This window comes from Phaeobacter sp. JH20_26, from assembly GCF_048056275.1.
Taxonomy (GTDB): Bacteria; Pseudomonadota; Alphaproteobacteria; order Rhodobacterales; family Rhodobacteraceae; genus Phaeobacter; species Phaeobacter bryozoorum.
In genome coordinates this window covers 57,672-152,872 of sequence record NZ_JAYMWL010000005.1, presented here as the reverse complement: position 1 = coordinate 152,872, position 95,201 = coordinate 57,672, and the positions used below count along the sequence as shown (strand labels likewise).

Below are 95,201 nucleotides of genomic sequence, written 5' to 3'. Positions count from 1 at the left end.
CCTGCCAGACGTATGACTGCGCGCTTACCACAGCCGACATGCAGGTACTGGTCAACTATTCGTTCATCCTGGCCTTCATCCTGCTTCCTACCGAACTGTTTATCAAACCATGGGCGCGCTCGATGCAGATAACCGACGAGTTGCGCTCGATGGCAGTCAGGGGTGTTCCGGAAGCGGCGTTTGCACTTGCGGAACTTTATTCGGCTCGCGGCGCGAGCAGTCAGGCGCAAATTTGGCTGACCAGGGCTTCTGATCTTGGTCATCGCACTGCAATCAAACAACTCAAGAGGCAAAAATGATGAAAATTCATTCGGCACTATCTGCCGCTATCATCGCATTGACCCAGCCCGCCCTCGCTGGTGGTGTTCCTGTCATCGATGCCACCCAAATTGCCAATGCCAAGCAACAGTTTGCCCAAGAAATCGCTCAGATGGCAAAGGAGCTGGAAGAAGCTAAACGGCTTTACGATGCAGTCAACGGCATCACTGACATGGCTGACATAGCCAGCGCCCTTAATGATCCAAAGGTGCGCGAGCTTCTGGGGCCAGAAGCGTTGGAGATCGCCAGCCTACTTGACGTGGAAGCTGATAGTCTGGGTGACCTTTCCGGCAAGGCTAACCAGTATCTGGATCACACCCGCGTCAATCAGGCCGACATCTCAGCCGAAGATTTCTACCGTCAAGAACTGGACCGTATCGGCGCACAATCAGCCCGGGACGCGGCAATCGGAGACCGCATTGTTCAGTCCGCCGATGATCGCCTTGCGGGACTGGAAAGGCTGCGGCAGGCAATTGGCGTGGCCGCCACACAGAAGGAAATCGACGCCCTGTCTGCCCGCCTGCAAGTCGAAACAGCGATGCTGCAAAACGACACTAACCGCATTCAGGGGCTGACTATGCTGCAGTCGGCGCAAGCGCGGGTGGAAGATCAAAGGCAAACGGAAACCCTCCTCACGAACAGCCAGCAGAATATCGCAGTGGCAAAAGAACACTTCGGTGATTGAGCATGAACAGACTGATCACGGCCGTATGTCTCGTTGTCCTTACAGGATGCAATGAAGAAGAAAGCAAGACGGTTGAACACTTCATCGGTGCCCCTGCGGAACGAGCTGAAACGCTGGCAAAATGCGAAACCTTGGACGCCGCCGCCGCGGACGCGGACTGCGCCAACGCCCAAACCGCGGAAAATCTCGCTGAGAGCAATACGAACCTCGATGCCGCGCAAAAGTATTTCGGAGATTGAGCATGTGGGAGAACCTGTACAGCGATTTCATTGACGCCGTGTCCAGCACTGCAAACACCATTGCGGGCTCCATGTCAGCGGAGCTGACCGCGCCACTTACTGCTGCAATGACGCTCTATATCATCCTCTACGGCATCGCGATCATGAAGGGGGCTATTCAAGAACCCGTCCTGGACTTTGCCATTCGGGGCATCAAGCTGGCCATCATTTGGAGCCTGGTTTCGTCAGCAGGGGACTACACGGCGTGGGTTGGTAACGTCATCAACAAGGACATGCCCAACTTCGTCGATGCTCTTGCAGGGGGATCCGGCACCGGTAAATTGCCCTCGGACCCAGTTTTCTCGAAGTCGGTTTCCGTGGCGGAGCGTGTCTACCAGCATCACGTATCACAAGGACTCGCAGGCAAAATCGTCGGGCCAATATACTATGCGATTGTCATGCTCCTGGGGGGCGTTGTCCTGTCAGGCGTAGCGCTCGTTTTTTCCCTATGGGCCACACTTGGCCTGACGATCATGGCCGCGATTGGCCCCTTATTTATTTGCTTCGCTTTGTTCGAAACGACGCGCGGCTGGTTCATGTCCTGGCTGGGTCAGATCCTGAACTTCGCCACCTTCAAGCTGCTGATCTATGTTCTTTCGCTCACCATCATCCTGATGCTGGAAAGAGCGTTGATCCAAACTGACCTGCTACCGGCGACCATGGGCATGTTCTATTTCGCGGGCGTTACAGTCACAGGCATCATTTTCTTTTTCCTCCTTCCATCCATTGCCGCATCCCTGTCCTCAGGGGCACAGGCGTCCACCGGAATGCTGCAAAGGGCAGCGGAAAGATATCTTGGCCGTCACCTGGGGGGAGGTGATGGCGGCAACAACCACACAGGGAGCGCAAGCAAGCGATGAGCGAAGAAGACAAACCCAAACTGACACTGGCATACATGCGTCGGCCGGAAATCAGAGAGAAAGTTCAGGCAATTTTGGAGCAGTGCCGCCGAGACAGCCAGACGCCCGAGGGCCAGGCCAGGATCAAAGAGCTTCTACGAAGCTATGGGATAGACGTCGAAGGGGGTGACAATCATGATCCTAGCGAAATGCAAGTCAGGACGGAACCGCTCTCAAATAAGGAGACTGAAGCAAACATGTCGCCACAGCGGAAACGCATGTTTCCTCCGGGTTTCGAAAAGCGAGTTGAAAAATAGAGAGCATACGTCTTGATCCTGACAATCCGTGCTGATCTCTGGTGATCAGCACGGCGCCTATGCGTGACGACACCTCTTAACATAAATGGTCCGCCCCGAAGGAATTGCTTGAAAGCATTGCGTCGCCTGCTCTGGACCGGTCATTCATGCAGAGTACGCCGGATGCCCGGATCGTGTCCAAAGCGCCGAATGCTGTGCCTGGCACTAGGGGCAACACAGCGCAGTTAGTGACCTTTGCAAAGTCTCGGGGGCTGGCAGTCGGGCGGCGATCCAATGCTGCATGAGCGATGGCAGGAACAGACCTTTGCCGCGAGTGCAGCCGCCAACCATCATCGAATGGAAGGGGGCGGACAAACCCGCCTTTTGTCCGTGTGGCCAGTGCTCATGCAGACAACCGTTGCGCTGGCAGCGTGGCGTTTGCAGCGCATTTTCTCAAAGCAAACGCTCACACGTTGCTTAGATTTTCAGCTGATGGGTGTCCGGATCACAGACAAGTAGGGCCGGGTTTTCAGGAAGGCGTTCGGAGCTGAGCGACCCGAACTGAGTTTCTGATGATCAGGCTTGATCAGACTTTTTAAGTTGTAAGAAGCTCATCGCCGCAAGAAATGCAAAGAAGGCGGGATCCGACCAGCCAAAGCCGGTAAAGACACCAATCATGGCGGCATATAGCGTTACGATAAACCCAAGCGCATTGGTTGCCATCAGCCCGGTCAGGAGCCTCCGGATGGTTGTCCCATCGGTCACATCCCGAAGCAGGAACCCGAGAATGGCAATCCCTCCAAGGAAAATGCTGTTGTGCTGGGACAGGAACCAAGCATAGCGGTCATTCAGCTCCACGCCGTAGTTTGGCCACAGAAAGCCGGGCAGGAAAAACAGTGCAAAGGCGAAGAACGCGTAGATTATGCTGTGAAGGGTTAGGAAAGTTCGGTTGCTCATCAGAAAGCTCATTTGCATTGTTTCAGACCGTTTCTCCCAAGGGGGCATGGGTGATCGCACTGAGGTCTTCCATGATATCAAACACATGATCTGACGCTACAGTAACACCGATGGCTTCCAACCGCTGCACGTGCATCGCTTTGTAGGTTTCCAGCGCCGCGAGATCCCGGAACAGGTAGGTTGAACCGAAATCACCGGTGCTTTCATCCAAGGTCCAGATCTTCCAGATCACGCCGGTTTCCTGTGCAATGCTTTCGGCCAACCGATTGGTATCTTGAAAAAATTCTTCGTTCATTGGTCCGTCATAGGTCATATGCAGGTCCCAGATTTTCATCGTACTCATTGGTTCTATCCTTTCGACGTGCCTCGCCTTGACGAGGTGTGTGGCAGAGCGTGCCGTTTCCATTGCCAAGTAGGGTAGTTCGAAATAATTGTTAGATGAACAGGATCTTTTAGATCGCAGTGTTAGGATTATCGAACGGTGAAGCGGAATGAGTTGAACGATGTGTCGATATTCGTGGCGGTGGCCCACGAAAACGGTTTTCGCGCAGCTGCCGACAAGCTGAAACTGGGAGCGGGATCAGTTAGCGAAGCGGTGCAACGGTTCGAAGACCGCCTCGGCGTGCGCCTGATCGAACGCTCGACCCGGACCATAGCCTTGACCCAAGCAGGGGAGCTGCTTTATCGCCGCAGTCTGCCCGCGATTAACGACCTGGAAACCGCGCTGAAGGATGTGCATGATCTAAACGAAGATATTTCGGGCACGCTTCGGCTGACTGCACCGACTGCTACGGGTCAATTGTTTCTGGATGCTCTGATCACAGGTTTTGCCAAAGAGCATCCGGCGATGACGATTGAACTCATCTATGACGAAACCAAGGTCGACCTCGTGACCAGCGGGGTTGATGCTGCGATACGTGCCGAGACCCTACTTGATCCTGACACACATGCCATCGCAATTGGCCCCACACAGGAGATGATGATCGTCGCATCCCCCGACTATCTAGCGAAAGGTCCGCACCTTAAGGAACCGGCAGATGTGGCGGCACATGGAGGGGTGTGTTTTGCCTTTACTGGTGCCAACAATCTGGCCCCCTGGGTGTTTACAGGCGCAGACGGTCCCTATTCGGTGATGCCGCGCCCCAAGCTCGTTACCAACGACGTGACCTCCATCCTTGAAGGCGCAAAGGCGGGACTTGGGCTGGCCTATATCTTTGCAAGCTCTGCCGAATGCTCGCTGGAAGACGGCAGCTTGGTTCAGGTTCTGGAAGGCCGGGCCGCTACGTTGCCAAGATTTTCGCTTAACTACCTATCGAAGCGCAACATGCCATCCCGCGTCCGGGCATTCGTTGATTTTGCGAAACGGCACAAATTATAAAACGCGATGCCGCGCATTGTTGGTGCTCGTCCGTCGAACCTGGCCTTTTGAGCTGACCCGTAGGCCGTTAAGGTGCTAGACTTGTACAGCCGCAGCATCAAAGCCTTTCCGCAGTGAAGGATCAACGTCGACCTGCGGCAATGCGGCAGCAGAGTTGAAGCGAACCCGCACCAGATCCAACCGGCCTGATGACGCCAGTCAGCCCAATTCGGACATTCGCACGAGGCCTGCGACGCCCTCGCTGCAGACGCGAAGGATCCGGCCAGACTTCCCGAGAGCGGACCTTCAGGCTAGCTCAGCTGGCCAGGACGATGCTGCACCCCGCTCGAAGGTTAGAGATGCGCAGAGAGCGTGCTTTGCAAAGTCAAGGCTGCCGAACCCCACCTATGACTTGAGCGGCCGATTGATGACCTCCGCAGAGTCGACTCTCGCCGCAACGCAGCTTCACCAGGCCAGCCATTCGACGCTCCTGCAACGAGAGATACCCAAAACACGATTTAAGGCGCGCCGACCTCAATCGTTTGGCCAAAAATTTTACTAGGTGTGGTCAGGCTGGTTTCTGTAGTGATATGCATGATGTTGAGTTGGTTTTTCGAAAGTACGGAAATGGACCCGGTTACAAAAGCTCTAGTAAAAGAATTTAGCGAAAACAATAACTTCGATGATCTTCCCGATAGCAAACAGTTCGAGCATTTCTGTGCGTACAGCGTGTTTGCGACGAGATTTCCTGAACAAATCGAAACCGATGATATGGTTGCTGGCGACGGAGGCGATCTTAACATTGATGCATTTGCAGTCAAAGTTAACGGTCGACTTGTCGAGGATGCAGACGTAGTTGACGATATTTTAGCGGTGAGCGGTAGCATTGATGTCGAATTCCTCATCGTACAAGCAAAAACTTCAAGCAGTTTCGACGGCGCAGAAATTATGGCCCTAGGGGACAACATGTTGCACCAAGTTTTTGCTGAATCACAGAGTGTCACCGTAAACGATGACGTAAAGCGCTTCATTGAAATCAAAGATAGAATTTACGCCAATGCGGCAAAACTAAAAGAAAACCCAACACTTCGGCTGTTTTATATTTGCACAGGGAACTGGAAGGGTGATGGTTACATCAAGGGCATAATTGATCGAAAAAGGGAAGAATTGGCCGACACAAACCAGTTTTCCAATGTAACCTTTGATCCTTTGGGTGCTCGTGAATTGCAAAGGCTCTTCCGGCAGACAAAGACCAGCGTATCGAAAACCATCAAGATCGATAATCTGGTGACTCTTCCTGCAATTGATGGTGTACAAGCCTCCTACCTTGGCATTCTGCCCGCCTCAGAATATATGAAGCTTCTTGTTGATGATGATGGCGATTTGATGCGATCAGTTTTTGTTGATAATGTGAGGGATTTTCAAGGCGACAATCCTGTAAACACTGACATCGCCAATACGATCAAAGAAGGCGCTCTGGATCAATTTGTCATCAGAAATAACGGAATAACAATCGTTGCAAAGGGCCTAAGACCAACCGCTAGAGAGTATAAGTTAGACGATTATCAAATAGTAAATGGCTGCCAAACAAGTCACGTTCTTTACGATAACAGGGGCGCGATAACTGACGATCTGCATGTCCCAATAAAATTGATTCACACGGAAGACGATGACGTTGCTCAAGCGATCATTAAATCCACTAACAAACAAACTCAGGTGGATGATAGTGACCTTCTAGCATATACGCCATTTCAGCATGGGCTCGAGGATTTTTTCACCTCTCAGGAGGGAGATCTTAAGCTATTTTATGAACGACGCGGAAAGCAGTACGCTAGGACGGAGGGTATCGAGAAGGGGCGAATAGTTACCAAAAGTGCGCAGCTCAAGACCTATTCATCCATGTTTTGTGATTTGCCTAACCAAGCAGGGAGATACCAGGGTACACTCTTGAAAACGGTTGCGTCTCGGGTTTTCAAAGACGAGCACAGTCCTGAGCCATATTATTTGGCTGCCCTTGCCGGATATCGTTTTGAAATTGCTATAAGGCGATTGCCTGTGGAGGAGCGCGTTGTTCGCGCTTTTAAGTTTTATCTACTGACTGCATTTCGTTACCGGTACGAAACTTCAATATTTCCAGGGGCAGGCAACAAGAAAGTCGCTGCTTACTGTAAGTCACTTTTGCTCCATCTGGTTGACGGAGAGAAAGCCAAAGCAGCTTTCGATGAGTGCGTCTCTATATTAAAGGAGGCGCTTTCAAATCTCGACTTGGGGCTCGAGAGAGACAACGCTAAATCGGCCCCTCTAGTTGCAGAGGTGAAGCGGTTATCAGAGGAGCGTAAATGAAAATCCCGCTTTTAGCCGCCCACCAGCTTCCAAGCCAGTCTTTATCTCCCATTGAGAACCTGTTTTTCTGCTGATTGCCGGGATTTGGCGGCTCGCAATAGCAGCTTTAATACTCCTGCTCAGTTAATCGTCTTGCTCAGGCTGTATCGAAGGGCTGCTTTGTGTGTGTCGGGGAGTGAAATTTGCGCCAGCAGCGAATGTACACTTCCCGCCCAGCGTGCTGGCGGCCTCATCCGACTTAGGTGCAGAACGAATGTCTCGAAAGGGCTGGCTGATGTCATCTGGCAGCGATGACGAGGTGCGGCATCCCCGCAACCCGGTGCCGCGGGCGCCGCAAGGCCGCTACGAGCCCGTTGTGACCGATGCTGCGACCTCTACGAATGTCCGTTTTCATATTGAGGAATGTTGTTTCGGTCTCGGTGCAAGCGGCTTGCCAGAACCGCCACCACAAGGGTCAGGGCGCAGCAGAACGCAAATGTTCCGGCCATGGCAAGGGCCGTCTGTTGGCCACCTTCAACGGTACCGATGTCGGTCCGCACAAAGGACCAGAAGATGGCACTGACAGCACCCGCGCCCAGGGCGAAACCAAAGTTGCGGCTCAGGCTGAGGACACCCGAGGTGACGCCCCGGTTCTGCTCCGAAGCCCGTTCCATCACCGACGTATTCAGTGCGGCCAGGAAAACCTGGTAGCCTGGAGCAAGCAGCATGAAGGCGAGGATGAATCCGCCAAGCCCGAATACGTAGGGGAGGCCAGCCATCATTGCCGTTGCTACGACCATCGCCGACGCGCCGACAAGCACCGCGCGACCTGCTCCGATCCGTTCTGTCAGTCGCCCGGCCGGAATGCCGCTGAGCGCCGATGAGATCGGGCCCACTGACATGGTCAGACCCATCTGGGCCGTCGTCAGCCCTAGCCCTCCGGTCAGGAAGAACGGTCCCACCACCAGTATACCCATCATGACGAGGGAGACGATGCCACTCATGGCGAGGCTGACCTGCAAGTGCCCCGAGCGCAGAAGATCGAGCGGGATGATTGGAGAGGTGGTCCGCTTCTCGATCAGGAGAAAAGCGACGATAGCGCCACACGCAATAGCTGCCAGCAGTACGGTGGCGCCATCAAGGCCATTGGCCATATGAGATACTAGAAAGGTCACGGCCATAAGGAAAAGGACAAGGGCGCCTGCACCGGGCAAGTCGATGCCTTGGCGCCGGGTCTCAGGTTTCTGGCTCTGAATAAAGAGCAGGCAGAGGGCCAGCGCGGCCAAGGCCAACGGTATCTGCATCAGGTAAACGGCGCGCCAGCCGAATGCGGCTACGATAGCCCCACCGACTGCGGGGCCTGCGGCGGTACCGATGGCAGACATCGTTCCTATCGCTCCCATCCATCTTCCGATCTGCCCCGGTGGCACAAGATCGCGGACCATTGCCAAGGGCATAGCCATCATTCCGGCAGCGCCTGTGCCCTGAATGAAGCGGCCGACTATCAGCATGGGCAATGTTGGGGCTTCAAAGGCAAGGAATGCGCCTAGGATGTAGAGGCACAGGCTGCAGAAAAGCACGGTGCGCTTGCCGAAGAGATCGCCTGCCCGTCCCACCGGGATGATGAGCGCGGTGGTTGCCAGGATGTAGACCGATACCACCAGTGTCGGGCTAAGGTCCTGACCTTGAAAATATTCCGACAGTTCCGGCAGTGTCACGGCAACCATGCTCGTGCCGAGCGATGCCACAACAATTGAAAGACCTGGACCAGACAGGACCACCAACGGATTGTTTTTATTACCGGAAATGGAAACTTCATTCATCCGAGCAACTCCATTGAAAAAGCGGAGCAGGCACTCTACAACTTGAAGTCAAGTTTAAGTCAATAGGTGTCTGAATGGAAAGACTTCTGGACATTGCCGAGGTGTCGGATCGGTCCGGCGTCAGTGCGTCCGGCCTGCGGTACTACGAAAAAAAGAAGCTGATCGGGGCTGTAGCCCGCAACGGGCTACGGCGCCAATACGAGCCGGCAGTTCTAGAGGAACTGGCGCTGATCTGTCTCGCCAAGTCAGCAGGGTTCACACTTGACGAGATAGGGTCGGTATTGGGCCGACCCGGGACACGAGTGATTCCGCGCAACGCGCTGGTCGACAAAGCAGGCGATCTAGAAGAGCAGGCCGAGCGATTGGTCAATCTCGCCAACATGCTGCGTCATGTCGCGAACTGTCCCGTCGTAGACCATTTTGAGTGTTCCCGTTTCCGAAAGCTGTTGAAGGTCTCTACCCGAGTTGCGAATGCCTGACGAACAGCTGTTGCAAAGCGGCCATTGGAGCGCGGGCAGCGAAAGCTCACTTTGTCCCGCCCCCTTCCATTCGATGATGGTTGGCGGCTGCACTCGCGGCGAAGGTCAGCTTTTCCTCGTGCGGCTGCGGCATTGATCGCTCGTCATGGCACCAGATCCGCCGACTTTGCAAAGGTCGCTATCTGCGCATCTCTAACCTTCGAGCGGGGTGCAGCATCGTCCTGGCCAGCTGAGCTAGCCTGAAGGTCCGCTCTCGGGAAGTCTGGCGGGATCCTTCGCGTCTGCAGCGAGGGCGTCGCAGGCCTCGTGCGAATGTCCGAATTGGGCTGCCAGCCGTCATCCCGTGGCCCGTGCGAGAGGCTGCCAGGCCAAGATCTGCGTGCCGCGCCGCCGCAAGCCGACTCTGATCCCACTTTACTTGATGCTGTACTTCGCGCGAACGTCCGGGTTCCGAGAAGTGGCCAATATTCCAACCAGGGTGGGAGTAAATTGATCGCGAGCGATGCGGCGTTGGCAATTGTGAAATTGTGTACTCACTATACAATTTTGCGAGCAAAATTGTCGGCCCTCAGCAGTCAGGTGATGCGGTCAAGAAGATGCACATCAATGTGGCGATGCTTCCTCAATATCCTCACCAGCCTTTGCCCGACAACAATCCCTAGTGGGCCGGCGAGTGTCATCGTCAGGTAAACTGAACGAGCAGCATCCCATGTTGCTTGGTTAGAGCTCGCAACTGTCGCTACCGCACCAATAAAGAAAAAGATTCCGCCAATTATCCCCGCCTGCCTTGCGAACAAAAAAATCGCCCGATCGCTGGCATCAAGCTCTCTTGGTTTCTTAGTTTGACCATGGTCCGCCATGTTCTGATTCCTTAGACTGGTAGCGTGTCGAAGTACTTTTTTGCCAATTCAGAAGGAGCTTCACCTGATTGCGCAGTTTGCTGTGCCACAAAGTCGATAACTTTGCACAAGCTCTCAACAGGAAGATCGGCTTGCCGCGCCTCGTTCTCCATGAGTACAGCTCGCCAAGCGCTCTGCTCCAAGTCTGGATCCTCGCCTTTTTGAGCTTGCCCCCTACCTATGAGCAGCCATTCTAAGTTCACTCCGAAGGCTTCACAGATTTTGACCGCAGCCAAGGCCGGCAGCTCTCGTTTTTCTTGCTCGTAATACTTGTAGGTTCGATCAGAGACGTCGATGACAGCTGCCATAACTGGCTGCGTAAGGTCGTTGTCCTTGCGGAGTTTCCTAAGCCGCAAACCGATCCCTGATAAGTCAGTTGACAATGGTGCACCTTTGGTTACTTGTGGTGCACATTGGTGCACTATGGCTTGGTTTGCTCCATTCTGTGCACTTTGTAGGACGAGGCAGAAAAACACAATAGGAAGGCGAACTGTGACCAAAGCACTCGAAACACCCAAGGAGCTCGCTGAACGTGTTGGGCTTCCAGTTAGGAGCATCCGTTATTTAATCCGTGAAGACATGTTGGACCACATCTTTACGGCGCCTGGAAAACGAAACCCCAAAATTCCGCATGGCGCGTGGGAGAAGTACCTCTCTCAGTTCACCGTCAAGGCACGTTCTGACGCGCACGATGAGCGTAAAGGAGCGAAGAATGCCAACAACTAATCTCAACATAAGCGTGATCGAAAAACGCATGATGAATCCATCAGAGGCGGCACACTATTGTGGTTTGGCGATAAAGCACTTCAAAGTCTTGTGCCCTGTCCAACCGGTGGCGCTACAGCCTTCAAGCCTCCGCTACGACAAATCAGACTTGGATAAGTGGTTAGATGACCTGAAGTCCGGCTCTGCCTCGATTTTGCAAAGTCAGATAGTTGAAAGGCTTTAATGACTCACGTTCGCGTTAAGGGCTTCAAGATATTTCGAGATCGGCATGGCAAAATGCGCTGCTATCACCGGACAACCAATATCAAAATAAACTTAGAAAAAGCCCCCCTTGGTTCCGCTGACTTCCTGGCTGAATGCGCAAAAATATCAGCCGCGTCTGAGGCTTTGAAGCAGAGAATGCCGAAGCCGGGAACGCTTGGTGGATTGATTTCTACATACTTCGAAGAGGAACATTTCTTGGAAAGATCGAAGGCGACAAAGCGTGAATACCGCATGTGTGCCAGAATTTTGCATCCGATACGAGACACGCCCGTTTCAACTATCGACACACCCCTGCTTGCTGCCATTCATGACAAGCTAGCAAAAAAATATAGCTGGGATAAGGCCAACCGAGTGCGCAATTTTCTTATTCAAGTGTTCAAATTTTGCATCCCAAAAGGGCTAATTTCCAAGAACTTCGCAGAAGGTGTAATCAAAAAACCGCGCCCGAAAGACACGCCCGAGGCGTATAGAACTTGGACATTTGAAGAGATTCAGGCGGTTCTAGAGGCTGCTTCTCCGCAGCTGCGAGCCGCGCTTGCTACGATTTTTTGTACGGGCCAAGATCCTACTGACGCGTTGGAGTTCCGGAAAGACCAAGTGGATCAGGGGGTGATCTGGAAGGGTCGGAACAAAACAAGTGTTGGAGCGGCTATACCGATCAGCAGTGTGCTTGCGGCCGAATTGTCGAAAGCTCCAGCGCACGAAGCAGAAACGATCCTTGCCAGCTCCAAAGGCACTCCTTGGACCTACGATGGCTTCGCAAGTGCGTGGCAGCGACTTCGTAGGAAGCTTGAGAAGGCCGGAAAGATTGCCAGAGGCCTTACCCCTAAAGGACTTCGCCATACGATGGCGACTTGGCTTAGAGAGGCGGGGCAGGACGAACGTGAAATCTCCGATCTACTGGCTCAGGATTCGAAAGTAATGGGCCTGCATTACTCCAAGAACGCAGCACTTGCTCGCAAGAACCGCAAAACTATGCTGGTTTGGGAAGACGAGTATGAGCGACGTGCTCAGCAAGCAAAAAGTGTCAAACCCGCAAAATAGACCGTCAAACCCTGACAAAGAGGACAAGCCACATGCTTAAAAAGCGCTTAATTTTCAAATATTTAAATGGTGCCCGGGGGCGGAATCGAACCACCGACACGAGGATTTTCAATCCACTGCTCTACCCCTGAGCTACCCGGGCACGGGAAGGCTTATCGCCTTGGGTGTGGGCCTTCTATGACGTGGGCGTGACCGTGTCCAGAGGCTTTTTCAAAGAAAATCGCTAATGTTTGGTTTCTCGGTGTTTTTCGACTTCTTCCAAAGCGTTTTCAATATCTTCCGGGTCCGCGCTGGGGGTCGCATAGGCGCCGTTGAACCACTTCGCAAGGTCAATATCCGCGCAGCGGCGTGAACAGAAGGGGCGATAATCGCTGGAGGTTTCTCCGTCACAGATCGGGCAGCTCATGCAAGCACCTCCGCCAGCGGAATACGGCCTCGCTTACGTTGCAGTTCAAAGTGGCCAAGCGTGGTCCAGCCAACCAGAACGGTGTCTTCGCTGTCATTGCGAAAACTGGCCCGCAACGCGGTTTCAAAAGCGCGACGATCTTTCTTGGGCATAGGAGCCGGATCAATAACGATCTGCCCGCCGAGACCGCGCAACCGCAGCGCCCGGGCCAGGGATTTTGCGCAGGCCATATTGGCTTTCACGCCAGCTGCAAGCGATGTGTCGCTGCCAGTGTTTACGTCGACAGCGATTAGCGCGCGGGTCTGTTCGATAAAAAGAAAGGCACCCCCGCTGAGAGGTTCGCGAATGCCCTGAACCGTTTCCAGTGCATCCAATACGCCAAGACGTTCAAATCCACCGGGATCGCGCTCGATATCTGCCGGATCGGTCCAGTCACGCCATGCAAGAAGATGCGGGGTGTCCCCCTCCGCCAATACTTCTGGTCCGCTACCGGAATCCTCCATGACCTGGGAGGCCAGCGCCACCATGGCGAGGACATCTTCTTCAATCTCCTCCCCGTCAGCGCCATGACAGGCGGAACGCAGGATCAGGCCATAGCCGTGATCCCCCATTGCATCGTGGGCGATTTCCAAAAGGCGGTCCCGCTCATCCTCGTCGCGGATCGAGCGGGAAATATTAAGGCCAGGAGCCTCAGGCGTGACGATCGCGTAGCGGCTCTTGAACAGGAGCTTTTGGGAGACTGGCAAGGCCTTGCCAGCTTCGGCGTATCCTGTCAGCTGCACCAGCAACTCCTGACCGGGCGCCAACCCCTTGACCTGACGCAAAAAAGCAGGCCCGTCCGGTGTGGTCAGGAACATTCCGCCCTGCCCCTTGACGGGGCGATCTGCTCGGGCCCGGTAAATCGTGCCCGGTGTCGGTGCGTCGCTGTCAATCAGCAGATCCTCAAGCTGGCCATCCACCATGAGCGCCGCGGCCTCGCGACCATCGATATGGTCGAGCACAATTGTCCGTCCCTTCATGCTGCTGTCTCCTTACTCTGTGTCCAGCCTGCGCCGCGCAACAGGGCGGCGGTTTCGGCCAATGGCAGACCGACGATTCCAGTGAAGGATCCGTTGATCCAAGGGATCAACGCTCCTGCTGGGCCTTGAATTGCATAGGCGCCCGCCTTGCCCTCCCAATCACCGGTCGCAAGATAGGCATTCAGATCCTCATCCGAGAGGCGTTTCATCTTCACGGCACTGACAACATCACGCGCCCAAATGCGATCGCCGCGGCGCACCGCAACCGAGGTAATCACCTGATGACGGCGTCCAGAAAGCGCCAGAAGAAATTCCGCAGCTTCCCCGGTGTCGGACGGTTTTCCCATGATCCTGCGCCCCAACGCTACTGTGGTGTCCGCACAGAGAACCACATCCTCTGGATTGGCAACGATCGCCTCGGCTTTCTGCCGGGCAATACGCGCGCAATAAAGACGCGGCAATTCTCCCTTCTTGGGAGTCTCGTCAATATCGGGTGGGCAGACCGCATCCGGGGTGATTCCCAGCTGAGCCAGCAGTTCCAATCGACGCGGGCTGCCTGATCCCAGAATGAATGCCATGTCCGGACCTCTTGTTCGTGTTTGTCACCCGCGGGCGAAAGCCGCCAGGCATTTCAGACTTGTCTTACTGGCTCTGCCGGACCGGGGAAAGCCCAACCCAGCACGCTGCGAGCTGCACCCAAAACAAAAGCCCGGCTCGAAGGCCGGGCTTTGTTCATATGAGGGATCGCCACGCTTACTTGAAGCGGTAGTTGATCCGTCCCTTGGTCAGGTCGTATGGGGTCATTTCAACCTGTACCTTGTCGCCAGCCAGAACACGGATGCGGTTCTTGCGCATCTTGCCTGCCGTATGTGCGATGATCTCATGGCCGTTTTCCAGCTCGACCCGAAACGTCGCATTGGGCAGGAGTTCCTTCACGACACCGGGAAATTCGAGCGTATCTTCCTTGGCCATGTTATCTCCATAATTGCGGTATCCCGCGAGTCTGCGGGACGTGCGCTTAAATGAGCGCTTTTTCCCAGATTTTCAAGGGCGCAATCACCGCAGCTGACATATTGTGACCGATTTCTCAGGTTCTGCCCTTTCGTCCCAATGCGTGCGGTTGCGTACAACGCCATTGCGGCGCACATGGGCAATCGCCTCAAGATCAATGTCGGCATAGGTCCAGCCCGGCTTGTTCAATATCCCCTCGGCCAAGACACCAGTCGCGGGGAAGCCGGTATCAGGCGGTCCAAATATGCCACCCGTTCCGGTATTCTGATCCACGGCCTCTGACCATTCCGCAGGGCCTACGATAGACGACATCACCGAGACGCACTGATTTTCGAGCGCGCGGGCCATGGCGCCGATGCGGACCCGCCAATAGCCCGCCAGTGCCTCCGTGCAGGACGGCACCAACAATAGATCCACATCTGCAAGCGCCCGTCCCAAAAGCGGAAATTCACTATCGTAGCAGATGAGGATGCCGATCTTGCCCAGTTCGGTGTCAAACACTTTGAGTGGGCCGCCACCGACCACCTCCCATGGATCACGCTCAAACATGGTCATGATCTGCTTGTCTTGAACGCCCTTCCTGCCGTTCGGGGCATATAGGGTCGCACGATTAACCGGACGATCCCGGCCATCAAATACGGGCGCCGATGCCCCAAGAATATGCACTCCGAATTGCGCGGCGAGACGCAGGTGCAAGGCATCGACTTCAGGCATCCGGCTGGAAACCGCATGTAGGGATTGTTCCAGATTTCCGGCAACCTCGGCACCATCGAGCGTGGACAGCTCCATCGCGCCATATTCGGGAAACACCAGCAGCTCTGCTCCCTGTTCAGCCGCTTCTTCTACCCAATGGGTGATTTTGGCATCATATTCGGACCAGTCATCAAACCAATCGAGCCGATAGGCAGCAGTGGCGATTTTCATAAGATTTTCCTGTCGTTTGACGTCGAACGGCTGAGAAGAGCTGAGCTGCACGAGACCGCTCAGGTCAAGCTGCGTGACCAGAATTGAAGCGGTTTTCGGGTTTCCTCCACATCTCCCACGTCACGCCACGAAAAACGAGCCACCACACCCGGCATGGGGGAGTATCCCCGTTTGTGCCAGAAACTGTGTAGATCATTGTACACCTCGGGCCTAGCGGGATGGTCGCCCGGACGTTGAACGCTGCAAAACGCGGATACGCAAAAGCCGAGATTTCGGGCATGGGCCTCCCGCATATCAAAGAAACTGTGCCCAAGCCCGCGCCCGCGATACTGTGGCAACAGCACGGATTCGGCGCAGTAGAAAACATCCGTCAGCGCCAAGCCGGTTCCGTCGAACGCAGCGGCAAAATCCTCGGCGTGATCCGCGAGAGGTGCGCCGGTCGAAGCACCAACAAGCGCCTCGCCATCCCATGCCCCAATTGCGATAGACCGGTCGCTGTCCAGATAACTTTGCAGATAACTGCGTTCGTAGGCCAAATCGCCATCATAGAGATAAGGCCAATCGCGAAAGACAGCTATGCGAAGGCGGGCGATGTCATCAATCGCTTCAGCCAAGGCCGCGCCACGCAAAACCTCCAATTGCAGGTCCATCAGCCAGAGACCTGCGCCGTCCAATCCGCCAGGTTGTAATATGTCGTCACGCGGATGATCTTGCCGTCCTTCAGATCGAAGAACGACCCGGCGGGAAGGCGGTAGCTTTGCCGATGCGCTTCGGGCAGACCTGCATCGGTTTCGAGGTAGACGCCGTTCACGATGTATTCGGCAGCCGCCCGGGTACCGTCTTCATTATCGAAAATCACCATATCAGTGAGGTTTTCGTCGTAGCAGCGGCTCATATGGGCGCAAAACTCGGCAAACAACGCCTTACCGGTGCGGATTTTGCCTTCGTTCACGTGGTGGGCCACGTCATCGGAAAGACACGACAGCATGGCTTCGGTATCTTTGGCGTTGAATGCTTCAAAATATCGGGTGACGGTACGGTTCATTTTGTCTCCAACGGGTTGCCCCAGCGCTCGGTCAGGCGCTGGATGATCTGGGATCGGGTTTGCCTGTAGCTGTCTAGCTTGGCATCCCGGGTTTCCCCCAGTCCAGTTGGGTCCATAATTGGCCAATATTCGACATCGAGGTGAAAAAACCGGGTGAGTTCCAGGGCCCGTCTCTGGCTGGCAGGCGACAAAGCCACGACCAGATCAAAAGACGACAGGTCGTCGCCCCATTGCTCCATTTCGTCAAACGACCGCGAGCGATGACGCGACAATTCAACGCCGATCTCCTGGCAGACCGCGATGCAGAAACCGTCGATTTCCATATCATTCTTGACACCGACCGACTGCACATAGGTGCCAGAGCCATAAAATTGCTTCATGATCCCCTCGGCCATAGGGGAACGGACCGCGTTGTGGTCACAGCAGAACAAAATCGACTGTGGCAACTCGCTCACGCTTCAGCCCCCAAAATGCAGAACGCAAATCAGCGTGAAGAGGCGGCGCGCCGTATCCGTATCAATCTCGGCCTTCCCTTCCAGACGTTCCTGAAGAACGCGGCTGCCTTCGTTATGGATACCTCGGCGGGCCATGTCGATCGTCTCGATCTGACTGGGCGGCAGGGTCTTAACAGCTGTGAAATAGCTCTCGCAGATCTGATAGTAATCTTTGACGACCTGACGGAACGGCGACAGTGACAGATGGAATTCCGCCGCTTTCTCCCCGGCTTCGGACGCCACATCAAACACCAACCGCTTATCCCGGATCGCAAGACCTAGATGATAGGGACCTTCTGGCACCTCGCGCTCGCCGCGCGCTGGTAGGGCAAAGCTGTTGTCCTCGATCAGGTCGAAAATGGCGACCCGGCGCTCCTGCTCAATCTCGGGCGTCGGCGGCGGCAAGTTACTGTCATCAAGGTCAATTTGGCTGATGCGGCTCATGGGTCAGATCTCTGTGCGCGGGTCATACAGATAACTGACTAGCCGATGGCCGCTGCAACGGCAATCCGCGGGGCACGATGTGCCGCAAGGATGTGTCTCTTGGGACAGTCTCGCATCTGAAGGCCGCCCCGCAATTCGTCACGGCCTGCTCCGTTGCATTACCGATTCAACCGATCCAGCCGGGCGCGGATAGACAGACCATGGGCCTGCAGGCTTTCGCTTTTCGCAAGTGTCTCGGCCGCAGGTCCGATAGCCCGCAGCGCCTCAGGCGTGATCTCACTCAGCGTCGTGCGCTTCAGGAAATCCATGACTGACAGGCCAGATGAGAACCGTGCAGATCGCGCCGTTGGCAACACGTGGTTCGGTCCGCCGATATAATCACCGATGGCTTCGGGCGTATATTGGCCAAGGAAGATCGCCCCGGCATGAATGGTCTTTTCGCTGAGCGCGCGCGGATCAGCAACACAGAGTTCAAGATGCTCGGGCGCGATGCGGTTCGAAAGCCGCGCTGCCTCTGCAAGATCCGGCACGGTAATCACGGCACCATAGTCGCGCCAGCTGGGGCCAGCGATGGCGGCACGCTCCAACGTCTTCAATCGTTGCTCGACCGCTTCCGCCACGGCCCGCCCAAATCCTTCGTCATCGGTGATCAGGATCGACTGCGCACTTTCGTCATGCTCAGCCTGACTCAGCAGATCCAGCGCGATCCAGTCTGGGTCGTTGTCCTTGTCCGCAATCACCAGGATCTCGGACGGCCCTGCAATCATGTCGATGCCTACCTTCCCGAAAACACGCCGTTTTGCCGCAGCAACAAATGCGTTTCCGGGGCCGGTGATTTTGTCGACAGGTGCGATGCTCTCGGTTCCATAAGCAAGCGCCGCAATCGCCTGCGCACCACCGATACGGTAGATTTCATCGACGCCCGCCAACCGCGCCGCCAGCAGAACCAACGGGTTGATCTGCCCATCCGGCGTCGGAACCACAACCGCGAGCCGTTCAACACCGGCAACCTTCGCCGGAACCGCATTCATCAGCACAGAGGACGGATAACTCGCCAGCCCCCCCGGCACATAAAGACCTGCGGCCGATACCGCCGACCAGCGCCACCCCAATGACGCGCCAGTATCATCCTGCCACGCATCATCCGCAGGCATCTGCCGTGCGTGATAGGCGCGAATTCGATCAACCGCCAGCTCAAGCGCTGCACGTTCCTCGCCAGAGACCGCCTGCACAGCCGCGTCAATTTCGGCGTCAGAGATTCGCAGCTGATCGGCTGTCAGCTGCAACCGGTCGAATTTTGCGGTCAGCTCAATCAGCGCGGCATCGCCACGGGCGCGGACATCTGCGATAATATCGGCAACCACAGCATCCACATCGGGACTGTCTTCACGTTTCGCGCCCAGAAGCGCGGTAAAGGCCTTTTCGAAATCAGCGTCGGACGCGTTTAGAAAAACGGGCATCATGGCTCTCCTTTGCGCCTGCAATATAGCCCCCAGCCCTCAGTCTCAAGATGATTGCTCGCGTTGATGTCAGCGCAGCACCCGCCGCGCCAGTTGCGATATCATGTCCGGCGGCAGAGTATCATCCAGCGGACATAGCATCAGCACATCATGTCGGGGCTCACTTCCCAACATCACCGAACGGGGGCGAAGACCGAATGGGCGAAAACCGGCCTGCTGATAGAGCCTTTGCGCTTTCTTGTTTTCCTGATCCACGCAAAGCTCGACCTGGGTCAATCCAATCTCGCGCGCGTGACCCAGAACTTGCGTCAATAGGGCTCGGGCCATCCCCTGACCTTGATAGGCACGTGAGATATAGAAAGGCCCCAGATCGGCGGTATGGGAAATGCGTGACAATCCCCCCTGCCGTAGCACGGCAAAACCCACCAACCGTTCCTCGGCAAACGCGCCCCAATAGGCGCCGCTCTCGAAGCCGCTGATCAGAGCCGCATCCGGAATGCTGTCGGCTTCTTCCACGGTCATCAGAAATGACGCAGGAAACTCTCTCAGCCCCTCGCGCCACAGGGCACGAAGATCCGCAAGATCAGCCTTGACCAGTCGGCGCAACATCATGTCTCGTGCTGCGGTGCCCGACCCGATGGTGCCTGATAGGGACGCGTCACATCGCGCAAGGTCACCTCGATCGCCTCGACAGCCAGACGGATGGCCCCATCACCGGCAAGCGTCAGGACAATATGCCCGTCACCGTCGGTACCAGGCTCAAAACTCAGCGATAGGAGAGACAGGATAAGATCGCGCTCTTTGCGATCCACCCCTTGCGACGCCACAGACAGCACCTGATCGACCACCAGTACACTCTGCACCCGTTCATAAGGGCGCCCGCGCCTTTCAGCGGCGTCCTTGTCCTCCCAGCGGAACCGGTTCAGCAGCAGGGCAAAACGCCGTTCGGTCGGGCGCCAGCTGATTTCCGTCACCGGAAACACCGCATCCTGTGCGAGCGAGGCGATGACCTGCAGATCGTCGGGACCCAGGGCACCAAGATTCAGCGGCGCTTCGCGCCCATCGTCGAAACTGGCATCTGACATCACTGCTCCTGGATCCGTTCGATCTTGGCACCGACCGACGACAACTTCCGCACCACATGCTCGTAGCCGCGGTCCAGATGATAGACCCGACTAACCTTGGTTTCACCCTCTGCCGCGAGGCCGGCAAGGATCAAGGAAACCGAGGCACGCAGATCGGTGGCCATCACCGGCGCGCCTTTCAGTTTTTCGACGCCGGTCACGGTAGCATGGCCACCATGCACGTCGATCTTCGCGCCCATGCGCATCAGCTCAGGCGCATGCATAAACCGGTTCTCAAAGATCTTCTCTTCCAGAACGCTGGTTCCCTCGGCCGTACACATCAGGGCCATCATCTGCGCCTGAAGATCGGTCGGAAAACCGGGGAACGGTTCGGTCACGACATCCACGGCCTGAACGCGGTTACTGCCGCGGCGCACGGTCAGGCTGTTCTCATTCTCGGTGATCTCGACGCCGACGGCCTCCAACTTATCACAGAACGCCTCGATCAAGGACCGTTTTCCGCCGAGCAGCTCAACCTCACCACCGCAGATCGCTGGCGCCAGCATATAGGTGCCCAGCTCAATCCGGTCGGTAACAACCGGATGGGTGGCGCCGTGCAGACGATCCACGCCCTGAATTGTGATCGTCGAGGTGCCTTCACCTTCGATCTGAGCACCCATCTTGCGCAAGCACTGCGCCAGGTCGACGATTTCAGGCTCCCGCGCCGCGTTGTTGATCACGGTGGTGCCTTTGGCCAAAGTCGCGGCCATCAGGGCATTTTCGGTCGCGCCGACTGAAACCAAGGGGAAATCGATAGTGCCACCTTTCAAGCCGCCCATCGGCGCCTTGGCATGGACGTAACCGTCTTTCAGTTCCAGCTCTGCCCCTAGCGCTTCCAGCGCTTTCAGGTGCAGATCTACCGGACGCGCCCCAATGGCACAGCCACCAGGCAGCGAGACAACCGCATGACCATCGCGTGCCAACATTGGCCCCAGAACCAGAATCGACGCCCGCATTTTACGCACGATATCGTAGTCTGCGGTATGATTGTTGATGTCATGGCTGGACATCGCCAGCACTTGGCCATCCTGCAGCGTCGACACCTCGGCTCCCAGCGACTGCAACAAAGTCGTCATGGTGCGAATATCCGAAAGCCGCGGCGCATTTGTCAGCGTCAGCGGCTCCTCGCTCAGCATGGTTGCCGGCATCAGCGTGAGACAGGCGTTTTTTGCACCCGCGATGGGAATCTGCCCCTTGAGCGGGCCATTCCCAGTCACCAAAATCGAATCCATCTGCCCTTACTCCTTGGAACTGCCTGTTGAGAGGTCGTCGGCCCTGCGTTCGATACTGTCGTCTTTCACCGCACGCGCCTTGGCCTGAGCCTTCCGACGGCCCATATTCGCCTTCAATGCGGCCTTCAACCGATCTTCGCGTGTGGGCGCTGACCCGCCGCTTTTTACTGTTTTCTTCTCTGCCATAGATCTTCTGTACCGGAGTGTGAAAAAACCGTCCAGAATGCTCTTGCACCCCACTTCGTTTATGCCTAAAAGCCCCCTCACCGGCGCTGCTGTAGCTCAGAGGTAGAGCACTCCCTTGGTAAGGGAGAGGTCGAGAGTTCAATTCTCTCCAGCAGCACCAGTTTCCAGAACATCGCAAGATTATATGCTTAACAGCATATCTGAAGCCGCCATTCTCGGCCGCTACCCCCTCCGTATGCAGGGATCTTTCTCGATTGCAGAGCTTCTCCCACAGATTGTCCGCCGATAGCCCACCGGTCGAGCACAACGTCCCTCGAGACCGAATCGATCCTGAGCATTCGAACTCCGATTCGTTGCCATTGCAGCAACAACGCCGACAGCTGCTTGAGACTGTCAGCGGTTAACCGCCGTTGAATCAAATTGTCTACAGATTGCGATGCGCGAATCACTCTGGTTAAGGCTGATTTTAATTTTCAGCCGTCATTCTCATTGCCAAGGACCGCAATCCCGCGAGCTAAGCGGGGCGCGGCACCGCAGCAGCACCCGGAACAGGAGGGTTGAATGACAAATCAAGTGCAACACGACCGCCCGCCGACCAGGACAAGGCCGGGCATCGTGCCGGCTGGTGCCAAGCGGTATGGGGTCGATCCAGTCTGTTTGGACCAAAGTGAAAAATGCGGGTCAAGGCTACGGTTTTTCAACCGACAGCTCGCAGGGCAGATCATACAGGCAAGCGTCCAACTTTCCCGGGTCCTCCCCACATTCAGCGCGTGCAGAGACAGCGTGTTTTCGTTGAAGCGCAGCTTGAGCGATCTATCGCATCTAGCCGAGCCGACGTTGGCGCTCTGCCTCAGGCCGCGCTGGAAACGACGATGGTGCCGCGCCGCGACTCCAAACTCATAAAAAAATCAAGTGGCCGCCAAAATCGATACTGCCTGAAATCCGCTTATCCATTGGAAGGTTCCCGCCAAAACCGGTGGGCCCACTTTGAGTACGACACCGTATCTGGTGTATCCGCTTTGCTTCAGTCGTGAGGCGCTGCGGAACGGGACCAACGAAATGGACGCGTCATCGTTTTGCACCCCTGCTGGGAACGCCAGTTCTCGGGCCACCACACGACACCAATAACTGCCGACAGGGCAATACCGAACCCGGCCGCCTGGAACGCATCGACATGCAGTCGGTGCGCCGGGTGAGCTGTCCCAAAACCAGCGTGCTGATCTCCCTGTCAGCCGCGATAGCACGAGGCTGCCCTCGACAAGGAACACGTCATGTCGACGATCTGGAACTCTATTATTCGAAAAACTGCAGTGGCTGCCGCTGCACTGACCATGATGAGCGTTTCTGCCGGAATGCTCCCGGCGCAAAGCATCAACAACAATATCAAGAGTCAGCTGGACGAATTCGTCAAACGTGGCACCGAGGTGAGATTCGAAGGGTATCTTACCGGCTACAGCTATTGGGATAACACTCCCCCCGGCAGTGCCGCCATTGCGCGCCCGGTCCTGCGGCGCCAGGCCGGCGGAACCGGCACTTATAATGACCCAATTACCATCGCGGTGGGACATGCCATTCGGCGCGGGCGCCAGACGTTGGACTTCCCGGCAGGCACACGGTTTTACATCGAGCGCCTGCGCAAATACGCAATCGTAGAAGATGTATGTGGCGACGGGCACCAGCCACAAAATGGTCCCTGCCATACCGGCAAGAATGGCCGCCCCTGGCTCGACATTTACATCGGGGGCAAGCGAAACTCTGTCCGCGACACCGAACGCTGCATGAACCGATTGACGGGGATGCAGCCCATCCGCCTCAACCCACGGCGCGGCTATCCGGTTGCACAGGGCGAAATCTCGGCCAGCGGCTGTCAGGTCTTCGGCCCGGTGAGTTAACTTGGTCGCGATCCAATTCGCTAACCCTAGCGGGCGCGGCGCTTCAGATGCGCAAGCGCCTGCAGGACGATCCCATTGGTGTTAAGGTCAGCATGGTTTGCCATTTGCCCATAGCCGTCAAGGAACAGGCCACTGCTCATGCCAAAACCATCAATTCGGGCGCGGCTCTGTGCGGTTTCCAGCATCTTCAGGCTGAACGCGCATGGCCGCACCGCATACCACAGATAAGCCGCTTTGGTTGAAAAGATCCCGTAGGGGCTGGTCGCCACAGGCTCAAAGAGCACATCGCGCCCCTTTCGATAACTGACATTCCATCGCGTTTCATGGCCAAGATCGAACCCCTGATAGACAAACCAGGGCGCTGTATCGATTGGGGTCTCTGATGGCGCCAGCAATTGCCCGGTCTGATCATAGTGATGCTTCATCGCCCCAAGGAAGATATCGGTGAGGACCGCGCATTCCGCCGAGGGTCCCAACTCGACATATTCCAGCAGCAGCGGTTCGGTGGGCAGAATACCAATCTGATCCACCGTATAGAGTAGACTGACCGTTCTGTCGGCGACGGTATCCCCGACGAAGGCCTCCCGATAAGGAGATCGCGTATCAGGCTGACCCAGCAACGGCAGAATACGCGTCTGATAGTGGGCGCAGTGCGACAGATACGACGACTGGATGCGTGTCTTCAGAATATTCTTCAGCACACCACCCTGCATAAGGCCCGCAATTTCCCATTTCTTCATTAGCTGAGACGACGCCTCCGCAAGCGCCGCATGTTTCGCGGCCCGGGTCACGGCACTGCTCAGGCGTGCAAAATCACAGGCATCAAAGCCGCGGCGTTCGATAGACGCATCCCGCACATTGATCAGCGTGGGCGGATAGGCCATGTCCCCGTCAGTAATCACCGGCAGGGACGCCATGATCTTCTTGATGCGGCGATAGATCTTGTCAGCGGGCGCCAGATCCAGATCAATTGCGGCGAGCAGCCCCAGTATCAGGCTGCCGACATCCCACATCGTGATTTCATAGTTGTTGAAAGACTTACCGTTAATCTGCTTCCTGACGGTCAGCGCCAACCCGGTGGCGCTCATCTCTGCCTGTTCCAGATAGCTGTAGGCCAGTTGGGCGTCGGCCATCATGGCCTCATCAAACACAGGCGACTCCGGCGCCAAATCAGTACTGCGCAGTGCCTCTCGCGCCTCCAGCAGCAACTCATGCGCCGGGTCAACAATTCCTGTAGGATAATTAAGGCAGATCCCATTCGCGGCCGGAATCTTGGCGGCGAGCTTGCCAACAGCGTCAACCTCATGAACGAAGACAGCATCCGGATGCCGCACGTCTCCCCGCTGCGGCGCAACCTCATCGGCAAGGAAGAGCGGGCCTTCCACCGGTTCGCCGTCAGGCCCCAGGCCCGGCGCTCCCAGACGGCGCTGCTCCCCGTCACGGGTCTCCAACAACAAAGCGCCATCCGCGCGACGCTCCCCGCCGCGCACCAGAGTCACACAGTCAACGCCGAGACGTGCCCGCGCCTGGCCCAGTAACGCGTCATAGCCTTCCCCACTCTCAGGGAACTCGGGCAGAATGACATAGTGCCGGGAGTGGTTTGGCAGGAAAGCACAACACCGTTTGTAGAGTTCTCGCGGCAGGACCGACAGAAGATACCCTGAAAGGCGCGCGCGATTGACACTCGCGGCGATACGTTGACCGACCTCATAAGCGCGTGCCGGATCAATCGGCAGTTCCGCCACATCAATGGCCAGCACCGTCCCGTCCCCCAATTGGGAGAAAAGCCCGGATGTCATCTTCTGCTGGGCTGATCTCAGATCAAGACGCGCCTTAAGCGGTAACATCAGAACTGCGGCCGGCCCAAGCAGCGCCTCGCGTTCGGCATCAGCAACCGCATCGTATATCACGGTCGTGCACCCTCCGGTCCGCAAGCCATCCTGCCTCAGGTCGCCCTCCACGCCATTTGTGGACACGGTCGAAAAATGCGCAGGCTGGGCCGCCGCCGCCATCGACCCCGGCAAAAGCCGATCAATCTGTGATCGCAGGCTCCAGAGTGCTCGTGCCTTGAAATATCCCGTCTTCTGCATGAGATCGCGCGTGGCAGGGACAATCTCGACGAATGTCCGGTTTTTGGATGCCGTGTCACTCAGCATCGACAAGACCGGATGAACGGCATCCGGGCTGTGTCTGGCGAAGTCATCGAACTCAACTTCAACCGCCAAAGCAACGCCTTGCGACAGGAACGCAAAGATCAGCGAGCCAAGTGCGTTCTCAGGCAGGGATGGATGCACACCTGTCAGCAGTATGGAAAACGCGCGAATTCCCTCTGCGTGATCTGTCTGCGCTTCAGCCGGCCATGCTGCACCTATCAGGCCACCTGAGGCCAACCCCAGAAACTCACGACGTTTCCACCGCATTACCCTGTCCAACTTTCTGGTTTCGGCGCTGTTTACCATAACTTGAACGAGCCGCGATGCCCATCTTGAATTATCGTTAGGACTTTGTTAAAAACTTAATTAGCGGACGCGGAATCGAAATGGTTCGCGCGAAAGCACGACTGGCGAAAATCGCCTGCCCCCCAAACGAGTAAATGAAAAAGTAACACGTTATTTGAACGGGTTGGCAAGTGATGTACACGACGACTGATAATCGGCCGACGCCAGGGCCAAAGAAAAGTAGAGCAAAGGCTCCTGCTGCTTCAACGCGTCGTCACAAAACATTTCCGACTGAGATTCTGCCGGCCGAGATGGCTCTCTCGACCGACGCCGAGAAGCAGATCTTCAAAGCTGGCAACGCAACCCGGCCGTTTCTGGCGGTCCTGTTGTTTGTGATTGCGCTCGCCCTGGCGGCGGCGATGATCATTGCCGTGACACAGAATGTGATCACCGAGTTCAAATTGGCGCGACCATTGTTTCAGAACAGCGCGCCTGCGGATAACATCAGCCAAGATTGGCGCCGTTTCCTGCCGCAGAGTGACAATCTGGAAGGCGATGGGGGCAATGATCAGCTCGACCGCGATTACGCCAGCGCGGATATTGCGGGCGGCAGTTCCTGCGAAACCCAAACAGGCACGCCCCGCAGTGCGAGCAATAACCCCTCGAAAGTATACGCTTTTGTAACGGCGGACCTCGAAGACGTTTCCAACTCCGTTCAACGGACCTGCAACACGATCAATGTGTTTGTCCCCGAATGGCTGATCATCAGCGACAAAGGTGTCGACTGGTTGCAGTCCGGCAATCAGGATTTTAGTACGCCCTATGTCGTGCGGACCAACCCTTTTGGCGATAGTCCAATCCAGCCGCTGATCCATGTGCAGGCCAGCGCGCTCAGCAGCGAGGCGTCTGGTCACTGGTCTAATACCGCAGCGCTTGCGGCGCGGCAGGGATGGTCCGGTCTGTGTTTTGATATGCGCCGGCTTGAGGTGCAAAACCTGCAAAAGGCTCTAATCCATCTCGATGGTGTGAAAGGGGACTTCGCGGCAGCAAACTTGGAAACCTGTGCAGTTATCGCGCCAGACCAGATCGAAACCCTTGGCTATGGCAGCGCATTGCCCGAGCGGGTGATCCTGCCCGCCATTCAGAACAGCTACCGTCTCGGGATCTACGAAGAATCGCCAGCTCCGCTTGATTGGTTCCAGTCCGTTCTCGAACGTGCGCGCACCACTATCCCTCAGGATAAACTGGTGATTGGTCTCGCGGCTGGTGGTGTGCACTGGACCACTGGCACGAGTGCACCGGAGTTTATCAGTTATGCAGATGCAATGTCCCAGGCCGACCAATATGGCGCCTTCGCGGGCTATGCACCCGAAAAAGGTCACGGGCTGATCTCCTATATGGACGCTGGTGGCGAGCGAAACATGATCTGGTATCTGGATGCCGTAAGCCACTACAGCCAGTTGCTGAGTGTCGCAGAAGCTGGCATCGACGGTGTTGCGATCTGGGGGCTGGGGCAAGAGGATCCCTCCATTTGGCCTCTGCTCGCCCAGGAAGATATCCTGTCGGACGAAGCCTTTGCCACATTGCGTGATATCGATCTGAACAGCTTTGTCTCGTATCGTGGCACCGGCCCATTTCTGCGGTTCAGCGAAACCGAAGTCGTCGGCCGTCGCCACGTGACCCGCGATTCCGAAACGCTCATGGTCACCGATGCGATCACCGATCCGCTGCCCTTGCCGGTCATCGCTGACCGCTACGGGGTCTTGCCAGACAAATCCATTCTCCTGACCTTTGATGACGGGCCGTCGCAGGACCACACGCAGGAGATCCTCGATATCCTGAATGCCGCCAACGTCCCTGCGACGTTCTTCATGGTCGGCAATCAGATGTTTGAGCAAAAGAACGTCGTCAACGCACTCGCCGAAGCCGAATTCGACTTCGGGCTGCACACCTTCTCTCACCCGCAGCTCAATCGCGCCTCCCCTGCGCGGGTGCAGGTTGAACTGGCTTTGCAGTCAAGGATCTTTTCCTGGCTGACCGGCCGCACACCAGTTGTTTTCCGCGCGCCCTATATGCGTGGTCCCGGACCGCTGGAGGGCGATCTGGCGAGGCGGCTGAAGACCATTATCGATCAACGTTATCACCTCCTGGGTGCCGATATCGTGCCACCGGATTGGCGCAGCCTGAGCCCGAAGCAACTGGTAGACTACACTCTGGGAGCCTTGGACGGCAGCGGTCAGGTGCTGCTCATGCACGATGGCGGAGGTCCGCGCAGCAGTACCATCAGCGCCCTACGCCTGTTGCTGCCCGAGCTGAAAGCGCGCGGCTATCAGTTTCTGACGCTAGAACAGGCAATGGCCGGGTTTGGAAGCCCCTACGAGACGCGGCAGGTCGCCAGCCTTGAACCCTTCGAAGCGCTGGCCTTTACAGGTGTGGGCAACAGCGCCACGTGGGTGGCATTTGTGGTTCCATTTGCAGTGCTTCTCGGGGTCATCCGCGCTCTTGTCCTGTTCATAATGGCGATCCGGTCCCGCCGTGCGGACCGCATGGATCTACGCCACCGGACAGGTGATTTTTCCGCCCCGGTGACGGTGGTGATCCCAGCCTATAACGAAGAGAATAGCATCCTGAAGACGATCTACAGCGTGCTGGAGTCAGACTACCCCAACCTATCAGTGCTGGTGGTGGATGACGGGTCGACGGACTCCACCTATGAGCTGGTGACAAAGACTTACAAAGGCAACCCGAAGGTACAGATCCTGCGTCAGCCCAATGGCGGCAAGTGGAAAGCATCCAATCTCGCCTTCTCGCATGTCACCACCGACTTTGTCGTTGCGATTGATGCCGATACCATCGTCGCGCCGGATGCTATCCGCCGTCTGATGCAGCCCTTGCGCAACCCCAACGTTGGTGCAGTGGCTGGCAAAATCATGGTCGGCAACTCTAACAACCTTCTGACAAAGCTGGAAAAGCTTGAGTATACGGTCGCCCAGAACATCGACCGCCGCGCCTATGAAACGATCAATGCGATCATGGTTGTACCCGGTGCATTTGGCGCCTGGCGAACCGACGCTGTGCGCAAATGTGGCTACTACAGCAGCCAGACGCTGGCAGAAGACACCGATCTGACCATCTCACTCCTCGAAAAGGGGTATGAGGTCCGTGCCGCGGAGCGTGCATATGCCTACACCGAGGCGCCCGCATCCGTCGGAACGCTGATGAAACAGCGGATGCGCTGGTCGATCGGGATCCTGCAATCCGCATGGAAACATCGCGGCACCATCCGTCAGGGCCATGCTGTCGGCTTGGTCGGGCTTACGGATCTGGTTGTCTTCGGAGTGATCATGCCGCTTCTTGGCCCGATCATCGACCTGTTGCTGGTGCTCATGTTGGTGCGGTTCGTGTCCAGCTTTGACGGCACCACCTTTGACGCCTTCACCGTTCGTGATTATGCCGTGCTCGCCATTTTCCTTGCGCTACCGCTGCTGGAAATGATCATGGCTGATTATGCCGTACGGTCCGAGCCATCGACCCCGCGTGCCATGGTGCTGCTGTTGTTGTTGAACCGCTTCATTTATCGCCAATTGCTGATCATCAATGTCTATCGCTCGCTGTGGCGGATCCTGACAGGGCGGTTGACGGGGTGGCACAAACTACGTCGATTTGGATCCGTTCAGGCGCCGGTCCGGCCAACAGTTGCAGCCCGGGCGCATCTCAGCTGACCTGCGGACCGCATGACAACCGGCCTGCGGAATCGGGCAAATCGCGGCCTACCCCTCTCACGGGTTCGAGGAACCAGATTGATCTGTCACCAGCCTGGACTGGTCTGGCATGAAATAAGCCCTGCCCAAGAGAGAACCTTGGGCAGGGCTTTGTAGTATTACACGCAGAGTTGCTCAGTTGCCGTCAGACGTGCTTTCACCCGAGAGCGCATTGGGATCGAACGCGCCACCGAAGGCGGAGTTTCCGCCGCTTGCCGGTGCCGAGCTTTCGTCTTCGCCTTCAGGGGCAGCGCTGTCTCCGCCACCCAAAGCATTGGGGTCAAATACCCCGCCAAACCCAGAGCTATTACCACCGCTGCCAGATGGCTCAGATGTTGCGCCTCCAGCATCAGAGCTCCCGTTTTCGGCTTCTTCAGCTGCTCGGCGAGCAGCGTCTTCGGCACGGCGCTGACGCAATTCCTGAATACGCAGCTCGGTTTCCAGACGTTTCTGCTCCTTCACTTCGGCGATACATTGAGCTGGGCTGTAAACAGTCGCCGTGCCGACAATCACAATGGTGAAGCAGGCAACCCCAACCAGCCCAAGAGCCGCCCAGTTCGAACTGAGGAACCCCGGCAGCCGAAGTCGGCCACTTTCCAGCTCTTCCACTGTCGCGTCCTTGCGGGCCGCCGCGACCAACTCACGCCGACGGATTGTTGCCTCGTTGAACAGCGCCGCAAAAACCGTCAGCACAACGATGATAAATGCCAGAGCAGAGATCGCCGGAGTGATACCGTAGCGCACCTTTTGCGCCAGTTCGATTGTCAGGGTCGGATATTCGCCGAAGGTGAAAGTAGTGGTGTTGTAGTTCTCAAAACTAGCAAGGAAGGCAAGAACCGCCGCCGACGCAATTGCCGGTTTCATGAATGGCAACAGAACCTTGCGGAACGCCTGCGCATGGGTCGCCCCCAGATCAAGCGCCGCCTCAGTCAGCGCGATGTCGTAACGCTGCAGACGCGCCACCAGCACCAGCATACAATAGCTGGCGATGAAGGTGGATTGGCCGATGATGGTCAAGAACAGCCCATTGGACAGGAAACTATCCGCCCCCAGACCAACCATACGGTTGATACGATCCCAGAACACCAGAGTCGAAATACCGATCACCACGCCCGGTATCAGGATCGGTGCGATGATGACGGTGTAATAGGTCGCCCGGAGCTTCGGCCAGATCTGCGTTAGCATCAAAGCGCCCGCCAGACCCATTGCCACCGACAGCACCACCGTGCCCGCGCCCACCAGAATAGAATTCCAGATGCCATTCAGAATGCGCTCGTCCTGGAACAGGGCAGAGAACCATTCGAATGTCAGGCACTCCCATGGCGTGGCTTGCGGAAAGCCCGGCGAGTTGAAGGCGGTGACCGACATGATCACCAGCGGCCCCAGAAGATAGGCGAAGAATATCGCCAGATAGAACCAGACGCTCAGGCGCAGAAAGGAGAAATTCTTCATTTGCCGATATCTCCCATATTCACCTTGAACAGGCGCATGACGGCCAGGACCAACAGGATACAGGTCACAAGCAGTACCACCGCATAGGCAGCACCCTGCGGCCAGTCGGAGTTGTCATTGAACTGCTGGTAGATCAACTGCGTGAACCACAAGGACGAGGGGCCGCCCAGGATCTGCGGCGCCGCCAGAGCGCCCGCCGAGAGCATGAACACCATGGTGCACCCCGAGCTGATACCTGGTTTGGCATAGGGGATTACAACACGTTGGTGGATCTTGGCCCAGCTGGCCCCCATGTCTCGAGCGGCCTCGATCTGGTTGCGATCCAGGCTTTCGATCACGTTATAGATCGGAAAGATCATCAACAGGATGTAGGCATAGCCAAGCCCTGCATAGAGCGCGATATCATTGCGAATGAAATCAAACGGCGTATCGAAAACCCCCATCCCGACGAGGGCCGTGTTCAGAACACCGCTTTCCCCGAAAATGATGCGCAGGGCAAAGGCCCGCAGGATTTCATTGATCCAATAGGGGATGATCAGCATCAGGGCAAAAATACGGATGTGATTGCCCTTGGTCTGCGCGAGATAATAGGCGATCGGATAGCAAAGGATCAGGTTGAACACCGTGACACAGACCGCAGCGACGAGCGTGCGGAAGAATACCCGCAGATCAACTGCATTGTAGTCTTGGCTACCGCCCTCGGGGCCAAAGACCAGATATTTGTAGTTCTCCAGCGTATAGACGTCCTTGGGCCCGCCGATCTCTGGTGGAGGCAGGTTCGGTCGGAATGAAAAGTCGAGCATCGACAGCTGCGGCAGAATGATGAGGCCGATAGTCCAAAACAGGACGAGACCAAGCATCAACGAACCCAGTCCGTAGCCGTTGCGATTAAAGAATTCCCTTAGGAATCTTGGCATGATCTGGCCCTCCTTATTCTGCGGCCAGCTCACCCGCGGGCACGACGACGGCATTCTTCGTCTCGTATTCCAGGGTGATGTTTTGACCTGTGTGATCGTCGAACGACTGACCAAGGTTCGGGATGGAAACCTTCAGCTCCTTACCGCCGTCTCCCTCCATGAAGATGTTGAAGGCATTGCCTTCAAATTCCTCGTGGTTGACCTTGGCGGTCACAAAATGATCACCGGTGGCCCCTTGCGGCGCCAAGGCAAAAGCTTCGGGGCGAATAAACATCATCGCATCATCGCCCTCTTTCATCTTCCCCTGATTGGCAGAAGATATCCGCGCGACAAGATTACCGGACCGGTTCGTCGCTATGAGCGCTTCATTCCCCATTACCCGCTTCACCTTGCCGCGGAACACGTTGTTCTCCCCGACAAAGGATGCGGCAAAGGCCGTTGCAGGATCGTTATAGACCGCCTTGCCGTTGCCGATCTGGTCGATCACGCCGGCGCGCATGACGGCGATATTGTCGGACATGGTCAGCGCCTCGCCCTGATCGTGGGTGATATAGATAAACGTAATGCCGACCCGCTGCTGAATTTCGCGCAGTTCGGTCCGCATGTGCTGACGCAGCTTGAGATCAAGTGCCGACAGCGGTTCATCCAGCAGGAGCACATCCGGCTCAGCGCAGAGCGCGCGCGCGATGGCAACCCGCTGACGCTGACCGCCAGACAGTTCCGACGGCAGTTTGTCCCCCTGCCCCGGCAGTGCAATCATGTCCAGAAGCTCATCCGCGCGCTTGCGCCGATCCTTTGCCGACGCGCCGTTGATCTCCATGGAGAAGGTGATGTTTTCCCAAACCTTCATCAGCGGGAACAGCGCAAGGTTCTGAAAGATCAGCGCGGTCGGGCGCTTGTTCGGGCCAATCCCGCGCATGTTGTTGCCGCCAATCAAGACGTTCCCTTCGCTTGGCTCCAGGAAACCGGAAACCGCGCGCAAGATTGTCGTCTTGCCACAGCCAGACGGGCCCAGGAACGAAAAGAAATCGCCTCCGTTGATTTTGACATTTGCGTCGCGCACGGCGACGAAATCTCCAAAGCGGATCCAGAGGTTTTCAAGATCTACGCCTACCCCAGCACTCATGTGGCCTCTCCCTCGGTGCAACCGTTCGTTCGGAGGCGAACCCCCGGCCGATGCAGATAGCATCCGGTTGATAATATGTTGAATTTACGCCCTCAGGCGTGTGGCTGGCCCCCGCCGAAACGGGAGCCAGATGTACTTGCCCGATCAGGTGATCAGGCGCTCTTGAACTTGTTGACGAATTCGGTCCGTACGTCTGCGTACCAGGGGGCTTCAGCCGGCCATGGGTTGAGATTGGCCAGGCTGTTGCCGGGATAGGCTTCGGCAAAGTTCTTCTTATAGACATCGCCGGAGTAATCATCCGCTTTCAGCACGGGCGAGTTGTACCCATGGCTGTCGATTGCCTTGCCCGCAGGTTCCTGCTGGTAAGCATAGTCGATAAAGGCATAGACCTGCTCTTCGTTCTGGGCCCCGACTGGCATCGACATGCCGTCAACCCAGGCCATCGCCCCCTCGACCGGTGCCTGATAATGAACAGGCTCACCTGCGGATTTCAGAGCAAGCGGCGGTCCATCCCAGGTCTGCCCGACAACGACACCTTCGTTCAGCAGGCCGTTTTTCTGGGTATCCGCATCGTTCCAGATCAGCTTGATCCGGTTTTTGCGCGCCACACACCAGTCGGTGACCTGCCCCCAGACCTTGCGCATGGTGTCTTCATCTTCATATGCCGCCCAGATCGAGCCAGGTTCCATTTCGCCGGCGGCCTCCATGTAGAGCCCCGCACCCAGCATCATGGAATGGGCACGGCCCATGGTCTTGCCTGCGTTCTCTTCACTCCAGACATCGCCGTATGACGGCGCATCGCCGGATGGCAGCCACTTGTCAGTCCGGTAGGCAATTCCCTCAGTGCCCCAGATATGCGGCAGCCAATGGGCGCCATTGTCGCCAAAGTTCCAGGCATCTGTACCAATCTTCGCCATCGCCGGGTTCACCGCGTCAACATTTACCTTATTGAGATCAAACGGCTTCAGCAGCTCCAGTGGCCCCCATTGCAAGGAGCGGTTGTTGGTTGGCGAAACGATGTCGAAGCCTTGCCCCTTCGTGGCTTTCATCTTGTTGATGATTTCTTCGTTCGACCCGATACCTGTGTAGTTCACCTTGATCCCGGTCTTACCCTCGAAACCGGCGATGAACTCAGGTGGCAGATAGTCGGACCACATCAGAATATTGATCTCGCCGGAGGAGGCCAGTGCGCTCTTGGAATAGAGCGGCGCTGCCAGGGCTGCCGCACCAGCGCTCTTCAGAATCGAGCGGCGGGTTACATTGGACTTTGCAGTCATATTCTTTTTCTCCCTATGGATCTGTTGGTCTTTTGTTTTTCTTTTTTGGTAGTGGAACTCTGCGAAACACACTCCGATTGCTACAGTGACAGATTCAGAATTCGATAAGGCCAGAAGAGGCCCTACAGGCGTATTTATGGTGCCAGTTTCAGTTCCGTCCCTAGACATTCGGAACGAAACTTATGCGCGTTTGTCAGCGAAGACGCCGACTCCCACATGGTTCCACCGCAGTCAGTCTGCGCCTTTGGCGCCTCTCACGTCAACGATGCAACACTGTGGAAGTGTTCACAAAATCGCCGAAACCCTCAAACTGCCGTGCCGATGAGCGCGACCCCCGCCGCCATGAGCACGGCCGCCCCAAGACGCCGTTTCCAGTTGCCCTCTTTCAGGATAAGAAACCCGATCAGCGCGGCAAAGATAACCGACGTTTCCCGCAGGGCAGATACAGCCCCCAGCGGCGCAAAGTTCTTGGCAAAGAGAACCAGCCCGTAGGCGCACATAGATACCAGACCGCCGGCGATCCCCAAAGCCCAGACCCCGACAGGCACATCGGGCAGTGTTGCACGTTTCCGCAGAAGAACAAACGCCGCGACAAAGACATGGAGAAACGCGCCCCAAGCCCAGTAGCTGACCGTGTTGCCAGACAGACGCACGCCAATGCCGTCAACCAGCGAATATAGTGAGATGAAAAAACCGGTGCCCAGCGCGTACCACAAAGCGCTCTGCCCGACCCCTGATCGCAGCGCCTTCCAACTGCTGAGCTGAATCCCCCCAGCAATGAGCGCGATTCCCACCCAGGCCTGCACCGGCAGGATTTCCCCGACAAAGATCATCGCCCAGAGCGAAACCAACGCTGGGACAATGCCACGTGCAATTGGATAGACGACGCTCAGGTCGCCGTGATGATACGCGCGACCGAGCATGTAGAAATACCCAAAATGCACCACCGTCGACACGCCGATGTAGGGCAGGCTTGCCACATCCGGCAAAGGTAGCGTGGCCACCATGACCGCCCCGGGGATGACGTGCCCCAAAGCCACCAAACCCAGCGTCGTGGTCCTGTCGATCGCCGTCTTTACAATGGCATTCCAGATCGCGTGCAGCAACGCGGCCGACAGAATGATGGCAATCACAAATGGCGTCATATCAGGCTTTCACAGCTAGCGGGGCTCCAGAACACACATCAGTCCATTTCGTCCGCAGGCATATCCTGGATCAAACGGGTCTCCAGCAGCTGCCCGTTGCGGTATAGGATCGGATAGGCGATGGCGGCGATATGGCTGTTGAATTCCCGCAGCGCGCGCAATGTCTCGAGATGGATATCCGAGCTCTCGAAACTTTCCGCAGCGCCGCGCTGCAATCGGCGCAGATGGCGCTTACGGCTGTCACGTTCCATCCGCTTGACCTCGGTTTTCTCAAGGCTCAGCAAGCGTGCGCTTTCCAGATCGTCCGAGATCAGCACATTCGATGCAAGCTGCATATTGGCGACGATCACCTCGTGCATACGGGTGATTTCTGCCCAGCCTTCTTTTGAGAACCGCACCCCCTTCTTGTGCATGGACGCAGCTAGGACGGCGAGCCGTTCATCCACCACGTCGCCGGCCGTCTCTAGCCGGATGGCATATTCAACCAGATCTCGGGCAACCTTGGCATTTTCTTTGCCGAACCCTTCGCTTGGCATGCCAGCCACGTAGCTTCGGATACCCGACAGGCAGCTGTTCACTTCCCGATCCAGAGCCTGCACCGCCTTGATCTGGGCACGGTCGCCGTGCTGATAAAGATCGGGAATTGGTCGGAACATCGCACCGACCAGATCCGACATCCGCAGCAGTTCGCGTTTCAGGCTGCTGATCGCCTGATTGGGTTGCCGGTAATCATCTGTGTTCAATACGCTCACCGGCAGCCCGTGCGTATTGCCCTGCAGAGGGGTCGGGTTTGGTATCAGGCTGGTCATGACACCATGCAGCATTCCGCAGAACGGCAGCGCCAGGATCAACAGCGATGTGTTGAACAGAAGATGCGCATAGACCAGCATCTGGCCGCCCTCAGGTGCGCCCAGAACACCCGCCCGCAAAGCGATATTGGCGCCAAAGACGCAGATCACTGCCCAGGTTCCACGCAGTCCCAAATTCGCAAGCGGCACACGCCGCCCTGGCGCAGGCATCCCTCGGCTCAGCCAGACCGGAATGAAGGCCGAGCCGAAATTGGCCCCCAGGACCAGGGACAACCCGGCCGCGAAAGGGATCGCATCGATCTGAACGAGGGTGACGCACATGAGGATGGCCGCCACCGAAGAGTGCATGACAAACGCCAGCGCAGCGCCCACGAGAAACGCCGTGATGTAATCCCGGGCGAGATATTCCGCGATTGCCGGTAGGAACGCGCTCTCCCGGATGGGGTCCATAGCCTCGCGCAGGAACCGCAGCGAAATCAGAATAAAGGCGATCCCCATCAGAATGCGTCCCATTTGCCGGGCCTTCTTCGCCTCGACCTTGACGAAAAGATAGCCACCGACAGCCAGCAGCACGGGCACCAGCCAGTCGAGCTGGAACGACAAGAGCTGAATGATAAGCGCCGATCCAAGGTCGCCACCCAAAACAATCGCCAGACCAGAGGCAAAGGACAGCAAACCGCTTGCCGCAAATCCCGAGGTCAGCAGGGCAACCGCGGCAGAGCTTTGCAGAACGATGGCCATGCCAATCCCCACGAAGCTGGCCTGCACAAGGCTGCGCTGCCCGGTCAATAGCCGCTGGAACGTCGCGCCGTAGCTGCGTTCAATACCGGTCCGCACCATCCGTACCGCAAACAGCAGCAACATGACGGCACCGGCAAGGCTGGTCAGAAAGCTCAATATGGCCATAGAGTTATGTCTTGTCCTTTTGTTGGGCAGCGTCGTGACGTTACCGCTCTTTTCTTGGCGCGATGGGAAACCCCAGCTGCGCAGCCCTCCCGGCGATTCCGCCAATCAGGTTATCCCTTCCTGATCTTGCTCTCGCCCCCTTCTGTTTCCGGGCTGTTCGAACCAGGCGCCAGTTCAAGGTCAATCTCCCAGAGTTCCAATGCACGGCGGTATTTGCGGGCAGGCATGATATCGGTCAACAACAGATCCAGCAGTTCCGGTTGCGGACCGCGATGCGGCGCAGTGCCTTCGAATTTCGGGTGCGCGACCACCAGCATGGTCCATTCGGCAACCTGCGCCACCACCGCTGCCAGCTGTGCTTCTGTCGCACTTTGGTAAAGCGCGCCGTGTTTGGCAGAAAACGCATCTGCCGACAACACCGCCACATCCAGCGCGAACTCCTGGACCTGCTGTTCAGCGACATGTCCAAATGTACCGCGTTCGTTGCTCTGTATTTCGCCGCCGAGGAAATGCACCCTGTTGCCGTTATGATTGGCCAGCGTCTGCGCCACACCAATGGAATTCGTGACCACCGTCAGACCGGCGCGGCTACGCAGCGCCTTGGCGACAAAAGCGGTGGTGGAGCCGACATCGAGAAAAACCGCCATCCCGTCGGTAACGTGGTCCAGTGCCTTGGCAGCGATTCTTTGCTTTTCCGCCGTATATTTCGAGATCCGTCGGAAGAAACTATCCGCCGCATCTGGTCCCGCTAGGTAGGCGCCTCCGTGCACTCGCTGCACTAGTCCCTGTTTCGCGAGCGCCTTGATGGTCCGACGCACGGTTTCCTCCGACACCTTCAGAACCTTGGCCAGCTCGCCGCTGCGTGCCGATCCGCCCAGACGGCGCAAGGCCTCCAGCAGCTCCAATTCGCGGTGCGAGATTTTCTGGTCTTCGGGCAATAGGCAGCCTTGGTAAGGAGTGAGATTTCGCTGGAGAGTGAACCACAGGGATGCCGAAAAAATCAAACATAAAAACACAAAATTCCACACAAACGGTCAAATTCAACAATGTGATGGCAGGGAAACCCTTTGCCATACTCGTGATTTCAGGCTTATCTGGCCGCAATTGCGGCAAGGAAATTCCACATGAGCCAAGCGTCAGACCAGCGCAGGAATGTCCTGTTTATCCTGATCGATCAGATGCGGGCGGATTGCCTGTTTGGAGCCCTGGCCGAGCACGTAGCGCTGCCAAACCTGCGCGCCTTGATGGCGGATGCCGTTACCTTCCAGAGGAACTATACGGTCGTGAATCCCTGCGGACCGTCGCGGGCCTCGATCCTGACTGGCCAGTATGCGATGAACCACCGATCCGTTCGCAACGGGACACCGCTCCGGCATGACACACCAAACCTCGCGTCTGAGATGCGCAAGGCGGGTTATCTGCCGATGCTGTTTGGCTATACCGACACCTCGCATGACCCGCGCATCTACCACCCCGGCGACCCGGCGATGCAGACCTACGAATACCCGATGGCCGGTTTCCACGAGATGCTGGAAATGCGGATGGAGATGTCGCATCCATGGCGCGCGCATCTGCTGCACAAGGGCTATACCTTCGATCGCTACTGGGACATCTACAAACCGGTATCGCCAACCGGGGGCGCTCCTAGACTGAACGACCCCGCTGTGTACCGGGCCGAGGATAGCGATACCGCCTTTCTCACCGATCGGTTTCTGGCGACAATGCCTGGCTACCGCGATCAGAGCTGGTTCGCACATCTCACCTATATCCGCCCGCATCCGCCGCTGGTCGCGCCTGCGCCTTACAACCGGATGTACGATCCCGCCAGCCTGCCGCTGCCGCAGCGCCTCGCCACTGTAGAGGACGAACGCGCGGTCCATCCGTTTTTCGACCCGACCACCCGCGCTGCGTCTCCCGCCTCCTTTGTCGAGGGTTTTCCGGATCTGGACCCCAGCGACCCGGTAATCCAGACGCTGCGGGCGATCTACCTAGGCCTCGCCAGCGAGGTCGACGCTCATATTGGCCGGGTCATGCAATATCTGCAGGACAGCGACCAATTGGAGAATACACTTGTCGTGCTCAGCGCCGATCATGGGGAAATGCTGGGTGACCGGCACAGCTGGGGCAAATTCTCTGTCTATGATGCCGCCTATCATACCCCATTGATCATTCGCCAACCGGGCAACGCCATACGCGCCGGAGCGGTCGTGCAAGACATCACGGAGTCGATCGACCTGGCCCCGACTATTCTCGACTGGGTCGGTCAGGCGGTCCCCAACTCAATGGATGGGCGGTCTTTGCTCCCACTGGTTTCCGGGGAAACACCAGACGACTGGCGCAGCTACAGCTATTCGGAACTGGACTTTGGCGAGCCAGAACGCCCCAGTATCTGGCAACACCATCTGGGAACCGATGCCAGCAATTCCTGCCTCGCTATTCTACGGGACGCGCGGTTTACATTGGTTGAATTTGCAGCTGACCTGCCGCCACTGCTGTTTGACCACACCGCCGAGGGCGAAAGGGTCAATGTCGCGGAACACCCCGAACACCAGGGCGATCTGGCCCGTCTCACCCGCCAAATGCTGCGGCACCGGATGCGCAACATGGACCACACCCTGTCTCTCGACACCATTACGCCGCATGGGCCGCGCAGGCAGGCCCGCCACAGGCCAACGAATACTCCCGGTGTCCAGCATGGCTGACCTGCGAAGCACCTTCGGCGATCTGTTTGCCGCCGCCATCGCCCGAGCCGACCCTGCAATGGCCTTGGCGGAAAGCTTGCGACAGCATCCCCCACCCCTGCCGCGCCCCGGCGGACGCCTGATCCTAATCGCACTGGGGAAGGCCGCCGTTCCCATGATGCGACAGGCCATGCGGATGCTCCCGCCATCCGACAGGGCGGTCGCCGTCACCAACCCGGAAAACCTTGCCGAGATCCCCGGAGCCAGTGTCCTGGCCGGTGACCATCCGGTGCCCAATGACATGAGCCTCGCGGCTGGCGCCGTCCTGCGTCAGGCCGTCGGCGACCTGACTGCCAATGACAGTGTGGTGGCGCTGATTTCCGGTGGTGGTTCTGCCCTCGCCGTGGCGCCGGCTGCAGGGCTTACACTTGCCCATAAAACCGCAGTCACCGATTACCTTTTGGGAGCCGGACTGGACATCATGCAGATGAATCTGATCCGCCAGCAACTCTCTGAGCTGAAGGGAGGTGGCCTCCTGCGCTCCGCCTACCCCGCACCGGTCTGCAGCTATATTCTGTCGGATGTGATCGGTGATGATCTGCGCGCGATAGCCTCAGGTCCGACGGTGGCACCGCTGGGATCGCGCACCATGGCGCGCGACTGTCTTGTAGCGCATGACCTTTGGGCCTCGCTTCCGGGCGCTGTTCAGACCCATTTGTCAGCACAGGATGACCCTGCACAAACCCTCTTTGATAAAGGGTCCGTCACTGCATATCTGATCGGGTCTAACCGTCACAGCCTGATCGCCATGAAGGAACTGGCCGCACGCAAGGGCTGGTCTGCCGATATCGTTGATGATGCCCTGACCGGAGATGTGGAGGCCGCCGCGGCACGGATTATCTCCGCAGCCCAGGCACGGGTTTCAAACCACCCGGTCGCGCTGATCTTCGGCGGGGAAACAACGGTAAACCTGACCGGAACAGGCCGCGGTGGACGCAATCAGGAACTGGCGCTCCATGTGGCGCGCTTAGGCCGCCAAACGCTGAGCGGAAGCTGGGCTTTCCTGTCAGCGGGCACCGATGGGCGGGACGGTCCGACGGATGCGGCAGGAGGCATTGTCGATGGGGGCACGTGGCAGCGCATTCTGGACAAGGGGGGCGACCCGATGGCCTTGCTCAGGAACAACGACAGCAACCGGGCGCTCAGATTTGCGGATGATCTGTTTGTAACCGGCGGAACCGGCACCAATGTGGCGGATATTCAGATCATGCTTTTGCCCGCCCGTTAGGGACACCTGTTGCGGCTACTCTTCCAGCTGGTGCAGTTCGTTCAGCAGATCCAGAAGCGCCTCGTAACGCTCATTCCCCATCTGCGCGCGGGTCCGTTCGATCACGGCGAGACTGGCCTGCAAGTTGTCGTCAATCACCTGTTCGCCCGCTTCGGTAATACTGACAATCTGGCGGCGGCGATCCATCTGATCCTTTGCCCGTTGGATCAGCCCCTTATCCTCCAGCTTCTGCAGGATGCGGGTCAAGCTGGGAAGCAGCAGGCACGCGCGCTCGGAAATTTGCGTCGGATCAATGTCACCTGTTTCCTGAACGACCCGCAACACGCGCCATTGCTGTTCGGTCAGCCCCGCGTCGCTCAGCAACGCGCGAATAGGGCCCATCACGCGCTCACGCGCGCGCAGCAGGGCAATGGGCAAGGATCGGTCTGTGCTTGGTAACTGCTTGGTCATGCCAGATTATCGCTGTCTAGGGGCGCAAAGGCAAATCCTCAGTACCCGGAGTGACTAGCACTTACGCTGCTGGGCAATCTAAATCGACCGGGTCTATACCTGTATTGGCGGAATGACGCTGAGCGGATCTCTGACATCGGATACGATCGAGCATGTGGACAGGTATTAATGCACATGTTAATTATATGCTCATCTAAGGTAGCCGGATGCCAAGCCCAAGGACGACACGATGAACTGGAATGATTTTTCTCACTGGGGCCGCAAGGTTGCGGACTGGGCACAGGACTATCACCTGACCGTCGGCGACCGCCCGGTGCGAGCGCAGACGGCTCCCGGCGAGGTGCTGAGCGCCCTGCCCCAAACCCCGCCCGAGGATGGCGAGGGGATGGAGGTGATCTTCCGCGATTTCGAAGACATCGTGATGCCCGGCATCACTCATTGGCAGCACCCGCGCTTCTTTGCCTATTTCACCTCCAACGCCGCCGCGCCCTCGGTGCTGGCGGAGTTCCTCGCCTCCGCCATCGCTCCGCAATGCATGCTGTGGCAGACCTCGCCGGCGGCAACTGAGATGGAAACGCGGATGATGGACTGGCTGCGCCAGGCGCTGGACCTGCCGGACCAGTTCCAGGGCGTCATTCAGGACTCGGCCTCCTCCGCCACCCTCGCCGCCGTGCTGACCATGCGGGAAAAGGCGCTGAAATGGCAGGGCAACCAGCAGGGCCTGTTCGCCCAAAAGCCACTCCGGATTTACTGTTCATCTGAAGTCCACACCTCCATCGACCGCGCCATCTGGGTCGCGGGCATCGGCCAGCAGAACCTGATCCGCATCCCCATCAAGGGCGACTGGCGCGGGATGGACCCGGACGCGCTGGAGGCGGCGATCCAATCCGACCTCGCCGCGGGTCACCAGCCAGCGGGCGTCATTCTCTGCGTGGGCGGCACCGGCGTTGGCGCCACCGATCCGGTGGATCAGGTGCTGAACGTCGCCGAAAAATACGGCCTCTACACCCATGTGGACGCCGCGTGGGCCGGCTCCGCCATGATCTGCCCGGAATACCGCCACTACTGGCCCGGCGTCGAACGCGCCGACAGCATCGTCTTCAACCCGCACAAATGGCTGGGCGTGCAGTTCGACTGCTCCGCCCATTTTGTGAGGAACCCGGACGATCTGGTGCAAACCCTCGCCATCAGCCCGGAATACCTCAAGACCCACGGCCATGACGGCATCATCAACTATTCCGAATGGTCGGTGCCGCTGGGCCGCCGGTTCCGGGCCCTGAAAATCTGGTTCCTGATCCGCACCTACGGGCTGGAGGGTCTGCGCCAGCGCCTGCGCAACCACATCATTTGGTCCAACCAGCTGCACGATAAGCTCAAGTTAGAGCCTGATTTCGAGATTGTGACACCACCAATGTGGTCGCTTTGGTCGTTCCGCTATGCCCCGCAGGGCCCTAACGATCTGGATGAACTCAATCTACAACTGGTGAACGCGATCAATGACGATGGCCGTATCTATCTGACCCAGACCCGCGTCGACGGTACGCTGGTTATCCGGTTCCAGGCCGGCCAGTTTGAGACAACCGAAGCTGATGTTATGCTCGCCCATGAGGTTATCACCAAGATTGCGCGCGCCCTGAAAGCCCGGTGACCAGAACAAACCCGCGCCACCCGACCCAAACAGGAGATTTGCCAATGCCCGCCACCAAAAACACCTTCAAACAGGCTCTATCGCGGGGCGATCGCCAGATTGGGTGCTGGATGAGCTTTGGTGAGGGTGCCGTAGCCGAAGTAATGGGAACCTGTGGCTTCGATTGGCTGGTGATCGACGGTGAACATGCGCCAAACGACATCCGGTCCATTCGTGATCAGCTGATGGCTCTGGCTGCCTCCAAGAGTCATCCCGTCGTGCGCGTTCCGGCTGGAGAGACATGGATTATCAAACAGGTTCTAGACGCCGGTGCGCAAACGGTCCTGATACCTATCGTCGAAACTGCCGAACAGGCCAGAGAGCTGGTCCGAGCCTGCCACTATCCGCCCACCGGCACCCGTGGCGTGGGCGCAACTGCGGCGCGGGCGTCGATGTTCGGCTCTGTCAGCGACTATACTCGAACCGCCGATCAGGAAATCTGCCTCCTGTTGCAGGTCGAAAACCGTAAAGGCATCGAAAATCTCGACGACATTCTGGAGGTCGAAGGTGTCGACGGGATTTTCATAGGACCTGCCGACCTGTCCACTGACATGGGACATCAGGGCAACTCCGCCCACCCGGAGGTCAGAGCAGTGATCGCCGATGCCATGACCCGGATCAAGGCTGCCGGAAGGGCGCCTGGCATTCTGGGCACTGCCCCCGAGGCGACACAGGCCTATCTGGATATGGGCGCGCAGTTCCTTGCAGTTGGGATTGACGTGATGGTCTTGGCCAATAACGCCCGCGCCCTCGCCACTGAATGGTCTGCGAAATAGACGCCGAAGGCCACGTTCACAAAATGAGACCAAAAAATACGTATTTCCGCGCAATTGACCGGTTTGACACCCCGCCGCTAGCCTGCCACCACAGGAGCGAGACCGCGCCAAACATCTTGGCGCGCCACGAGGGAGCTACAGGATGAAACGCACATTTGCTGCGGGGATGGTCTCCGCACTGACGCTGACCTCTGCGCTGGCCACCGCCGCCTTTGCAGATATCAAAATCGCCCATGTCTACGGCAAGACTGGCCCGTTCGAGGCCTATGCCAAACAATCCCATGACGGGCTGATGCTGGGTCTGGAATATGCCACCGGCGGCACTATGGAAATCAACGGCGAAAAGATCGTCGTGATCGAAAAGGACACCCAGCTCAAGCCTGAGAATGGCAAGGCACTTCTGGAAGAAGCCTACGGCGACGACGAGGTGGATTTGGCCATCGGGCCGGTCAGCTCCGGCGTTGCGCTGGCGATGCTGCCGGTTGCCGAAGAATACGAAAAACTGCTGATCGTGGAGCCGGCGGTTGCCGATTCCATCACGGGCGCGAATTGGAACCGTTACATTTTCCGCACCTCGCGCAATTCCTCGCAGGATGCGGTGGCCAGCGCCATCGCCCTAGCCGGTGAAAATGTGCATATCGCGACGCTGGCACAGGACTATGCCTTTGGCCGCGACGGCATCGCAGCCTTCCGCGAAGCCCTGGCCGCTCAGGGCCACCAAATTGTCCATGAGGAATTCGCCCCAACCGACACCACCGACTTTACCGCTGCGGGCGAGCGCATTTTCAACGCGATGAAAGATCTCGAGGGCGAGAAGAAGCTTTTCATCATCTGGGCCGGTGGTGGCAATCCATGGGCCAAGATCAACGCAATGGATCCCGGTCGCTTCGGGATCGAATTTGCCGGCGTTGGAAACATCCTCGCCGCCCTGAAAGGGTTCAAGGATTTCGCAGGTATGGAAGGTGGCACGTATTACTACTACGAACTGCCTGACAATCCGGTGAACGACTGGCTGGTGAAGACCCATTTTGAACGGTTCGACAGCCCGCCCGATTTCTTCACCGCGGGCGGAATGGCCGCTGGCATCGCCGCCGTGGAAGCGATCAAGAAGGCCGGATCCACCGACACCGAGGCGTTGATTGCGGCGATGGAAGGCATGGAATGGCAAACCCCGAAGGGCACCATGAAATTCCGGGCCGAGGATCATCAGGCGCTGCAATCCATGTATCACTTCAAACTGCGTGTCGACGACGATGTCGAATGGGCGATCCCGGAACTGGTTCGCGAGCTGAGCATCGACGATCTGCCGATTCCGATCCGCAACTGATCACACAACGCGACCGGGTCCGGGGCGACCGCCACCGGGCCCGGCACGTCGCATAGGATTTCGCGGCCCGCCGCGATCACCCGGCCACTCCCCCGTTTCAGATGGATGCACCCATGCCCGCCCCTCTACTGTCCACCAGCGATCTCACCGTACGCTTTGGCGGGCATGTGGCCGTCGATGCTGTGACTTGTAACTTTCATCCGGGCGAACTCACGGCCATTGTCGGCCCCAATGGCGCCGGGAAGACCACTTATTTCAACCTGATTTCAGGACAGATTCCCGCCAGCGCCGGTCGCGTCACGCTGATGGGGCGGGATATCAGCACGCAGTCCGTATCAGCCCGCACCAAAGCAGGCATCGGTCGCGCATTCCAGATGACCAATCTGTTTCCCGACCTTACTGTGCTGGAAAACGTCCGGCTGGTGGTGCAGGCCAAGGCTGCGCGCGGCTTCAATCTTTGGTCGATGGTCACAGGCCACACCGATCTGATTGATCAGGCCGAAAGCATTCTCGCCCAGGTCCGCCTGCTGGACGAGCGTCAGCAGATGGTTTCGGAGCTGTCCCATGGCAATCAGCGCAAGCTGGAAGTCGCTCTGCTGATCGCGCTCGATCCTCTTGTCTATATGTTTGACGAGCCGACAGCCGGGATGAGCGTGGACGAAGCGCCGGTCGTGCTGGATCTCATCGCGGATCTGAAAAGCCAGACCGACCGCACCATCTTGTTGGTCGAGCATAAGATGGATGTGATCCGAACCCTGGCCGACCGCATTATCGTTCTGCACAATGGCGCGCTGGCTGCCGATGGCCTTCCGACGGAGGTGATGGCCTCCGACGTGGTGCAGGAGGCCTATATGGGCCGTGGGCTGGAGGGGATCCTTGATCATGTCTGACCTCGACCGGACCGCCCCCCCTCCTCTTCTGCGGATTGAGGAGATCCATACCAAGATCGCCCAGTACCATATTCTTCAGGGGGTCGACCTCGATGTTCCGCGCGGCGGTGTCACCATGCTGCTGGGGCGCAACGGTGTCGGCAAAACAACGACCCTACGCAGCATTATCGGCCATTGGCGAACCCATTGTGGCCGCATCCTGTTCGATGGAGTCGACATCACCCAGACGCCCACCGCCAGCATTGCCCGCGCGGGCATCGGCTTCGTCCCCGAGGATATGGGGATCTTTGCCGATCTGACTGTTGAAGAAAACATGGTCCTCGCCGCGGTTTCCGGCCCGATTGATACGGCGCGGCTCGACTGGATCTTTCAGGCCTTTCCGCCGCTGAAGACCTTTTGGAAATCCGAAGCCGGAAATCTCTCCGGCGGGCAAAAACAGATGCTGTCAATTGCCCGCGCCATGATCGAAGAACGCAAGCTATACCTGATCGACGAACCGACAAAAGGCCTGGCCCCGGCGATCATCTCCACCATGGCACGCGCGATCAAGGACCTGAAATATCAGGGTGCATCGATCCTGATGGTCGAACAGAATTTTGCAGTCGCCAAGGCGCTTGGCGACACCGCCAGCGTTATGGACGACGGCCGTGTCATCTGGTCAGGCGCAATGGCTGAATTGGCAGGCGACACCGCTTTGCAGGAGCGGCTGATGGGCCTCAGCATGGAGGCGCATTGAACATGCCCGATGTTCAAGACAGACCCCGCCATTGCCTTATCCGGCAGGAGATCAACAGATGACCGCTGCCCCCGAACACGCGCCAACGATGGCTCAATCGTCGCTCCGCGACCGACTGGCCCCCTACGCACCGCTGCTGCTGGTTCCACTGTTGGCTATCGCCGGTTTTATCGCCGTGCAGAACCCTGCAAGCTGGATGACCCTGACGGTTTCCGGGCTGGCCATGGGAATGATGATCTTCCTCATGGCCTCCGGGCTGACGCTTGTTTTCGGGCTGATGGATGTCATCAACTTCGGCCATGGCGCCTTCGTTTCTGTTGGAGCCTTCATCGGAATTTCGGTTTTGCTGACACTGGGCCAGCTGACCAATGCGCCGTCGCTGGCATTGAACCTGCTGGCCATTCTCGCCGCCGTTCTTGCCGCAATGGCGGCGACCGCCCTCATGGGCTGGGCATTCGAACGGGTGATCGTCAAACCCGTCTATGGCAATCATCTGAGCCAGATCCTGGTCACCATGGGTGGCCTGATCATTGCCGAACAGCTGATCATCGTCCTTTGGGGGCCGGAAGAAATCTACTTCACACGTCCCGAGGCGCTGAAGGGGGCGCTGACCCTCGGCGACGCCGCTATCGAGAAGTACCGTCTTGTTACCGTCGCCGTCGGCCTTGCGGTCTTTGCTGCCATGCGCTTCGTGCTGCGCCGGACCAAGATCGGGTTGATCGTGCGCGCAGGCGTACAGAATGGCGAGATGGTCGCCGCGCTCGGATATCGCCTGCGCCTCGTCTTCGTCGGCGTGTTCATCGCAGGTTCAGCCCTTGCGGGCCTGGGAGGTGTGATGTGGGGCCTCTATCAGGAAGTTATCACCGCCCATATGGGCAATCAGGCGATGATCCTGATCTTCATTGTGGTGATCATCGGCGGTCTCGGATCGGTTGAAGGCTGCTTCATCGGTGCGCTGCTGGTCGGGCTGTTGCAGAACTATGTCGCCTTCGTAGAGCCGAAACTGGCCCTTGTTTCCAATATCGCCCTGATGGTCGCAATCCTGATGTGGCGCCCGATGGGCATGATCCCGGTGGTAAAGGCAAAATGATGCACATCCTTCTGTCTGGCGACCTGCCCCGCTCTCGCATTCTGGCCCTTTTGCTGGCTGTCATTCTGATTTGTCTTGCCTTCGCACCCTTCCTTTTTCCGGGCGTGCGGACAGTGGATACGGCTGCACGCATCTGCATATTCGTGGTGCTGGTGGCGAGCTATGATCTGCTGCTGGGCTACGGCGGCATCGTCAGCTTTGCCCACACGATGTTCTTTGGCATGGGCGCCTATGGTGTGGCACTGGCCTCCACCCACATGGGGCGCGGATTCGATGCGCTTCTGGTCGGCTCTCTCACTGGAGCTGGTCTCGCCGCTGGGCTGGCGCTGTTGATTGGACTGTTTTCATTGCGGGTGCGGGCCATCTTTTTTGCGATGATCACGCTTGCGGTTGCCTCCGCCGTTGCCGTCCTTGTCAGCCAGCTCTCTGGTCTGACCGGTGGCGAAGACGGTCTGACGTTCAAGACCCCGCGCGAGTTGGGACCTGCGTTCAAATTTGGTACGGAGCTGTTTGGCGGTGAACTGTTCGGCGTCAAACTCAACGGACGACTGCTCACCTACTACCTGATTTTCGCAGGCAGCGCGCTGCTGTTTCTCGCCCTGCTGCGCGTCGTGAATTCGCCGTTCGGTCGCGTTTTGCAGGCCGTCCGCGAGAATGATTTCCGGGCGGAGGCGATCGGCTACCGCGTTGTTTACTACCGCGTTACGGCCACCTGTCTCTCGGCGGCGATTGCCGCGCTGTCCGGCTCTCTCTATGCGATCTGGCTACGTTACGTGGGACCAGACACCACCCTGTCGATGACCATCATGATTGATATCCTGCTGATGGTCGTCATCGGTGGTATGGGAACGATCTACGGTGCGGTGGTTGGTGCGACCGTTTTTGTACTTGCGCAGAATTACCTGCAAAACCTGATGGGCGTGCTTTCCGGCATGACCGAGGGGTTGCCGTTGCTGCCCGAACTCCTGAGCCCGGACAGGTGGCTATTGTGGCTGGGTGTCCTTTTCATTCTTAGCGTCTACTTCTTTCCTAGCGGCGTGGTTGGCCGCCTGCGCGGGCAACGCTAGCGCCGAGACCGGCAGGCGGCAGGGCTAGCGCAGAATTTGATCTTCAGGCCAGCTCAGCTCTGTCTCGATCTGGATCACTTCACGCGCGCCCTGAGCGATCTCCATGTCCCAGGCCAATATCCCGCGCTGTTTCTCGACGTTTTCTTCCGTCGGCGCAGGGCGCGCAGACCAGCGTATCTTAAGGTCGTCCTGCTGGGAGTATGGAACACGGTCAAGAACCCGCAAAGGCCAGGGCTGGTCAGTCAGGTTCTCGATCTCGATCTCAACCCGGCTAAACTGTTCCGCATTGCGCGAAATCAGCCCCTGTTCACCTTCGCTCTGATCCAGAACATCGCGGCGCAGGGTTAGCCCCTTGATCGGCCCAAACCCGATGTCTGCCTCTGCCCCAGGTGCCAGGCCCGGAAAATCTGCAACGGCGACCAGCTTCCCGTCCACGAAATGCGCAGCCTCCGTTGCAGGCAGCAACTGCTCGCCAAATTCGTTTGCGAAACGCACCACGCGATAAGCGACCTCATTGCGCAGTGGCACCGCCTGTGCTCTCAACTCGGCGCTTGCGGTGACACTGTCCATTTCTAGCCGCAACGCATCCACACCCGAGGCAATGGAGACCGGCTCACCAAACCCATAGACAGCCGCAACGCCGCCCGTGTCGACGCTCCATTGCGGAAGTAGCTCATCAACCAACACAGCCGCTTCGATTATCGGTTCGTTGGCAAGCTGCAATTCCATATCAGATGACAGCCGCTGCTTAGGCGTTGGGACAGGCATCGGTTTCTCGATCCGACGCAGCTGTGGGAACAGGCGCGATGGCGCTGATTGCCCCAGCGGTTCCGCCGTCGACAGCGTCAGCGCAATATCCTGCCAGCTCTCGCCCGTATCCTGCGCCAGGATCACGCTGCGCGCCAGAGTCAGCTCCGCCACATCACCTGTCGCAAGATGCAGCTCATAATGGGGAGACCACCCTATATGTCCCGCTCCAGCTGTCAGATAGGTGAGTGTAACCTCGGCACCCCCAGCCTCCGCAACGTCGACTTCCACCTCAATGAAGAGCCGGTCCTCATCCTCCAGCGCGATGGCGGCGAGTGCTGCGTGGGCCTCCTTCAATTCGTCCTGGAGTGCTGTCAGAGCTTGTTCCTTGGCGCGGGCCTCGGCCTCTGCATCAATAATCTCACGATGGCTTGCAGTAGCCCGGTTTGAGATCATCACCGCGATATCCGCCAGCGCTGAGGCATCCGCCCCCGCCAGACCATCATTACCGCCAAGTTGTTCAAGGAATTGGATTGAGCTCTGCGCGGCTCGGGCCATGGCTCGGGCACGTTCCGCTTCATCCGTCACGGCTGCGATCTGTTCTTCGATCTGACGGATACGTGTCTCAGCAGCGTCAATCTCAGGTGTCGCCACGTCCTGAGGGGGCACGGACTCCTCTCGCATTAGGGTGCTGATACGGCGCCCGCCCGCGATCTGCACCTGCAGGCTGGCGGTCTGCGCACTTTGTGGCACGTTTTGCAGGATCAGCTGGTGCCGCCCGACAGGCAGGTCCACCGCCGCAGTGCGGGTGATTTGGGCAAGCCCCGGATAAAGCGTTACCGCGGAAACCTGGCTAGAAACAGGGAACACATCCGCAACTGCGGATGTGGCAATGCTGATTGTGCCGGTGGTAGCCGCAAGAACGGCAAAAACTGAATGAACAGGTCGCATGATATCTCTCGATTGATCAAATCGCGGACAAGCGGCCCGCCTGTGATCAAATCTACGTATCGTTGCGAGATGTTACCAGCCGTTGCATCCCATCATGACGCAAACTGCCAGTGCTTGCTCAGGCTTGGCTTATGTTGTCCGGCAATGGAGCCCCAAATCGCGCCTCCAGCTCTTTCCCAGGAAACCCAAGAAACCGGCAGGTACAGATTTCGACGTGGCTATGCGCATCGCGAAGACGGGTCCGCCCGTCACTGCGCTCCAGATAAAATCCCTTGCTGCGCAGAGCCCGGATCAGATCCAGCCAGTTCTTTGCTGTGCGAAAGCTCTCGCTCAAAACCATCCGCAGCTGCGCCGCCATTTCGGCATCTAGGCGCGAACCGTTGCGTGCTGTGGCCCAAGCCGTTTCCCCCGAGCTGATTACAGTCTCATGTGTCTGCGCCTGCGTCGGCGTTTTTCCCATCATGGTCTTACCCCCAAGTTACCTTCATCCAACTCCCATCAGACTAGTGGGATAAAGGCTGGCAAGAACAGTTGTACAAACGGTAAAGGGGCCGTCTCTTTCGAGACAGCCCCCTCTCTGAATGGATAGGTTTTTAACCTTTTTTTAGAACTTCACGCCCCAGAAGCTCTGCGATCTGGACAGCGTTCAGGGCAGCGCCCTTGCGCAGGTTGTCGCTGACGCACCACAGGTTGATGCCGTTATCAATGGTCGAGTCCTGGCGGATCCGGCTGATAAAGGTTGCGAAGTCGCCGACGCATTCGACCGGCGTCACATAGCCGCCGTCTTCGCGCTTATCGATCACCATAATGCCCGGCGCTTCGCGCAGAATATCGCGGGCTTCATCTTCGTCCAGGAAGTCTTCGAACTCGATGTTGATGGATTCGGAGTGGCCGACAAAGACCGGCACGCGGACGCATGTCGCCGTGACCTTGATCGACGGATCGACGATCTTCTTGGTCTCCGCAACCATCTTCCACTCTTCCTTGGTGGAACCATCATCAAGAAAGACGTCGATGTGCGGGATCACGTTGAACGCGATCTGCTTGGTATAGACAGAGGGCGGAACATCCTGTGTCGGATTGTAGACTGCTTTGGTCTGATCCCACAGCTCATCAATCGCTTCCTTGCCGGAGCCGGAAACCGACTGATAGGTGGAGACCACAACGCGCTTGATCTTGGCGCGATCATGCAGCGGCTTCAGCGCGACAACCATCTGTGCGGTCGAGCAGTTGGGGTTCGCGATTATGTTCTTTTTGGCATAGCCATGCACCGCCTGCGGGTTCACCTCAGGAACAATCAGCGGCACATCGTGATCATAACGATAAAGCGACGAGTTATCGATAACCACGCAACCGGCGCCAGCGGCCTTTGGCGCGTATTTCTTGGTCGCGTCGGACCCGATGGCAAACAGCGCCATATCCCAGCCGCTGAAATCAAAGGTGTCGAGATCTTGGGTCTTCAGTGTTTTGTCGCCGAATGTGACTTCGGTGCCGAGGGATTTGCGGCTCGCCAGAACTGCAATCTCATCCACAGGAAACTGGCGTTCAGCCAGAATGTTCAGCATTTCACGGCCCACGTTGCCCGTGGCGCCCGCGATAACGACGCGATAACCCATTTTGTGTCTCCAATTGTGTCCGGCCTCGTGACCGGCTGCGGTGTCTTATCGGGAAAGCCCGCGCGAGGAAAGGCTAGATCAATCCAAGCTGTCTGGGCTGAGCAGATATATTGCGCATCCGGCCAGCAAAAAGGCGAGCAGGAAACCGAAAATAGCCAAATAGGGCAAGGAAAGGTCCGCACCGGACGTTTCCGCATGCAGGCGCCCACTGGCAAACTGCATGATTCCCACCCCGCCGATGCCAAAGAAGTTGAGCATGGTCACACCGCGACCCACCAGATGCGGCGGCACAAAGGCACGCCCCTGCGCCAGGATCACCGGAAACGCAGCGCCAAAGAAGCCAACGGCCGCCATCAGCGCCACCACTAGCGGCACGGGACCATCCACCCACAGCATCAAGGCCCCCAGCGCGACACAGGCAAGCAGATTGCCGCCAAGCACGACCCCCTTGCGGGTTCCCAGCAGCCGGTCCATCGGACCATAGGCAAAGGTGCCAAGGATCATCGCGACCCCCATCACCAGGCTGGCCAACCCGACCGCCTCCCGCCCCAGTCCAAAAACATCGCTCAGATAGGGTCCGATCCACAGCCCCCGCAAGGCCGCAGAGGGGGCGTAGGCCACGAACATCATGATGAATATCGGCCAGAGGACCGGCAGGCGCAGAATATCGAGAACAGACCCTTTGGCCCCCTCGCCCGCCTCGACCCGCGCCGGATCCTTTACCGTCAGCGCGATGCCCAGTGCGACTGCGGTAGAGATCCCTGCAAGCCCGAACAGCGTGCCCCGCCATCCCAAGACCTCAACCGCCAGCGCCGTTGGATAGGACGCGACCAGATTGCCCAGCGAGCCCACCCCGAGCATCACGGCCGCCAGTGTCGCAAAACGGCGTGGCGGATATTCGCGTGCGAATATGTAATAGGACGCCATGAGCACGGGAGAACAGCCGATCCCGATCAGGACCATCGCAAGGCTGATATGTGAGGGCTGAGCCGCCAGCGCAAAGACCAGCGTTCCGCCGCCACCGCCAAGCAGCAGCAGTGCCGCAGCGGTCCGGCTTGGTCCGACACGATCCAGCGCCCAGCCGACCGGCAGTTGCATCGCCGCAAAGGTCAGGAACCAGAGCCCTGAGGCAAAGGCGAGATCCTCGGGCGTGGCTCCCAGATCGTTTTGCAAGGCGGAGCTGAGCACCGCCAGGAATGCGCGAAAAAACTGACTGAGCACATAGCCCAGACATAATATGACCAGCCCGGCCTGCATGTTGCCCCCCCCCGGAATGAGATGTCTGCCCCGGCAAGCAGCCAAGACCAGCAATCGTAATCCGTCCACAGTGGCGATTTCGCACCAATTCACAAGAGTGCGAAACCACTTAGCCGTGATTGGTCGTGTGCTGCTGTCGCGCTAGGCTATGGTGTCAACAGGATGAACGGATCGCAGATGACACAGGATGGTTTCTACCAAAGCCTAGCGCCCAGCCGCGACTTTGCCGGTCTGACCCGTTCTGGTGCCTTTACGCCGCTGCCGAGGGACTGGATGGTCGGCTGCTGCGATATCGTCAATTCCACCGATCTGATCGCGACCGGGCGCTACAAGACGGTAAACACCATCGGCGCCTCGGCGATTGCCGCGATGATCAACGCCCTAGGAGGCACGCCGTTTCCCTATGTCTTTGGCGGTGACGGCGCCTCCTTTGCAGTGGCCCCTGAACACGCCGATATCGCGCGCGACACGCTGGCGCGGCTGCGCAGCTGGACCAGCGCGGAATTCGACATCGAGCTGCGCGCCGCATTGCTGCCGGTGTCCTGGATCAGAGCCGAAGGCCTGGATGTCGCCGTTGCCCGCTATGCCGTCTCAGACGCGGCCGACTACGCAATGTTTGCCGGTGGTGGCCTCAACTGGGCGGAACGGCAGATGAAGCTGGGAGGTTTCGAAGTGCCCCCCGCACCGCTGCCCGATCCGCCGGATCTGACAGGCCTGTCCTGCCGCTGGAATACGATACCGGCTCGCAACGGGATGATCCTCTCGGTCGTGGTACAGCCCCATAGTCGGGCCTCAGCCAGGGATTTTGCCAAAATCGCCAGCGATGTTCTCGCAGTTGCAGACAAGTTGCAGCGCCATGGTCATCCGGTGCCGGAGGGCGGGCCAAGCTTCAGCTTCCCCCCGCCGGGTCTGACGCTGGAGGCAAAGATGTCACGCGGGAAAACCGCGTTGATTTTGCGAAAGCTGCAGTTGTTTGTTCAGACTGTCTTTGCGGCCTATGCGCTCACCCGCAAGCGTCCGATTGGTGGCTTTGATGCCCAGCATTACCGCAGAATGCTCGTCGCCAACGCGGATTTTCGAAAATTCGACGATGGCCTGAAACTGACACTCGACTGTCCGGCAGAGGTGCGCGACGAGATCACACATATCCTGGAGAAAGCCGCGGCCGCAGGGCAGGTGCGCTATGGCCTTCACGAACAGGACGAAGCGCTGGTAACCTGCATCGTACCGTCGGCGATGCGCGACAATCACGTCCATTTCATCGACGGGGCAGCGGGCGGCTATACGCAGGCAGCGCTGAGAATGGCCGCCGCTTCAAATCCGGCGGCGGCCTGAGGTCTGATCGGGACCGTTTTGCGTTGGCGAGATGCCCCCGATCAGACCGGCTGGAACTTGCCGCTGCGCGGCTCATAACACTCCAGACCACCCTCGCCGATATCGGTCCAAAGGCCATGCAGGCTCAATGTTCCATCCCGCACGGCGCTATCAATGAAGGGGAAGGTCATCAGGTTTTCGAGCGATGCAACCACCGCCTGCCGTTCAAACTGACGCGCCTGCGCGTCGGTATCCTCGATATCTTCGACCAGCGGAAACTTCGGCTTCAGGATATCCATCCAACGCCCGACAAAGCTCTCCTTGGCATCCAGCGCTGGTGCATGGCCTTTGCACATGTCGATACATCCCTGCACACCACCGCATTGTGAATGCCCCAACACAATCAGATGTGCCACCTTCAGAACGGTAACAGCGTATTCAACGGTCGCGCTGGTGCCATGGTGATCGCCGTCAGGCTGATAGGGCGGCACCAAATTCGCAATATTACGGTGAATGAAGAACTCGCCCTGATCGGCACCGAAAATCGAGGTGACATGAACCCGACTGTCGCAGCAGGAAATAACCATCGCGCGCGGGCGCTGCCCTTCGCTGGCGAGCCGCCGGTACCAGCCTTGATTTTCGCTATAGGTCGTGGCTTTCCACCCATGATAGCGCGTCACCAGATAGCTCGGCAGGGGTTTGGCAAATTGCATGTGTCGTTCCTCGATTGACCTCTGGCAGGTCTGTTACCAAGGATTGTTAGCAAATTCGAGAGATTTGGTCATCCGGCTGGAAACCTTTTGACAACTTCTAAGGCGCAAGTTTGGCCCGTGCCGTGGGGGCATGAATAAATTGGGGTTTAATGTGGTGGCTCAAATACTCACTGTAGTACACAAAGAAAATGTGCGCCTAGACTCCGACAAACTGTCGGATCTCTATACGCAACTCGGCGAAGCCGGGGCCGAAGATGTGGTGTGTCGCGCGATCGAGGAACTCGCCGTGCGGCTGTCTCATTGCGAACGTCTCTGGCGCCAGAACGATTTGCCAAACCTACGCAAAAGTGCGCGTTCCCTGATCGCTATCGCCGATCAGATTGGCATGACAGCAATGGCACGGGTTGCCCGTGACGTGACCGGCGCGATCGACATAAACGATTTTGCAGCAGTTTCGGCGACCCTGTTCCGGCTGATGCGGATCGGCGAGCGATCCCTGACCGCTGTATGGGAGCAACAGGACCTTTCGGTCTGACAAGTGATCCTGGGGGGACACTTGCTCGGATATATCTGACAGCGGATCTGCCGCCGATGGAGCCGGTCTCCAACTGTCAGACCAAGGCTTGATGCCAACCAAATGGCAATTTCGTAGCGACTCAGGTTATGCGTCCGGGCTCTTAGCGGGGCCCTTATTGGCGTTGCGCCTGCGGCCGTGGCGGATGCAACCTGTTGAAACCACATGTTGACCGACAATCAGCAGGGCTTGCAGACGGCGCTGTGACAGATACTCTGACGATGAAATCGCCCCCCGGTCCCGGAGTATCCTGTCATGCCCTCTGCCAAGCCATCCGCCATCAGCCGCCTTGCGCGTCCGGCCTTCGCCGACCCGGCGACGGCCAGCCTCGATCTGCATGTGCTGGATCAGGACAAGTGCGAAGACTGGCTTGCCAATGCGCCGAGCGAGACCAGTAACTGGGCCCGCACCAATGGGTTTCGCGGCGCCATCGGGCAGGTGCTCGTCATTCCGGATCGCGACGGTGCGCCCAGACAGGTGTTGGTGGGATACGGCACCGCCAAGGACCGCGCGAGGGGCAGGTTCATTCTGGCCGGCGCCCTCTCTGCGCTGCCCGGAGCAACCTATCGCCTGGTCGAAGGGATCGCCGAGGAGGATCGCCCGGCTGAGTGCCTAGGTTGGCTGCTCGCCCAATATAGGTTTGATCGGTATAAATCCGGGCGCGTCTCCGAAACCCATCTGATCGCACCCGAGGGAGTCGATACAGCCCGGATCGAGGCCTGCGCGGCCGGGGAATATCTGACTCGCGACTTGATCAATACGCCCGCCTCTGACATGGGGCCGCCGGATTTGCAGGAGGCAACACAGGCGCTGGCGGATCGATATGGCGCCGCCCTAGACGTTGTCGCCGATGAAGATCTTCTGACGCAGAACTTTCCCATGATCCACACCGTTGGCCGCGCTTCGGATCGTCGTCCCCGCCTGCTGGATATGCGCTGGGGCAATACTGGCCCGAAGCTCACCCTTGTAGGCAAGGGCGTCTGTTTTGACACCGGCGGCCTCAATCTCAAACCCGGCAGCAGCATGGCCCTGATGAAAAAGGATATGGGAGGTGCCGCCAATGTCCTGGGGCTCGCAGAGATGATCATGGCGCTGCAATTGTCTTTGCAGCTCCGCGTCCTGATCCCAGCGGTTGAGAACAGCGTTTCGGCGAATGCCTTTCGCCCCGGTGATGTACTCACCGCGCGCAACGGTCTGACGGTCGAAATCAACAACACCGATGCCGAAGGTCGGCTGGTCCTGGCCGATGCCCTGTCCTACGCGGCGGAAGACGCCCCGGATCTGCTAATCTCCATGGCCACGCTGACGGGCGCGGCGCGTGTGGCGGTCGGTCCGGATCTGGCGCCGTTTTACACCGATAGCGATAGCGATGCCGATGCGCTCAGCGCGGCCGCCGCTGCCTCAGCCGATCCGGTCTGGAGGATGCCTTTTCACGCGCCCTATGAGACCATGATTGAACCGCTGATCGCTGATCTGGACAACGCGCCAAGCGGCGGCTTTGCCGGATCAATCACCGCGGCTCTGTTCCTGCGCCGCTTTGCCGGCGGCAGCCGGTATATCCATTTCGACATCTATGGCTGGACGCCGACCGCCGCCCCGGGCCGGCCAAAGGGCGGCGCATTGCAGGGCGCTCGGGCCCTGCTCGATGCGTTGCCAACCATGCTGAACCTCTGAGGCACCGGATGACCGATCCCCGCCGCACCCCGGCCAATGACCGCGTGATCGCTGCACATCTGGCGCAGCACTCGCCCGACCGCACGGCAGTGACAGGACAACCCGCCTGTATTCGTTTGCCCGTGGTAAACCTGTTACGGCGCCCGGACGGGCCGCGCGACCGTCAACTGTTGCTTGGCGCCGAGATCACGATCTACGAAGAGCGCGATGGATGGGCGTTCGTGCAGGCTATGGCTGATGGCTATGTCGGATATGTTCCGGCCACAGCCCTCGCAACCGATGCCGCCCCCGCAACCCATCGGGTCTGCACACCGGCAACACATGCCTATAGCGCCGCAGATATGAAATCCGCCGACCTCTGCAGTCTCAGCCACGGCAGCAGGGTGAGCGTCCTAGCTTTCACAGATCGATTTGCGGAAACCAATCTGGGGTTCATCCCCGCGTCTCATCTGCGGCCGGTTTCAGTGCCCGAAACCGATCCGGTCGCGGTTGCACAGCTCTTTCTCGGCACGCCTTATCTATGGGGCGGAAACAGCCGCTGGGGGATCGACTGCTCGGGTCTGGTCCAGGCGGCGATGCTGGCCTGCGGGGTCACCTGCCCCGGTGACAGCGACCAGCAGGAAAATGAAATGGGCCAGGACATATCGCTCGGCAACACAGCGGTTCCCAGTGATCTCAGACGCGGCGATCTCCTGTTCTGGAAGGGCCATGTCGCCCTGATGCAGGACCACGAAACCATGATCCATGCAAACGCCCATCATATGGCGGTTGCACTGGAGCCGGTGGCGGATGCGGTGGAGCGGATCATGGTGCAGGGCGATGGACCGATCACTCGTCACCGGCGCCCAGACCTCTGAAGCCGCTTCTTCGCGGCCCGGATCATCAGGCAGCGCCGCAATCGGCGGTCAGGTCACGGATCGGATGAGCTTGCGTTCGAGCACACGCAGCACGGATTTGAGATCATGGCCGCGCTTCAGAATCTGCCCATCCATACCGACAACCGCATATTGCCCCTGCCTATTACGCAGCTTGGGACGTTTCTCGATACGATAAAGAGGGTGCTCAGCGGTGCGCCGGAACACCGAGAAAACGGCCAGATCCCGAAGGGTCGAAATGCCGTAGTCCCGCCATTCCCCGGCTGCAACCATACGGCCATACAACGACAGGATCACCGAGAGTTCGGTCCGGTGAAAGGCAACCTGCTGCGGGCCGGAAAACGATGAGAAGGGCTGCACTTGGTCAAAGCTCATAATGACAGCGTTGCGCCAAACAGACAGCAAATCAAGCATTATTGCCACCTTGCGGCGCAGCTGGCGTCCTCAGGAAGGCGAAAGCTCGGGCAGAACAGAGCGTGTGTCCAGACCGATGGTCTGCTCAAAAGCCGCACGTCCAGGGGCGGTCAGCAGCAGCCCCCGTTTGACCGGCTGACGCTTGACCCAGCCCGAAGTCAGCGCGTGAGACAACAGCTGACGCCCCAATTCGCCCGAGATATGCAGGCGCCGCTCCGTCCAGTCCATGCAGGGCTTCGCAAAGGCTTGCCGTGAAGGCCGTGTCGGCAAGGTCACTCCCAGCCGGTCCCATTCTGCTGCCGGAATCACTTCGAACCCGCCGTTGCGCTCAACCAGAATTCCAAGATCGAGAAACCGCCGGGTCATCGCCACCGCCAATGGACCGGCAAAGTGGTCGTAGCAACTGCGCAATGGTGCCAGGACACCCGCCTTTCGCTGCTGCGCACGATGCAGATGATCCGACGGCGCAATCGCAGCCAGTTGCTCAAGGGTCTGTGCCACCTCGGCGCTGGCCAACCTGTGAAAAACGCAGCGCCCTCGCTTTTCAGCAACGACCAGGCCTGCGGATTGCAGCAGCTGCAAATGCGCTGTTGCTGTCGGCGCGGTGACACCTGCCGCCGCCGCCAGCTCCTTATTGGTGTAGGACCGACCGTCCAGCAGCTCGCATAACATACGGGTGCGGCTGGCATCGGAAAGCGCCTGGCCCAGAATATCAAATCGAGGAGTGCTCATGGTCAGACGATAACCCGCCGCCCGCGATTGCGACTAGTACAAACGCTTCGACCATCGCCGAAGGGTTCTAGCCAGCCTGTCTGTCCCATCATTAACCGGGATCTAACCTCAACCGCATAGTTTTTTTGCATCGCGCCTGATCAGGATCTGGAGCCAAGAGACCATGCAGCATGACCCCAAACAACGACGCCATCGACCTGACCGGGTTCAGACCCGAGCCGACGAGCACTGGCGTGGTCTGGGGGGCCTCTGCCTTCTCATGGGCAGCGCGTTGCTGATCGCCTCACTTCTGCTGCTGGCCGGCAAGGTCGATGCCGATCCTCAACCGACCAACAAACACGTTGCCCAACGTATCGCTCTGATGGGTGGCCAAAAAACGGCCGTTCAGGATCTTGCAGCGATGACCCGCGACTACATCGCATTCGATCGCGGTGCCGCGCGCGCGGCCCGACGCGCTCTGATCCGGTCGACGCGCCGCATCCCGCGCGAATTCCGCCAGGATGTCACCGATCTGTCATCCCATGCACGCGGCGGTATCTGGGCAAACTGGGCTGATTTCAAACGCCATGCGGAGTCTGCCGAACGCGCGGCACGCGCACTGAATACCCGCTCGGCGGCCGGGTTGAAACGCAGCCTGCCGCGCCTGCTATCCGCCTGTCACAACTGCCACCAAATCTACCGTGAGACACCGCGCGAACTCACCACTCACTGAGCTGCCCTAGCCGGTTCGACCCGATGGCCGATCAGCCAGCACTGTTGCCTGCCGTACCAGCGACCCCGTAGCGGGCAAGAAACGTCTTGATCGCGGCCTCAACCACACGCTCACGCTCGTCATCGTCGATATCGGCGTCGATGTTGAAAAGCAGCCTAAGGAACATATCCGCGCGACACAGTTCCGCAAACTGATCAGCCGCCAGATCCAGATCCTCGATCCGCAACTCGCCCCGTGCGGTCGCTTCTGCCAGATACTCGCGCAGCTGCGCCCGGATGGTTGCCGGTCCGCTTTCGTAGAAGCGGCGTCCCAGATCCGGAAACCTGTCCGCCTCGGCAACGCAGATGCGAAACATCTTAACGCCAAACTCCGAGAGGATCACCGACAGAACGTGGTGCCCCGCCTCACGCAGCGCGGTCTGAGGGTCACAGCAACCCGCGCCAATGCTGACCGCTGTGTCAGCCTGACGCGCGCAACCGTGCCGGGCAACTTCCATGAACAACAGCCGCTTGTCCGGAAAGTAGCTATAGAGCGTTGCCTTCGAGACCCCGGCTTGTCGGGCAATATCATCCACGCTGGCGCCCTCAAACCCATGGGCCATAAACACATCCCGCGCACCGAGGAGCACCTGATCATATTTGCGACCCTTGCGGGGAATAGCGGTTGGCTGGTTCATCAATACTCTCGGTCAGGGGGCGACACAGTGATCGGATATCGCGGGTTGCAGGCCCAATCTAGGCATTCTGCGGCAAGGTCAAGCGTGACCTCACAAACGGTTGCGGCGTCGTGATAGTCTATGAGCCAGAGCCCTGCGCGGCGAACAAAAAAACGCTTGCGCCGACGATCTGTCCAACTCATGACATCAGCTTAACGTGTTTGTCGGCATAGGCAAACGCGCGGATGGAAACACACCGGAACCGCTTATGGCGGCGGCTCTGCGGTTGCGCCATGGGGGCCAACGGATAGGTGCCAGCGCGTCAGCGATGCCCGGCCCAACGGGAAGAGGACCTCACCCGAGATCCGATGACGGGCGGGAGCCCCGCGCGGGGTGAGAAACGCTCTTCCCGAGTTGGTCAAATTAGGTTACCAATTCCCACGATGCTCGACATATTTCTGAGAACACTCCCGTTTTTTGCGATCATCGGTCTTGGATATTGGGCCGGTCGCAGCCGCTTTTTCTCGGAAGAGGCCACCGCCAGCCTCACAAAGTTCGTCTTCTATTTCCCACTTTCGGCAATGATCTTCCGATTTGCCGCCAATCTGTCTTTTTCGGAGATCTTCGATCCCCGGCTGGTGCTCGGGTATCTGTTGGGCACATCGGTAGTTTATGGGGTCACCACGCTGGTGGCTGCGCTGCGTCGCCTCGACATGCAAACCGCCGCAGTAGAGGCGCAATGCGCGGCCATCGGCAACGTTGGATTTCTCGGCCTGCCAATGATGATCATCTTGTTCGGCCCGGCCTCGGTAGGGCCGATGATGCTGGTTCTCAGCGTCGATCTGGTGGTGTTTTCCTCTCTGATCGTCGTCCTGATCAACCTGGGGCGCGGCAGCGGCCTTAGCGGCGCCACGCTGGGGCTGGTTGGTCGTGGGTTGCTGCGAAACCCGATGATCCTGTCGATCTGCGCGGGTCTGATCTGGTCGGCGCTCGCGCTGCCGATACCGACCCCTGCGAATGCGTTTCTTGCCTTGCTGGGCGATGCCGCAACGCCCGGCGCGCTCTTTGCGATCGGCGCGTCTCTGGCCTCGAAATCTGCCGAACGGGTGCAGATTGCCAGCTGGCTCAGCTTCGCCAAGCTGGTATTGCACCCGGCCGCAGTGGCGCTCTGCGTGCTGGTGCTGGTGCCTGTGGATCCCTATGCCGCCGGTGTCGCCATCGCCGCCGCAGCGCTGCCGGTGGCCGGAAACGTCTACATGCTGGCGCAACACTATGGGGTCGCCCCGCACCGTGCCTCAGCCGCCATCCTGCTGTCGACGACACTCTCGATCCTGACACTGCCCTTGGTGATCGCCGGGGTCTCGGTATTGACGCAGCCCTGAGCCGATCCGGCCACTGACCGGGCGATATTGGCATCAATCGCGGCCATCGGCGTCCGCAGTCTTCAGGTTTTTGCAATGATATGTCGCAAAAACAGGGACCACAGACGCGCAGTCACTGGACCCTATGGCTGACCACAGGTAGCGATAGAGCAACATAGAACAAAGGAGTCGCCCCATGGAAACCGTCTCGGAAAATGCCGCCTTCGGAGGCGTGCAAGGCGTCTATCGCCATGCCAGCAGCAGCACCAATTGCGACATGACCTTTGGGCTGTTCCTGCCGGAGGAAGTCGCCGATGGGCCGGTTCCGTTGCTGTGGTATCTGTCCGGGCTGACCTGCACCCACGAAAACGCCATGACCAAGGCAGGCGCGCAGGCCTGGTGCGCGGAACAGGGGATCGCCATCGTGTTTCCGGACACCTCCCCGCGCGGCGACGGGGTTGCGGATGACGAAGCCTATGACCTGGGACAGGGGGCTGGTTTCTACGTGAACGCCACCCAGGATCCCTGGGCGCCGCATTTCCGGATGTGGGATTACGTCACCGAGGAGCTGCCTGCCCTGCTGGCTGAGCAGTTTGCACTGGATATGGATCGCCAGTCGATCACCGGCCACTCCATGGGCGGACATGGCGCGCTGACGATGGCGATGAACCTGCCGGGCCGGTTCCGGTCGGTGTCGGCCTTCGCGCCGATCTGCAACCCCTCGGCCAGTGACTGGGGCCGCAAGCAGCTGACGGCCTATCTGGGCACTGACGAAGCCGCATGGGCGCGCCACGACGCCACCCTGATGATGCAGGAGAGCGGCTTTGACGGGCCAATCCTGATCGACACCGGCACATCCGATCAATTCCTCGACCTGTTGAAACCGGAGGCTCTGGCCGAGGCTGCGGCGGCCCGCCGCCAGCAGGCCGTCCTGCGGATGCAGCCGGGATATGACCACAGCTATTTCTTCGTCTCTACCTTCATGGAGGACCATGTGTCCTTCCATGCCGAAGCGCTCTACCGGGGCTGATACATGGCAGATTTCAACTACGACCTCATCATTATCGGATCCGGCCCCTCCGGGCGCACCGCAGCGATTCAGGCAGGCAAACTGCACCGCCGCGTATTGGTCATCGACCGCAAGGATCGTCTGGGCGGTGTCTCGGTTCATACCGGCACTGTCCCGTCCAAAACCCTGCGAGAGACCGTGCTGAACCTCTCTGGCTGGCGCGAGCGCAGTTTCTATGGCCGCGCCTATCGGGTGAAGGATCAGATCCAGGCCGAGGATCTCAAGGCCCGCCTGCACATGACCCTCGACCATGAGGTCGACGTGCTGGAACATCAGTTCAACCGAAACCACGTCGAGGTCCTGGCCGGTCTTGCGCGTTTTGTCGGCCCGAACGAGGTCGAAGTCGCTACCGAGGCAGGCGATACCACCCGTGTCACCGGCGAGAAATTCCTGATTGCCACCGGCACGCGCACCTATCGCCCGGAGTATGTGCCATTCAACGGCAAAACCGTCGTCGACGGCGATGAGTTCCTCGAAATGGAGGAAATCCCGCGTTCGCTGGTCGTGGTCGGAGCCGGGGTGATCGGCGTCGAATATGCCACCATGTTCTCTGCCCTTGATGTCCGTGTGACCCTGATCGAGCCGCGCGACACCTTCCTCGACTTCATCGACAGCACATTGATTCAGGATTTCACTCACCAGATCCGCGAGAACGGCGTCGATTTGCGTCTCGGCTCTGCCATCACCAAGATCGAGGACGAAGGCAGCCATATCGAGGTGAGCCTGGAGAACGGACGTCATGTACGCGGCGACATGCTGCTGTTCGCCGCTGGTCGCATGGGCAATACCGAGGCGCTGAACCTTGAGGCTGTTGGTCTGGAAACGGATCACCGCGGCCGTCTCAGTGTTGATCGCAAATCCTATCAGACCGCTGTGCCGCATATCTATGCCACCGGCGATGTGATCGGCCACCCCTCCCTGGCGTCGACCTCATTGCAGCAGGGGCGGGTTGCAGCCTGTCACGCGCTGGAAACACCGACCCTGCCCGAAAGCCCATGGTTCCCCTATGGCATCTATTCGGTGCCTGAGATGTCAACCTGCGGCATGTCGGAGGAAGAACTCCAGGAACGTGGCATCCACTACGAAATCGGCATCGCGCGCTTCCGCGAAACCTCTCGCGGTCATATCATGGGGCTGGAACACGGCATGCTGAAGATGCTGTTCTCTCTCAAGACGCGCCGAGTGCTCGGTGTTCAGATTGTCGGCGAAGGCGCAACCGAACTGATCCATATCGCCCAGGCGGTGCTCAACCTCAAAGGCACGGTGGATTACTTCGTCCAGAACACCTTCAACTATCCGACCCTGGCCGAGGCCTATAAGATTGCCGGCCTTGACGCGTTCAACCGGATGCCGATCCCGGAGGAGTTCAAGGTGAAGAAGACCGGCCCCGAGACCTCCAAGACCGCCGCCAAGGCGAAACCGGCCGCCAAGGTAAAACCCACCAAGGCCGCTGAGTGATGGCGCTCTATATCGACGCCGATGCCTGCCCCGTCAAAGCCGAGGCAGAGCGCGTGGCAACCCGCCACAAGGTCACGATGTATGTTGTCTCAAACGGTGGGCTGCGCCCCTCGCAGAACCCGCTGGTAGAGACCGTGATCGTATCTGAAGGCGCCGATGTAGCCGACATGTGGATCGCCGAGCGTTGCGGAAACGGCGATGTCGTGGTCACCGGAGATATTCCGCTGGCCGCAAAATGTATCGAGGCCGGCGCCCGGGTGTTGCGGCACAATGGGGACCGCTTCACAGAGGCCAATATCGGCCAACAACTGGCGATGCGCGATCTGATGGCAGATCTGCGCGCCGCCAATCCGCTTGGTGCCGGGGGCAGCGGCAAAGGCTTTACCAAAGCCGACCGATCCCGCTTTCTCGACGCGCTCGAGCGTGAGATCCGCGCCGCCAGCGCCACCTGAACCGGTCCGGTCGCCCCCTGCTCTTGCCCTTTGCCCATCGTTGCGTCACTGATTGCACCAATCACCGAGGCGGAGAGCAGATGTGACGCAGCAACAGGCAGGCCTCCCCATTCTTGGCGTCCTTGCGGCAGTCGGGGCCGCCATCTGTTTCTCCATCATCGACGTCATCTTCAAATTCCTGTCCGGCGATTACCCGCTATATCAGGTGGTGATGTTCCGCTCCGTCGTGGCCATGTTCGTCTTGCTGGCGCTGATCATCCCTCTGGAAGGCGGCTATGGCATTCTGCGCACGCGGCAACCCCGTCTGCATCTGCTGCGCAGCCTCGCGGTGCTATTTGCCAATCTCTGTTTCTTTACCGGTCTCGCGATCATGCCCATCGCCGAAGCGGTGGCGATTGCCTTTGCCACGCCGCTGGTTGTCACCAGCCTGTCAGTCCTGTTTCTGAAAGAGCGGGTTGGCCCTTGGCGCTGGATGGCGGTTGCCATCGGTTTTGTCGGTATTCTGATGATCATGCGCCCGGGTCCCGGCACCTTTCAGCCTGCTGCAATCCTGCCGTTTCTCGGTGCCTGCGGCTATGCCACGCTGCATGTCCTGACCCGCCGGGCTGGCGGTTCGGACAAGGCGGCGACACTGTCCTTCTACCCGACGCTTGGGTTTCTGCTGGTCAGCTCCCTTGTCGGGCTGCTAGCCGGTGACGGGCGCTTCGCCACCTCCGACAGCGCTGGTCTGCAGTTCATCCTGCGCGCCTGGATCTGGCCTGCCTCTCAGGATTGGCTCCTGTTTCTGACCGTGGGGCTAGCCGGCTCCGTCGGCGGTTATCTGGTCAGCCAGGCCTATCGCCAGTGCGAGGCTGGTCTGATTGCTCCGTTTGAATATATCGCCATGCCGATGGCCGTGGTTTGGGGCGTATTGGTCTTTGACGAATGGCCAGACGGCCCGGTCTGGATCGGATCGACCTTGATCATTGGCGCCGGGCTTGTTTCAGTCTGGCGCGAAACCCGCCGCAGTCGCCCAGCCCCTCGCCCACGACCGCGTTCGACCGGATAGGAGAGCCTGAAGATGACCATCCAAGCCGTCGTTTTTGACATCGGCCGCGTGCTGATCGAATGGGAGCCTGAACGCTTCTACGATGCCAAGATCGGCAAGGAGCGACGCGAAGCGCTGTTTCGCGAGGTCGACCTGCATGAAATGAACCTGGGCATAGACCGGGGCGACGATTTCAAGGGCGCCGTCTATGCGCTGGCCGATCAGCATCCCGAATGGGCCGAGGAGATTCGCCATTGGCACGACAGCTGGCTCCAGATGGCCAGCCCTGCGATTCCTCACTCCGTTCGCCTGATGCGCGCTCTGCGCCGACGCGCTGTGCCGGTCTTTGCGCTCACGAATTTTGGGATTGGCACCTTTGAACTGGCCAGAACCACTTACCCGTTCTTCGACGAGTTCGACAAAGCATTTGTCTCCGGCCATCTACGCACGATCAAACCTGAGGCAGAGATCTACGCCCAGCTTGAACAGGATACCGGCGTACCGTCTGAGCGTCTCCTGTTCACCGACGACCGCCCCGAAAACATCGAGGCTGCCGCCGAACGCGGCTGGCAGACGCATCTCTTTACCCATCCCCAGACCTGGGCTGATCGCCTGGTGACAGAGGGACTGCTGTCGCCGGAGGAGGCCCAATGAGCGCGATCCTGCAAATCCCATTCGACCAGGGCGAAGCCAATCTGGACTGGCGATCGTTCTGTGATGCCCTCGCCGCAGGACACCGGCTGCCAAAGGCTGAGGTCACCGATAGTTTCCTCTACCGGGGCAAGGACACGCTGCTGAACCGCGCTGCGTGGATTGATGGGCTTGGTCTTGCGGTGAAAAGCGCGACGATCTTTCCCGGCAACCCGGATCGCGGCCAGCCGATGGTCAATGGTGCGGTGTGCCTCTACGACGATCAACACGGGATGCTGGAGGCGCTGATCGACTTCCATCTGGTGACCAAATGGAAAACGGCTGGTGACAGCCTGCTGGGGGCGCTCCGCTTGGCCAATCCAGACAGCCGGGAGATCCTGATTGTTGGGGCCGGCACCGTCGGGGCCTCGCTGATAGAGGCCTTTGGCACCGCCTACCCCAAAGCTCAGATCCGCATCTGGAATCGTACGCTGGCAAAGGCAGAGGCGCTGGCACACCGCTACCCCCATACGAAAACAGCACCCGATCTGGAAACTGCTGTGCGGGCGGCGGATATCATCGTGACCTGCACCATGTCGTCGACGCCTATCATCCATGGGGACTGGTTGCACCCCGGCCAGCATCTCAATCTGATCGGCGCCTACCGCCCAGATATGCGCGAGGCGGATGATACCGCTCTGCAACGCGCCGAGATCTATTGTGACAGCTTTGACACCACCATCGATCACATTGGGGAGTTCAAGATTCCGCTGGCCGACGGCGTGATCCGCCGCAACGAAATCCTGGCGGACTTCTACGATCTGGAGCGCTTTCCCGAATTCGACCCTACCAAGATCACCCTGTTCAAAAACGGGGGCGGCGCACATATGGATCTGATCACCAGCCGCCACATTCTGGACCGCTGGCGAGGAGGGAGCTAACCCCCGGTGCAGCCCTCAGGCAGCGGCCATCCGGGCCCGAGGGTGTTCGCGAATGGGCAGGTGCACAATGGCGCTGAACGCGCCGATCCCGACACCGATCCACCAGACCAGCGTATAATCTCCGTAGATGTCATACATCCGCCCCCCCAGCCACACGCCCAGAAAACTACCCAGTTGGTGACTGAAGAACACGATCCCATAAAGCGTGCCCATGTAACGCAGCCCGTAGAGATGCGCGACAAGACCGGAGGTCAGCGGCACCGTCGCAAGCCACAGCGACCCCATCACGATGGAAAAAATGATGACCGAAACCGGCGTGATCGGCACCAGGATAAAGGCCGCCGCCGCAATCGTGCGGCCGGTATAGATCGCCGCCAGCAGGTATTTCTTGGAATACCGGTTGCCAAGCCAACCGGCGAGCAGGGTTCCCCCGACATTGGCCGCGCCGATCAGCGATATCGCAACCGCCCCCAATGTCGAGGTTGAGGTGATCCCCATCGAATAAAGTGCACCTCCCGGCAGGATCGGGCCGCACATCTCTGTCACAAACGCAGGGAAATGCGCCGTGACAAAGGCCAGCTGATAGCCGCAGCTGAAAAAGCCGAGGAAAATCAGCGTATAGGACGGATCCTTGAACGCCTTTACCAGGATTGCCCCCATGCTCTCTTCCAGCTCCGCCTTGGAGGCCGCTTCCGGTGCGCGCATCAGGGGCAGGGTCGCGATCAGCGCCAGAACAACGCCCGCAAACACCAGAAAAACGCTCTGCCAGCTCAAAAACGTCAGCATCCATTCGGCAGTCGGCGCGCCGAAAATCTGCCCGGCAGAGCCAGCGGCAGTGACAATTGCGAGAGACATTGACCGGTTCTCATCCGAACTGGCCCGGCCAACCACGGCCAGCACGACACCAAACCCGGTTCCGGCTATGCCGAAACCCACCAGCCATTCATAAGCCTGCATCTCAAACGGCGTGGTTGCGAAGGCGCTGAGCACCAGACCGGCTGCATAGATCAGCGCGCCGATGATGATCGCCTTGCGGTCGCCGATCTTCTCTGCGATGGCGCCGAAAATCGGCTGCCCGATGCCCCAGGCCAGATTCTGGATGGCAATCGCCAGCGAAAATTCGGACCGCAACCAGCCGAATTCCTCGGCAATCGGGATCTGAAAGACGCCAAAAGACGCACGCACCGCAAAGCTTGCCATAATAATGATGCAGCCGACAATCAGGACGGGGGTAAACAGCGGTGCGGGGCGGGTCATGATCACTCTCCTTGCCGGAGGGGCTCCGGTCAGGCGACGGTACGGAAAAAACAGGGTCGGTCAAATCAGGATTTTTGCGCCTATAGGCAAGAATATTTGATGTATTACAGCCTGCCCTTTTCCACAGAGACTTCGCGACCGCCCGCATCTGTCCTTGCAGCTGCAAAACCGCGATAGGCTGAGATATCTTTCCATCCGAAGGCCCTCAGGCTATCCCTTCCGACATGACCCATCTGACCGCGCTTTATCAGCAGAAAATCGACGCAGGCATGTTGAAGCCCGACCCTGCGCAGGAGGCCGTGCTTCCCCATTTCGACCGCATCGCCGCGGGCCTGAAAGCCCCGCCGGTGAAACGCGGCCTCTTTCGCAAGGCCAGCTATCAGGCGGTGAAGGGCCTTTATCTCTGGGGTGGGGTTGGACGGGGCAAGTCGATGCTCATGGATCTGTTTGTCGACAGCCTTGATGACGTTCCATCGCGGCGCGTACACTTTCACGCCTTCATGCAGGAAATCCACGGCAAAATGCACGAAGCGCGCCAGCAGGGGGTCGAAGACGCGCTGGCACCCGTTGCGGCAGAGGTGGCGGAGTCGGTCCGGCTGCTGGCCTTCGACGAGATGCAGATCAGCGATATCACCGATGCAATGATTGTCGGCCGCCTGTTCGAGGCGCTGTTCGCCGCTGGTGTAACGGTGATCACAACGTCAAACAGGGTGCCGGATGATCTCTATAAGAACGGGTTGAACCGGCAGCTGTTCCTGCCCTTCATCGACCTGATCAAGCAGCAGATGCAGGTCCATGAAATGGTCAGCCCGGTCGATTATCGTCAGGATCGTCTGACTGGGGCACAGGTCTATTTCTCGCCAGTAAATGCCGAGGCAAACGCCAAGATTCGCGAAATCTGGGAGGATCTCTCCGGCGGCCCGGCCCTTCCCCTGACGCTGGAGGTCAAGGGGCGAGACGTAACGCTGCCTGCCTTCCGCAACGGTGTCGCTCGGGCCGGATTTTATGATCTCTGCGGCAAAATGCTGGGTCCCGGCGACTACCTGGCCATCGCCGAGGTAGTCAAGGTTCTGGTGCTTGAGGATATTCCCCGTCTCAGCCGCAACAACTTCAATGAAGCCAAGCGTTTTGTGACACTGATTGATGCGCTTTACGAGGCAGGGGTGCGCCTCATCTGCTCAGCCGCTGCGGAGCCGGAAATGCTCTATGTCGAGGGGGAAGGCACATTTGAATTCGAGCGCACAGCCTCCCGGCTGCGTGAGATGCAGGACCGGGACTGGGGACGCGAGGGCTGAGAGCAACAAGGGGGCGCTGCCCCCTCGAAAGCACGGCTTTCTCACCCCCGGAGTATTTTTGGAAAGATGACGGGCAGCACTGGCACCGATCACCGGCGCCGTCAGTCGTCAGTCGTCAGCCGTTTTCGCGCAGAATGTGACCGGCCAGATAGAGCGAGCCGCAGATCAGCACTCGTGCCTGCGGGTCCTTGGCGACAATCGCCTGCAGCGCTGCCATAGTGCTGTCTGCCGTGCCGGCCTCGATACCCACGGATTTGGCCGCGGCCTCGGTTTCTTCGGCGCTCAGCGTGTTCACCTCATCGGGGATCGAAATCGCGGTGAGACTCGCCACATGCGCTGCCAGTGGTGCCATGTAGCCGCGCACGTCCTTGGTGTTCAGCATACCGCAGATCAGATGCGTGGGGCGCTCCGGCAGCTTGGCCAGCACATCCGCAAGCGCCACGCCCGCCGCGGCGTTATGACCGCCGTCCAGCCACAGCTCCGCCTCCGGCGCGGCCTCAACCAGCGGGCCGGTCTTCAGTTTCTGCATCCGCGCGGGCCATTCGGCGTGCAGCATCGCCGCTTCGCAGGCCGCCTCATCGGCGCCCAGATGGCGCAGCGCCGCCAGCGCCGCACCGGCGTTCTGGATCTGATGCGCGCCCAGCAGAACCGGCAGCGGCAAATCCAAGAGGCCGGTTTCGTCCTGAAACACCAGCCGCCCGCGCTCTTCCCAGACATGCCAGTGCTGGCCATAGGCGATCAGCGGCGCGCCAAGACGGGCGGCGGTGGCCTCGATCACCTCCATCGCCTCGTCAGGCTGCGGGCCAACCACAACCGGCACGCCGCGCTTGATGATGCCCGCCTTTTCGCCCGCGATCTTCGCCAGCGTGTTGCCCAGGAACTGTTCATGGTCGATCGAAACCGGGGTGATCACGCTGAGCGCCGGGGTGATCACATTGGTCGCATCCAGACGCCCGCCAAGACCCACTTCCAGCAGCGTGTAGTCGGCAGGCCTGCGGGAAAAGGCGAGAATCCCCGCCACCGTTGTTATCTCGAAATAGGTAATGTTCTCGCCGCCGTTCCTGGCGTAGCACTCATCCAGGACCTCGGTCAGATGCGCCTCGGAGATCAGCTCTCCGGCCAGCCGGATCCGCTCATGAAAGCGCGCCAGATGCGGCGAGGTATAGGCATGAACACTCTTTCCCATCCCCTCCAGCCCGGCCCGGATCATCGCCTGGGTCGAGCCCTTGCCATTGGTGCCGGCCAGATGGATCACCGGCGGCAGCTTGTCCTGCGGATTGTCCAGCGCTTCCAGCAGCCGCCAGACCCGGTCCAGCGTCAGGTCGATGATCTTGGGGTGCAGCGCCATCATGCGGGCAAGGATCGCGTCGGAGGTCTGGGTCATTCTACAGCTCACTGGCGTTGGTACAGGCGGTAAGATATGCAAACGGCCCACCCGAAGAACGAGCGGGCCGCAACATCAGAGATTATCAGGATCAGCCGCCTGAGGCCGGTGCATCTGCGGCACCCTTGGTGTCGTTCCCGGCCTGCTCGCTGGCATCCGGGGCGGGCAGGTCGCCGACAATCTGCGGCGGCAGGCCCAGCAGCATGCGGGTGATGGTGATCAGCTCGTCACGCATCTCTGTGCGCGGTGTCACGCGATCCAACATGCCGTGATCCAGCAGGTATTCGGCGCGCTGGAACCCCTCAGGCAGTTTTTCGCGAATGGTCTGTTCGATCACACGGGGTCCGGCAAAACAGATCAATGCGTTGGGCTCCGAGATATGCACATCCCCAAGCATCGCATAAGAGGCGGTCACACCACCGGTGGTCGGATGGGTCAGCACCACAATATAGGGCAGACCTGCTTCTTTCAGCATCTGCACAGCAACCGTGGTCCGGGGCATCTGCATCAGCGACAGGATGCCCTCCTGCATACGCGCGCCACCAGCGGCGGAAAACAGCACCAGAGGTCGCTTCAGTTTCACGGCCTCTTCGGCAGCGGCAATGATCGCGTTGCCAACATACATGCCCATGGATCCCGCCATAAAGGAGAAGTCCTGCGCAGCGGCTACGATCGGGGTCCGACCAATTTCACCGGCGGCCACCAGCATCGCCTCTTTCTCGGAGGTCGTCTTCTGCGCTGCTTTCATCCGGTCGGGATAACGTTTCTGATCACGGAACTTGAGCGGGTCGGCCAGAGGTTCAGGCACTTTGACTTCGGTGAAGACACCGCCATCAAACAGCGCCAGAAACCGGTCGCGTGGCGTGATGTGCATGTGGTGTCCGCAATTGTTGCAGACATTCAGATTGTCGCTCAGCTCGCGGTGAAACAGCATGGTGCCGCATTCGTCGCATTTGCGCCAGAGGTTCTCGGGAACTTCGCGGCGCGAGAAGATCGAATTGATCCGCGGCCGGACGTAGTTGGTGATCCAGTTCATAAGCCATGCCTTTGTAGGGGCGGTTTGGACCTTCAAATAAGGCCCCGCGCGTCTAAATGCAATCAGCGCCGGATGGCAAGCCGCGCAACCAACCAGCAGAAGCCCACAACCGCGAGATCCAGCCAGAGCATTTGCCGCATGACAACGGGATCCGACAGCTCAAACGGGACCAGATATAGCGCCAATCCCGACAGGCTGGTGGGCGATCCGAACAAGAGGATAGCAATGATATTATTGGCAAAATGTACTGCGATTGCGGGGCCCAGCGTGCCCGCCCGGGCGGTCAGATCCGCCATCAGCAGTCCAAACGCCCCCGCCCAGAGCGCAATGAAGGGCGCATTCACCCCGGCATCGGCCGGCACATAGTGACCAGCAGCAAAGAGGATCGACGGCACCAGAAGCCAGACCAGCGGATGAGAAAACCGCGCCGCAAGCGCCTGCTGGAGATACCCCCGGAACAGGATTTCCTCGGCGCTGACCTGCACGAATATCGCCATCAGCGCGAATGGTAGCAACAGCAGCCATTGCGCTGGTGGCAGGTTCGGCACCAGATCCGTCATCACACCGCCGTCCAGCCCGCCCGGCAGGACCAACCACAGAACGGCAAGCCCCATCATCAGGACCATCAGTCGAACGCCGGTCCGGCAGAACTGTCGCAAGGTCTGCGGTATCGGGCCGATCAGGCTGGTCAGGCCGCGTCGGTGCAACAGGCGCAGCACGCAGGCAACAGCCACGGTCACGGATAAGAAGCTGCCCAGCAGCACCAGCATGGCCACGGGCGAGCCCCCGGTCGGCAAATCACTCACCCAATCACCCGGCGCGACAGCAATCAGCAGCTGGACAGCGACATTGGTCATCGCGTAGCTGAGTACTGCCACGAGCAGCATACCAAGCAGCAGCCGCCAGATCTGCGGGCTGCGCCGGGCCGGATCGACCAGTTGCGCATGGGCAGCATAGGCCGCCATTGTGGGATCAATGGGCATTGCCGCTATGCTCCTCCGCAAGTGTACTGGTCGCAGCCACCGCCGGTGCTTGGCTGCCTGCAACATTCTGATCCGCCGCGCGGACAACACCCGCAACCTGCACCAGATGCCGTGAGACCGTTTCGAGCAGCTGCACGGCCACGCCCGCATCCGCCTCGATCACGGCACGGTACTCTTCGGCGCCAATCCTGAGAAAACGGCAATCTTCCACCGCAATCAGGTCCAATTGCCGTGTGTCGCGCAGGATAACAGCCAGATCACCGATCAACCGCCCCGGCTCAACCCGGGAAATCGGCGTGGTCTCCGGCGTTCGATCGGGCCAGTACAGTTCCGCTGTACCGGTCAGGCAGAGAAACACCGCATCGCCGCTCTCTCCAAATCGGAACACGTAATCGCCCTTGGCCACATCATGCCAGCGCGCCGAGAAGGCCAACAGACGCTGGTTCCGCGCATCCAGTTTCGAGAACAGATCTGTGCTTTGAATAAGCTCCAGCCGTTTGCCAAGGTCGTTTCGCGCAGCATTCTCCATCGGGTCGGTCAATCCGCCTTCCACCCCGTCGATGCGCCCGTTCTGAATTTTCACAAAAATATCATAGCGTTCGGGGTGATTGAATTGATCTTCCAGAAACAGCATCGTGGTATTTGGCATCAGCTCAGCAAGGCGCTCGCGTGATTTCAGCCGACTGGCGCTGTCATGACTCGCCAGCGCGCGATCAAGGATCAGGACATCAGGCCGTTTGATCGCTGCACGGGTAAAGGCCGCGCGCTCCTGAAACACCGGCTCCAGCGCCGCGCCGCCCAGACCTGCCGGCAGATCATAGAGAATAAGCGCCAGCCGCTTGCGCAGACCGTGTTCCTCCAGCACGTCGGCGACCAGATCCTCAACCTGTTTCGCCTTTGCTCCCGCGCCCAGCGACAGCCGCCCGTATAGAAGATTCTCCAACACGGTGAGACGCGGAAGATAGGCGTCGGGCGAGATCGAAATAAAGAGATCGCCCAATTGCGCCTGCAGGGTCTGCGCCATATCACGCCGCATCGTCAGGATCTGCTGCTTGAAGCGTTCCGGGAACGCGGTGCCGATCTGCTCTTCGGAAATCAGAAACGGAACCGATGCAAGCAGACCCCGCTCATCCTCCCGCAATCCCAGCACACCCAGAGTCTTCTGCCGGTCGGCAACCTCAGCGATACGTTGATAGAGCGCCTCGTCCAGCCCCAGCCGCTTGAACAGCGGATGGTCGGTATCAGCCAGACCAAAGGTCTGCCGCAGTGTTTCCATAACCCCGAGGCCAAAAGCGATCACATCCTGCTGCAAGCCATTGTCACGCAGCGCACTGATAATCGGCCCATCTTCGGCAATCAACTCTTCCGGGGCGATGGCGCGCGTGGGCGCGGCAAACAGGATATTGCCGCCCAGCGGCACCGCCGGGTTGAAACTGTCCGGGTCGAAACGGTGCACGACGTCAGACAGCCCGGCACGCTCCAGCCGTTCAGCAACCAGAGCTCGCAGCCCGATGATCTGCTGGACCAGCCCTAGATGCGGTCCGATCTGAAAACGCGTGTGCAGGGTGCGTCGAAACAGCTGCTCATCAATGCCCATCGCCTCAACCAGCTGGAACCACCAATCGCGCAGCTCGCTTTCCGATCCGAGCCCGGCCAGCGCCGGATTGATCCAATCTGCCGTCAGCGGGTCGGGGCTGTTACCCGCACGGCAGGCTTCGGTCAGCGCCCGGTTTTTGCCCCGCGCCTCGGTGTGGGCTGGCATGTGAGGTTGATCACGCAGCGGCATCAGCACATTGTCCCCGAGCGATCCGTCAAATAGGTAGGGCCGCGAATAGGCATAGCCGACGCGCGTCGCGATCACGCCTTGGTGCAGCTGATCCAGCCGATGGCCTGCAATGGTCACCGTACCTCGAAACGGCATCACCTCACGCGTCAGCAATGCGGCAAAAGCTGCGCGTTCGGCCTCGCTGCCGCTCTGGATCGCGACACGTCCCCCGGCGGGAATGGTCAGCGACAGATCTTCAAGCACCATATTGCCATCGGCGTCCTTCACCGAAACATTGCGCAGCTCAATCTCCCCGCGCAGATGGGGAATATCGGCGGGCACACCGTCGATCAGCGTCTCCGGGATCATCCCCTTGGGCGAGAAACGATCGGTCATGATCGACCAGCGCAGGCTCATGTCCTGCACCTGATTATAATAGGTCAGCAACTCCCGCCACGGCGCGGAAAGGTCCTTGTAAGCTGCCAGCGCCGCCACCAGAGCGCCCACTGTGATATCGCCGCGGATCGCCAGCACCCCTCCGGCGGAATAGAACACAAAAGGCGTCAGATGGCCGATCATGTTGTTGAGGAACTTCATGAAGTATTTCTTGCTGTAGATGCGTCGCCGAATATCGAACAGTCGCCCCAAACGCGTCGAAATCTGCGCCAGCCGGTAGCGTCGTCCGCCATTGATCCGCAGATCGCTGATCCCGGCCGCCGTTTCACCGATCTCGGCCGAGAAAGCCCGCACCTCCTGGATACGATCCTTGTTCAGCAGGTTGATCTGCCGTTGCAGCATCGGGATGAGCCAGGCCTGTAGCGGGATCAATGCGATGGACGCGAGACCGAACCACAGACTCTGCATGAACAGGAACACGACGATCGTCAGCATCTGCCCGGCCTGAAACACCGGCTGGGCGACGGCATCCCCCATCAGCCCGCCCATCGGCTCCGACTCCGAGGTGATCATCGACACAAGTTCACCTTGGCTCGTGGTGCGGAAATAGGGCGTGGGAAAGCGCATCATCCGGTTGATCAGCGTATAGCGCAGACGTCGCAGCAGTCGCTCCGCCACAACCCCCTTCATGGTATTGAGACGCATCTTCAGCAGCCCGCTGATCAGAACCGCAGCAAGGAACCCAAAACAGAGCAGCAGCAGGTAATCGACCTGGCCAATCTCCTGGCCCAGTACCTCAACCTGATCCATCGGTGCCCCGATGGCGTCATTGATGATCCGCTTGGGCAGTTCCAACGCAGCGTAGAGAAAGGGGAATGTGACCATGGTCAGCGCCAACAGACCTATCTGCTGGCGCCGTGAATAGGTCCAGATGAATGAAAACAGGGTGGATTGCATCCCCTGCTCCTCTTACGTGTCGGAAGGTGTCAGCGCGAAATCGCCTGCTGGCTCTGCAGCGGTCAGACCCTAATCACTGCCCCCTGACATTACAAGGCAACACCCGGCCGACTTTTGCGTGGGCTGCTTGCGACAGAGGCGCCCCCGGACTATTCCGGAATCGAGCAAGACAACGACAGGCAGAGACCACCGTGACCATCATAAGCGACGGAAAAATAGTATCTATTTCTGATGGAACGCAGTCAGAGGCACAAACGGAAAACGGGTATCGGTCCGCTCAACACCGGCTATCCGGTTGTTGCTTTTCTACCGCGATTGCACAGTGGCTTTGCGATGGCGCACGCACGACGTTGCAGGTGACCGGCTGCCACCGACTGTATCGGCGTGCTCTGACCCTGCTTGCCGCCGCCGCTCTGGCCGCCTGCACCGCCGATTCAGGCCTCTCGCTGGTGGGGGCCAAGACTGAGCCGCAGCCCGGGGATATCACCCGGATGAGCTTTGCCAGTGACACCATTCATCTGGTGCCACCAGCCGGCTTCTGCATCGATCCCCGCATGACGGGCCATCGCGCCGAAGGTGGGTTTGCCATCGTCGTTCCCTGTTCCAGTCTGCGTCCAGGCCCCGCCAGTCGCAACCGCGCCTTGATCACCGTCGCTGTCGGACCCGCTGGCCCAGCGGATGCGGCATTGACCAGCGCTGATCTGTTAAAGACAGCACCCGGCGCCCGGCTGGTCGCTGAGCGCAACGACATGATGCTGCCGCTGGTCAAGCTGAACATGCCGGACCACCGCGCTCGTGGCGCCAGCCCCGTGCACTGGCGCGGCGCCTTCGTGCTGAACGACCAACTGGTGGCCGTTGCGCTCTACGCGCCCAGCGGCAGCCGCAACCTTGGTCGACGCGGCGCACAATTGCTGAACGAACTGACCGCAAAAACGCTCGAAGCATCGGTGACTGCCGATCTTGATCCCGCTACCGATGGTATCACCCGGTGATATCCACGCCAGAACGGCGGGCGCGATGACACGGCGACGCGAGCTGCCAAGCACCAACCATCCAAACGGATTTCCGCTTCCGAGTTTGTCAGCGGTCACCGCTTTGGCTAGGGTCGAAGAAAACAATGAAACGCTGCTGCTTTGCCGCATCGCCGAAAAGCATGACTCGCAGGACAGGATATTGAGCCAATGGGCAGGACAATAGAAAAACTGCTGTTCGCGCGCGTTCTCAGGCGTTGGCGTCGGCTGGCACAGCAGGCGTCGAAAATGCCCCTCAGCCGTCTGAGGGAACAACGCAATCGCGCCCGAACCCTGCGCCTGCATCTGGACCGGCTCATTCACATCGCCGAAGGTCGGCTGGCGCTGCCGCAGGTGGGCTCGAACGCTTTTCCCCGCCCTCACGGCACCGACTGGGGCTGGCGGCCCGAACTGTGGCGTGGCCCGCTGCCGGTTCCCGGTGCCTCGGCCGTCGCCAGCAAAACACGGCTCGGCGGAGAGGTGGAGCTGTTTCACGACTGCACCGTTTCCGAACTCACCCTGCGCCAGCTGCGCAACAACCGCGAGGAAGACCTCGCCCCTTATGGTGTGCGTCTGGATGTGTTCGGGTTTGACGGCTCGTTCCTGTCACTGGTCATCGAGTTGCCGCAGGACGTCACCGCAGGGCTGAACCGTGACCATCTGCTGCGGGTGGACTGCACGCTTGAGACGGAAAAACCGATCGAGATCTTTGCCCGGCTCAATATCAAACACGGCCCGAATACTGAACAGATGGTGCGGGAACTGCCGATGGGCGACAAGCGCACCCATGTGGAATACGACCTAGCCTATGCTGAGTTGAACGAAAAACGGGTCGAGCGGCTTTGGCTGGAGCTGATCTTTGAAGCCCCGGAAATGAACCAGGTGACCCTGCGCGATGTCACTCTGTCACGTAGTCGCCGCGCCAGCCTGTAACCCACATTCGAAAGGCCGGACATGAGCCAACTGACATTGACCAAAATTCGTTTTCGCGAGGGGCTCTGGGAAGGCCGGATCACGGGGTCCGGTCACAGCGCCTCCGCCCCGCTGATTGAGGTCCGGCACCTGGATCGCCCGGTTCGCGATGTTGCCCTGACCGAAAGCGACACCGCAGGCGAATGGTCGCTGACAATCCCGATCCCAACCGAAGCGATCGCCGACGGGGTGCAGAGTTTTGTGATCTACGACCTCAAGAGCGATGTCAAACTCGGCGATTTCACCCTGATCTGCGGTGAACTCACGGGCGATGACCTGCGAGTCGAGGTCGAGCTTTTGCGCGCCGAACTTGACATGCTGAAACGCGCCTTTCGCCGCCACTGCGTCGAAAGGCAATAACCGCGTCACGCCGGGCTGGGCTAACTTATCGTCTCTAACACGAGCCCCGTTGCCTGCAGCCAACAGCGCGACTGCTTTAATACGCGTCTCAGCTGCGCGACGTCGTCAGCGCCAGGAACACGTCTTCCAGATCCGCCTCCTCGGTCTTCACATCACGGATGGAGATCCCTGCGGCGCGTACCGCTGAGAGCACCTCCTCGGCGCTGGTTGCGTTGCCATGATAGCGCAGGATCACTGCCCCATCGCCGCGCAACTCCGATGTGATCCCCTTACCGGCTGGCAGTTTCGTCACCGCCGCCGCAGGATGCACCACCATCGCCTTGGCGTCCAGACGCCCCAGCAGATTGGCGGTGGTGTCGCGGGCAACCAGCTCGCCCTGGTTGATGATTGCGATCTCATCACACATTTCCTCGGCCTCTTCGAGGTAATGGGTCGTCAGGATGATTGTCATGCCCTGCGCGTTCAGCTTGCGGATGTTCTCCCACAGCATCTGGCGCAATTCGATATCCACACCTGCTGTCGGCTCATCCAGCACCAGAATATTCGGATGATGCACCAGCGCCTTGCCCAGCAACAGCCGCCGCTGCATTCCACCGGACAGAGTTCGCGCATAGGCATGTGCCTTGTCCTCAAGCCCGACCATACGCAGGATCTCATCGCTGCGCCGCTCGGATTTTGGCACACCATACAGCCCGGCCTGCACTTCCAAGGCGCCACGTGGACTGAAAAACGGATCAAGATTCAGCTCCTGCGGCATCACCCCGATAGCCGCCCGGGACTGACGCGGATTTTCATCCTGGTCAAAGCCCCAGATCGTGACCTTGCCTGCGGTTTTCAGAACCAACCCGGCCAGGATGTTGATCATCGTGGATTTGCCGGCACCGTTGGGACCAAGAAGACCAAACACAGAGCCACGCGGAATGCTCAGATCCACACCTTTCAGCGCGGCTTTCGCGGGTTGCCCCCTGCGGCCCTTGTAGGTTTTTTGCAAACCTTCAATACGGATTGCGTCCTCTGTCATCGCGGCTCTTGCCCCCGGTTTTCCCTTGGCTCATAAAAGCCCCTAAACGATAACCAAGAGGACCGCCAGAGATGACCATCGAAGCGCCGGAAACCAAGATCGTGGACAGCTACCGCGTCGCCTGCGACGGCAGCGAAGGTGCGCTGGGACATCCGCGGGTCTACCTGCAAATCCCCGAAGCCGAAGGCTTTGTCGAATGCCCCTATTGCGACTGCAAGTTTGTCCATAAGGATGCAGCACAGAACCAGGCGTAACCGCCTGAAAAAAATCACAAGATTGGAAACGCCGCCGGAACGGGCGGCGTTTTGCGTTTATGCCAACACCTGCGCCAGCTCGTGAAAAGTGCGACGAGGTTGAGGCGAATTTTAGTGATCAAGACGGCGTCGATCCGGTCGCGGTAGCGGATTCTTTACGATGATGATGCACAGGATAGAAGGTATATCTGCTGCTACCGGAGACTGTGATGTTCAGCGTCGTTCAATGCATTACGCAAGAACACAGCCTCGGCCTTGTGACCGTGGCTGCGCTTGTCTGCGTCATCGGTTCCTGTCTTTCCGTCCTGATGACACAGCGGCTCGGTCAGACCGTCGGTAATCGCAAAATCGTCCAGCTGGTGCTGACCAGCCTGATCAGCGGCGGCACCGTCTGGACCACCCATTTCATCGCCATGCTTGCTTTTGATCCCGGATATGTCCACGGATATGATCCGCTGATCACGGCACTGTCCCTGGGTGCAGCCGTTGTCGGTATGCTGATGTCAAACGGTGTCTACGCCATTGCACATTCGACCAATCACCGCGTTGCGGCCAGCGGCGCGATGTTTGGCCTCAGCGTCTCGACCATGCATTATCTCGGGATGAGCGGCTATCTACTGCCAGGAGAGATCGTCTGGCAGACCACACCGCTCATATCCTCCATTCTGCTGGGCACGGTGTTCGGAATGGCGACCTATCAGTATCTCACCCGGTTCAACACCGGACGGCATTGGCTTGTTGCCGTCGCCCTGATGACGCTGACGATCTGTACGATGCACTTCACCGGCATGTCGGCCATCACCGTACAGCTCAGCCCACTGTATTCCGTCCCGCCCGAGGTGATCTCGGATGCGACACTTGGCCTGTTTGTTCTGGGTACGATGACGATCATCCTGGTGATCGGCTTTGCGGCGCTCAGCATCGAAACAAACGTCGAAAGCGAGGCCCGCGACCAGCTGCAGCACGCCGCCCTGCACGATCCCCTGACCGGACTGCCCAACCGGATGTCCCTGACGCGCAAGATGGCCAGTCTGACCGACTTGCTGGCGCGCGACGAGACCGAACGCGTTGCCGTGCTGACCCTTGATCTCAATCTGTTTAAGGAAATCAACGATCTTTATGGTCACGCAGCCGGGGATGCTGTTCTGATGACCGTGGCCGACCGGCTGAATAGCGTTCTGGAGAAAGATGAATATATCGCGCGCGTCGGCGGCGACGAATTTGTCGCTCTAAAGCAAGGGTTTCGCAGGGTCGATCAGGCCATGGCCTTTGCTGAGCGGCTGCACGCCTTGACCATCGAGCCGGTGGATTTTGACAACACATCGGCGATCGTCGGTGTCGCCATCGGTGTTGCCACCAGCCTGGAAGACGGCCGCGACCTGCGCGATCTGCTGCACAAGTCGGATGTGGCCATGTATCGTGCCAAATCGGACGCAGACCGGCACATATGCCTGTTCAATGCGCAGATGGAAAAACACAACCGCGACCGTCTGGAACTGGTCAACGATCTGCGGCAGGCCTGCATCGCGGGCAATCAGTTCGAACTGGCCTATCAGCTGCAGAACGATCTGCGCTCTCTCGCTCCCATCGGGTTCGAGGTTCTCCTGCGCTGGAACCACCCGGAAAAAGGCCGCATTCCCCCCGACACCTTCATTCCCATCGCCGAGGAAACCGGGTTGATCCGCGAAATCGGCCTTTGGGTTCTGCGCACGGCCTGCCGAGAGGCAAGTGGTTGGCCCGAGCAATTCAACATCGCGGTCAACGTGGCGCCACAGCAGCTGATGCAGCCCTCTTTCGTCGAACATGTCTCCGACATCCTGCTGGAAACCGGCCTTGCTGCTGAACGTCTGGAACTGGAAATCACCGAGGCCAGCATTATCGACGATCAGGTCCATACCCTGAAGGTCATGCAACAGCTGAAAAACATGGGCCTGCGGATCGCCATGGATGATTTTGGCACCGGCTACTCGTCGCTCGCGATGCTGCAAACCTTCCCCTTTGACAAGATCAAGATCGACCGCAGCTTCGTACAGGACGTCCACAAAAACGATCAACGGGCGGCAATTGTCCGATCCACCCTGCTCCTGGGCGCTGCGCTCAATATCCCGGTCCTGGCCGAGGGTGTCGAGGTAGAGGATGAATTGCAGTTCCTGCGCACCGAGAAATGCGCCTCCGTACAGGGGTTTTACTTTGGCCGACCAATGGCACGGGACGAAATGCGCCTGATCGTCGAGGCGAACAAACAGGCAAAAACAGCCTGACGCCAGCCGACATCACAAAGGCCGAGAATGGGCAATTGCTCTCCCTCCGCTGATCACCGATAACGGGGGCCAACGCGCAACACCCGGAGCATCGGCCATGACCACCGCATCTTTTGGCAAGGGCTGCCATCTGCACCTGATCGACGGATCGGCATTCATTTTCCGCGCATACCACGCGCTGCCGCCCCTCACCCGCAAGTCCGACGGCCTGCCAATCGGGGCGGTTGCCGGTTTCTGCAACATGCTTCAGCGCTATGTTGAGGGCAATGGTGGTCCCGATGCACCAACCCATGTTGCGGTGATCTTTGACAAGGGGTCGCATACCTTCCGCAACGATCTCTATGATCAATACAAAGCCAACCGCGAGGCCATGCCCGAGGATCTGCGGCCGCAGATTCCATTGACCCGCACCGCGACCGAAGCCTTCAACATCGCCTGCAAGGAACAGGAGGGGTTCGAGGCCGATGACATCATCGCCACCCTCGCCTGCCAGGCCCGCGACGCAGGTGGCCGCGTGACCATCATTTCCTCCGACAAGGATCTGATGCAGCTCGTCGGTGGCGGTGTTGAAATGCTGGATGCCATGAAAAACAGGCGGATCGACAGCGATGGCGTTGTCGAGAAATTCGGGGTTGGCCCGGACCGTGTAGTGGACGTGCAGGCGCTGGCGGGCGACTCGGTCGACAATGTGCCCGGCGCACCCGGGATCGGGATCAAGACCGCCGCACTGCTGATCAACGAATACGGCTCCCTGGAAGAGCTGCTGGATCGCGCCGAAGAGATCAAACAACCCAAGCGCCGACAGACCCTGATCGAAAATCGCGAGCAGATCGAACTGTCCAAAAGACTGGTTCAGCTGGACAGCAACATGACGCTGGATTTCACTCTGGATGACCTAGAGGTTCGCGATCCGGACGCCGATCACCTGCTGGCCTTCCTCGCCGAAATGGAATTCCGCACCCTGTCCAAACGCATCGCGGACCAGCTTGGTAAGGAACCACCCACAATCACGGACGCCCCGGCCAAAGATACCGCGGCAACGGACGCTCCGACCGTAACCGACCTGCCGTTTGACAGCGCGTCATATGAATGCGTCCGCGATGCCGAGGCGTTAAAGAAGTGGATTGCCCGGATCCGCGAACGCGGCTGGGTCGCTGTTGATACGGAAACCACCGGCTTTGATGAAATGGTGGTGGATCTGGTCGGCATTTCACTCTGCGTGGAGCCGGGGACCGCCTGCTATATCCCGCTCACCCATAAATCCGGCAATAGCGACGATCTGTTTGGCTCGGACGAGCTGGCGGAGGGGCAGATGCCTTTGCAGGAGGCGCTCGATCTGCTGAAACCGGTGCTTGAGGACGACAGCATCCTCAAGATCGGCCAGAACATGAAATATGACGCCAAGATCTTTGCCCGCCGTGGCATTGATGTGGCGCCGATCGACGATACAATGCTGATGTCTTATGCCATGCACGCAGGTCAGCACGGGCACGGTATGGACACGCTGTCAGAGCGTTACCTGAACCACACTCCGATCCCGATCAAACCGCTGCTGGGCAGTGGAAAATCCGCGATCACCTTCGACCGTGTGCCCATTGGCGATGCGGTCGCCTATGCCGCGGAAGACGCCGATATCACCCTGCGCCTCTGGCAGCTGTTCAAACCGCAATTGCACCGGTCAGCGGTCACCACGGTCTATGAAACGCTGGAACGCCCGCTGGTGCCGGTGCTCGCCCGGATGGAGCGCGAAGGCATCAAGGTCGATCGTGATACGCTGTCCCGCATGTCGAACGCCTTTGCGCAGAAAATGGCCGGGCTGGAGGCGGAAATTCACCAGTTGGCAGGCCAGGAATTCAACGTCGGATCCCCCAAGCAGCTGGGGGAAATCCTGTTTGACAAACTCGGTCTGGAAGGCGGCAAAAAGGGCAAGACCGGCGCCTATGCCACCGGTGCCGATATCCTGGAGGATCTCGCGACGGAACACGCCCTGCCTGGTCTGGTGCTGGATTGGCGCCAGCTGAGCAAGCTCAAATCGACCTATACCGACGCGCTTCAGGATCACATAAATGCGGAAACCGGGCGCGTGCACACCTCCTATGTGCAGACCGGTGCCAACACTGGCCGCCTCGCCTCAACCGATCCCAACCTCCAGAATATCCCGGTCCGGTCCGAGGAAGGGCGCCGCATCCGCGAAGCCTTCGTGCCCGAGGATGGCAATGTCCTGCTGTCGCTTGACTACAGCCAGATCGAATTGCGCATCCTGGCCCATGTCGCCGGGATCGATACGCTGAAGCAGGCCTTTGCAGAAGGTCAGGACATCCATGCGCTCACCGCGTCCGAGATGTTCAACGTGCCGCTGGATGAAATGACCCCCGAAATCCGCCGTCAGGCCAAAGCTATCAACTTTGGCGTGATTTACGGGATCTCCGGCTTTGGTCTGGCCCGCAATCTGCGCATCCCGCGCGCCGAGGCGCAGGGCTTCATTGATCGCTATTTCGAGCGGTTCCCCGGCATTCGCCGCTACATGGATGACACCGTCGCCTTTGCCAAGGAACACGGCCATGTCCAGACCCTGTTCGGGCGCAAGATCCATACTCCGGAAATCTCCGCCAAGGGACCACGTGCAGGTTTTGCCAAACGCGCAGCGATCAATGCACCGATACAGGGCACGGCTGCGGATGTGATCCGCCGCGCCATGATCCGTATGCCCGCCGCAATCGCCCATCTGCCCGCGCGGATGCTGCTACAGGTGCATGACGAATTGCTGTTCGAAGTGCCCGAGGCCGCTGTAGACGACACCATCGAAACCGCGCGCAGGGTGATGGAAACCGCCGCAGATCCGGCCGTGCATCTCGACGTGAAGCTGGTAGTGGACGCAGGCAAAGGGCGGAACTGGGCCGAAGCTCACTAGCTTTGGCCGAGGCTTGATGCCAAAGATCCTGGCCGCTTTCAAAACCTGACCGAAGCGGATCGGATCGGACGCCCGCCTCGCATTTCAGCGGCACGCCATGCCTTAGGCATGGCGCCCGGCCCAACGGGAAGAATAGCATCCATGATGCTGTGATGACGGGCGGGGGCGCTTGCTCGGTCAGGACATCGCCGGAGGGGCTTCGCTCAGCGATCCTGCCGGGGAGAGGAAACCGTACCCTTGCTGGCTTCCTGCGGCGGCTTCACCATCCATGCCACCATGCGGCGCACGGCGGGTGCAACAACCAGCACCACGCCAAAGGCCACCGGCCAGCCAAAACTCCAGGCAGCCATCCACAGTCCCGGCGCTTCGGAACTCAGGCCCACCGCCTTCAGCGTGGCCACCCCGGTGACGATACAGGACATGATACCCGACAGGATCAGACCAAATAGGATGGGGGCAAAACGCGCAGGCAGCATGGAGGTCTCCAGATCACGACTTACTGCCTTATGCCCCGCGCTCAGTCACATTTCAATTCACGAATATGTATTTCTGTCCCGCTGGACGTTTGGCCGCAGAGGCCGCAGCCCTCCCTCCACACCTGCCAAGCCTCAGGGTCCGCCAGCCCCCCCCTCACGGGTTCGGCCCGCTCTCACCCCATCCAGGCCAGACTGTCCTCTGTCCGCTTGGTACTGGGGGTGTATTCCGCGCTGACCCAACCACCATAGCCGCTCTCGTCGATGGCCGCGAACAGCTGCTCGAAATCGACCGGCCCGGTTCCCGGTTCGCAACGCCCCGGCGCCGCACCGATCTGTACATGGACAGCCCGGTTACCAAAGGCTTCCCAGACCTTCACCGCATCGCCGTGGATCAACTGCGCATGGTAGGCGTCGTATTGCAGTCCCACGTTCTTGCGATCCACCGCCTCCAGCACCTCTACGGCGAGATTGTAGTCATCCAGAAAATACCCCGGCTGATCACCGCTGTTCAGCGGCTCGATGGTGAACTGCTGGCCCGGCGCATAGTCGGCCGCCCATTGCAGATTGCGGATCAGCGTTTCCTTGGCGACATCCCCTTTTGCGTAGCCGGCCATGATGTGGATCATTCCGGGCCGCAACACCTCCGCATAGCGCAGCACCCGCCGAATATCGCGCTGAAAGCGATCCGACCCCATCGGCAGCGCGGCATAGCCCGGCATCCCGCCGGTATAATTTGGCGGCGGCGCATTGATCAGCAGCAGTTCCAGACCATTGGCCAGCAGGGCGCGCTGGGTTTCCTTCGCAGCCAGCTCATAGGGAAACAGGATTTCCACCGCCTCAAATCCGGCCCGCGCCGCCGCCGGAAAACGATCCAGATAGGGCAATTCGGCAAACAGCAATGAAATATTGGCCGCAAACTTCGGCATCGAAAACCTCCTTTGGAGCCACCCCCGATTGGCGGCCAAACAGACATGCTCCGGGCAAAAGTCACCAAAGGCTCGTCCCGGCCCCCGCCGGTTGCGCCATTGATCGACCCGTTTTTGCACGCCCCCAATCTGCCCCATATCTCCGCCGATTTTGAGCGGGTTTTCACAAGAATTTTCGGTAATTTAACAATATACTCAAGCGGGTCAGCGACTTCCTGCCGCTGCCCTTTGCCACCGGCAAACCCCTGCCGACGAGCGCCGGGTCGGATGCGGCGTGGTCAGCCCTCCGGCAAATCAGCCGACGGGATCATCCCAAAAAACTCGCCGCCCGACCACAGCCCGAACCAGCCGTCCCGGTGGCATCCCAGCTCGACCAGCCGATAAAAGCTCTTGCGATCAATCAAGGCCTCCAGCCCGGCACGCACCATCACATAGGGCGAGGGCTCGCCGGTTGCATCGTCTCTTACCACACGAATCTTATGCGCAGGCCCGGCTTCGACCCTGTCGCCGACATGTGTCTCGAACCGCAGAATCTGCGCGGCGCCGTCGCCCTCGACCTCGAAATCCACCGCAACGAAAGGCGCATCCTCGACCGTGATGCCCACTTTCTCGACCGGGGTCACCAGAAAGTATTTGCCGTCTTCCAACTTCAGAATGGAGGAAAACAGCTTCACCAGTTCAAACCGGCCAATCGGCGTGCCAAGGTAGAACCAGGTGCCATCACGGGCGATCCGCATGTCCAGATCGCCGCAAAACGGCGGATTCCACAGATGTACCGGCGGCAACCCGCCTTTGCTCGCCGTCTTGGCAGCGGCCGCCAGCCCCTCGGCACTGGGCGGTTCTGATCCTGTTTCAGGGGATTTGCTGCCGGAAGTCACGGGATTTTGTCCGCTCATTGCTTTTGCCATTTTCTCTCAACGCGATACAGTAACACTATATATTCGCCGTGAAGGGAAAGTCATGTCCGAACCCGACGATCTGCTGGCCGAGATTGAAGCGCTTGAAGACAAGCTGACACAGGCCAGATCCTCTATCACCCGGCGCTTTATCGGTCAGGAAAGAGTGGTTGATCTCACTCTGAGCACGCTGCTGTGCGGTGGTCATGGGCTGTTAGTCGGGCTGCCCGGGCTGGGCAAGACCCGGCTGGTCGAAACCCTGTCCACCGTTATGGGGCTGGCCGGCAACCGGGTACAGTTCACCCCGGACCTGATGCCTGCCGATATCCTGGGCTCCGAGGTCCTGGACACCGCCAGCGACGGCAGCCGCGCCTTTCGCTTTGTGCCGGGGCCGGTGTTCTGCCAGCTGCTGATGGCCGATGAGATCAACCGCGCCAGCCCACGAACACAATCGGCACTGCTGCAGGCGATGCAGGAGCGTATGGTGACCGTGGCGGGCGCCGACCGACCGCTGGGGATGCCCTTCCACGTGCTGGCCACCCAGAACCCCATCGAACAGGAGGGCACCTATCCGCTGCCCGAAGCCCAGCTGGACCGTTTCCTGTTCCAGATTGATGTCCCCTATCCGACGCGGCAGACCGAACGCGATATCCTGCTGGCCACAACCGGGGTTGAGGAAGGCAGCGCCTATCAGGTCTTCACCGCCGATGAACTTATGGCCGCGCAGACCCTGCTGCGCCGGATGCCCGTCGGTGACGGCGTGGTCGAACTGATTCTCGATCTCGTGCGCGCCTTCCGCCCGGATGATCCGGCGGCCTCCGAACAGGTGCAGCAAACCGTTGCCTGGGGGCCCGGACCACGGGCCGCTCAGGCGCTGATGCTGGCGGTGCGCGCCCGCGCCCTGCTTGAGGGGCGCCTCGCTCCCAATGCCGACGACGTGCTTGATATGGCCCAGCCCGTACTCAGCCACCGGATGGCGCTGAACTTCGCCGCGCGTGCCCGTGGCGAGAACCTCAGCGCTCTTATCACAAGCACAGCCGAGGCGATGGCCCGGCCCGGTGTCGCCGCGTGACACAGCCGCGCGCCCTTCAGCCGGCCCAGCCGACCGGTAGCGCGCTCCAGCCGGCAGCGGCGGATCTACGCCACCGCGCCGAAAGTGCCGCCAGCCGATTTCCGCCGCTCCTGGTGCAGGCGCAACAACTGGCCGGATCTGTGCTGATTGGCGAACACGGTCGCCGCCGTGCGGGGCTGGGCGATGATTTCTGGCAATATCGCCCGGTTCAGGCCGGTGACAGCCGCCGCATGATCGACCACCGGCGCTCGGCCAAGGGCGACCAGCAATTCGTACGCGAGCGGGAATGGCAGATTGCGCAGACGGTGCATCTCTGGGTCGATCAGGGGGCGTCGATGCGCTTTGCCTCCGGCAATGCCCTGCCGCAGAAAATTGACCGGGCGCGGCTATTGGGGCTGGCGACGTCGGTGATGATGCTACGTGGCGGCGAACGGGTCGGCCTGACCGGTGGGCATCTGCCACCCCGGCGCGGCAATGCCCAGATCCTGCGACTGGCCGAGTATCTGAGCAGGGACGACGCCACGGATTATGCCCCGCCGGAAGATCGCGCCATGCAACCCAACGCGCGGGTTCTGTTCCTGTCGGATTTTCTGGGACCCTTCGCGCCACTGGAACAGGCGCTGGCCAAGGCCGCGGATCGCGGCGTGCACGGCGTGCTGATGCAGGTGCTTGATCCGGCAGAGGAGGAGTTCCCCTTTGACGGGCGCACGATATTCGAAAGCATCGGCGGCGGTCTGCGGCACGAAACCCTGAAGGCAGGCGCGCTTAGGCAACGCTACCTTGATCGCTTGGCCGAACGGCGCGACGCGTTGGAACACCTCTGCCGCGTGGCAGGCTGGCGCCTCGGCACCCATCACACCGGCGACAGCGCACAGGCGGCCCTGATGTGGCTGTACCATGCCATGGAAAGATCCGGCACATGACAACGATTGCGGGCATCGGCTTCACGGCCCCCTGGTTGCTTCTGGCACTCCTGGCACTGCCGTTGCTCTGGCTGCTTCTGCGGGCAGTCCCGCCTGCCCCGCGCAAGCGCCTGTTTCCGGCGGTCACACTGCTGCTGGGGTTGCGCGACGATGACAGTCTTTCGGATCGGACCCCCTGGTGGCTGCTCTTACTGCGGCTGATGGCGGTGGCAGCGGCCATCGTTGGTCTGGCCAGGCCTGTGCTCAACCCAAGCACCGCACCCTCGGGCCGCGGCCCGCTGCTGGTGGTGCTTGATGGCAGCTGGGCCGGCGCCCCGGAATGGGAGCGCACCCGCGAGGAGATCGACCGCCTCCTGGCCGAGGCTGGACGTGCCGATCGGCCAGTAGCCGTGCTGCGGCTCACCGCACCGCAGCCCCCGCAATTCCAAAGCGCAGTCAGCTGGCGCCGACAGCTGATCGGCGAAACGCCACAGGCCTGGCAACCCTCGCAAGACCAGCTCACGACGGCACAGGCGCAGATAGCAGCAGTTGACGGGGGCTTTGACAGCCTGTGGTTCAGTGACGGCCTGGACTATCCGGGTCGCGATGCGTTGATGGCGACGCTGCGCCAGCGCGGCGAGTTGACCGTCTATCAACATCCCACCCCAAGGCTGGCCCTGCGTCCGGTGGTCTATGTCGACGGCGCGATGGAAATCACGGTCACTCGCAACCACACCCAGATCACCCCCGGCAGTGACCAGACCGTCACCGTGCTTGCCCGTGGGCCGGATCCGGGCGGCACCATGCGGACTCTGGGCGCGGCGACGGTGGATTTTGCCGATACAGATACCGCTGCCGCCAACGGGCTTGAGGCCACCGCCCGCCTGTCCCTGCCCGCTGAGCTGCGCGCACGTATCCGGCTCTTCGAACTGCAGGGTCACCGCAGCGCAGGGGCTATATCGCTTACCGATGACGGTCTGCGCCGCCGCGAGGTGGCGCTGATCTCCAGCCAGAGCGGCAACGAAGGCCTCGCCCTGCTGTCGCCCCTGCACTATCTGCGCAAGGCGCTGGCGCCAAACGCAGACCTGCTGGAAGGCGGGCTGAACGATCTCTTGCCTGCCAACCCGGATGTGATCGTCCTGGCCGATACCGCACGTCTGCCCCCCGATCAGGAGGCAGCGGTGGTGGACTGGGTCAACGAAGGCGGATTGCTCCTGCGGTTTGCCGGTCCCCGGCTGGCCGCCAGCGATACCGCCCGCACCGACGAAGAGCCGCTGCTGCCCGTGCGCCTGCGGATCGGAGGCCGCAGCATTGGCGGCGCCATGAGCTGGGGCGAGCCCAAGACGCTGGCCACCTTTGCCGAAGGCTCTCCTTTCTTCGGGCTGACCATCCCCGAGGACGTCACCGTCAGTTCACAGGTGGTCGCACAACCCGATCCCAGCCTTGCGGAGCGGGTGATTGCGGAACTCTCCGATGGGACGCCGCTGGTGACACGCAAACCGCTCGGCAATGGTCAGATCGTGCTCTTCCATGTCACCGCCAATGCGGAATGGAGCACCTTGCCGCTCTCGGGCCTATTTGTGCAGATGATGGAGCGGCTGGCGGTTTCCTCCGGTGCCAAACCGGCCGAGGCTACGGATCTGGAGGGCACCACATGGGCGCCGCTTCAGGTGCTCGATGGCTTTGGTGACCTTTCGGATGCCGATGCCCTGCCCGGTGTCGCAGGGCCTGATCTGGTTGCCGCCCTGACCGGCCCCGGCCTGCAACCCGGGCTGTACCAGAACGGAGATCGGCGGATTGCCCGCAATGTCATGCGGGCCGAGGATCAGCTGACGCCAATTGGCTGGCCCGTCGGGCTGCCAATCCTTGGCTATGGTGGCACGCCGGAGCGCCCGCTTGGCGGCATCCTGATCAGCCTCTCCCTGCTGCTGCTGGCGCTCGACGTGATCGCCGCGCTGCTGCTGTCGGGATTACTGATGCGTCGGACACGACCGACCGCACCCAAGGCGCAAAACCTCGCATCGGCCCTGGTCCTCGCCACCTGTATCTGGGCCACCGGCTCCGGCAGCGACCTGCGCAGCCACGCCCAGGGCAACGCCTTGGTGATCGAGCAAACCGACAGCGCGGCCCGGTCCGACGCATCCGATCCCGCAGCAGACGCCCTCGCCGCAGACCGCGCGGCCGAGCTGACGCTGGCCCATGTGCTGACCGGCAACCCGCAGATTGACCAGCTGGCGCGCGACGGCTTGCAAGGGCTGTCCAACACATTGCGGTTCCGCACATCGGTTGAACCCTCTCCCCCCGCCGGCGTTGATCTGGAGCGCGACGAGCTGGCGTTCTACCCGCTGCTCTACTGGCCGGTGACCGCCAATCAGCCGCTGCCCTCGGGTGCGGCCTACGACCGGCTCAACACCTATCTGCGCACCGGCGGGATGATCCTCTTTGACACCCGCGACGCCGACCTGACCCGCGCCGGAGCCAGCAGCCCGGCAGGGCGGCGCCTGCAACAACTGGCCCTGCGGCTGGACGTGCCGCCACTCGAACCGCTGCCCGCAGACCATGTGCTGACCCGCGCCTTCTATCTGCTACAGGATTTCCCCGGACGCCACAGCCGCGGCACGCTCTGGGTCGAAGCCGCACCCGCCGATGCCCAGCAGGTGGAAGGCATCCCCTTCCGCAACCTAAATGATGGTGTCACACCGGTTGTCATCGGCGGCAACGACTGGGCTTCCGCCTGGGCCGTGGATGACAACGGCCGCCCTCTGCTGCCAGTGGGGCGCGGCTATACCGGCGAGCGTCAGCGCGAATTGGCCTACCGCTTTGGGGTCAATCTGGTCATGCATGTACTCACTGGCAACTACAAATCCGATCAGGTGCATGTCCCCGCCCTGCTCGATCGGCTGGGGCAATGACATGAGGCTGGACAGATGACACAGACCATCCTCTTTGACCCACTGGTCCCCTGGCCGCTGATCGGCCTGCTTGCGGCGCTGTCGGTTGCGGTGCTGGCTCTGGCGGTCTGGAAACGCCTTGCGGGATGGCCGATGCGTGCGCTCGCCGCTCTGGTGCTGATCGCGGCCCTCAGCGGCCCGGTGTACCAGATCGAAGACCGCGCCGCGCTCAGTGACATCGTTCTGGTGCTTGAGGATAAGACCGCCAGCCAGGCCCTGTCCGACCGCCCCGACCAGACAGGGGCCGCCCGTGCCGCATTGGAGACCGCCCTCAGTCAGCGCCCGAACACCGAGGTTCGCTGGATTGCCGTCGACAGCGTCCCGCCGCGTGATGGCAGCAGCGACAACAGTGGCACCCTGCTGATGGGCGCACTGGCCGAGGCGCTTGCCAATGTGCCGCGCGGTCGGGTTGCCGGGATGATCGCGCTCAGCGATGGCCAGATCCATGACATTGCGCAGACCCCGGCCCTGCCTGCCCCGCTGCATCTGCTGCTGACCGGTCGCCCCAGCGATTGGGACCGGCGGCTGATCGTCAAGAACGCCCCCAGCTTTGCCATCATCGGTGAACCCGTGACCCTGACCCTCAGGATCGAGGATCAGGGCGAGGCCCCCGCAACCGGCAATCTGGCAGAGCTGGCGATTTCCATCGGCGGCGCCGAACCGCAGCGCTTCAACCTGCCTGTCGGTGTCGATTTCGACCTGCCACTGACCCTGCCACATGGGGGGCGCAACGTGATCCAGTTCACCGTCCCCACCGCCGAGGGCGAGCTGACCGATCGCAACAACGCCGCGCTGGTCCAGATCAACGGGGTGCGCGATCGGTTGCGCGTGCTGCTGGTCTCGGGCGAGCCGCATCCGGGCGGGCGCACCTGGCGCAATCTGCTGAAATCCGACAGCGCGGTGGATCTGGTGCATTTCACCATTCTGCGCCCACCGGAAAAACAGGACGGGGTACCGGTCGATGAGCTGTCGCTGATTGCCTTTCCAACGCGGGAGCTGTTTCTGGAAAAGATCAATGATTTCGATCTGATCATCTTTGATCGCTACAAACGGCGCGGCATCCTGCCGGCGATCTACCTCGACAATGTGGCCGATTATGTTGAACGCGGCGGCGCGGTTCTGGTGGCGGCGGGGCCGGATTTTGCCAGCGCCGACAGCATCTATCGTTCTCCGCTGGCCAGCATCCTGCCTGCCAGCCCCTCGGCGCGGGTGCTGGAGCGCGCCTATCGCCCGGAAATCACCGATCTGGGCCAGCGCCACCCGGTTACCGCCGATCTCACCGGCGCGTCCGACTGGGGCCGCTGGCTGCGGCAGATCGAAGTCGACGTCCCCCAGGGCAATGTCCTGATGAGCGGCCTGGATGACCGCCCGCTGCTGGTTCTGAACCGGGTCGGCGAGGGGCGCGTGGCGCTGCTGGCCTCCGATCATGCCTGGCTCTGGAGCCGGGGATACGAAGGCGGCGGCCCGCAGCTTGAGCTGCTGCGGCGCCTTGCCCATTGGATGATGAAAGAACCCGAGCTGGAAGAGGACGTCCTGTCAGCCGAGGCAACCGGACAGCGTATGCGCATCCAGCGCCGCAGCTTGGGCGAAGATGTCG

Annotated in this window: 90 protein-coding genes and 2 tRNA genes (1 of these 92 only partly in view); 46 read left to right on the top strand and 46 right to left on the bottom strand. The window is 59.4% G+C overall.

The genetic code is table 11. The annotated features are described in order from the left end of the window. From VWY60_RS02475 to VWY60_RS02455, 5 genes are all read left to right on the top strand, one after another. On the top strand, positions 1–299 hold a 299-nt coding region (locus VWY60_RS02475; protein WP_416540889.1), incomplete at its 5' end, for a hypothetical protein. After that, entirely contained in the window at positions 296–1,003 is a 708-nt protein-coding gene (locus VWY60_RS02470) for a type IV secretion system protein (RefSeq protein WP_416540888.1), read from the top strand. The genes VWY60_RS02475 and VWY60_RS02470, both read left to right, overlap by 4 nt. Positions 1,004–1,005: 2 nt before the next feature. Then, positions 1,006–1,242 (top strand): EexN family lipoprotein, encoded by a 237-nt coding sequence (locus VWY60_RS02465; protein WP_416540887.1) that lies wholly within the window; start codon positions 1,006–1,008, stop codon positions 1,240–1,242. 2 nt (positions 1,243–1,244) lie between these two features. After that, positions 1,245–2,141 carry a type IV secretion system protein gene (locus VWY60_RS02460; RefSeq protein WP_416540886.1) on the top strand — a complete coding sequence of 299 codons (897 nt, stop codon included), beginning with the start codon at positions 1,245–1,247 and terminating at the stop codon, positions 2,139–2,141. Next, positions 2,138–2,437, top strand: coding sequence for a hypothetical protein (locus tag VWY60_RS02455; RefSeq protein ID WP_416540885.1), 300 nt, complete (start codon positions 2,138–2,140; stop codon positions 2,435–2,437). Before VWY60_RS02460 ends, VWY60_RS02455 begins: the two co-directional genes overlap by 4 nt. A 555-nt stretch (positions 2,438–2,992) precedes the next feature. Here VWY60_RS02455 and VWY60_RS02450 read toward each other — a convergent pair. Both VWY60_RS02450 and VWY60_RS02445 read right to left on the bottom strand, forming a co-directional pair. Further along, positions 2,993–3,373 carry a hypothetical protein gene (locus VWY60_RS02450; protein ID WP_102855861.1) on the bottom strand — a complete coding sequence of 127 codons (381 nt, stop codon included), beginning with the start codon at positions 3,371–3,373 and terminating at the stop codon, positions 2,993–2,995. A 22-nt stretch (positions 3,374–3,395) separates the two neighbouring features. Continuing rightward, the gene (locus VWY60_RS02445) at positions 3,396–3,716 is read right to left on the bottom strand and encodes a monooxygenase (RefSeq protein WP_014875291.1); all 321 of its coding nucleotides are present in this window, start codon (positions 3,714–3,716) and stop codon (positions 3,396–3,398) included. A 162-nt stretch (positions 3,717–3,878) separates the two neighbouring features. Between VWY60_RS02445 and VWY60_RS02440 the strand changes: the two genes are divergently transcribed. Together VWY60_RS02440 and VWY60_RS02435 are read left to right on the top strand one after the other, a co-directional pair. Continuing rightward, positions 3,879–4,751, top strand: a complete 873-nt coding sequence (locus VWY60_RS02440; RefSeq protein WP_260074163.1) for a LysR family transcriptional regulator — start codon at positions 3,879–3,881, stop codon at positions 4,749–4,751. A 576-nt stretch (positions 4,752–5,327) separates the two neighbouring features. Then, complete coding sequence (locus VWY60_RS02435) at positions 5,328–7,073, top strand: AIPR family protein (protein WP_416540884.1); 1,746 nt, start codon at positions 5,328–5,330, stop codon at positions 7,071–7,073. Positions 7,074–7,447: 374 nt separating this feature from the next. Here VWY60_RS02435 and VWY60_RS02430 read toward each other — a convergent pair whose 3' ends face one another. Then, positions 7,448–8,875 carry an MFS transporter gene (locus VWY60_RS02430; RefSeq protein ID WP_416540883.1) on the bottom strand — a complete coding sequence of 476 codons (1,428 nt, stop codon included), beginning with the start codon at positions 8,873–8,875 and terminating at the stop codon, positions 7,448–7,450. Between the two features lie 74 nt (positions 8,876–8,949). Here VWY60_RS02430 and VWY60_RS02425 point away from each other — a divergent pair, with 74 nt between their 5' ends. Beyond that, entirely contained in the window at positions 8,950–9,354 is a 405-nt protein-coding gene (locus VWY60_RS02425) for a helix-turn-helix domain-containing protein (protein WP_416540882.1), read from the top strand. Between the two features lie 575 nt (positions 9,355–9,929). Here the strand turns inward: VWY60_RS02425 and VWY60_RS02420 are convergent. Both VWY60_RS02420 and VWY60_RS02415 read right to left on the bottom strand, forming a co-directional pair. Next, positions 9,930–10,214: a hypothetical protein gene (locus tag VWY60_RS02420; RefSeq protein ID WP_416540881.1), complete on the bottom strand. Its 285-nt coding sequence runs from the start codon at positions 10,212–10,214 to the stop codon at positions 9,930–9,932. A gap of 11 nt (positions 10,215–10,225) precedes the next feature. Then, complete coding sequence (locus VWY60_RS02415) at positions 10,226–10,810, bottom strand: helix-turn-helix domain-containing protein (protein WP_416540880.1); 585 nt, start codon at positions 10,808–10,810, stop codon at positions 10,226–10,228. On the opposite strand from VWY60_RS02415, the gene VWY60_RS02410 reads away from it, so the two are divergent. Genes VWY60_RS02410 through VWY60_RS02400 form a run of 3 tightly spaced genes read left to right on the top strand, consistent with a single transcriptional unit; the run spans position 10,746 to position 12,287 of the window. Next, positions 10,746–10,979: a hypothetical protein gene (locus tag VWY60_RS02410; protein ID WP_416540892.1), complete on the top strand. Its 234-nt coding sequence runs from the start codon at positions 10,746–10,748 to the stop codon at positions 10,977–10,979. The two genes, VWY60_RS02415 and VWY60_RS02410, sit on opposite strands and share 65 nt — an antisense overlap. Further along, on the top strand, positions 10,966–11,202 hold the full coding sequence (locus VWY60_RS02405; protein ID WP_416540879.1) for a hypothetical protein: 237 nt from the start codon (positions 10,966–10,968) through the stop codon (positions 11,200–11,202). The genes VWY60_RS02410 and VWY60_RS02405 overlap by 14 nt, the downstream gene beginning before the upstream one ends. Next, positions 11,202–12,287 (top strand): tyrosine-type recombinase/integrase, encoded by a 1,086-nt coding sequence (locus VWY60_RS02400; protein WP_416540878.1) that lies wholly within the window; start codon positions 11,202–11,204, stop codon positions 12,285–12,287. The genes VWY60_RS02405 and VWY60_RS02400 overlap by 1 nt, the downstream gene beginning before the upstream one ends. Before the next feature lie 67 nt (positions 12,288–12,354). On the opposite strand, the gene VWY60_RS02395 is transcribed toward VWY60_RS02400, so the two are convergent. From VWY60_RS02395 to VWY60_RS02325, 15 genes are all read right to left on the bottom strand, one after another. Further along, positions 12,355–12,429: transfer RNA gene (locus VWY60_RS02395), tRNA-Phe, on the bottom strand. An 81-nt stretch (positions 12,430–12,510) separates the two neighbouring features. Next, on the bottom strand, positions 12,511–12,693 hold the full coding sequence (locus VWY60_RS02390; protein WP_340546477.1) for a DNA gyrase inhibitor YacG: 183 nt from the start codon (positions 12,691–12,693) through the stop codon (positions 12,511–12,513). After that, on the bottom strand, positions 12,690–13,712 hold the full coding sequence (locus tag VWY60_RS02385) for a ribonuclease E/G (protein WP_416534524.1): 1,023 nt from the start codon (positions 13,710–13,712) through the stop codon (positions 12,690–12,692). The genes VWY60_RS02390 and VWY60_RS02385 overlap by 4 nt, the downstream gene beginning before the upstream one ends. Beyond that, positions 13,709–14,290 (bottom strand): Maf family protein, encoded by a 582-nt coding sequence (locus tag VWY60_RS02380; RefSeq protein WP_416540877.1) that lies wholly within the window; start codon positions 14,288–14,290, stop codon positions 13,709–13,711. Before VWY60_RS02380 ends, VWY60_RS02385 begins: the two co-directional genes overlap by 4 nt. 175 nt (positions 14,291–14,465) lie before the next feature. Next, on the bottom strand, positions 14,466–14,684 hold the full coding sequence (gene infA / locus VWY60_RS02375) for a translation initiation factor IF-1 (RefSeq protein WP_005978431.1): 219 nt from the start codon (positions 14,682–14,684) through the stop codon (positions 14,466–14,468). An 84-nt stretch (positions 14,685–14,768) separates the two neighbouring features. Continuing rightward, entirely contained in the window at positions 14,769–15,647 is an 879-nt protein-coding gene (locus VWY60_RS02370; protein WP_416538304.1) for a carbon-nitrogen hydrolase family protein, read from the bottom strand. A gap of 59 nt (positions 15,648–15,706) precedes the next feature. Beyond that, complete coding sequence (locus tag VWY60_RS02365; protein ID WP_416540876.1) at positions 15,707–16,297, bottom strand: GNAT family N-acetyltransferase; 591 nt, start codon at positions 16,295–16,297, stop codon at positions 15,707–15,709. Continuing rightward, positions 16,297–16,692 (bottom strand): ketosteroid isomerase-related protein, encoded by a 396-nt coding sequence (locus tag VWY60_RS02360; RefSeq protein ID WP_340546472.1) that lies wholly within the window; start codon positions 16,690–16,692, stop codon positions 16,297–16,299. The genes VWY60_RS02365 and VWY60_RS02360 overlap by 1 nt, the downstream gene beginning before the upstream one ends. Beyond that, positions 16,689–17,147 carry a low molecular weight phosphatase family protein gene (locus VWY60_RS02355; protein WP_340546471.1) on the bottom strand — a complete coding sequence of 153 codons (459 nt, stop codon included), beginning with the start codon at positions 17,145–17,147 and terminating at the stop codon, positions 16,689–16,691. The genes VWY60_RS02360 and VWY60_RS02355 overlap by 4 nt, the downstream gene beginning before the upstream one ends. A gap of 3 nt (positions 17,148–17,150) precedes the next feature. Further along, the gene (locus tag VWY60_RS02350; protein WP_340546470.1) at positions 17,151–17,630 is read right to left on the bottom strand and encodes a UPF0262 family protein; all 480 of its coding nucleotides are present in this window, start codon (positions 17,628–17,630) and stop codon (positions 17,151–17,153) included. A 158-nt stretch (positions 17,631–17,788) separates the two neighbouring features. Next, positions 17,789–19,090 carry a histidinol dehydrogenase gene (hisD, locus tag VWY60_RS02345; protein WP_416538302.1) on the bottom strand — a complete coding sequence of 434 codons (1,302 nt, stop codon included), beginning with the start codon at positions 19,088–19,090 and terminating at the stop codon, positions 17,789–17,791. 69 nt (positions 19,091–19,159) lie between these two features. Beyond that, positions 19,160–19,702: a GNAT family N-acetyltransferase gene (locus VWY60_RS02340; protein ID WP_416592461.1), complete on the bottom strand. Its 543-nt coding sequence runs from the start codon at positions 19,700–19,702 to the stop codon at positions 19,160–19,162. Then, positions 19,699–20,175: a DUF2948 family protein gene (locus VWY60_RS02335; protein WP_416540874.1), complete on the bottom strand. Its 477-nt coding sequence runs from the start codon at positions 20,173–20,175 to the stop codon at positions 19,699–19,701. The genes VWY60_RS02340 and VWY60_RS02335 overlap by 4 nt, the downstream gene beginning before the upstream one ends. After that, positions 20,175–21,446 (bottom strand): UDP-N-acetylglucosamine 1-carboxyvinyltransferase, encoded by a 1,272-nt coding sequence (murA, locus tag VWY60_RS02330; RefSeq protein ID WP_416540873.1) that lies wholly within the window; start codon positions 21,444–21,446, stop codon positions 20,175–20,177. Before murA ends, VWY60_RS02335 begins: the two co-directional genes overlap by 1 nt. A 6-nt stretch (positions 21,447–21,452) precedes the next feature. Next, a complete protein-coding gene (locus tag VWY60_RS02325) occupies positions 21,453–21,632 on the bottom strand; it encodes a hypothetical protein (protein ID WP_340546465.1) in 180 nt (59 codons plus the stop codon). An 85-nt stretch (positions 21,633–21,717) separates the two neighbouring features. Between VWY60_RS02325 and VWY60_RS02320 the strand changes: the two genes are divergently transcribed. Beyond that, positions 21,718–21,792, top strand: a tRNA-Thr gene (locus VWY60_RS02320). A gap of 1,111 nt (positions 21,793–22,903) precedes the next feature. Continuing rightward, positions 22,904–23,524, top strand: coding sequence for a hypothetical protein (locus VWY60_RS02315; RefSeq protein ID WP_340546464.1), 621 nt, complete (start codon positions 22,904–22,906; stop codon positions 23,522–23,524). A 26-nt stretch (positions 23,525–23,550) separates the two neighbouring features. Here the strand turns inward: VWY60_RS02315 and VWY60_RS02310 are convergent, their stop codons facing one another. Next, a complete protein-coding gene (locus VWY60_RS02310) occupies positions 23,551–25,944 on the bottom strand; it encodes a DUF3131 domain-containing protein (protein WP_416540872.1) in 2,394 nt (797 codons plus the stop codon). A 329-nt stretch (positions 25,945–26,273) separates the two neighbouring features. Between VWY60_RS02310 and VWY60_RS02305 the strand changes: the two genes are divergently transcribed. Continuing rightward, positions 26,274–29,684 (top strand): glycosyltransferase, encoded by a 3,411-nt coding sequence (locus VWY60_RS02305; RefSeq protein ID WP_416540871.1) that lies wholly within the window; start codon positions 26,274–26,276, stop codon positions 29,682–29,684. Between the two features lie 174 nt (positions 29,685–29,858). Here VWY60_RS02305 and VWY60_RS02300 read toward each other — a convergent pair whose 3' ends face one another. The 7 genes from VWY60_RS02300 to VWY60_RS02270 form a co-directional block, all read right to left on the bottom strand. Further along, on the bottom strand, positions 29,859–31,175 hold the full coding sequence (locus VWY60_RS02300) for an ABC transporter permease (protein WP_340546461.1): 1,317 nt from the start codon (positions 31,173–31,175) through the stop codon (positions 29,859–29,861). Further along, positions 31,172–32,092, bottom strand: coding sequence for an ABC transporter permease (locus VWY60_RS02295; RefSeq protein WP_340546460.1), 921 nt, complete (start codon positions 32,090–32,092; stop codon positions 31,172–31,174). The genes VWY60_RS02300 and VWY60_RS02295 overlap by 4 nt, the downstream gene beginning before the upstream one ends. Before the next feature lie 13 nt (positions 32,093–32,105). Continuing rightward, positions 32,106–33,218: an ABC transporter ATP-binding protein gene (locus VWY60_RS02290; protein WP_340546459.1), complete on the bottom strand. Its 1,113-nt coding sequence runs from the start codon at positions 33,216–33,218 to the stop codon at positions 32,106–32,108. Between the two features lie 152 nt (positions 33,219–33,370). Continuing rightward, positions 33,371–34,495, bottom strand: a complete 1,125-nt coding sequence (locus tag VWY60_RS02285; protein WP_340546458.1) for an extracellular solute-binding protein — start codon at positions 34,493–34,495, stop codon at positions 33,371–33,373. 305 nt (positions 34,496–34,800) lie between these two features. Next, on the bottom strand, positions 34,801–35,640 hold the full coding sequence (locus tag VWY60_RS02280) for an EamA family transporter (RefSeq protein WP_416540870.1): 840 nt from the start codon (positions 35,638–35,640) through the stop codon (positions 34,801–34,803). A 38-nt stretch (positions 35,641–35,678) separates the two neighbouring features. Continuing rightward, positions 35,679–37,355, bottom strand: coding sequence for a Na/Pi cotransporter family protein (locus VWY60_RS02275; protein ID WP_340546456.1), 1,677 nt, complete (start codon positions 37,353–37,355; stop codon positions 35,679–35,681). A gap of 110 nt (positions 37,356–37,465) precedes the next feature. Continuing rightward, positions 37,466–38,293 carry a DeoR/GlpR family DNA-binding transcription regulator gene (locus VWY60_RS02270; RefSeq protein ID WP_416540869.1) on the bottom strand — a complete coding sequence of 276 codons (828 nt, stop codon included), beginning with the start codon at positions 38,291–38,293 and terminating at the stop codon, positions 37,466–37,468. A gap of 186 nt (positions 38,294–38,479) precedes the next feature. Between VWY60_RS02270 and VWY60_RS02265 the strand changes: the two genes are divergently transcribed. Both VWY60_RS02265 and VWY60_RS02260 read left to right on the top strand, forming a co-directional pair. Then, entirely contained in the window at positions 38,480–40,057 is a 1,578-nt protein-coding gene (locus tag VWY60_RS02265; protein ID WP_416540868.1) for a sulfatase-like hydrolase/transferase, read from the top strand. Further along, a complete protein-coding gene (locus tag VWY60_RS02260) occupies positions 40,050–41,324 on the top strand; it encodes a glycerate kinase type-2 family protein (protein WP_416540867.1) in 1,275 nt (424 codons plus the stop codon). The genes VWY60_RS02265 and VWY60_RS02260 overlap by 8 nt, the downstream gene beginning before the upstream one ends. Before the next feature lie 15 nt (positions 41,325–41,339). On the opposite strand, the gene hpaR is transcribed toward VWY60_RS02260, so the two are convergent. Then, entirely contained in the window at positions 41,340–41,774 is a 435-nt protein-coding gene (gene hpaR, locus VWY60_RS02255) for a homoprotocatechuate degradation operon regulator HpaR (RefSeq protein WP_340546452.1), read from the bottom strand. 229 nt (positions 41,775–42,003) lie between these two features. On the opposite strand from hpaR, the gene VWY60_RS02250 reads away from it, so the two are divergent. The 7 genes from VWY60_RS02250 (at position 42,004) to VWY60_RS02220 (ending at position 49,347) form a co-directional block, all read left to right on the top strand. Further along, complete coding sequence (locus VWY60_RS02250) at positions 42,004–43,422, top strand: pyridoxal phosphate-dependent decarboxylase family protein (RefSeq protein WP_416540866.1); 1,419 nt, start codon at positions 42,004–42,006, stop codon at positions 43,420–43,422. A gap of 44 nt (positions 43,423–43,466) precedes the next feature. Next, the gene (locus tag VWY60_RS02245) at positions 43,467–44,237 is read left to right on the top strand and encodes an HpcH/HpaI aldolase family protein (protein ID WP_416540865.1); all 771 of its coding nucleotides are present in this window, start codon (positions 43,467–43,469) and stop codon (positions 44,235–44,237) included. A 142-nt stretch (positions 44,238–44,379) separates the two neighbouring features. Continuing rightward, positions 44,380–45,564, top strand: coding sequence for a substrate-binding domain-containing protein (locus tag VWY60_RS02240; RefSeq protein ID WP_340546449.1), 1,185 nt, complete (start codon positions 44,380–44,382; stop codon positions 45,562–45,564). Positions 45,565–45,677: 113 nt separating this feature from the next. Beyond that, the gene (locus tag VWY60_RS02235) at positions 45,678–46,454 is read left to right on the top strand and encodes an ABC transporter ATP-binding protein (protein ID WP_416540864.1); all 777 of its coding nucleotides are present in this window, start codon (positions 45,678–45,680) and stop codon (positions 46,452–46,454) included. Then, a complete protein-coding gene (locus VWY60_RS02230) occupies positions 46,447–47,190 on the top strand; it encodes an ABC transporter ATP-binding protein (RefSeq protein WP_416540863.1) in 744 nt (247 codons plus the stop codon). Before VWY60_RS02235 ends, VWY60_RS02230 begins: the two co-directional genes overlap by 8 nt. A 58-nt stretch (positions 47,191–47,248) precedes the next feature. Beyond that, the gene (locus VWY60_RS02225) at positions 47,249–48,280 is read left to right on the top strand and encodes a branched-chain amino acid ABC transporter permease (RefSeq protein ID WP_416534541.1); all 1,032 of its coding nucleotides are present in this window, start codon (positions 47,249–47,251) and stop codon (positions 48,278–48,280) included. Beyond that, positions 48,277–49,347 (top strand): branched-chain amino acid ABC transporter permease, encoded by a 1,071-nt coding sequence (locus VWY60_RS02220; protein WP_416540862.1) that lies wholly within the window; start codon positions 48,277–48,279, stop codon positions 49,345–49,347. Before VWY60_RS02225 ends, VWY60_RS02220 begins: the two co-directional genes overlap by 4 nt. A 24-nt stretch (positions 49,348–49,371) precedes the next feature. Here the strand turns inward: VWY60_RS02220 and VWY60_RS02215 are convergent, their stop codons facing one another. The 4 genes from VWY60_RS02215 to VWY60_RS02200 form a co-directional block, all read right to left on the bottom strand. After that, on the bottom strand, positions 49,372–51,045 hold the full coding sequence (locus VWY60_RS02215; RefSeq protein ID WP_416540861.1) for a DUF4139 domain-containing protein: 1,674 nt from the start codon (positions 51,043–51,045) through the stop codon (positions 49,372–49,374). 118 nt (positions 51,046–51,163) lie between these two features. Next, positions 51,164–51,508 (bottom strand): hypothetical protein, encoded by a 345-nt coding sequence (locus VWY60_RS02210; protein ID WP_340546443.1) that lies wholly within the window; start codon positions 51,506–51,508, stop codon positions 51,164–51,166. Between the two features lie 130 nt (positions 51,509–51,638). Then, entirely contained in the window at positions 51,639–52,661 is a 1,023-nt protein-coding gene (locus VWY60_RS02205; protein ID WP_340546442.1) for an aspartate-semialdehyde dehydrogenase, read from the bottom strand. 78 nt (positions 52,662–52,739) lie between these two features. Next, on the bottom strand, positions 52,740–53,918 hold the full coding sequence (locus VWY60_RS02200) for an MFS transporter (protein WP_416538286.1): 1,179 nt from the start codon (positions 53,916–53,918) through the stop codon (positions 52,740–52,742). Between the two features lie 177 nt (positions 53,919–54,095). On the opposite strand from VWY60_RS02200, the gene VWY60_RS02195 reads away from it, so the two are divergent. Beyond that, positions 54,096–55,253 carry a DUF3095 domain-containing protein gene (locus VWY60_RS02195; RefSeq protein ID WP_416540860.1) on the top strand — a complete coding sequence of 386 codons (1,158 nt, stop codon included), beginning with the start codon at positions 54,096–54,098 and terminating at the stop codon, positions 55,251–55,253. 41 nt (positions 55,254–55,294) lie between these two features. Here VWY60_RS02195 and VWY60_RS02190 read toward each other — a convergent pair whose 3' ends face one another. Then, positions 55,295–55,945 carry a carbonic anhydrase gene (locus VWY60_RS02190; RefSeq protein WP_340546439.1) on the bottom strand — a complete coding sequence of 217 codons (651 nt, stop codon included), beginning with the start codon at positions 55,943–55,945 and terminating at the stop codon, positions 55,295–55,297. A gap of 130 nt (positions 55,946–56,075) precedes the next feature. On the opposite strand from VWY60_RS02190, the gene VWY60_RS02185 reads away from it, so the two are divergent. The 3 genes from VWY60_RS02185 (at position 56,076) to VWY60_RS02175 (ending at position 59,050) form a co-directional block, all read left to right on the top strand. After that, positions 56,076–56,480 carry a hypothetical protein gene (locus tag VWY60_RS02185; protein WP_340546438.1) on the top strand — a complete coding sequence of 135 codons (405 nt, stop codon included), beginning with the start codon at positions 56,076–56,078 and terminating at the stop codon, positions 56,478–56,480. A gap of 294 nt (positions 56,481–56,774) precedes the next feature. Further along, the gene (locus VWY60_RS02180) at positions 56,775–58,193 is read left to right on the top strand and encodes a leucyl aminopeptidase family protein (RefSeq protein WP_416540859.1); all 1,419 of its coding nucleotides are present in this window, start codon (positions 56,775–56,777) and stop codon (positions 58,191–58,193) included. Positions 58,194–58,201: 8 nt separating this feature from the next. Beyond that, complete coding sequence (locus tag VWY60_RS02175) at positions 58,202–59,050, top strand: C40 family peptidase (RefSeq protein ID WP_416540858.1); 849 nt, start codon at positions 58,202–58,204, stop codon at positions 59,048–59,050. A gap of 48 nt (positions 59,051–59,098) precedes the next feature. Here the strand turns inward: VWY60_RS02175 and VWY60_RS02170 are convergent, their stop codons facing one another. Both VWY60_RS02170 and VWY60_RS02165 read right to left on the bottom strand, forming a co-directional pair. Then, positions 59,099–59,443 carry a DUF2794 domain-containing protein gene (locus tag VWY60_RS02170; protein ID WP_340546435.1) on the bottom strand — a complete coding sequence of 115 codons (345 nt, stop codon included), beginning with the start codon at positions 59,441–59,443 and terminating at the stop codon, positions 59,099–59,101. Positions 59,444–59,512: 69 nt separating this feature from the next. Continuing rightward, entirely contained in the window at positions 59,513–60,214 is a 702-nt protein-coding gene (locus VWY60_RS02165; RefSeq protein WP_340546434.1) for an ArsR/SmtB family transcription factor, read from the bottom strand. A gap of 163 nt (positions 60,215–60,377) precedes the next feature. On the opposite strand from VWY60_RS02165, the gene VWY60_RS02160 reads away from it, so the two are divergent. Beyond that, a complete protein-coding gene (locus VWY60_RS02160; protein ID WP_416540857.1) occupies positions 60,378–60,926 on the top strand; it encodes a cytochrome c in 549 nt (182 codons plus the stop codon). 31 nt (positions 60,927–60,957) lie between these two features. Here VWY60_RS02160 and VWY60_RS02155 read toward each other — a convergent pair whose 3' ends face one another. Continuing rightward, positions 60,958–61,602 carry a TetR/AcrR family transcriptional regulator gene (locus VWY60_RS02155; protein WP_416540856.1) on the bottom strand — a complete coding sequence of 215 codons (645 nt, stop codon included), beginning with the start codon at positions 61,600–61,602 and terminating at the stop codon, positions 60,958–60,960. A 422-nt stretch (positions 61,603–62,024) separates the two neighbouring features. On the opposite strand from VWY60_RS02155, the gene VWY60_RS02150 reads away from it, so the two are divergent. The 7 genes from VWY60_RS02150 to VWY60_RS02120 all read left to right on the top strand — a co-directional run bounded on the left by VWY60_RS02150 (position 62,025) and on the right by VWY60_RS02120 (position 68,519). Further along, positions 62,025–62,963, top strand: coding sequence for an AEC family transporter (locus tag VWY60_RS02150; RefSeq protein ID WP_416534550.1), 939 nt, complete (start codon positions 62,025–62,027; stop codon positions 62,961–62,963). A gap of 175 nt (positions 62,964–63,138) precedes the next feature. Then, positions 63,139–63,972, top strand: coding sequence for an S-formylglutathione hydrolase (fghA, locus tag VWY60_RS02145; protein WP_340546430.1), 834 nt, complete (start codon positions 63,139–63,141; stop codon positions 63,970–63,972). Between the two features lie 3 nt (positions 63,973–63,975). Continuing rightward, complete coding sequence (gene sthA, locus VWY60_RS02140; protein ID WP_416534551.1) at positions 63,976–65,469, top strand: Si-specific NAD(P)(+) transhydrogenase; 1,494 nt, start codon at positions 63,976–63,978, stop codon at positions 65,467–65,469. Then, entirely contained in the window at positions 65,466–65,921 is a 456-nt protein-coding gene (locus VWY60_RS02135; RefSeq protein WP_416538280.1) for a YaiI/YqxD family protein, read from the top strand. Before sthA ends, VWY60_RS02135 begins: the two co-directional genes overlap by 4 nt. Before the next feature lie 82 nt (positions 65,922–66,003). Then, positions 66,004–66,969 carry a DMT family transporter gene (locus tag VWY60_RS02130; protein ID WP_416540855.1) on the top strand — a complete coding sequence of 322 codons (966 nt, stop codon included), beginning with the start codon at positions 66,004–66,006 and terminating at the stop codon, positions 66,967–66,969. Between the two features lie 12 nt (positions 66,970–66,981). After that, on the top strand, positions 66,982–67,602 hold the full coding sequence (locus VWY60_RS02125; protein WP_416534553.1) for an HAD-IA family hydrolase: 621 nt from the start codon (positions 66,982–66,984) through the stop codon (positions 67,600–67,602). Beyond that, positions 67,599–68,519 (top strand): ornithine cyclodeaminase family protein, encoded by a 921-nt coding sequence (locus tag VWY60_RS02120; RefSeq protein ID WP_416540854.1) that lies wholly within the window; start codon positions 67,599–67,601, stop codon positions 68,517–68,519. The genes VWY60_RS02125 and VWY60_RS02120 overlap by 4 nt, the downstream gene beginning before the upstream one ends. A gap of 15 nt (positions 68,520–68,534) precedes the next feature. On the opposite strand, the gene VWY60_RS02115 is transcribed toward VWY60_RS02120, so the two are convergent. Then, positions 68,535–69,776, bottom strand: coding sequence for an MFS transporter (locus tag VWY60_RS02115; RefSeq protein ID WP_340546424.1), 1,242 nt, complete (start codon positions 69,774–69,776; stop codon positions 68,535–68,537). A gap of 224 nt (positions 69,777–70,000) precedes the next feature. Here VWY60_RS02115 and zapE point away from each other — a divergent pair, with 224 nt between their 5' ends. After that, positions 70,001–71,071: a cell division protein ZapE gene (gene zapE, locus VWY60_RS02110; protein WP_340546423.1), complete on the top strand. Its 1,071-nt coding sequence runs from the start codon at positions 70,001–70,003 to the stop codon at positions 71,069–71,071. A 115-nt stretch (positions 71,072–71,186) separates the two neighbouring features. Here the strand turns inward: zapE and VWY60_RS02105 are convergent, their stop codons facing one another. The 4 genes from VWY60_RS02105 to VWY60_RS02090 all read right to left on the bottom strand — a co-directional run bounded on the left by VWY60_RS02105 (position 71,187) and on the right by VWY60_RS02090 (position 77,592). Beyond that, entirely contained in the window at positions 71,187–72,455 is a 1,269-nt protein-coding gene (locus VWY60_RS02105) for a bifunctional folylpolyglutamate synthase/dihydrofolate synthase (protein ID WP_416540853.1), read from the bottom strand. Between the two features lie 91 nt (positions 72,456–72,546). Then, on the bottom strand, positions 72,547–73,491 hold the full coding sequence (gene accD, locus VWY60_RS02100; RefSeq protein WP_416540852.1) for an acetyl-CoA carboxylase, carboxyltransferase subunit beta: 945 nt from the start codon (positions 73,489–73,491) through the stop codon (positions 72,547–72,549). A gap of 62 nt (positions 73,492–73,553) precedes the next feature. Beyond that, positions 73,554–74,474 carry a CPBP family intramembrane glutamic endopeptidase gene (locus VWY60_RS02095; RefSeq protein WP_416540851.1) on the bottom strand — a complete coding sequence of 307 codons (921 nt, stop codon included), beginning with the start codon at positions 74,472–74,474 and terminating at the stop codon, positions 73,554–73,556. Continuing rightward, the gene (locus tag VWY60_RS02090; RefSeq protein WP_416540850.1) at positions 74,464–77,592 is read right to left on the bottom strand and encodes an ABC transporter transmembrane domain-containing protein; all 3,129 of its coding nucleotides are present in this window, start codon (positions 77,590–77,592) and stop codon (positions 74,464–74,466) included. Before VWY60_RS02090 ends, VWY60_RS02095 begins: the two co-directional genes overlap by 11 nt. A 356-nt stretch (positions 77,593–77,948) precedes the next feature. On the opposite strand from VWY60_RS02090, the gene VWY60_RS02085 reads away from it, so the two are divergent. The 3 genes from VWY60_RS02085 to VWY60_RS02075 all read left to right on the top strand — a co-directional run bounded on the left by VWY60_RS02085 (position 77,949) and on the right by VWY60_RS02075 (position 79,934). Beyond that, positions 77,949–78,584, top strand: coding sequence for a hypothetical protein (locus VWY60_RS02085; RefSeq protein WP_416540849.1), 636 nt, complete (start codon positions 77,949–77,951; stop codon positions 78,582–78,584). Positions 78,585–78,773: 189 nt separating this feature from the next. Further along, positions 78,774–79,535: a DUF6478 family protein gene (locus tag VWY60_RS02080; protein ID WP_340546417.1), complete on the top strand. Its 762-nt coding sequence runs from the start codon at positions 78,774–78,776 to the stop codon at positions 79,533–79,535. Positions 79,536–79,556: 21 nt separating this feature from the next. Next, positions 79,557–79,934 (top strand): hypothetical protein, encoded by a 378-nt coding sequence (locus VWY60_RS02075; RefSeq protein ID WP_416540848.1) that lies wholly within the window; start codon positions 79,557–79,559, stop codon positions 79,932–79,934. An 88-nt stretch (positions 79,935–80,022) separates the two neighbouring features. Here VWY60_RS02075 and VWY60_RS02070 read toward each other — a convergent pair whose 3' ends face one another. Next, a complete protein-coding gene (locus VWY60_RS02070; RefSeq protein WP_416538274.1) occupies positions 80,023–80,955 on the bottom strand; it encodes an ATP-binding cassette domain-containing protein in 933 nt (310 codons plus the stop codon). 71 nt (positions 80,956–81,026) lie between these two features. Between VWY60_RS02070 and VWY60_RS02065 the strand changes: the two genes are divergently transcribed. From VWY60_RS02065 to polA, 3 genes are all read left to right on the top strand, one after another. Beyond that, a complete protein-coding gene (locus tag VWY60_RS02065) occupies positions 81,027–81,209 on the top strand; it encodes a zinc-finger domain-containing protein (protein WP_340546414.1) in 183 nt (60 codons plus the stop codon). Between the two features lie 209 nt (positions 81,210–81,418). Beyond that, entirely contained in the window at positions 81,419–83,470 is a 2,052-nt protein-coding gene (locus tag VWY60_RS02060; protein WP_416540847.1) for an EAL domain-containing protein, read from the top strand. Positions 83,471–83,567: 97 nt separating this feature from the next. Then, the gene (polA, locus tag VWY60_RS02055; RefSeq protein WP_416540846.1) at positions 83,568–86,381 is read left to right on the top strand and encodes a DNA polymerase I; all 2,814 of its coding nucleotides are present in this window, start codon (positions 83,568–83,570) and stop codon (positions 86,379–86,381) included. 203 nt (positions 86,382–86,584) lie between these two features. Here polA and VWY60_RS02050 read toward each other — a convergent pair whose 3' ends face one another. The 3 genes from VWY60_RS02050 to VWY60_RS02040 all read right to left on the bottom strand — a co-directional run bounded on the left by VWY60_RS02050 (position 86,585) and on the right by VWY60_RS02040 (position 88,679). After that, a complete protein-coding gene (locus VWY60_RS02050) occupies positions 86,585–86,857 on the bottom strand; it encodes a DUF2798 domain-containing protein (protein WP_340546411.1) in 273 nt (90 codons plus the stop codon). A gap of 173 nt (positions 86,858–87,030) precedes the next feature. Next, on the bottom strand, positions 87,031–87,783 hold the full coding sequence (locus VWY60_RS02045) for a hydroxypyruvate isomerase family protein (RefSeq protein WP_340546410.1): 753 nt from the start codon (positions 87,781–87,783) through the stop codon (positions 87,031–87,033). 278 nt (positions 87,784–88,061) lie between these two features. Next, positions 88,062–88,679, bottom strand: a complete 618-nt coding sequence (locus VWY60_RS02040; protein ID WP_416534564.1) for a DUF1285 domain-containing protein — start codon at positions 88,677–88,679, stop codon at positions 88,062–88,064. Between the two features lie 64 nt (positions 88,680–88,743). On the opposite strand from VWY60_RS02040, the gene VWY60_RS02035 reads away from it, so the two are divergent. The 4 genes in view from VWY60_RS02035 to VWY60_RS02020 are tightly spaced (at most 15 nt apart) and all read left to right on the top strand, a layout consistent with a single transcriptional unit that may run on beyond the window. Continuing rightward, positions 88,744–89,751 carry an AAA family ATPase gene (locus VWY60_RS02035; RefSeq protein WP_416540845.1) on the top strand — a complete coding sequence of 336 codons (1,008 nt, stop codon included), beginning with the start codon at positions 88,744–88,746 and terminating at the stop codon, positions 89,749–89,751. Next, entirely contained in the window at positions 89,748–90,674 is a 927-nt protein-coding gene (locus VWY60_RS02030; protein WP_416540844.1) for a DUF58 domain-containing protein, read from the top strand. Before VWY60_RS02035 ends, VWY60_RS02030 begins: the two co-directional genes overlap by 4 nt. Further along, positions 90,671–93,565, top strand: coding sequence for a DUF4159 domain-containing protein (locus tag VWY60_RS02025; RefSeq protein ID WP_416540843.1), 2,895 nt, complete (start codon positions 90,671–90,673; stop codon positions 93,563–93,565). The genes VWY60_RS02030 and VWY60_RS02025 overlap by 4 nt, the downstream gene beginning before the upstream one ends. Before the next feature lie 15 nt (positions 93,566–93,580). After that, on the top strand, positions 93,581–95,201 hold the 5' portion of the coding sequence (locus VWY60_RS02020) for a hypothetical protein (RefSeq protein ID WP_416540842.1). 440 nt of this gene lie beyond the right edge of the window; the window shows 1,621 of its 2,061 coding nt (coding positions 1–1,621); its start codon is at positions 93,581–93,583; the stop codon falls past the right edge of the window.

Coding starts and splice junctions, on each gene's coding strand:
- VWY60_RS02470 (WP_416540888.1), top strand. CDS start 296: ATGATGAAAATTCATTCGGCACTATCTGCCGCTATCATCGCATTGACC.
- VWY60_RS02465 (WP_416540887.1), top strand. CDS start 1,006: ATGAACAGACTGATCACGGCCGTATGTCTCGTTGTCCTTACAGGATGC.
- VWY60_RS02460 (WP_416540886.1), top strand. CDS start 1,245: ATGTGGGAGAACCTGTACAGCGATTTCATTGACGCCGTGTCCAGCACT.
- VWY60_RS02455 (WP_416540885.1), top strand. CDS start 2,138: ATGAGCGAAGAAGACAAACCCAAACTGACACTGGCATACATGCGTCGG.
- VWY60_RS02450 (WP_102855861.1), bottom strand. CDS start 3,373: ATGAGCAACCGAACTTTCCTAACCCTTCACAGCATAATCTACGCGTTC.
- VWY60_RS02445 (WP_014875291.1), bottom strand. CDS start 3,716: ATGAGTACGATGAAAATCTGGGACCTGCATATGACCTATGACGGACCA.
- VWY60_RS02435 (WP_416540884.1), top strand. CDS start 5,328: ATGTTGAGTTGGTTTTTCGAAAGTACGGAAATGGACCCGGTTACAAAA.
- VWY60_RS02430 (WP_416540883.1), bottom strand. CDS start 8,875: ATGAATGAAGTTTCCATTTCCGGTAATAAAAACAATCCGTTGGTGGTC.
- VWY60_RS02425 (WP_416540882.1), top strand. CDS start 8,950: ATGGAAAGACTTCTGGACATTGCCGAGGTGTCGGATCGGTCCGGCGTC.
- VWY60_RS02420 (WP_416540881.1), bottom strand. CDS start 10,214: ATGGCGGACCATGGTCAAACTAAGAAACCAAGAGAGCTTGATGCCAGC.
- VWY60_RS02415 (WP_416540880.1), bottom strand. CDS start 10,810: ATGCTCCTAACTGGAAGCCCAACACGTTCAGCGAGCTCCTTGGGTGTT.
- VWY60_RS02405 (WP_416540879.1), top strand. CDS start 10,966: ATGCCAACAACTAATCTCAACATAAGCGTGATCGAAAAACGCATGATG.
- VWY60_RS02400 (WP_416540878.1), top strand. CDS start 11,202: ATGACTCACGTTCGCGTTAAGGGCTTCAAGATATTTCGAGATCGGCAT.
- VWY60_RS02390 (WP_340546477.1), bottom strand. CDS start 12,693: ATGAGCTGCCCGATCTGTGACGGAGAAACCTCCAGCGATTATCGCCCC.
- VWY60_RS02385 (WP_416534524.1), bottom strand. CDS start 13,712: ATGAAGGGACGGACAATTGTGCTCGACCATATCGATGGTCGCGAGGCC.
- VWY60_RS02380 (WP_416540877.1), bottom strand. CDS start 14,290: ATGGCATTCATTCTGGGATCAGGCAGCCCGCGTCGATTGGAACTGCTG.
- infA (WP_005978431.1), bottom strand. CDS start 14,684: ATGGCCAAGGAAGATACGCTCGAATTTCCCGGTGTCGTGAAGGAACTC.
- VWY60_RS02370 (WP_416538304.1), bottom strand. CDS start 15,647: ATGAAAATCGCCACTGCTGCCTATCGGCTCGATTGGTTTGATGACTGG.
- VWY60_RS02365 (WP_416540876.1), bottom strand. CDS start 16,297: ATGGACCTGCAATTGGAGGTTTTGCGTGGCGCGGCCTTGGCTGAAGCG.
- VWY60_RS02360 (WP_340546472.1), bottom strand. CDS start 16,692: ATGAACCGTACCGTCACCCGATATTTTGAAGCATTCAACGCCAAAGAT.
- VWY60_RS02350 (WP_340546470.1), bottom strand. CDS start 17,630: ATGAGCCGCATCAGCCAAATTGACCTTGATGACAGTAACTTGCCGCCG.
- hisD (WP_416538302.1), bottom strand. CDS start 19,090: ATGCCCGTTTTTCTAAACGCGTCCGACGCTGATTTCGAAAAGGCCTTT.
- VWY60_RS02340 (WP_416592461.1), bottom strand. CDS start 19,702: ATGATGTTGCGCCGACTGGTCAAGGCTGATCTTGCGGATCTTCGTGCC.
- VWY60_RS02335 (WP_416540874.1), bottom strand. CDS start 20,175: ATGTCAGATGCCAGTTTCGACGATGGGCGCGAAGCGCCGCTGAATCTT.
- murA (WP_416540873.1), bottom strand. CDS start 21,446: ATGGATTCGATTTTGGTGACTGGGAATGGCCCGCTCAAGGGGCAGATT.
- VWY60_RS02325 (WP_340546465.1), bottom strand. CDS start 21,632: ATGGCAGAGAAGAAAACAGTAAAAAGCGGCGGGTCAGCGCCCACACGC.
- VWY60_RS02315 (WP_340546464.1), top strand. CDS start 22,904: ATGTCGACGATCTGGAACTCTATTATTCGAAAAACTGCAGTGGCTGCC.
- VWY60_RS02310 (WP_416540872.1), bottom strand. CDS start 25,944: ATGCGGTGGAAACGTCGTGAGTTTCTGGGGTTGGCCTCAGGTGGCCTG.
- VWY60_RS02305 (WP_416540871.1), top strand. CDS start 26,274: ATGGCTCTCTCGACCGACGCCGAGAAGCAGATCTTCAAAGCTGGCAAC.
- VWY60_RS02300 (WP_340546461.1), bottom strand. CDS start 31,175: ATGAAGAATTTCTCCTTTCTGCGCCTGAGCGTCTGGTTCTATCTGGCG.
- VWY60_RS02295 (WP_340546460.1), bottom strand. CDS start 32,092: ATGCCAAGATTCCTAAGGGAATTCTTTAATCGCAACGGCTACGGACTG.
- VWY60_RS02290 (WP_340546459.1), bottom strand. CDS start 33,218: ATGAGTGCTGGGGTAGGCGTAGATCTTGAAAACCTCTGGATCCGCTTT.
- VWY60_RS02285 (WP_340546458.1), bottom strand. CDS start 34,495: ATGACTGCAAAGTCCAATGTAACCCGCCGCTCGATTCTGAAGAGCGCT.
- VWY60_RS02280 (WP_416540870.1), bottom strand. CDS start 35,640: ATGACGCCATTTGTGATTGCCATCATTCTGTCGGCCGCGTTGCTGCAC.
- VWY60_RS02275 (WP_340546456.1), bottom strand. CDS start 37,355: ATGGCCATATTGAGCTTTCTGACCAGCCTTGCCGGTGCCGTCATGTTG.
- VWY60_RS02265 (WP_416540868.1), top strand. CDS start 38,480: ATGAGCCAAGCGTCAGACCAGCGCAGGAATGTCCTGTTTATCCTGATC.
- VWY60_RS02260 (WP_416540867.1), top strand. CDS start 40,050: ATGGCTGACCTGCGAAGCACCTTCGGCGATCTGTTTGCCGCCGCCATC.
- hpaR (WP_340546452.1), bottom strand. CDS start 41,774: ATGACCAAGCAGTTACCAAGCACAGACCGATCCTTGCCCATTGCCCTG.
- VWY60_RS02250 (WP_416540866.1), top strand. CDS start 42,004: ATGAACTGGAATGATTTTTCTCACTGGGGCCGCAAGGTTGCGGACTGG.
- VWY60_RS02245 (WP_416540865.1), top strand. CDS start 43,467: ATGCCCGCCACCAAAAACACCTTCAAACAGGCTCTATCGCGGGGCGAT.
- VWY60_RS02240 (WP_340546449.1), top strand. CDS start 44,380: ATGAAACGCACATTTGCTGCGGGGATGGTCTCCGCACTGACGCTGACC.
- VWY60_RS02235 (WP_416540864.1), top strand. CDS start 45,678: ATGCCCGCCCCTCTACTGTCCACCAGCGATCTCACCGTACGCTTTGGC.
- VWY60_RS02230 (WP_416540863.1), top strand. CDS start 46,447: ATGTCTGACCTCGACCGGACCGCCCCCCCTCCTCTTCTGCGGATTGAG.
- VWY60_RS02225 (WP_416534541.1), top strand. CDS start 47,249: ATGACCGCTGCCCCCGAACACGCGCCAACGATGGCTCAATCGTCGCTC.
- VWY60_RS02220 (WP_416540862.1), top strand. CDS start 48,277: ATGATGCACATCCTTCTGTCTGGCGACCTGCCCCGCTCTCGCATTCTG.
- VWY60_RS02215 (WP_416540861.1), bottom strand. CDS start 51,045: ATGCGACCTGTTCATTCAGTTTTTGCCGTTCTTGCGGCTACCACCGGC.
- VWY60_RS02210 (WP_340546443.1), bottom strand. CDS start 51,508: ATGATGGGAAAAACGCCGACGCAGGCGCAGACACATGAGACTGTAATC.
- VWY60_RS02205 (WP_340546442.1), bottom strand. CDS start 52,661: ATGGGTTATCGCGTCGTTATCGCGGGCGCCACGGGCAACGTGGGCCGT.
- VWY60_RS02200 (WP_416538286.1), bottom strand. CDS start 53,918: ATGCAGGCCGGGCTGGTCATATTATGTCTGGGCTATGTGCTCAGTCAG.
- VWY60_RS02195 (WP_416540860.1), top strand. CDS start 54,096: ATGACACAGGATGGTTTCTACCAAAGCCTAGCGCCCAGCCGCGACTTT.
- VWY60_RS02190 (WP_340546439.1), bottom strand. CDS start 55,945: ATGCAATTTGCCAAACCCCTGCCGAGCTATCTGGTGACGCGCTATCAT.
- VWY60_RS02185 (WP_340546438.1), top strand. CDS start 56,076: ATGAATAAATTGGGGTTTAATGTGGTGGCTCAAATACTCACTGTAGTA.
- VWY60_RS02180 (WP_416540859.1), top strand. CDS start 56,775: ATGCCCTCTGCCAAGCCATCCGCCATCAGCCGCCTTGCGCGTCCGGCC.
- VWY60_RS02175 (WP_416540858.1), top strand. CDS start 58,202: ATGACCGATCCCCGCCGCACCCCGGCCAATGACCGCGTGATCGCTGCA.
- VWY60_RS02170 (WP_340546435.1), bottom strand. CDS start 59,443: ATGAGCTTTGACCAAGTGCAGCCCTTCTCATCGTTTTCCGGCCCGCAG.
- VWY60_RS02165 (WP_340546434.1), bottom strand. CDS start 60,214: ATGAGCACTCCTCGATTTGATATTCTGGGCCAGGCGCTTTCCGATGCC.
- VWY60_RS02160 (WP_416540857.1), top strand. CDS start 60,378: ATGCAGCATGACCCCAAACAACGACGCCATCGACCTGACCGGGTTCAG.
- VWY60_RS02155 (WP_416540856.1), bottom strand. CDS start 61,602: ATGAACCAGCCAACCGCTATTCCCCGCAAGGGTCGCAAATATGATCAG.
- VWY60_RS02150 (WP_416534550.1), top strand. CDS start 62,025: ATGCTCGACATATTTCTGAGAACACTCCCGTTTTTTGCGATCATCGGT.
- fghA (WP_340546430.1), top strand. CDS start 63,139: ATGGAAACCGTCTCGGAAAATGCCGCCTTCGGAGGCGTGCAAGGCGTC.
- sthA (WP_416534551.1), top strand. CDS start 63,976: ATGGCAGATTTCAACTACGACCTCATCATTATCGGATCCGGCCCCTCC.
- VWY60_RS02125 (WP_416534553.1), top strand. CDS start 66,982: ATGACCATCCAAGCCGTCGTTTTTGACATCGGCCGCGTGCTGATCGAA.
- VWY60_RS02120 (WP_416540854.1), top strand. CDS start 67,599: ATGAGCGCGATCCTGCAAATCCCATTCGACCAGGGCGAAGCCAATCTG.
- VWY60_RS02115 (WP_340546424.1), bottom strand. CDS start 69,776: ATGACCCGCCCCGCACCGCTGTTTACCCCCGTCCTGATTGTCGGCTGC.
- zapE (WP_340546423.1), top strand. CDS start 70,001: ATGACCCATCTGACCGCGCTTTATCAGCAGAAAATCGACGCAGGCATG.
- VWY60_RS02105 (WP_416540853.1), bottom strand. CDS start 72,455: ATGACCCAGACCTCCGACGCGATCCTTGCCCGCATGATGGCGCTGCAC.
- accD (WP_416540852.1), bottom strand. CDS start 73,491: ATGAACTGGATCACCAACTACGTCCGGCCGCGGATCAATTCGATCTTC.
- VWY60_RS02095 (WP_416540851.1), bottom strand. CDS start 74,474: ATGCCCATTGATCCCACAATGGCGGCCTATGCTGCCCATGCGCAACTG.
- VWY60_RS02090 (WP_416540850.1), bottom strand. CDS start 77,592: ATGCAATCCACCCTGTTTTCATTCATCTGGACCTATTCACGGCGCCAG.
- VWY60_RS02080 (WP_340546417.1), top strand. CDS start 78,774: ATGGGCAGGACAATAGAAAAACTGCTGTTCGCGCGCGTTCTCAGGCGT.
- VWY60_RS02075 (WP_416540848.1), top strand. CDS start 79,557: ATGAGCCAACTGACATTGACCAAAATTCGTTTTCGCGAGGGGCTCTGG.
- VWY60_RS02070 (WP_416538274.1), bottom strand. CDS start 80,955: ATGACAGAGGACGCAATCCGTATTGAAGGTTTGCAAAAAACCTACAAG.
- VWY60_RS02065 (WP_340546414.1), top strand. CDS start 81,027: ATGACCATCGAAGCGCCGGAAACCAAGATCGTGGACAGCTACCGCGTC.
- VWY60_RS02060 (WP_416540847.1), top strand. CDS start 81,419: ATGTTCAGCGTCGTTCAATGCATTACGCAAGAACACAGCCTCGGCCTT.
- polA (WP_416540846.1), top strand. CDS start 83,568: ATGACCACCGCATCTTTTGGCAAGGGCTGCCATCTGCACCTGATCGAC.
- VWY60_RS02050 (WP_340546411.1), bottom strand. CDS start 86,857: ATGCTGCCTGCGCGTTTTGCCCCCATCCTATTTGGTCTGATCCTGTCG.
- VWY60_RS02045 (WP_340546410.1), bottom strand. CDS start 87,783: ATGCCGAAGTTTGCGGCCAATATTTCATTGCTGTTTGCCGAATTGCCC.
- VWY60_RS02040 (WP_416534564.1), bottom strand. CDS start 88,679: ATGAGCGGACAAAATCCCGTGACTTCCGGCAGCAAATCCCCTGAAACA.
- VWY60_RS02035 (WP_416540845.1), top strand. CDS start 88,744: ATGTCCGAACCCGACGATCTGCTGGCCGAGATTGAAGCGCTTGAAGAC.
- VWY60_RS02025 (WP_416540843.1), top strand. CDS start 90,671: ATGACAACGATTGCGGGCATCGGCTTCACGGCCCCCTGGTTGCTTCTG.